Annotated in this window: 104 protein-coding genes, 6 tRNA genes, 1 other RNA gene and 5 pseudogenes (1 of these 116 cut by a window edge); 63 read left to right on the forward strand and 53 right to left on the reverse strand. The window is 72.3% G+C overall.

Annotation, left to right across the window (positions count from 1 at the left end; genetic code table 11):
• Positions 1–151: 151 nt before the first annotated feature.
• Entirely contained in the window at positions 152–613 is a 462-nt protein-coding gene (locus ACWDAS_RS10725; RefSeq protein ID WP_450388527.1) for a GatB/YqeY domain-containing protein, read from the reverse strand.
• A gap of 76 nt (positions 614–689) precedes the next feature.
• On the opposite strand from ACWDAS_RS10725, the gene ACWDAS_RS10730 reads away from it, so the two are divergent.
• The 3 genes from ACWDAS_RS10730 to ACWDAS_RS10740 all read left to right on the forward strand — a co-directional run bounded on the left by ACWDAS_RS10730 (position 690) and on the right by ACWDAS_RS10740 (position 4,240).
• The gene (locus tag ACWDAS_RS10730) at positions 690–1,622 is read left to right on the forward strand and encodes a metallophosphoesterase (protein WP_450388528.1); all 933 of its coding nucleotides are present in this window, start codon (positions 690–692) and stop codon (positions 1,620–1,622) included.
• 88 nt (positions 1,623–1,710) lie between these two features.
• Positions 1,711–1,784, forward strand: a tRNA-Pro gene (locus ACWDAS_RS10735).
• Positions 1,785–2,158: 374 nt separating this feature from the next.
• The gene (locus tag ACWDAS_RS10740; protein ID WP_450388529.1) at positions 2,159–4,240 is read left to right on the forward strand and encodes a fibronectin type III domain-containing protein; all 2,082 of its coding nucleotides are present in this window, start codon (positions 2,159–2,161) and stop codon (positions 4,238–4,240) included.
• A gap of 87 nt (positions 4,241–4,327) precedes the next feature.
• On the opposite strand, the gene ACWDAS_RS10745 is transcribed toward ACWDAS_RS10740, so the two are convergent.
• On the reverse strand, positions 4,328–5,941 hold the full coding sequence (locus tag ACWDAS_RS10745) for an alpha/beta hydrolase (protein WP_450388530.1): 1,614 nt from the start codon (positions 5,939–5,941) through the stop codon (positions 4,328–4,330).
• A gap of 236 nt (positions 5,942–6,177) precedes the next feature.
• Positions 6,178–6,642 carry a GNAT family N-acetyltransferase gene (locus tag ACWDAS_RS10750; RefSeq protein ID WP_450388531.1) on the reverse strand — a complete coding sequence of 155 codons (465 nt, stop codon included), beginning with the start codon at positions 6,640–6,642 and terminating at the stop codon, positions 6,178–6,180.
• Between the two features lie 75 nt (positions 6,643–6,717).
• Here ACWDAS_RS10750 and ACWDAS_RS10755 point away from each other — a divergent pair, with 75 nt between their 5' ends.
• Positions 6,718–7,017, forward strand: coding sequence for a DUF6191 domain-containing protein (locus ACWDAS_RS10755; protein WP_450388844.1), 300 nt, complete (start codon positions 6,718–6,720; stop codon positions 7,015–7,017).
• A 46-nt stretch (positions 7,018–7,063) separates the two neighbouring features.
• Positions 7,064–8,854 carry a prolyl oligopeptidase family serine peptidase gene (locus ACWDAS_RS10760; protein ID WP_450388532.1) on the forward strand — a complete coding sequence of 597 codons (1,791 nt, stop codon included), beginning with the start codon at positions 7,064–7,066 and terminating at the stop codon, positions 8,852–8,854.
• Here the strand turns inward: ACWDAS_RS10760 and ACWDAS_RS10765 are convergent.
• The 9 genes from ACWDAS_RS10765 to ffs all read right to left on the reverse strand — a co-directional run bounded on the left by ACWDAS_RS10765 (position 8,810) and on the right by ffs (position 17,409).
• The gene (locus ACWDAS_RS10765; protein ID WP_450388533.1) at positions 8,810–9,664 is read right to left on the reverse strand and encodes an SURF1 family protein; all 855 of its coding nucleotides are present in this window, start codon (positions 9,662–9,664) and stop codon (positions 8,810–8,812) included. The genes ACWDAS_RS10760 and ACWDAS_RS10765 overlap by 45 nt on opposite strands.
• A 93-nt stretch (positions 9,665–9,757) precedes the next feature.
• Complete coding sequence (locus ACWDAS_RS10770) at positions 9,758–10,786, reverse strand: hypothetical protein (RefSeq protein ID WP_450388534.1); 1,029 nt, start codon at positions 10,784–10,786, stop codon at positions 9,758–9,760.
• Positions 10,783–11,451: a SigE family RNA polymerase sigma factor gene (locus ACWDAS_RS10775; RefSeq protein ID WP_450388535.1), complete on the reverse strand. Its 669-nt coding sequence runs from the start codon at positions 11,449–11,451 to the stop codon at positions 10,783–10,785. Before ACWDAS_RS10775 ends, ACWDAS_RS10770 begins: the two co-directional genes overlap by 4 nt.
• A gap of 289 nt (positions 11,452–11,740) precedes the next feature.
• Positions 11,741–13,015 carry an aspartate kinase gene (locus ACWDAS_RS10780; protein ID WP_450388536.1) on the reverse strand — a complete coding sequence of 425 codons (1,275 nt, stop codon included), beginning with the start codon at positions 13,013–13,015 and terminating at the stop codon, positions 11,741–11,743.
• 227 nt (positions 13,016–13,242) lie between these two features.
• Positions 13,243–13,890: a DUF5063 domain-containing protein gene (locus ACWDAS_RS10785; RefSeq protein ID WP_361791350.1), complete on the reverse strand. Its 648-nt coding sequence runs from the start codon at positions 13,888–13,890 to the stop codon at positions 13,243–13,245.
• On the reverse strand, positions 13,883–14,482 hold the full coding sequence (gene recR / locus ACWDAS_RS10790; protein ID WP_450388537.1) for a recombination mediator RecR: 600 nt from the start codon (positions 14,480–14,482) through the stop codon (positions 13,883–13,885). Before recR ends, ACWDAS_RS10785 begins: the two co-directional genes overlap by 8 nt.
• Positions 14,483–14,507: 25 nt before the next feature.
• Positions 14,508–14,843: a YbaB/EbfC family nucleoid-associated protein gene (locus ACWDAS_RS10795; protein WP_450388538.1), complete on the reverse strand. Its 336-nt coding sequence runs from the start codon at positions 14,841–14,843 to the stop codon at positions 14,508–14,510.
• Between the two features lie 156 nt (positions 14,844–14,999).
• A complete protein-coding gene (locus ACWDAS_RS10800) occupies positions 15,000–17,180 on the reverse strand; it encodes a DNA polymerase III subunit gamma and tau (RefSeq protein ID WP_450388539.1) in 2,181 nt (726 codons plus the stop codon).
• Between the two features lie 132 nt (positions 17,181–17,312).
• An RNA gene (gene ffs, locus ACWDAS_RS10805) (signal recognition particle sRNA small type) lies at positions 17,313–17,409 on the reverse strand.
• Positions 17,410–17,481: 72 nt separating this feature from the next.
• Here ffs and ACWDAS_RS10810 point away from each other — a divergent pair.
• Positions 17,482–17,569 (forward strand) — tRNA-Ser (locus ACWDAS_RS10810).
• A gap of 67 nt (positions 17,570–17,636) precedes the next feature.
• Here ACWDAS_RS10810 and ACWDAS_RS10815 read toward each other — a convergent pair.
• Positions 17,637–18,302: pseudogene (locus tag ACWDAS_RS10815) on the reverse strand (tyrosine-type recombinase/integrase); the annotation flags it as partial.
• A 442-nt stretch (positions 18,303–18,744) separates the two neighbouring features.
• Between ACWDAS_RS10815 and ACWDAS_RS10820 the strand changes: the two are divergent.
• Positions 18,745–19,317, forward strand: a complete 573-nt coding sequence (locus ACWDAS_RS10820; RefSeq protein WP_450388540.1) for a methyltransferase domain-containing protein — start codon at positions 18,745–18,747, stop codon at positions 19,315–19,317.
• A gap of 165 nt (positions 19,318–19,482) precedes the next feature.
• Here the strand turns inward: ACWDAS_RS10820 and ACWDAS_RS10825 are convergent, their stop codons facing one another.
• Positions 19,483–19,995 (reverse strand): hypothetical protein, encoded by a 513-nt coding sequence (locus ACWDAS_RS10825; RefSeq protein WP_450388541.1) that lies wholly within the window; start codon positions 19,993–19,995, stop codon positions 19,483–19,485.
• 702 nt (positions 19,996–20,697) lie between these two features.
• On the opposite strand from ACWDAS_RS10825, the gene ACWDAS_RS10830 reads away from it, so the two are divergent.
• From ACWDAS_RS10830 to ACWDAS_RS10850, 5 genes are all read left to right on the forward strand, one after another.
• Positions 20,698–24,039, forward strand: a complete 3,342-nt coding sequence (locus ACWDAS_RS10830; protein ID WP_450388542.1) for a S8 family peptidase — start codon at positions 20,698–20,700, stop codon at positions 24,037–24,039.
• Positions 24,040–24,280: 241 nt separating this feature from the next.
• Positions 24,281–24,979, forward strand: a complete 699-nt coding sequence (locus tag ACWDAS_RS10835) for an RNA polymerase sigma factor (protein WP_450388543.1) — start codon at positions 24,281–24,283, stop codon at positions 24,977–24,979.
• The gene (locus ACWDAS_RS10840) at positions 24,976–26,082 is read left to right on the forward strand and encodes a CU044_5270 family protein (protein WP_450388544.1); all 1,107 of its coding nucleotides are present in this window, start codon (positions 24,976–24,978) and stop codon (positions 26,080–26,082) included. The genes ACWDAS_RS10835 and ACWDAS_RS10840 overlap by 4 nt, the downstream gene beginning before the upstream one ends.
• Positions 26,083–26,433: 351 nt before the next feature.
• Positions 26,434–26,967, forward strand: a complete 534-nt coding sequence (locus tag ACWDAS_RS10845) for a SigE family RNA polymerase sigma factor (RefSeq protein ID WP_450388545.1) — start codon at positions 26,434–26,436, stop codon at positions 26,965–26,967.
• Between the two features lie 21 nt (positions 26,968–26,988).
• Positions 26,989–27,852 carry a hypothetical protein gene (locus tag ACWDAS_RS10850; protein ID WP_450388546.1) on the forward strand — a complete coding sequence of 288 codons (864 nt, stop codon included), beginning with the start codon at positions 26,989–26,991 and terminating at the stop codon, positions 27,850–27,852.
• A gap of 76 nt (positions 27,853–27,928) precedes the next feature.
• Here ACWDAS_RS10850 and ACWDAS_RS10855 read toward each other — a convergent pair whose 3' ends face one another.
• On the reverse strand, positions 27,929–28,777 hold the full coding sequence (locus ACWDAS_RS10855; RefSeq protein ID WP_450388547.1) for an alpha/beta fold hydrolase: 849 nt from the start codon (positions 28,775–28,777) through the stop codon (positions 27,929–27,931).
• Between the two features lie 199 nt (positions 28,778–28,976).
• On the opposite strand from ACWDAS_RS10855, the gene ACWDAS_RS10860 reads away from it, so the two are divergent.
• The 3 genes and pseudogenes from ACWDAS_RS10860 (at position 28,977) to ACWDAS_RS10870 (ending at position 30,426) form a co-directional block, all read left to right on the forward strand.
• Positions 28,977–29,498, forward strand: a complete 522-nt coding sequence (locus ACWDAS_RS10860) for a MarR family winged helix-turn-helix transcriptional regulator (RefSeq protein WP_450388548.1) — start codon at positions 28,977–28,979, stop codon at positions 29,496–29,498.
• 92 nt (positions 29,499–29,590) lie between these two features.
• Positions 29,591–29,719: pseudogene (locus ACWDAS_RS10865) on the forward strand (SigE family RNA polymerase sigma factor); the annotation flags it as partial.
• A 119-nt stretch (positions 29,720–29,838) separates the two neighbouring features.
• A complete protein-coding gene (locus ACWDAS_RS10870) occupies positions 29,839–30,426 on the forward strand; it encodes a hypothetical protein (protein WP_450388549.1) in 588 nt (195 codons plus the stop codon).
• Positions 30,427–30,492: 66 nt separating this feature from the next.
• Here ACWDAS_RS10870 and fmdA read toward each other — a convergent pair whose 3' ends face one another.
• The 3 genes from fmdA to ACWDAS_RS10885 all read right to left on the reverse strand — a co-directional run bounded on the left by fmdA (position 30,493) and on the right by ACWDAS_RS10885 (position 32,869).
• Positions 30,493–31,743 (reverse strand): formamidase, encoded by a 1,251-nt coding sequence (fmdA, locus tag ACWDAS_RS10875; protein WP_450388550.1) that lies wholly within the window; start codon positions 31,741–31,743, stop codon positions 30,493–30,495.
• A gap of 85 nt (positions 31,744–31,828) precedes the next feature.
• Positions 31,829–32,458, reverse strand: coding sequence for an AmiS/UreI family transporter (locus ACWDAS_RS10880; RefSeq protein WP_450388551.1), 630 nt, complete (start codon positions 32,456–32,458; stop codon positions 31,829–31,831).
• 132 nt (positions 32,459–32,590) lie between these two features.
• Positions 32,591–32,869 carry an FmdB family zinc ribbon protein gene (locus ACWDAS_RS10885; RefSeq protein ID WP_450388552.1) on the reverse strand — a complete coding sequence of 93 codons (279 nt, stop codon included), beginning with the start codon at positions 32,867–32,869 and terminating at the stop codon, positions 32,591–32,593.
• 237 nt (positions 32,870–33,106) lie between these two features.
• Between ACWDAS_RS10885 and ACWDAS_RS10890 the strand changes: the two genes are divergently transcribed.
• Together ACWDAS_RS10890 and ACWDAS_RS10895 are read left to right on the forward strand one after the other, a co-directional pair.
• On the forward strand, positions 33,107–34,270 hold the full coding sequence (locus ACWDAS_RS10890; protein WP_450388553.1) for an NAD-dependent formate dehydrogenase: 1,164 nt from the start codon (positions 33,107–33,109) through the stop codon (positions 34,268–34,270).
• A gap of 214 nt (positions 34,271–34,484) precedes the next feature.
• Entirely contained in the window at positions 34,485–34,916 is a 432-nt protein-coding gene (locus tag ACWDAS_RS10895; protein WP_450388846.1) for a hypothetical protein, read from the forward strand.
• Positions 34,917–35,102: 186 nt separating this feature from the next.
• Here ACWDAS_RS10895 and ACWDAS_RS10900 read toward each other — a convergent pair whose 3' ends face one another.
• Both ACWDAS_RS10900 and ACWDAS_RS10905 read right to left on the reverse strand, forming a co-directional pair.
• Positions 35,103–36,215 carry a hypothetical protein gene (locus tag ACWDAS_RS10900; RefSeq protein WP_450388554.1) on the reverse strand — a complete coding sequence of 371 codons (1,113 nt, stop codon included), beginning with the start codon at positions 36,213–36,215 and terminating at the stop codon, positions 35,103–35,105.
• Between the two features lie 116 nt (positions 36,216–36,331).
• Positions 36,332–36,733 carry a VOC family protein gene (locus ACWDAS_RS10905; protein ID WP_450388555.1) on the reverse strand — a complete coding sequence of 134 codons (402 nt, stop codon included), beginning with the start codon at positions 36,731–36,733 and terminating at the stop codon, positions 36,332–36,334.
• A 166-nt stretch (positions 36,734–36,899) separates the two neighbouring features.
• Between ACWDAS_RS10905 and ACWDAS_RS10910 the strand changes: the two genes are divergently transcribed.
• Positions 36,900–37,250 (forward strand): hypothetical protein, encoded by a 351-nt coding sequence (locus ACWDAS_RS10910; RefSeq protein ID WP_450388556.1) that lies wholly within the window; start codon positions 36,900–36,902, stop codon positions 37,248–37,250.
• 33 nt (positions 37,251–37,283) lie between these two features.
• Here the strand turns inward: ACWDAS_RS10910 and ACWDAS_RS10915 are convergent, their stop codons facing one another.
• Together ACWDAS_RS10915 and ACWDAS_RS10920 are read right to left on the reverse strand one after the other, a co-directional pair.
• A complete protein-coding gene (locus ACWDAS_RS10915) occupies positions 37,284–38,573 on the reverse strand; it encodes a ferritin-like domain-containing protein (RefSeq protein ID WP_450388557.1) in 1,290 nt (429 codons plus the stop codon).
• 92 nt (positions 38,574–38,665) lie between these two features.
• Positions 38,666–39,655, reverse strand: coding sequence for an SMP-30/gluconolactonase/LRE family protein (locus ACWDAS_RS10920; RefSeq protein ID WP_450388558.1), 990 nt, complete (start codon positions 39,653–39,655; stop codon positions 38,666–38,668).
• Positions 39,656–39,763: 108 nt separating this feature from the next.
• Here ACWDAS_RS10920 and ACWDAS_RS10925 point away from each other — a divergent pair, with 108 nt between their 5' ends.
• Positions 39,764–40,204 carry an Lrp/AsnC family transcriptional regulator gene (locus ACWDAS_RS10925; RefSeq protein WP_450388559.1) on the forward strand — a complete coding sequence of 147 codons (441 nt, stop codon included), beginning with the start codon at positions 39,764–39,766 and terminating at the stop codon, positions 40,202–40,204.
• Positions 40,205–40,285: 81 nt separating this feature from the next.
• The gene (locus ACWDAS_RS10930; protein ID WP_450388560.1) at positions 40,286–40,627 is read left to right on the forward strand and encodes an ANTAR domain-containing protein; all 342 of its coding nucleotides are present in this window, start codon (positions 40,286–40,288) and stop codon (positions 40,625–40,627) included.
• 44 nt (positions 40,628–40,671) lie between these two features.
• Here the strand turns inward: ACWDAS_RS10930 and ACWDAS_RS10935 are convergent, their stop codons facing one another.
• A complete protein-coding gene (locus tag ACWDAS_RS10935) occupies positions 40,672–41,541 on the reverse strand; it encodes a SigB/SigF/SigG family RNA polymerase sigma factor (protein WP_450388561.1) in 870 nt (289 codons plus the stop codon).
• Positions 41,542–41,731: 190 nt separating this feature from the next.
• Positions 41,732–42,406, reverse strand: coding sequence for a YoaK family protein (locus ACWDAS_RS10940; RefSeq protein WP_450388562.1), 675 nt, complete (start codon positions 42,404–42,406; stop codon positions 41,732–41,734).
• A gap of 297 nt (positions 42,407–42,703) precedes the next feature.
• Between ACWDAS_RS10940 and ACWDAS_RS10945 the strand changes: the two genes are divergently transcribed.
• Both ACWDAS_RS10945 and ACWDAS_RS10950 read left to right on the forward strand, forming a co-directional pair.
• On the forward strand, positions 42,704–43,678 hold the full coding sequence (locus ACWDAS_RS10945; protein ID WP_450388563.1) for a lysylphosphatidylglycerol synthase transmembrane domain-containing protein: 975 nt from the start codon (positions 42,704–42,706) through the stop codon (positions 43,676–43,678).
• A 224-nt stretch (positions 43,679–43,902) separates the two neighbouring features.
• The gene (locus ACWDAS_RS10950; RefSeq protein ID WP_450388564.1) at positions 43,903–45,249 is read left to right on the forward strand and encodes an amidase; all 1,347 of its coding nucleotides are present in this window, start codon (positions 43,903–43,905) and stop codon (positions 45,247–45,249) included.
• 29 nt (positions 45,250–45,278) lie between these two features.
• On the opposite strand, the gene ACWDAS_RS10955 is transcribed toward ACWDAS_RS10950, so the two are convergent.
• Positions 45,279–46,634 (reverse strand): serine hydrolase domain-containing protein, encoded by a 1,356-nt coding sequence (locus ACWDAS_RS10955; protein WP_450388565.1) that lies wholly within the window; start codon positions 46,632–46,634, stop codon positions 45,279–45,281.
• Positions 46,635–46,828: 194 nt separating this feature from the next.
• Between ACWDAS_RS10955 and ACWDAS_RS10960 the strand changes: the two genes are divergently transcribed.
• Genes ACWDAS_RS10960 through ACWDAS_RS10970 form a run of 3 tightly spaced genes read left to right on the forward strand, consistent with a single transcriptional unit; the run spans position 46,829 to position 50,789 of the window.
• A complete protein-coding gene (locus ACWDAS_RS10960) occupies positions 46,829–47,521 on the forward strand; it encodes a FadR/GntR family transcriptional regulator (RefSeq protein WP_450388566.1) in 693 nt (230 codons plus the stop codon).
• Positions 47,518–48,933, forward strand: a complete 1,416-nt coding sequence (locus ACWDAS_RS10965) for a hypothetical protein (protein WP_450388567.1) — start codon at positions 47,518–47,520, stop codon at positions 48,931–48,933. Before ACWDAS_RS10960 ends, ACWDAS_RS10965 begins: the two co-directional genes overlap by 4 nt.
• Positions 48,930–50,789 (forward strand): GMC family oxidoreductase N-terminal domain-containing protein, encoded by a 1,860-nt coding sequence (locus tag ACWDAS_RS10970; RefSeq protein ID WP_450388568.1) that lies wholly within the window; start codon positions 48,930–48,932, stop codon positions 50,787–50,789. The genes ACWDAS_RS10965 and ACWDAS_RS10970 overlap by 4 nt, the downstream gene beginning before the upstream one ends.
• Here the strand turns inward: ACWDAS_RS10970 and ACWDAS_RS10975 are convergent.
• Positions 50,758–51,297, reverse strand: a complete 540-nt coding sequence (locus tag ACWDAS_RS10975) for a PaaI family thioesterase (protein WP_450388569.1) — start codon at positions 51,295–51,297, stop codon at positions 50,758–50,760. The genes ACWDAS_RS10970 and ACWDAS_RS10975 overlap by 32 nt on opposite strands.
• Positions 51,298–51,307: 10 nt before the next feature.
• Complete coding sequence (ctaD, locus tag ACWDAS_RS10980; RefSeq protein ID WP_450388570.1) at positions 51,308–52,972, reverse strand: aa3-type cytochrome oxidase subunit I; 1,665 nt, start codon at positions 52,970–52,972, stop codon at positions 51,308–51,310.
• 95 nt (positions 52,973–53,067) lie between these two features.
• Between ctaD and ACWDAS_RS10985 the strand changes: the two genes are divergently transcribed.
• From ACWDAS_RS10985 to ACWDAS_RS11000, 4 genes are all read left to right on the forward strand, one after another.
• Complete coding sequence (locus tag ACWDAS_RS10985; protein ID WP_450388571.1) at positions 53,068–53,610, forward strand: RNA polymerase sigma factor; 543 nt, start codon at positions 53,068–53,070, stop codon at positions 53,608–53,610.
• Positions 53,607–54,623: a CU044_5270 family protein gene (locus tag ACWDAS_RS10990; RefSeq protein ID WP_450388572.1), complete on the forward strand. Its 1,017-nt coding sequence runs from the start codon at positions 53,607–53,609 to the stop codon at positions 54,621–54,623. The genes ACWDAS_RS10985 and ACWDAS_RS10990 overlap by 4 nt, the downstream gene beginning before the upstream one ends.
• Positions 54,624–54,884: 261 nt before the next feature.
• Complete coding sequence (locus tag ACWDAS_RS10995; RefSeq protein ID WP_450388573.1) at positions 54,885–55,931, forward strand: tetratricopeptide repeat protein; 1,047 nt, start codon at positions 54,885–54,887, stop codon at positions 55,929–55,931.
• Entirely contained in the window at positions 55,928–56,998 is a 1,071-nt protein-coding gene (locus ACWDAS_RS11000; RefSeq protein WP_450388574.1) for a polyprenyl synthetase family protein, read from the forward strand. The genes ACWDAS_RS10995 and ACWDAS_RS11000 overlap by 4 nt, the downstream gene beginning before the upstream one ends.
• Before the next feature lie 41 nt (positions 56,999–57,039).
• Here ACWDAS_RS11000 and ACWDAS_RS11005 read toward each other — a convergent pair whose 3' ends face one another.
• Both ACWDAS_RS11005 and ACWDAS_RS11010 read right to left on the reverse strand, forming a co-directional pair.
• On the reverse strand, positions 57,040–59,259 hold the full coding sequence (locus tag ACWDAS_RS11005) for a family 2 encapsulin nanocompartment cargo protein terpene cyclase (protein ID WP_450388575.1): 2,220 nt from the start codon (positions 59,257–59,259) through the stop codon (positions 57,040–57,042).
• A 141-nt stretch (positions 59,260–59,400) separates the two neighbouring features.
• A complete protein-coding gene (locus ACWDAS_RS11010; RefSeq protein ID WP_450388576.1) occupies positions 59,401–59,820 on the reverse strand; it encodes a DUF7144 family membrane protein in 420 nt (139 codons plus the stop codon).
• Between the two features lie 142 nt (positions 59,821–59,962).
• On the opposite strand from ACWDAS_RS11010, the gene ACWDAS_RS11015 reads away from it, so the two are divergent.
• Both ACWDAS_RS11015 and ACWDAS_RS11020 read left to right on the forward strand, forming a co-directional pair.
• Positions 59,963–60,559, forward strand: a complete 597-nt coding sequence (locus ACWDAS_RS11015) for an HhH-GPD-type base excision DNA repair protein (protein WP_450388577.1) — start codon at positions 59,963–59,965, stop codon at positions 60,557–60,559.
• A gap of 108 nt (positions 60,560–60,667) precedes the next feature.
• Positions 60,668–61,237 (forward strand): annotated as a pseudogene (locus ACWDAS_RS11020) (M28 family peptidase); the annotation flags it as partial.
• Between the two features lie 31 nt (positions 61,238–61,268).
• On the opposite strand, the gene ACWDAS_RS11025 reads toward ACWDAS_RS11020, so the two are convergent.
• The gene (locus tag ACWDAS_RS11025) at positions 61,269–62,819 is read right to left on the reverse strand and encodes a helicase HerA-like domain-containing protein (protein WP_450388578.1); all 1,551 of its coding nucleotides are present in this window, start codon (positions 62,817–62,819) and stop codon (positions 61,269–61,271) included.
• Between the two features lie 97 nt (positions 62,820–62,916).
• On the opposite strand from ACWDAS_RS11025, the gene ACWDAS_RS11030 reads away from it, so the two are divergent.
• Together ACWDAS_RS11030 and ACWDAS_RS11035 are read left to right on the forward strand one after the other, a co-directional pair.
• Positions 62,917–63,213, forward strand: a complete 297-nt coding sequence (locus tag ACWDAS_RS11030) for a type II toxin-antitoxin system VapB family antitoxin (RefSeq protein WP_319134963.1) — start codon at positions 62,917–62,919, stop codon at positions 63,211–63,213.
• 107 nt (positions 63,214–63,320) lie between these two features.
• Positions 63,321–63,998: a LytR C-terminal domain-containing protein gene (locus ACWDAS_RS11035; protein WP_450388579.1), complete on the forward strand. Its 678-nt coding sequence runs from the start codon at positions 63,321–63,323 to the stop codon at positions 63,996–63,998.
• Between the two features lie 107 nt (positions 63,999–64,105).
• On the opposite strand, the gene upp is transcribed toward ACWDAS_RS11035, so the two are convergent.
• The gene (upp, locus tag ACWDAS_RS11040; protein ID WP_450388580.1) at positions 64,106–64,741 is read right to left on the reverse strand and encodes a uracil phosphoribosyltransferase; all 636 of its coding nucleotides are present in this window, start codon (positions 64,739–64,741) and stop codon (positions 64,106–64,108) included.
• A gap of 145 nt (positions 64,742–64,886) precedes the next feature.
• Between upp and ACWDAS_RS11045 the strand changes: the two genes are divergently transcribed.
• From ACWDAS_RS11045 to ACWDAS_RS11090, 10 genes are all read left to right on the forward strand, one after another.
• On the forward strand, positions 64,887–65,096 hold the full coding sequence (locus tag ACWDAS_RS11045) for a hypothetical protein (protein ID WP_450388581.1): 210 nt from the start codon (positions 64,887–64,889) through the stop codon (positions 65,094–65,096).
• A gap of 219 nt (positions 65,097–65,315) precedes the next feature.
• Entirely contained in the window at positions 65,316–65,858 is a 543-nt protein-coding gene (locus ACWDAS_RS11050) for a tRNA adenosine deaminase-associated protein (RefSeq protein ID WP_450388582.1), read from the forward strand.
• 41 nt (positions 65,859–65,899) lie between these two features.
• Complete coding sequence (gene tadA / locus ACWDAS_RS11055; protein WP_450388583.1) at positions 65,900–66,355, forward strand: tRNA adenosine(34) deaminase TadA; 456 nt, start codon at positions 65,900–65,902, stop codon at positions 66,353–66,355.
• 10 nt (positions 66,356–66,365) lie between these two features.
• A tRNA-Ser gene (locus ACWDAS_RS11060) sits at positions 66,366–66,452 on the forward strand.
• Positions 66,453–66,628: 176 nt separating this feature from the next.
• Complete coding sequence (locus ACWDAS_RS11065) at positions 66,629–66,793, forward strand: hypothetical protein (protein WP_450388584.1); 165 nt, start codon at positions 66,629–66,631, stop codon at positions 66,791–66,793.
• Positions 66,794–66,824: 31 nt separating this feature from the next.
• The gene (locus tag ACWDAS_RS11070; protein WP_450388585.1) at positions 66,825–67,121 is read left to right on the forward strand and encodes a Dabb family protein; all 297 of its coding nucleotides are present in this window, start codon (positions 66,825–66,827) and stop codon (positions 67,119–67,121) included.
• 161 nt (positions 67,122–67,282) lie between these two features.
• Positions 67,283–68,266, forward strand: a complete 984-nt coding sequence (locus ACWDAS_RS11075; protein WP_450388586.1) for an RNA polymerase sigma factor SigF — start codon at positions 67,283–67,285, stop codon at positions 68,264–68,266.
• A 169-nt stretch (positions 68,267–68,435) separates the two neighbouring features.
• Positions 68,436–69,341: an RNA polymerase sigma factor SigF gene (locus tag ACWDAS_RS11080; protein ID WP_450388587.1), complete on the forward strand. Its 906-nt coding sequence runs from the start codon at positions 68,436–68,438 to the stop codon at positions 69,339–69,341.
• Positions 69,342–69,408: 67 nt separating this feature from the next.
• On the forward strand, positions 69,409–70,149 hold the full coding sequence (locus ACWDAS_RS11085) for a hypothetical protein (protein WP_450388588.1): 741 nt from the start codon (positions 69,409–69,411) through the stop codon (positions 70,147–70,149).
• 78 nt (positions 70,150–70,227) lie between these two features.
• Positions 70,228–70,365 carry a response regulator transcription factor gene (locus ACWDAS_RS11090; RefSeq protein WP_450388589.1) on the forward strand — a complete coding sequence of 46 codons (138 nt, stop codon included), beginning with the start codon at positions 70,228–70,230 and terminating at the stop codon, positions 70,363–70,365.
• A 93-nt stretch (positions 70,366–70,458) separates the two neighbouring features.
• Here ACWDAS_RS11090 and ACWDAS_RS11095 read toward each other — a convergent pair whose 3' ends face one another.
• Positions 70,459–70,635 carry a hypothetical protein gene (locus tag ACWDAS_RS11095; RefSeq protein ID WP_450388590.1) on the reverse strand — a complete coding sequence of 59 codons (177 nt, stop codon included), beginning with the start codon at positions 70,633–70,635 and terminating at the stop codon, positions 70,459–70,461.
• A 106-nt stretch (positions 70,636–70,741) separates the two neighbouring features.
• Here ACWDAS_RS11095 and ACWDAS_RS11100 point away from each other — a divergent pair, with 106 nt between their 5' ends.
• From ACWDAS_RS11100 to ACWDAS_RS11120, 5 genes are all read left to right on the forward strand, one after another.
• Positions 70,742–71,686, forward strand: a complete 945-nt coding sequence (locus ACWDAS_RS11100; RefSeq protein ID WP_450388591.1) for an aldo/keto reductase — start codon at positions 70,742–70,744, stop codon at positions 71,684–71,686.
• 144 nt (positions 71,687–71,830) lie between these two features.
• A complete protein-coding gene (locus tag ACWDAS_RS11105) occupies positions 71,831–72,286 on the forward strand; it encodes a MarR family winged helix-turn-helix transcriptional regulator (protein ID WP_450388592.1) in 456 nt (151 codons plus the stop codon).
• An 11-nt stretch (positions 72,287–72,297) separates the two neighbouring features.
• Positions 72,298–74,781 (forward strand): MFS transporter, encoded by a 2,484-nt coding sequence (locus tag ACWDAS_RS11110; protein ID WP_450388593.1) that lies wholly within the window; start codon positions 72,298–72,300, stop codon positions 74,779–74,781.
• Positions 74,782–74,923: 142 nt separating this feature from the next.
• On the forward strand, positions 74,924–75,757 hold the full coding sequence (locus ACWDAS_RS11115) for a YceI family protein (protein ID WP_450388594.1): 834 nt from the start codon (positions 74,924–74,926) through the stop codon (positions 75,755–75,757).
• A gap of 24 nt (positions 75,758–75,781) precedes the next feature.
• Positions 75,782–76,246 carry a PPOX class F420-dependent oxidoreductase gene (locus ACWDAS_RS11120; RefSeq protein WP_450388595.1) on the forward strand — a complete coding sequence of 155 codons (465 nt, stop codon included), beginning with the start codon at positions 75,782–75,784 and terminating at the stop codon, positions 76,244–76,246.
• A gap of 41 nt (positions 76,247–76,287) precedes the next feature.
• Here ACWDAS_RS11120 and ACWDAS_RS11125 read toward each other — a convergent pair whose 3' ends face one another.
• Positions 76,288–76,782: a hypothetical protein gene (locus ACWDAS_RS11125; protein WP_450388596.1), complete on the reverse strand. Its 495-nt coding sequence runs from the start codon at positions 76,780–76,782 to the stop codon at positions 76,288–76,290.
• Entirely contained in the window at positions 76,779–77,522 is a 744-nt protein-coding gene (locus ACWDAS_RS11130) for a response regulator transcription factor (protein ID WP_450388597.1), read from the reverse strand. Before ACWDAS_RS11130 ends, ACWDAS_RS11125 begins: the two co-directional genes overlap by 4 nt.
• A 220-nt stretch (positions 77,523–77,742) precedes the next feature.
• Between ACWDAS_RS11130 and ACWDAS_RS11135 the strand changes: the two genes are divergently transcribed.
• Entirely contained in the window at positions 77,743–78,624 is an 882-nt protein-coding gene (locus ACWDAS_RS11135; protein ID WP_450388598.1) for an LLM class F420-dependent oxidoreductase, read from the forward strand.
• Positions 78,625–78,733: 109 nt separating this feature from the next.
• Entirely contained in the window at positions 78,734–79,573 is an 840-nt protein-coding gene (locus ACWDAS_RS11140; RefSeq protein WP_450388599.1) for an MEDS domain-containing protein, read from the forward strand.
• A gap of 15 nt (positions 79,574–79,588) precedes the next feature.
• Here the strand turns inward: ACWDAS_RS11140 and ACWDAS_RS11145 are convergent, their stop codons facing one another.
• From ACWDAS_RS11145 to ACWDAS_RS11155, 3 genes are all read right to left on the reverse strand, one after another.
• Complete coding sequence (locus ACWDAS_RS11145; RefSeq protein WP_450388600.1) at positions 79,589–79,801, reverse strand: EF-hand domain-containing protein; 213 nt, start codon at positions 79,799–79,801, stop codon at positions 79,589–79,591.
• A gap of 879 nt (positions 79,802–80,680) precedes the next feature.
• Complete coding sequence (locus ACWDAS_RS11150) at positions 80,681–82,081, reverse strand: ATP-binding protein (protein WP_450388601.1); 1,401 nt, start codon at positions 82,079–82,081, stop codon at positions 80,681–80,683.
• Complete coding sequence (locus ACWDAS_RS11155; protein ID WP_450388602.1) at positions 82,078–82,749, reverse strand: response regulator transcription factor; 672 nt, start codon at positions 82,747–82,749, stop codon at positions 82,078–82,080. The genes ACWDAS_RS11150 and ACWDAS_RS11155 overlap by 4 nt, the downstream gene beginning before the upstream one ends.
• A 183-nt stretch (positions 82,750–82,932) precedes the next feature.
• On the opposite strand from ACWDAS_RS11155, the gene ACWDAS_RS11160 reads away from it, so the two are divergent.
• From ACWDAS_RS11160 to ACWDAS_RS11180, 5 genes are all read left to right on the forward strand, one after another.
• Complete coding sequence (locus ACWDAS_RS11160; protein ID WP_450388603.1) at positions 82,933–83,601, forward strand: DUF4956 domain-containing protein; 669 nt, start codon at positions 82,933–82,935, stop codon at positions 83,599–83,601.
• Positions 83,602–83,603: 2 nt separating this feature from the next.
• Complete coding sequence (locus tag ACWDAS_RS11165) at positions 83,604–84,416, forward strand: polyphosphate polymerase domain-containing protein (RefSeq protein ID WP_450388604.1); 813 nt, start codon at positions 83,604–83,606, stop codon at positions 84,414–84,416.
• A complete protein-coding gene (locus ACWDAS_RS11170) occupies positions 84,413–85,261 on the forward strand; it encodes a phosphatase PAP2 family protein (protein ID WP_450388605.1) in 849 nt (282 codons plus the stop codon). The genes ACWDAS_RS11165 and ACWDAS_RS11170 overlap by 4 nt, the downstream gene beginning before the upstream one ends.
• A 348-nt stretch (positions 85,262–85,609) precedes the next feature.
• Positions 85,610–86,395 carry a calcium-binding protein gene (locus ACWDAS_RS11175; RefSeq protein ID WP_450388606.1) on the forward strand — a complete coding sequence of 262 codons (786 nt, stop codon included), beginning with the start codon at positions 85,610–85,612 and terminating at the stop codon, positions 86,393–86,395.
• Positions 86,396–86,441: 46 nt separating this feature from the next.
• A complete protein-coding gene (locus tag ACWDAS_RS11180) occupies positions 86,442–86,660 on the forward strand; it encodes a hypothetical protein (protein ID WP_450388607.1) in 219 nt (72 codons plus the stop codon).
• Positions 86,661–86,870: 210 nt separating this feature from the next.
• On the opposite strand, the gene ACWDAS_RS11185 is transcribed toward ACWDAS_RS11180, so the two are convergent.
• Both ACWDAS_RS11185 and ACWDAS_RS11190 read right to left on the reverse strand, forming a co-directional pair.
• A complete protein-coding gene (locus ACWDAS_RS11185) occupies positions 86,871–88,106 on the reverse strand; it encodes a helix-turn-helix domain-containing protein (protein ID WP_450388608.1) in 1,236 nt (411 codons plus the stop codon).
• Positions 88,099–88,422, reverse strand: a complete 324-nt coding sequence (locus ACWDAS_RS11190; protein ID WP_450388609.1) for a putative quinol monooxygenase — start codon at positions 88,420–88,422, stop codon at positions 88,099–88,101. Before ACWDAS_RS11190 ends, ACWDAS_RS11185 begins: the two co-directional genes overlap by 8 nt.
• A gap of 109 nt (positions 88,423–88,531) precedes the next feature.
• On the opposite strand from ACWDAS_RS11190, the pseudogene ACWDAS_RS11195 reads away from it, so the two are divergent.
• Positions 88,532–89,256 (forward strand): annotated as a pseudogene (locus ACWDAS_RS11195) (site-specific integrase); the annotation flags it as partial.
• Between the two features lie 78 nt (positions 89,257–89,334).
• Here ACWDAS_RS11195 and ACWDAS_RS11200 read toward each other — a convergent pair.
• Together ACWDAS_RS11200 and ACWDAS_RS11205 are read right to left on the reverse strand one after the other, a co-directional pair.
• Positions 89,335–89,407: transfer RNA gene (locus ACWDAS_RS11200), tRNA-Arg, on the reverse strand.
• Between the two features lie 180 nt (positions 89,408–89,587).
• A tRNA-Ser gene (locus ACWDAS_RS11205) sits at positions 89,588–89,678 on the reverse strand.
• Between the two features lie 207 nt (positions 89,679–89,885).
• Between ACWDAS_RS11205 and ACWDAS_RS11210 the strand changes: the two genes are divergently transcribed.
• Both ACWDAS_RS11210 and ACWDAS_RS11215 read left to right on the forward strand, forming a co-directional pair.
• On the forward strand, positions 89,886–90,317 hold the full coding sequence (locus tag ACWDAS_RS11210; RefSeq protein ID WP_450388610.1) for an SSI family serine proteinase inhibitor: 432 nt from the start codon (positions 89,886–89,888) through the stop codon (positions 90,315–90,317).
• Between the two features lie 218 nt (positions 90,318–90,535).
• A complete protein-coding gene (locus ACWDAS_RS11215) occupies positions 90,536–93,826 on the forward strand; it encodes a PAS domain-containing protein (RefSeq protein ID WP_450388611.1) in 3,291 nt (1,096 codons plus the stop codon).
• A gap of 99 nt (positions 93,827–93,925) precedes the next feature.
• On the opposite strand, the gene ACWDAS_RS11220 is transcribed toward ACWDAS_RS11215, so the two are convergent.
• From ACWDAS_RS11220 to ACWDAS_RS11250, 7 genes are all read right to left on the reverse strand, one after another.
• The gene (locus ACWDAS_RS11220; RefSeq protein WP_450388612.1) at positions 93,926–95,575 is read right to left on the reverse strand and encodes a long-chain fatty acid--CoA ligase; all 1,650 of its coding nucleotides are present in this window, start codon (positions 95,573–95,575) and stop codon (positions 93,926–93,928) included.
• A gap of 79 nt (positions 95,576–95,654) precedes the next feature.
• The gene (locus tag ACWDAS_RS11225; RefSeq protein ID WP_450388613.1) at positions 95,655–96,179 is read right to left on the reverse strand and encodes a SigE family RNA polymerase sigma factor; all 525 of its coding nucleotides are present in this window, start codon (positions 96,177–96,179) and stop codon (positions 95,655–95,657) included.
• 162 nt (positions 96,180–96,341) lie between these two features.
• Entirely contained in the window at positions 96,342–97,361 is a 1,020-nt protein-coding gene (locus ACWDAS_RS11230; protein WP_450388614.1) for a DUF1906 domain-containing protein, read from the reverse strand.
• Positions 97,362–97,481: 120 nt separating this feature from the next.
• Positions 97,482–98,672 (reverse strand): lipid-transfer protein, encoded by a 1,191-nt coding sequence (locus ACWDAS_RS11235; RefSeq protein ID WP_450388615.1) that lies wholly within the window; start codon positions 98,670–98,672, stop codon positions 97,482–97,484.
• Positions 98,669–99,055 (reverse strand): MaoC/PaaZ C-terminal domain-containing protein, encoded by a 387-nt coding sequence (locus tag ACWDAS_RS11240; RefSeq protein WP_450388848.1) that lies wholly within the window; start codon positions 99,053–99,055, stop codon positions 98,669–98,671. The genes ACWDAS_RS11235 and ACWDAS_RS11240 overlap by 4 nt, the downstream gene beginning before the upstream one ends.
• A 16-nt stretch (positions 99,056–99,071) precedes the next feature.
• Complete coding sequence (locus tag ACWDAS_RS11245) at positions 99,072–99,995, reverse strand: Zn-ribbon domain-containing OB-fold protein (RefSeq protein ID WP_450388616.1); 924 nt, start codon at positions 99,993–99,995, stop codon at positions 99,072–99,074.
• Between the two features lie 174 nt (positions 99,996–100,169).
• On the reverse strand, positions 100,170–100,475 hold the full coding sequence (locus tag ACWDAS_RS11250) for a hypothetical protein (RefSeq protein ID WP_450388617.1): 306 nt from the start codon (positions 100,473–100,475) through the stop codon (positions 100,170–100,172).
• A 532-nt stretch (positions 100,476–101,007) separates the two neighbouring features.
• Between ACWDAS_RS11250 and ACWDAS_RS11255 the strand changes: the two genes are divergently transcribed.
• Positions 101,008–102,474 carry a multicopper oxidase family protein gene (locus ACWDAS_RS11255; RefSeq protein ID WP_450388618.1) on the forward strand — a complete coding sequence of 489 codons (1,467 nt, stop codon included), beginning with the start codon at positions 101,008–101,010 and terminating at the stop codon, positions 102,472–102,474.
• A 21-nt stretch (positions 102,475–102,495) separates the two neighbouring features.
• On the opposite strand, the gene pip is transcribed toward ACWDAS_RS11255, so the two are convergent.
• Both pip and ACWDAS_RS11265 read right to left on the reverse strand, forming a co-directional pair.
• A complete protein-coding gene (gene pip, locus ACWDAS_RS11260) occupies positions 102,496–103,458 on the reverse strand; it encodes a prolyl aminopeptidase (RefSeq protein ID WP_450388619.1) in 963 nt (320 codons plus the stop codon).
• A 74-nt stretch (positions 103,459–103,532) separates the two neighbouring features.
• A complete protein-coding gene (locus ACWDAS_RS11265) occupies positions 103,533–104,900 on the reverse strand; it encodes an FtsK/SpoIIIE domain-containing protein (protein WP_450388620.1) in 1,368 nt (455 codons plus the stop codon).
• A gap of 382 nt (positions 104,901–105,282) precedes the next feature.
• On the opposite strand from ACWDAS_RS11265, the gene ACWDAS_RS11270 reads away from it, so the two are divergent.
• Both ACWDAS_RS11270 and ACWDAS_RS11275 read left to right on the forward strand, forming a co-directional pair.
• Positions 105,283–106,020, forward strand: a complete 738-nt coding sequence (locus tag ACWDAS_RS11270) for a hypothetical protein (RefSeq protein ID WP_450388621.1) — start codon at positions 105,283–105,285, stop codon at positions 106,018–106,020.
• On the forward strand, positions 106,017–106,535 hold the full coding sequence (locus tag ACWDAS_RS11275) for a hypothetical protein (RefSeq protein ID WP_450388622.1): 519 nt from the start codon (positions 106,017–106,019) through the stop codon (positions 106,533–106,535). The genes ACWDAS_RS11270 and ACWDAS_RS11275 overlap by 4 nt, the downstream gene beginning before the upstream one ends.
• Positions 106,536–106,684: 149 nt before the next feature.
• Here ACWDAS_RS11275 and ACWDAS_RS11280 read toward each other — a convergent pair.
• Positions 106,685–106,763 (reverse strand) — tRNA-Ser (locus ACWDAS_RS11280).
• A gap of 494 nt (positions 106,764–107,257) precedes the next feature.
• Here ACWDAS_RS11280 and ACWDAS_RS11285 point away from each other — a divergent pair.
• A complete protein-coding gene (locus tag ACWDAS_RS11285) occupies positions 107,258–110,236 on the forward strand; it encodes a hypothetical protein (protein WP_450388623.1) in 2,979 nt (992 codons plus the stop codon).
• Between the two features lie 371 nt (positions 110,237–110,607).
• Here ACWDAS_RS11285 and ACWDAS_RS11290 read toward each other — a convergent pair.
• A pseudogene (locus ACWDAS_RS11290) lies at positions 110,608–110,730 on the reverse strand (IS982 family transposase); the annotation flags it as partial.
• 261 nt (positions 110,731–110,991) lie between these two features.
• On the opposite strand from ACWDAS_RS11290, the gene ACWDAS_RS11295 reads away from it, so the two are divergent.
• Complete coding sequence (locus tag ACWDAS_RS11295) at positions 110,992–111,474, forward strand: cupin domain-containing protein (protein ID WP_450388624.1); 483 nt, start codon at positions 110,992–110,994, stop codon at positions 111,472–111,474.
• 637 nt (positions 111,475–112,111) lie between these two features.
• Here the strand turns inward: ACWDAS_RS11295 and ACWDAS_RS11300 are convergent.
• Positions 112,112–112,366: the 3' portion of a hypothetical protein gene (locus ACWDAS_RS11300; RefSeq protein ID WP_450388625.1), read on the reverse strand. It continues 15 nt past the right edge of the window; the window shows 255 of its 270 coding nt (coding positions 16–270); its start codon lies beyond the right edge, outside the window; it ends in the stop codon at positions 112,112–112,114.

A 112,366-nucleotide genomic window follows, 5' to 3' on the forward strand; every position in this document is an offset into this window, starting at 1 on the left:
CGGGCCGCCGAGCGACACGGCCAGATGCTCGAGGGCGCTGTCCGGCGGGGTCTCCCGGATCCGGGACAGCTCCTCCTCGAAGCCGGCCGCGGGACCGCGGGGACCGGCCGGTGTCCCGGGGTTCCGGCGGCCTCGCCAGGGCCCGGCGGCCTCAGCCGCCCGCGAGCTGCCTGCGCACCTCGGCGGCGACCCGGCCGCCCTCGGCCAGGCCGGCGACCTTCGGGTTCACGACCTTCATGACCGCGCCCATCGCCTTCGGCCCCTCGGCCCCCGACTCCTTGATCGCCTCGGCGACGATGCCGGCCAGCTCCGCGTCGTCCAGCTGCTTCGGCAGGTACGCGTTCAGCACCTCGCCCTCGGCCAGCTCCCGCTCCGCGGCGTCCTTGCGGCCGCCCTGCTCGAAGGCGTCGGCGGCCTCCCGGCGCTTCTTCGCCTCGCGCGCGATCACCTTCAGCACCTCGTCGTCGGAGAGCTCGCGCGCCTCCTTGCCCGCGACCTCCTCCTTGGTGATCGCGGTGAGGGTGAGACGGAGGGTGGACGAGATCAGCTCGTCCCGCCCCTTGATGGCAGCCGTGAGGTCGTCCTGCAGACGCTGCTTGAGCGTGGTGGTCATGCCGTCGAGTCTGCCAGGTCGCCGCCGGGAGGGCCGGAAATTTATCCCTGACGAGCCGTCTGCCACCATGGACCCCATGCGCGCGCGATACGGAGTACCCCTGGGCATCACAGCTGCCGGCGCGGCCTGCGTGGCCTACGCGGCCGGAATCGAGGCGCGGTCCTTCCGCCTGCGCAGAGTGCGGGTGCCGGTGCTGCCCACCGGGATGCGGCCGATCCGCGTCCTGCAGGTCTCCGACATCCACATGGTCCGCGGCCAGAACAAGAAGCGCCGCTGGCTGCAGTCGCTGGCCGGCCTGCGCCCGGACTTCGTGGTGAACACCGGTGACAACCTCTCCGACCCCCACGGCGTCCCCGAGCTGCTGGACGCCCTCGGCCCCCTGCTCGACCTCCCCGGGGTGTACGTCTTCGGATCCAACGACTACTACGGACCCACCCCGCGCAACCCCGCCCGCTACATCGTCGAGCGCCTCCGGGGCACGCACGGCCTCAACGGCCAGAACAACCCCGCCATCGGCGTCATCCGCAACCCCTGGGAGGAGATCCGCGACGCCTTCGACGTGGCCGGCTGGGTCGGGGTCAACAACACCCGCGGCCGCCTCAAGCTCGACGACGGCATCGAGATCGCCTTCGCCGGCCTCGACGATCCCCACATCCGGCGCGACCGCTACGCCGAGATCGCCGGCGGCCCGGACTCCACCGCCGACCTCTCCCTGGCCGTCGTCCACGCCCCGTATCTGCGCGTGCTCGACGCCTTCACCGCCGACCGCTACCCGCTGGTCCTCGCCGGTCACACCCACGGCGGCCAGCTGTGCATCCCCTTCTACGGCGCCCTTGTCACCAACTGCGACATCGACGCGGACCGGGTCAAGGGCCTGTCCACCCACGAGGCCGCGGGTCACCGCTCCTACCTGCACGTATCCGCCGGCTGCGGCACCAACCGCTACACCCCGGTCCGCTTCGCCTGCCCGCCCGAGGCCACCCTGCTCACCCTGACGCCGCGCGCCTGAGCCGTCCGCGAAAACCGGATTTCGTCTCCAGCGGGAGGTCCGCTAGAGTAATCCTCGTTGCGCCGGGCCCGAGGCCAGGAAGCAACACCGGGGTGTGGCGCAGCTTGGTAGCGCGCTTCGTTCGGGACGAAGAGGCCGTGGGTTCAAATCCCGCCACCCCGACTTCGGAAAATGCAGGAAGGGCCGGTTTCCTCACTGGAGGAAACCGGCCCTTCCTGCTGTTGAGTGTCTCAGTGAGTGTCCACGGCTTCGGATCGCGCCTGAAGATGCCGTCCATCACGACCGCCCCTGTCCGGATCGCGGGGCGGATCCGCTTCCGGTAGACCTCCTCAGCGACCGCGGTCCCCGAGTGGCCGGTGCGACCGACGACGCCCGGCACCGACCCCCTGAGCGACGACCGCGCCGGCGGGGGCGGACACCGGACGTTCCAGCGGGGCACGAACGCAGGCAAGAACCGGTACAACCAAATGGCGTCCCCGTGAGTCCTGATCGTCAACGGTTTTGCCATCCGTTGACCATCAGGACCGAAGGAACGCATGAACCCCAACAGAAGCAGGCCGGTCGCGTTTGCCACCGCCGTCGCGCTCGCCGCCGGTGCGGGCGGCCTGATCATGACGCCCGTCACCGCGACGGCGGCCACGGGATGCGCATCCCCCGTTTTCACGCGGCAGTTCTTCGCTAACACCACCCTCTCCGGCACCCCGAAGAAGACGGACTGCGACTCCGTCATCGACCAGAACTGGGGCACCGGGTCCCCGGCCGCCGGTCTTCCCGTGAACAACTTCTCCGTCCGCTGGTCCGTCACCCGCGACTTCGGCTCCGGCGGCCCGTTCTCCTTCGCCGCCTCCTCCCGCGACGGCATCCGCGTCTACCTGGACGGTGTGCGCAGGATCGACCTGTGGAAGAACGTCTCGACGACCGTCTCCCGGACGGTCAACGTGACCGTCCCCTCGGGCAAGCACACCCTCCGGGTCGACTTCGTGAACTGGACCGGCGCCGCCAACGTCAAGTTCGCCTACACGCCGCGGACCTCGGCCACCGTCGACAAGGTCAAGCCGCTGGCGCCTACCGGTGCCGCGGTGGCCTACGACACCGCGACCGGCAAGGCCAAGGTGACGTGGGGCAAGAACAAGGAGATGGACCTCGCCGGGTACCGCGTCTACCGGCGCCTGCAGGGCACCTCCTTCGGCAGCGGGCCCCTGGCGACCACCACCCTCACGTCGTACACCGACACCCCGCCCCCGACCGGCCAGGCCTACCTCTACGAAGTCCGCGCCTACGACAAGGCCGGCAACGAGTCGGCCGGCACCGCGGACCAGTCCGTGACCACCCCGGACCGCACCGGTCCGGCCGCTCCCGCGGGGCTGACCGTTCAGGGCGACCTGTACGGGATGGTGATCGGCTGGAGCCCGGTGACGGACGCGGCCGGGTACGAGCTGTACGAGAAGAACCCCACCACGGGCGCGCAGACCCTCGTCCAGCGCCTCACGGGCACCTCGTACACCGACCTCGCAGCGGATCTGACGGTGAAGCACACCTACGTGGTGCGCGCCTACGACGCGGCCGGGAACGCCGGTGCGTACTCGGCGCCGGTCACGGCCGACGGCGTCGACCGCAGGCCCCCGGACGCGCCCCGGAACCTGCGGGCGCTGCCCTCCCGGAACAACGTGCTGCTCACCTGGAGCGCGCCGCCGATCCCCACGTCGGACGAGCTGGACAACGGCGCGCACTTCGCCGTGGTCCGCTCACCGGGCGCCACCCTCGGCACGGACGCGGTGCCGGTCGAGTGCCCGGACGCCGACACCGCCACCGCCACGGACTCCGGCGACCTGTCGTTCCACTGCTACGACACCGCCTGGGCGCTCGACACCACGTACACCTACGGCGTCACCCTCACCGACGGCCGGGGCAACAGGTCGGCGGTCTCCGACCCGGTCACCGTCACCACCGCCGACCGCACCCCGCCGCTCCCCGTCACGGGCCTGACCGCCACGCCCCGTGCCGACGGGATGGTCCTGCGCTGGAACAAGCCGGCCGACGACGACATCGCCTCCTACCGGGGCCTGGTCGGCGTACGGCAGAGCGACGGCACGGTGAAGTGGGGCGCCGGCACGCCGTTCGGGACGTGCACGGACGCGAGTGACGATCCGCTGGCCATGCTCTGCATCGGCCGCCCGAACGGCGAGACGTACGTCTACACCGTCTGGGCGACGGACATCTGGGGCAATGGGCTCAGTCCCGCCGACCCGTCCATCGCCACCGTGACCGCCACGGAACTGGACACCACCCCGTCCGAGCCGGTCGGCGGGGACAAGGGCCCCCTGTACAGCGGCGGGGGCTGGATCGACGCCGAGGACGTCGGCGTGGTGAACTGGCGGTGCGAGGGTGCCGTCTGCGCCGACATCACGGAGTACCGGGTGAGCCGGTTCGACCCGCAGACGCGTGCCTACGAGCCGCTGCACACCGAACCCGCGGCGGCGGGTACCCCGCTGTACGCGTATCTCGACGAGACCCAGCCGCTCGGGCGCATCTCGTACTACCGGGTCGTCGGTGTCCTCGCCGACGGCACCGAGACGACGGCCACGCATCCCTGGGTGATCCGGCCCGACCTGCTCTGAGGCACAGGAAAGGGCCCGGAGGCCTGCCCGCCCTCCGGGCCCTTTCCTGTGCCCGACGGACCGTCCGTCCGGCGAACCCGCCGGCGTTCAGTCGCAGATCGTGCCGGCGGCCGGGAGCCGGCCGTGCGTCAGATAGTCGTCCACGGCGGTGTCGATGCAGGTGCTGCCGCGGTGGTAGGCGGTGTGCCCGTCGCCGTCGTAGGTGAGGAGCCGGCCGGAGTCGAGCTGGCGGGCGAGCGACTGCGCCCAGGGGTAGGGGGTGGCGGGGTCGCGGGTGGTGCCGACGACGAGGATCGGGGCGGCACCGGGGGCGGCGATGGGGTGCGGGGCCTGGGTCGGGGGGACCGGCCAGTGGGTGCACAGCACCAGGAACGTCGCCAGCGAGTCGCCGAACTGGGGCGAGGCGCGCAGGAACGCGGGCAGCGCCGCCTGGGCCTGCGCGCTGGAGAAGCGCGCGCCGAGGCTGGAGCTCAGGCAGTCGATCGCGAGGAGCGCGTCCGTGGCGTTGCCGGAGTCGTTCTCGTCCGTGCCGGCGAACTGCTGCAGTTCGGTGGTGTCCCCGGCCAGCACCTGGGCCAGCATGGTGCGCAGTTCCTCCCACGAGGCCTCCCGCAGTGCCGTGATGACCGCGGTGATGAGGTCGTCCCCGGTGACGGTGGTGTCCTTGCCGTGCCGGATCGGGGTCCGGTCCAGCTTCGCCCGCAGGGTGTTCAGGACGCGGCCGGCCTCCTCGACGGAGTGCCCCACCGGGCAGTCGGGACGGGCGGCGCAGTCGGCCGCGAAGGACTCCCAGGCCACCTGGTAGCCGACGGTGCTGTCCAGGTTCTCCCGGTAGCCGTCGACCGCGGGATCGACGGCGCCGTCGAGGACCATGCGGCCGACCCGCGAGGGGAAGAGTTCGGCGTACGTCGCGCCCAGGTAGGTGCCGTACGAGTAGCCGAGGTAGTGCAGCCGCTCGTCGCCGAGGAGCGCTCGCACGACGTCCATGTCACGCGCCGCGTCGGGGGTGCCGAGATGGGGCAGCAGTTCACCGGCGTGCCGCTCGCACGCGTCGGCGAGTTCCTCGAAGGCCTTGTACGACGTGTCGATCTCCGCCGCGTCGCCGGAGATCCGCAGGCCGAAGCCCATGGGGGTCGCCGCGGTGTCGGTCCCGCAGTCCAGGGGGGTGCTGTACTGCACGCCGCGCGGGTCGAGGGCGACCAGGTCGTACGCGGCGCGCGTGGCCGGGGAGAAGGTGCCGGCGGCGGCCACCAGGTAGTCGACGGCGGACTCGCCGGGGCCGCCGGGGTTGACCAGGAGCGAGCCGACACGGGCCCGGCCGTCGCCCTCGGCCTTCAGGCGGGCGGCGGTCAGGTGGATGTCGCCGTTCTCCGGGTGGGCGTAGTCCAGGGGGACGGTCACGGTGGCGCACCGGAACCCGGGCACGTCCTGGCAGGGCTGCCAGTCGAGCCGCTGCTCGTAGTAGCGCCGCAGTTCCGGGGGCACGGTGGCCGCGGGATCCGAAGCGCCGGGCCCGCGGGCGGCGCCGGCCGCGGCCAGCCGGGTCACGGCCGACGGCTGCCGCGGACCGGTGGCCGTGCAGGACGCGGTCAGCAGCAGCCCGCAGGTACTCAGTACCGCGACCGCGCCGCGCAGCCCGCGCAGTGGCCCGCGCCGTGGCCTGCGCCGGGATATCCCGCCGGTGTCTCGGACAGCGATCATCGCCACGCCTTCCTCGTGCGCCCGTGTGACGGGGCCTGACGGACGCCGCCTCGCAAGGGGGCCGGGAGCGGCGACGGCGCCGGGATGGCCCTCGGTGCGTCCCGTCCGTCGAGCCGTGGGCCGGGTCTGTCGCGGAGCGGTCCGGCACCCCCCGCGGCTCCGCTGCGTCATCAGCCCATCACACGTCGTGCGCGCAGGGGTGGCCCGACTGGGCCGAACGCGTGAACGGCGCGGGCTCAGCGGGGCGCGTAGGCGATGCGCTCGAAGGGCCAGGCGCGGGCCAGCCAGTCGCCGACGACGCGGTGGAGCTCGGCGTCCAGATCGGCGTGGCCGGCGCTGACCCAGGAGCGGACGTCGGTGAGGCCGGGCTCGCGACGGGAGCCGTAGATGTACACGCAGCCGATGACGTCGCCGCCGGGGACCGACAGGACGGTGTAGGTGAACCCGGTGCGCCGCCCGAAGTCCTCCGCGTGCCTGCGCAGGTCCTCGAGGTTGGCCTCCGGGGTCATTCCGTCCGGCGGCGGCCAGGAGCTCCCCTCGAAGCCGGGGGTGGCGCGGATGTGGTCGATGCTGGACGTCCACGCGGCGTGGTCGGAGACGTTGTGCCGCGGGCCGAGGGGCTCCAGGCGGAAACGGCCGGTCTCGGGCGGTGCCGGTACGGCGAAGCCCGGTGGGACGAGGGGCTGTTCGGGCGAGGTCATGGCGTGAGCGTATCGGCGGGGTGTCCGCGGGCCCTCGTCCGGCCGTCGCCGCCGTGCGAAGGTGGGGCCATGGGTGTGGAGTTCGTGGTGTTCATGACGCTGCCGGGCCTGGTGATCCTGCTGATCGGGGTGGCGTTCGCCGATCAGATGCTGCGGGCCGTCCGGTGGGGCGGACGGAGCGGACAGGTGTCCTCGACGGGCTTCGAGCAGCTGCACGCGAGCTTCTCCCCGGGGAAGCGGAGCGAGTTGGACGAGCGTCGCGCGACGCTGATGCTGCGTGACGAGGAGGGCGACGGGGCGCCGCCGCGGTCGCGCGTGGACCTGGGCCGGGGGACGGCGCTGATCGTGGTTCCGGGCCGTGATCGCCGCGGGTGACGACGGCCACGGTCCGCGGCGGCGCGCGATCGGGTTTGATGGGTCCATGAGCGACGTCATGGCTGGTATGCCGGATTGGGAGAAGCGCTTCCGGGCGCCACGCGTCGGACTGCCGGAGTGGGCGGAGGACGCCCCCCATCGCAGCCTGTTCGTGTCGAATGCGACGGGGACGTACGAGCTGTACGCGTGGGACCGGACGACCGGGGCGCAGCGGCAGGTCACGGACCGGCCGAACGGCACGTCGGACGGAACGCTGACGCCGGACGGCGCGTGGGTGTGGTGGTTCGCCGACACCGACGGCGACGAGTTCGGGGTCTGGATGCGCCAGCCCTTCGAGGGCGGCCCGGACGAGCCGGCGGCGCCCGGCCTGGAGGCCTCGTACCCCGCGGGGCTGGCGCTGGGGCGCGACGGACTGGCGGTGGTCGGCCGCTCCACGGACGAGGAGGGGACGACGATCCACGTCGTGCGCCCCGGAGCCGAGCCGGTGGAGATCTACCGGCACGAGGAGTCGGGCGGGGTCGGCGCGCTGTCGGAGGACGGCACGCTGATCGTCGTCGAGCACACCGAGCACGGGGACGCGATGCACTCCGCGCTGCGCGTCGTCACCGCGGACGGCACGACGACCGCGGAGCTGGACGACAGCGAGGGCGGCACGAAGGAGCTGGGCCTGGAGTGCCTGGGCTTCGCCCCCGTCCTGGGGGACGCCCGGCTGCTGGTGGCGCACCAGCGGCGCGGCCGCTGGGAGCCGATGATCTGGGACGTCGTGGCGGGCACGGAGACCCCGCTCGCCATCGACCTGCCCGGGGACGTCGCCGCGGAGTGGTACCCGGACGGTACGGCGCTGCTGGTGGTGCACTCGTACCGGGCCCGCAGCGAGATCTTCCGCTACGAGCTGGCGAGCGGGGAGCTGACCCGGCTGGACACCCCGGCGGGCTCGGTGAGCGGCGCCACGGCCCGTCCGGACGGCACGGTGGAGTTCCTGTGGTCGTCGGCGGCGGCGCCCTCCGAGGTGCGCTCGACGACCGGCGCGGTGGTGCTGGAGGCGCCGGGCGAGCGGGCCCCGGGCTCGCTGCCGGTGGAGGACGTGTGGGTGGACGGGCCGGGCGGGCCGGTGCACGCGCTCGTCCAGCGGCCCGCGCAGGGCGAGGGCCCTTACCCGACGGTCTTCGAGATCCACGGCGGTCCCACCTGGCACGACTCGGACGCCTTCGCGGCGGGCCCGGCGGCCTGGCTGGACCACGGCTACGCGGTGGTGCGGGTCAACTACCGCGGTTCCACGGGGTACGGACGGGAGTGGACGGACGCGCTCAAGCACCGCGTCGGCCTGATCGAGCTGGAGGACATCGAGGCGGTCCGCGCGTGGGCGGTCGAGTCGGGTTTCGCCGATCCGGCCCGCCTGGTGCTGTCCGGCGGCTCCTGGGGCGGTTTCCTGACGCTGCTGGGGCTGGGCACCCGGCCGGAGCTGTGGACGGTGGGTCTCGCGGCGGTGCCGGTCGCGGACTACGTGACGGCGTACGGCGACGAGATGGAAGCGCTGAAGGCGCTGGACCGCACTCTGTTCGGCGGCTCCCCCGAGGAGGTCCCGGACCGCTACGAGGCGTCCTCGCCGATCACGTACGTGGCGCGGGTGAAGGCCCCGGTCTACATCTCGGCGGGCGTGAACGACCCGCGCTGCCCGATCCGGCAGATCGACAACTACGTCGAGCGGCTGGCGGGCCTGGGCAAGGTGCACGAGGTCTACCGCTACGACGCCGGGCACGGCTCGCTCGTCGTCGACGAGCGGATCAAGCAGCTACGGCTGGAGCTGGACTTCGTCCGGCGCCACCTCGGCGGCTGAGGCCGGAGCGGGGTCTTCCTCCTCCGTGAGGCCGAGCTCGGCGTCCCGCCGGGTCTCGGCCTCCCGCCGGACGAGCCGGAACCACATGAAGACCACGAAGCCCGCGAAGACGAACCACTCACCGGTGTAGCCGAGGTTCTGAAAGGCCTTGAGGTCCAGGCCCGTGCCGCTCGGCGCGACCGGCGGAACGGCCTTCAGGGGCGCCCGCACGGCCTCCGTCTGGGTGATCCAGCCGCCGTACACCTGGTACGGGACGAGGTTGACCAGGGACGCCGCGCTGATGATCCCCAGCTGTCCCGCGGGGAGCCCGCCACGGCCGATCGCGCCGTCGGTGTCGGCGCTCTCGGGGGCCTGCAGGGCCCCGGTGACGGTGACCTCTCCGGCGGGCGGTGCGGGCACGCCGGCGGCGGACGCGCGGTCCGCGTCCCCGGGCAGCCAGCCGCGGACGACGGGCAGGGCGGCGGCGCCGTCGCCGGTCAGCAGCGGGGTGAGCACGTAGTAGCCGGTGCGTCCGTCGAGCTCACGGCCGGGGACGAGGAACTGGTGCGCGGTGTCGTAGCGGCCGGTGGCCCGTACCGCACGGCCGGCCGTCTCGGTGGTGACCGCGGAGGTCGCCCGTGGCAGCAGGCGGTCCAGCGGCACCGCCTCGCGGGCGGTGGCCGCGGGGGTGTTCCCGGTGGCGCGGTGGCTGTCGACGCGGGCTTCGAACCGGCTCAGCTGCCAGCTGCCCAGGAACGTGCAGAAGACCACGGCGCACACCACGAAGAGGTGTCCGCCCAGCCAGCGGGGAGACAGCAGGAACCGGTACACGTCGTCCACGGTACGGGGCGCCGGAGCGCTCCACGGAACCGCCCCCGCCGGTTGCCGTCACGGTGACGGCCTACGGTCGTGCTGCGGGACGGGCTACGGGACGGCGATGGCGCCGGTCCTGTAGATCGTCCCGGCGCAGGCGCCGCCGATCGTCGCGGTGACGACCGGCCCGCCGGCCGCCGGGGTGTGGCTCAGCAGGACGCTCGGCGAACCCTGGCCGGAGCCGGAGCCGGAGCCGACCGCCGGGGGCGCCGACGCGTCGCCGGAGGGGCTGTCGGTGGAGGTCGCGGTCGGCGTCGGCGTGGACGCGGCCTGGCAGCCGCTGGTGTCGCCGCCGGCGGCGGGCACCCAGGTGAAGTCGACCCGGTAGCTCTGGCCGGATTCGAGGACCAGTGGCCCGCCCGGGGAGTCCGGCAGCGTGGTGCCGTCGTTCGCGGTGTGGTCGACGACGCTGATGCGCGCGGCGTCCGCGGAGCCCTGGGCGGTGGGATTCACCGAACCGCCGCCGTCGACGGTACACGAGCCCCCGGAGACGTTCGCCACCTGGAACCAGCCGCTGACGCGGCCGGAGGCGTCGGCCGCGGCCGCGTAGCCGGAGGCGTTGCCGAGGTCCGCGGTGGTGCACAGCGGGGTGTCGGCCGCGAGGGAGGGGTTCGCCGTTCCGGAGGCCCCGGGGTGGGACTGCGGCGGGGAGTCGCCGGTGCCCGTGGGGCCGGCTCCACTGCGGGTCTGACCCGGAGACGGGCTGGACGAGCCGCCGCCCGCGGCGGGATCGTTCGCGTCGCCGCTGGAGCCGCCGGTGTCCTGGGCATCGGACGCGCTGGCGGCACCGGCGTTCGCGGATCCGGAGATGTTCGCCGCGTGGAGGGCCGCGGGGACCGCGACCAGGGCCAGCAGACACGCGGCCGCGGTACCGGCCAGCAGTTGGCGGCGGTGTGCCCGCCGGGCCGGGACGGCGCGTCGCAGATGGTCCAGAGCGTCCTGGCCGGGCTGGATGTCGCTCACGGCGTCGCGCAGGAGCCGGCGCAGCGCCAGTTCGTCGGGGCTCAGCCGCTCCTCGGGGCCGCCGCCGTTGATGTCGTTCTCAGGTTCCATGCCGCCGGGTGGGTTCAGGTTGGTCATGCCGGGGCCTCCATCGCGACGCGGAGCGCCGCGAGGCCGCGCGAGCCGTACGCCTTGACCGAGCCTATGGAGATACCGAGGGTTTCGGCTACTTGGGCTTCGGTCATGTCGGCGAAGTAGCGCAGGACGAGGACCTCGCGCTGCCGGCGCTGCAGTTTGCGCAGCGCGGCCTTCAACTCGTCGCGCTCCAGCGCCTCGTACGCCCCCTCCTCGGCGCTCGCCATGTCGGGCATGGGCTTGGAGAGCAGCCGCATACCCAGGATGCGGCGGCGGAGCGCGGAGCGGGAGAGGTTGACGACGGTCTGCCGGAGGTAGGCGAGGGTCTTCTCGGGTTCGCGGACCCGCTTGCGGGCGGAGTGGACGCGGATGAAGGCCTCCTGGACGACGTCCTCGCAGGAGGCGGTGTCGTCCAGCAGGAGTGCGGCGAGGCCGAGCAGGGAGCGGTAGTGGGCCCGGTAGGTCTCGGTGAGGTGGTCGACGGTGGTCCCGACTGACATCGCGTGGTCAGTGTCCCCGCGTTCGCGGTCCGAGGGCATCTGCGCGATGGGCCAGGGCGCGATCACCGGTATCCCGCCGGCTGCGCGGGACGGCCGTCGGACGTGCGGGCGCGCAGGAGCGCTGCTCCGCCCCACAAGGGCCGCTTCGATGCCGAGTGCCTCTGCCACGCCTGTTGGACACGTGTCCCCCCGTCAGGGTTGTACGCCCAAGGCACCGTTTTTGACGGTGTCGCAAATATGCCCATGCGTACCAACTCTTTCCCAATGCCCCTTTTCCCTGGCGCTGCTGCGCCGCGCCCGGCGTGCAGCACAGTAGGGCGGCGCGCTGACACAAAGACGCTCCCTGTGCGTCGCGCGGTTGCAACACACAGGGAGCAGAAATTGTCTGGCCCCTACAGGCTTCCGTTCAAGCGGTCCAGACCAAAATGTTCTGGTCGCCTGACCGAAAAGCGCGGGCTCAGCGGCCCGTTCCTCCGTAGACGACCGCTTCGTCGGTTTCGCTGTCCAGGCCGAAGGCGCTGTGGACCGCGCGCACGGCCTCGTTGACGTCGTCGGCGCGGGTGACGACCGAGATGCGGATCTCGGAGGTCGAGATCAGCTCGATGTTGACGCCCGCGTTCGACAGCGCCTCGAAGAACTGCGCCGTGACACCGGGGTTGGTCTTCATCCCGGCGCCCACGAGCGAGATCTTGGCGATCTGGTCGTCGTAGCGCAGCGTCTCGAAGCCGATGGCGCCCTTCACCCGCTTCAGGGCCTCGATCGCCTTCGGGCCGTCGGCCTTGGGGAGGGTGAAGGAGATGTCGGTCAGGCCGGTGGCCGCGGCCGACACGTTCTGCACCACCATGTCGATGTTGATCTCGGCGTCGGCGATCGCCCGGAAGATCACGGCGGCCTCGCCCGGCTTGTCGGGCACCCCGACGACCGTCACCTTGGCCTCGGATGTGTCGTGCGCGACACCGGAGATGATCGCGTGCTCCATGCCCTTCTGGTCCTCTCGCGGCTCATTGCTGACCCAAGTGCCCTGGAGGCCGGAGAACGACGACCGGACGTGGATCGGGATGTTGTAACGGCGGGCGTACTCCACGCAGCGGTGGAGCAGCACCTTGGAGCCGGAGCTGGCGAGCTCCAGCATGTCCTCGGAGGAGATCCAGTCGATCTTCCGCGCCTTCTTCACCACGCGCGGGTCGGCGGTGAACACGCCGTCGACGTCGGTGTAGATCTCGCACACCTCGGCGTCCAGGGCCGCCGCCAGCGCCACCGCGGTGGTGTCGGAGCCGCCCCGGCCCAGCGTCGTGATGTCCTTGCTGTCCTGGGACACGCCCTGGAAGCCGGCCACGATCGCGATGTTGCCCTGGTCGAGGGCGGTGCGGATGCGGCCCGGCGTGACATCGATGATGCGCGCTTTGTTGTGGACGGAGTCGGTGATGACACCCGCCTGGCTGCCGGTGAACGACTGCGCCTCGTGTCCGAGGTTTTTGATCGCCATCGCCAGCAGGGCCATGGAGATCCGCTCTCCGGCGGTCAGCAGCATGTCGAACTCGCGGCCGGTAGGCATCGGAGATACCTGCTCGGCGAGCTCGATCAACTCGTCCGTCGTGTCACCCATCGCCGAGACCACGACGACCACCTGGTGGCCGTTCTTCTTGGCATCGACGATCCGCTTGGCAACGCGCTTGATGCCCTCGGCATCCGCAACGGAGGAGCCGCCGTACTTCTGCACGACAAGGCCCACGTGCGCTCCTCAAATCCGGTACTGCGTTCGGCTCAGTCTAACGAGCAGGCCGGAACCGACCCCTCAATACCAGATACTGAGACGTCTGGCCCACTCTGCGGGCCATCTGCCCAGGGACGCGCCGAGGTATTCACACCGTGCACCATGCTCCACGTCACTGCGCCGGGCGCAGTCACTGCGCCGGGCGCACTCCCGCCTCCGCGCCGGCGGAGGCGGCACGGAGCGGCTCACCTGCTGGGGCGCAGCCCCAGGGGCTTGGCGATCTCGGCGGCCATGACCCGGCCCGCCTCGGCGGCGAGCTTCTCCTCGTCGTCCGCGCCGTGGTCGGTGTCCAGGCCGTCCAGCGCGTCCAGCGGGCTGTCCAGCCGCACGTGGGCGACCAGGGACTGCAGTGCGCGCAGGGAGGCCGAGGCGGTCGGGCCCCAGTTGGACAGATAGGAGAACTGCCACCACCACAGCGCCTCGCTGACGCGGCCCTCCCGGAAGTGCGCCAGGCCGTGGGCGAGATCCGTCACCACGTCCGCCAGGTCGTCGGAGATCCGGCAGGCCACCGGCGTGCTGCGCGGCACGTAGGGGTCGAAGACCTCGGAGTAGACGTCGATCGGCTCCAGCAGCACCGCGAGCCGCTGGCGCAGCTCGTCGGCGTCGGGCTCCGGACCGATGTCGGGCTCGTAGCGCTCCTCCGGGACGATGTCCTCGTGCGCCCCGAGGCGCCCGCCGGCCAGCAGCAGCTGGGAGACCTCCAGCAGCAGGTAGGGCACCGCGCTGTCGGGGTCGTCGCCCTTGGCGACCTCCCGTACCGACAGGATGAAGCTCTCGATCTGGTCCGCGATCGAGGAGGCGAAGTCGTCGGGGTCCAGGGCGTTGTCAGACATCAAGCAGCCGCCTTCCTTCAAAGGCCCGGCCGAGCGTGACCTCGTCGGCGTATTCCAAGTCGCCGCCGACCGGCAGGCCGCTGGCGAGACGGGTGACCTTCAGTCCCATCGGTTTGACCATGCGTGCGAGATACGTGGCCGTGGCCTCCCCCTCCAGATTGGGGTCGGTGGCCAGGATCAGCTCGGTGACGGTGCCGTCCGCGAGCCGCGTCAGCAGCTCCCGTATCCGCAGGTCGTCCGGGCCGACCCCCTCGATCGGGCTGATCGCGCCGCCGAGCACGTGGTAGCGGCCGCGGAACTCGCGGGTCCGCTCGATCGCCACCACGTCCTTGGGTTCCTCGACCACGCAGATGACTGCGGGGTCGCGGCGCGGATCACGGCAGACCCGGCACTGGTCGGCCTCGGCGACATTGCCGCAGACCGCGCAGAACCGGACCTTCGCCTTCACCTCGCTGAGGGCGTGCGCGAGCCGGCGGACGTCGGCGGGATCGGCCTGCAGGATGTGGAAGGCGATCCGCTGCGCGCTCTTGGGACCCACGCCGGGCAGTCTGCCCAGCTCGTCGATCAGGTCCTGAACCACGCCCTCGTACACGCTGTGCCCTCTTCGTCGCCTGGAACTAGAAAGGAAGGCCGGGGATGCCCCCCAGGCCCTGGGCGAGCGGGCCGAGCTTGCTCTGCTGCAGCTCCTGCGCGCTCGCGTTCGCGTTGTGCACGGCGGCGACGACCAGATCGGCCAGCGTCTCCGTGTCCTCAGGATCGACCGCCTTGGGGTCGATGACCAGACCCCGCAGCTCGCCGGCTCCGGTGACGACGGCCTTCACCAGGCCACCGCCGGCCGTGCCCTCGATCTCGGTCTCGGCGAGCTCCTGCTGGGCCGCCGCGAGGTCCTGCTGCATCTTCTGTGCCTGCTTGAGCAGCTGCTGCATGTTCGGCTGACCACCACCGGGGATCACGGTCTCGCTCCTGCCTCACGACATCGGTTGTGCGGGTAGGGCGAGCCTACGTGCTCGGGCGCCCGCTCGCGCTACCCGTACGAAGGAACGAGCGGCGCGCGTCGCCCGTTCCGCCCGGGCGGTGTCTTCCCCGCGGGGGGAACGGGGCGGCCGCCGCTACTCGTTGGCGATCTCCTCGATCACGGTGGCGCCCAGCTCGCGCACGATGAGGTCGTGGCCGCTGAGCGCGCTCTCGACCAGATCCGGGTCGTCGTCCTCGGGCATGTCGTACTCGATGGGCGGCGGCTCCTCGGCGACATGCGCGTACGCGGGCGCCGTGGGCGGCGCGTTGACGGCGGCGCGGGCGGCCGCGGCGGCCGGCGGCGACGGCGGTGCCGGGGGCGACGCCGGGTTCTGGGGCTGCTGGTGCGGCTGTTGTTGCTGGTGCGGCTGCTGCGCGGGCGACGCCGGGGGTACGGGGGCGGGGCGGGGGCCGCCGCCACCGGGGCCGGCGCCCGGTCCGGCCGGACCGGATCCGCCGCCGGGGCCGCCCGGGCTGACGATCGCCTCGATGCGCCACTGCACGCCCAGGGCGTCGCTGATCGCCTGCCTGAGCACCTCCTCGTGGCCGCGGTTGGCGAAGCTGTCGCGGGCACCGGGGTTGTCGAAGCCGATCTGCAGCGTGGAGCCGTCGAAGCCGACGAGCCGGGCGTTCTGGTCGAGCAGTATCCAGGTGACCTTGCGCAGCCGCTTCACCGCTTCGAGGACCGCGGGCCACATCTGGTGGACGCGCGAGGCGTCGCCGATGGGCTGCGCGGCGGCGGACGCGGCCGGGGCGGGCGCGGGGGCCTGTGCGGGCGGCGCCGCGGCGGGGGCGGGTGCCTGCGCCGCGGCCGACGCCGCGGTGGGCCAGGCGCCGGGACGCTGCCCGCCGCCTGGGGCGGCGGCGCTCGGCCAGGCGCCGGGACGCTGCGCGGCGGGGGCCGGCGCGGGCGCGGCGGCGGGCGGGGGCGGAGGCGTGGGCTCGGCGGGGGCGGCCGGTACGGGGGTGGGCGCGGGCACGGGGGCCGCCTCGGCGGGCCGGGCCGGGCCGTTCATCGCCGCCCGCGCCGCCGCGGGACCGCCGCCGGGCGGCAGCGGCTCGCCGAACTCCACCACGGGGGCCGCCGGGCCTCCCGCGGGCGCCGCGAAACCGCCCGCGGACGCCCGTCGTTCCAGCCGGTCCAGGCGGGCCTGCAGGGACCGCTCGTCGTCGTACGCCGCCGGCAGCAGCACACGGGCGCAGATCAACTCCAGCTGCAGACGCGGCGAGGTCGCCCCGCGCATCTCCGTCAGGCCCGCGTTGACCAGGTCCGCGGCGCGGCTGAGCTCCGCCGCCCCGAACACCCCGGCCTGGGCCTGCATCCGCTCCACGACATCCGCGGGGGCGTCGATCAGGCCCTTCTCCACCGCGTCCGGCACCGCGGCCAGGATCACCAGGTCGCGCAGACGCTCCAGCAGGTCGGCGACGAAGCGCCGCGGGTCGTGCCCGCCCTCGATCACGCGGTCGACGATCTCGAAGGCCGCCGCGCCGTCCCCGGCGGCGAAGGCGTCCACGACGTCGTCGAGGAGTGTGGCGTCTGTGTACCCCAGCAGCGAGGTCGCCATGGCGTATGTCACACCGGCCTCGCCCGCCCCGGCGAGCAACTGGTCCATCACCGACATCGAATCGCGGACGGAGCCGGCACCGGCCCGCACGACCAGCGGATACACCCCGGCCTCGACCGGGATCGCCTCCCGCTCGCAGACCTCCGCCAGATAGTCCCGCAGCGTGCCGGGCGGGACCAGCCGGAACGGGTAGTGGTGGGTGCGCGACCGGATCGTGCCGATGACCTTCTCGGGCTCGGTGGTCGCGAAGATGAACTTCAGATGCTCCGGCGGCTCCTCGACCACCTTCAGCAGGGCGTTGAAGCCCGCCGAGGTGACCATGTGCGCCTCGTCGATGATGTAGATCTTGTACCGGCTGCTCGCGGGCCCGAAGAACGCCTTCTCCCGCAGGTCACGGGCATCGTCCACACCGCCGTGCGACGCGGCGTCGATCTCGATCACGTCGATCGACCCGGGGCCGTTGCGCGCCAGGTCCCGGCACGACTGGCACTCCCCGCACGGTGTCGGCGTCGGGCCCTTCTCGCAGTTCAGACACCGCGCCAGGATGCGCGCGCTGGTCGTCTTGCCACAGCCGCGCGGCCCGCTGAACAGGTACGCGTGATTGACCCGGTTGTTCCGCAGCGCCTGCTGCAGCGGGTCCGTGACGTGCTCCTGCCCGATGACCTCGGCGAAGGTCTCGGGGCGATAGCGGCGGTACAGAGCGAGGGACACGCCTACGACGATATCGGCCCCCACCGACACCCGGGCCCCGCGCATGTGACGGGCCCCACACCGGCGGCCTCCCCGGCCGCCCCGCGACGGCTTCCCGTGGGCTTCGCGGTGGCTTCGCGCAGCTCCGGGGCAGCAAAAGACCCCTCACGCACCCGCCAGAGCCCACTTACCCTTGCTGCCTTCCGGCCCTGGGGGGGTTCAGCGAGATAGCGCCACGTGAGGGGCTACGCCCACCCTACCTGATCGGATCACCCGGGAACGAGTTCGCGAGCACTCCCTCCGGTCTAGTAATGTTTGCCGCGGAGGATTCGCCTAGAGGCCTAGGGCGCACGCTTGGAAAGCGTGTTGGGGGCAACCCCTCACGAGTTCGAATCTCGTATCCTCCGCCAGTGCCTCACCGGGCACGTTGTCGAAGGGCCCCACCGGTCGCGGTGGGGCCCTTCGACGTGCTCCGTCTCAGTTGACCCCGGGCGAGCCCCACAGCGCGTCGCCGATCTGGCGAGCCACGTTCTTCAGCACAGGTCCGGTCACGTGCATGTACCCGAGCGCATCCGGGCCGAGCCACCGGGCCCCCAGCCCGTGATCGCGTCCACGACGGCATCGGGGACGCCGAGCAGAAGCAGGACCGTCGCCGCGGTGTGGCGAGCGTCGTGCAGCCGGCCGTCCCGTACTCCCGCGAGCTGAAGCAGCTTCTTCCAGTGGTGGTAGTCCGTGTTCGGCACCAGTGGGGAGCCGTCCGGCTGAGCGAAGACGCACCCGGTGCCCTGCCAGGAATCGCCGGCGGCGATCCTTTCGCGCTCCTGTTCCCCCAGGTGCCGACGGAGCAGCTTGATCAGCGGGGCCGGCAGGCCGACGGTGCGGCGGACGGCCCGGGACGTGGTCGACTGGTACTCGCGACGTACCTGCTCGCGCCGGGGGCAGTACCCGGCCTTCCTGCCGCAGTGGCCGCCGCAGCCGTGCGCGTACTTGGGCGAAGGCGGTTCTTGCGGGTGCGGAGGTAGCCGGTCTCCAGGTCGGTGTCCTCCCAGTGCAGACCCAGGGCCTCTCCCTGTCGCAGCCCGAGGGCGACCGCGATCACCCACCGGCGCTGTTGCGCCGCTTCGATGCCCGCAGGAGCAGGCTCAGGCAGCCACGATCGTGCGGGTGGTTCGGCGCGGCCTCGCCACGTAGGCGGGGAGAGCATCAGCGGGGACTTTGCGCAATTGGGATGGGGTCGGTGCAACCACGAAGGTTGGTGTTGCTTGGATCGGCGTCAGCAGCAGCGTTTGTCTGCTGGTTCGGACAGAGTCGGTGATCTCGGGGCTCGTGGATGTTCACGAGAATTGACGTCAGGTGGGGAACCGGGGTGTTTGACTGACCCGCATGTCATCGACTCTGGGGGTGCCCCGGCCTGATCAGGCTTCCTACATGCTCCGCGCTGCTGCCGACGATGCCGGCCGTGCGTACAAGCAGCAGTTGCTCGACCTCTTGGACGTCCAGGCGGGCCAGACGGTGCTGGACGTGAGGTGCGGCCCGGGGCACCGATCTGCCGGCGCTGGCCGAACGTGTCGGGGACAGTGGCACGGTGATCGGTGTCGATCGCGACCCTGCCATGCTTGCCCGGGCTCGCGAACGCACCAACAACCTGCACCGGGTGGAGCTCCGTGAAGGGGACGTGCACGCCCTCCCCATCGAACCGGGAACGGTGGATCGGGCCAAGATCGACCGAGTCCTCATGCATGTCGCCGAACCTGCGAACGTCCTTGTGCAACTCCATCATGCAACCCGGCCAGGCGCGCGGGTCGGCCTTGTCGAACCCGACAGGGACACCCTGAGCATTGACGCTGAAGACCTTGAGACGAGCCGCGCTTTCACCCGCTATACGGCTGCGGAAGTGGTTCGCCATGGAGCCATCGGCCGCAGCCTTGCACGCTTGGCCGAACAGGCGGGTTTCCGTGTCGAAGCCGCGCTCGCCACGACACCGGTCTTCCGGGACTTCCAAGAGGCAGACCACACCCTGGGACTCGGCCGCAACATGCAGCGGGCCATCAGCGAGGGCCGCATCGACCGAGACCGTGGCCATCGCTGGTTCGCAAGCCTCTCCCAAGGGCCTTTCTACGCGTCGTTCACTCTGGTGAGCGTGATCTGCACCCGCTGATTCAGCCAGCCCTGATCGGTGCTTCGCGGTCAGGTTGGGAACTACCTCCCTGGCCCGGGCTCCTTTCGCCGACGACCGACCGAGCCCGGGAGCTCACGGCGCGACTCGGTGAACCGCAACGACTTCGACACCGAGCTCGCCCCGACGAACGACTGTGCTGCCTCCCTACTGTGCCGGCGAGTCGGGGAAGGCCGAAGGCGCGGTGACAGGCCTCCCGGGCAGACAGGGCGACGTACCGATGAGCTGGACACCTCCAGTTCCAGGGATGTAAAGCACAATCACCGTGTACCCCGCCTGGCGTCCCATCGACCTCTTCGTGTCGCGCTTGGACTTGGATTCCCAAGCCGAGAAGGTCCAGCCGCGTTGTTCGAGGAGAGTTCTCGCGCGAGGACCGACGTCCGGCACGGTCCATGGCTCGGCGGTATTCATCAGGAGGCTGGTGACCGCATGGTGCACCGTGCCTGCCTTGCTGCACTGCCCCACACTCGAGCCTTCCGGCACAGCAACCACCGCTGCGGACTGCTGCGTCTGCTGAGACTTCACGTCCAGCGACGCGAGAATCTCATTGAACACCCTGTGTATTTGCTCGTCGGCCTGCGCTGCAGTTGTCGCCGACAGGACGGTCAGCTCAGGCGTACTCGATGCGGCGGCGGTCTGTGACGCGTTCGAGCTGGGCACGGGGACATGCGAGGCGGACGAGTGGCTGCGGACCGTTTCGCTGGAACAGCCGGCCAGCAAGGCAGTGGCCGATACGGCCGCCGCCAGCCATGAAGTGCGCCTCACGGACACCCCCGAAGTCTCGTTTGGGATCAACGCAGGCATGCTAATGGCACGTCGGCCCGGGGGGACTTCCTGCGCCGCGCCGTCCGCCAGGACGGGGGAACCACTTCGCTTGGGAAGGCTCGCCATGCCCGTCGAGGGTGAGCCCGGCCGTGAGGACGCGGATCACGTCGCTCCCGTGCGGTCGAAGAGCACCGACGGCGTCCCGGATCGCCTTCGCCGGGATCCGGTCCGAAGCCGGCCCGGGGAAATCGGGAACTCGGCGGGACGGATCGACAGGTAACAGGGGACCAAGGCGATCCGGCCCGTATCGGAAGGAACCGATGAGAGCGAATCAGTCCGGGCAGAGCCCGGCCGAGTGGGAAGGCTGACACCCCGGTCGTCGCCGGCACGGCGGTGGTGTCCACCGCCGGCGTGCGGCGGTTCGGCTCCGCGATCCTGCCGGGTCTGGCCGCTGCCGTCACTGTGTCCGTCTTCATCCCGGGCCTGAAGTGTGGCTCGCCCTGCGGCCGTTCCCTTCGCTGCCTCCTTTCCCTGTCCCCGTTCCCCCTTTTCCGCCGGCACCGGCCGCTTCGCCGTGCCCGGGAAGAAAGGCATGCCTTGAAGCACACGAGACGAGCGACGGCTGCCGCCGTCGTCCTCGCCACCGCCCTGCTGAGCAGTACGGCCGGCGTCGTCCAGGCCGCGCCTGCAGATTCCGGTGCCGGTGCCGGCACTGGCAGCGGCTCCGACGGCACCAGGAGAACGGTCACCCTCGTCACGGGCGACACGGTGACCCTGGACGCCGCCGGCCGGGTCGTCGGCGTCACGGCCGCCAAGGGCCGGGAAGGCGTGGGATTCCGCATATCCCGGGCAGCCGACGGCCACACCTACGCCGTACCGCGTGATGCCGAGCGGCTGCTCGCGGACGGCACCGCCGACCGGCGGCTGTTCGACGTGACGCGGCTGGTGAGCCGGGGGTACGACGATGCCTCGCGGCCGGATCTGCCGCTCATCGTCACCTACGCCGAGGGCCGCTCCGTCGCGGCGCGGACGCTGTCCGATTCGGGTGCCCGAGTCGGCCGGGCCCTGCCCAGCGTCAACGGCGACGCCTTGCGGGCCCGCAAGTCCGAGGCCGCGGCGCTGTGGCGGACCCTCACCGGCAGTGGCGCGGGCTCGCGTTCGGCGGCCGCCGCCACCTCGGCGAATGTCGAGAGGATCTGGCTCGACGACAAGGTCACGGCGAGCCTGGACCGCAGCACGGCGCAGATCGGCGCTCCCGAGGCATGGGCGGCCGGCTACGACGGCGAGGGCGTCACCGTCGCGGTGCTGGACACGGGGGTGGACGCCACACACCCGGACCTGAAGGAGCGCATCGGCGCCCAGAAGAACTTCTCCGGTTCCCCGGACACCGTGGACCGCGTCGGCCACGGCACGCATGTGGCCTCGATCGTCGCGGGCTCCGGCGCCCGATCGGGCGGGAGGTACAAGGGCGTCGCGCCCGGCGCCCGCATCATCAGCGGCAAGGTGCTCGACGACAGCGGCACCGGCAACGCCTCCGACATCATCGCCGGTATGCAGTGGGCCGTCGCCCAGGGCGCGAAGGTGGTCAACCTCAGCCTCGGTGGCGAGGACACCCCGGAGACCGACCCGGTCGAGCAGGCCGTGAACGAGCTGTCGGCGGCCTCCGGCGCCCTCTTCGTCATCGCCGCCGGCAACAGCGGTCCCGACGCGGCCACCATCGGTTCTCCGGGCAGCGCCGCCGCCGCGCTGACCGTGGGCGCGGTGGACCGGACGGACGCCATCGCCGAGTTCTCCAGCCGGGGCCCCGCCGCCGACAGCTCCCTCAAGCCGGACCTCACCGCCCCCGGCGTGGGCATCGTCGCCGCGAGGGCGGCCGAGGGCGTGGAGGGCGACCCGGCGGCCGACGGCTACGTGTCGATGAGCGGTACGTCGATGGCCACCCCGCACGTCGCGGGCGCCGCCGCGATCCTCGCCCAGCAGCACCCGGACTGGACCGGCGAGCGGATCAAGGCCGCCCTCACCGGGTCCGCCGCCGCGGCCGCGGGTCTCTCCGCGTTCGCGCAGGGCACGGGCCGTACGGACATCGCGCGGGCCATGCGCCAGCGGGTGACCGGCAGCCCCGCCTCGCTTGGCTTCGGCACCGTCCGGTGGCCGCACGCCGACGACCGGCCCGTCACCAAGGAGATCACCTACCGCAACGACGGCGACCGGCCGGTCACCCTCGACCTCGCCACCGAGGCGTTCGGCGAGGACGGTAAGCCGGCCGCCGAGGGCATGTTCGCCGTCTCGCCGAAGCAGCTCACCATCCCGGCGGGCGGCACCGCGACCGCCGCCGTTACCGCCGACACCCGTGCGGGCACGGCCGACGGCCGGTTCGGGGGCTCGGTGACCGCGACGGCCGGGGACACCACCGTGCGCACCGCCGTCGGCGTGAGCCGCGAATCCGAGTCGTACGACCTCACCGTCAAACACCTGGACCTGCGGGGCAAGCCCACCGGCGACTCCGAGACGGGCGTGTACGGCCTGGACACCACCATCTGGAACGACTACTCCGACCCCGCGGACGGAGAGTTCACGGTGCGGCTGCCCAAGGGCCGCTACTCCCTCGAGGGCCGCGTCTCCACCGGAGCCGGCCCCGATGACGGGAAGCTGGCCGTGCTGCTGCACCCGAAGTTCGCGCTGAACCGGGACACCACCTTGGTCATGGACGCCCGCGAGGCCAGGCCCGTCCGGATCACCGTTCCCGACCGTGCGGCGAAGCACACCGACGCCACGCTCAACTTCGGCGTCGACATCGGCGGATCGGGCTACACCTCCACCTACGACATGGGCGGCTTCGGCAACCTGCGCGTCGGGCAGCTCGGGGCCCGGCTGCCGGCCCGCGAGGCGTTCGCGCAGTACAACGGGACGTGGACGCACGGTTCGGTGCACTACCGGCCGGCCTGGAACCGCACCGGCGATCTCTCCGGGTTCACCGCGAACCTGCGGCGCGAGAACTTCGCCGAGCTGGGTCTCACCCTCGGCGCACCCGCGGTGGGCAAGACCGGGAGCCTGAGTGCCGCGCCCCTGCTGCCCAACGGCTCCTGGTTCGACTTCCACCCGGATGGGGGCGTCCTGCCGCGCACCGACACCGACTACGTGCTGCCGGGCGTGAAGTGGCAGTACGCCACCGTCCAGTACGGCGCTCCGGACGCGGAGGGCGAACCGCGGTGGGAGGGCAGTCAGACGGTCACCGGCGCCAGGTCCTACCGCGCGGGCAAGCACTATGCGCGGCGGTTCAACATCGGTGTCTTCGGTCCGCACCTCTACAGCGCGGGCCGGGAGGCGTCGGGTGCGGTCCGTCTCGGCGACGACTTCACCGCCTATGTGCCGCTGTTCTCCGACGGCGCGGGCCATGTGGGCGTCTCCGACTACGCCAAGGCCACGAGTGCGCTGTACGCCGACGGCAAGCCGGTGTTCACCTCGGACACGCCCCTGAACGGCGAATCGCACACGCTCCCCGCCGGGCGGCGGACCTACCGGCTCACCACCGATGTCTCCCGGGCCGCGTCCCTCTCGGCGGTCAGCACCCGGGTGACCGCCGAGTGGACCTTCCGGTCCGCCCACGTGGCGGGGGACACCCGGAAGTGGCTGCCGCTGTCCGCGGTGCGCTTCACGCCCGCGCTCGGGACGGCCAGTACGGCCAAGGCGGGTGCGGTCTTCACCGTGCCCTTCACGGTCGAGGGGGCGGCCACCGCCCGCACCGCCCGCAAGCTGGCGTTCGCGGTGTCCTACGACGAGGGCAGGACCTGGAGGACGGCGAGGGTCGTCGACCGCGAGCGGCTCGAACTGCGTCACCCCGCCCGCCCCGGGACCGTCTCGCTGCGCGTCACGCTCACCGACGCCGCCGGCAACACGGTGAAGCAGACGATCTACCGCGCCTACCGCACCACCGCGTAGGCACCCCGCTCCACCCGTGAGCCCCGGGCCGGCGGCCCGGGGCTCACGTCACATCCGGCTCTTCCGTGGGCCGCTCACAACCTGACGGGTGAGGTCTCCGGGTCGCCCCGATCCCGTTGCGCCTGGCGGGCGTTCGGGCCGGTCCGGCCGGCGGTGCGCGGCCGCCCCGGGCCCGTCGTGTGACGTGGCTCACGGGAACCCGGGGCGGGTGGTGCGACAGTTAAGCAGGGTGAGCACAGACATGCGTACCCGGATACGGGCCGGGGATCCGAGCGCGTTCGCCGAGCTGTACGACAGCTATGCCCGCGCCGTCTACAACCACGCTTTCCGCCTCACCGCCGACTGGTCCGCGGCAGAGGACGTGATGGCCGAGACCTTCATGGAGGTCTGGCGGCTGCGTGACCGGGTCGATCCGGAGGGCGGCTCCCTGCGACCGTGGGTACTGGGCGTCGCGACCAACGTCGCTCGTGCCCACTACCGCAGCAATCGGCGCTACCAGGCGGCCGCGATCGCGGCCGCCGAGGCCGAGACGGCCCTGCCCGACCACGCCGACGAGGTGGCGGGCCGGCTCGACGACCGGCGGCGTATCGCCGCGGCCCTGCGCGCGCTCGCCGCACTGCGCAGACCCGAACGCGAGGTCCTGACGCTGTGCCTGTGGGAGGGGCTGGAGTACACGGCCGCGGCCGAGGCGCTCGGCATCGCCGTCGGCACCGTCCGCTCCCGCCTCTCCAGGGCCCGCGCCAAGCTGCGCAAGCTCACCGAGGCCGAACTCGCCGATCGGTCCGCGCGGGAGGGTGCACGGGATTCGTCCGCCGCGCGGCGGGCCGGGGGGAACCCGGAAAAGATCGTCCCGGGAAATCGGGAACTCGCCCAGCCGGATCGCCAGGTAAGAGGAGACCGTATCAACGCGATCCGGCCCGTATCGGGAGGGAACCGATGAAAGCATCTCAGTCCCGGCAGAGTCCGGCCGAGTGGGAAGAGAGTGCCTCTCTCCTCCCGCAGACTGGACGCGATCTTCCGGCGGGCCGTCACCAGTTCCACAAGGAGCGTCTGATGGCCCACATCCAGCAGGACATTCAGCGGGAAGAGCACCCGGCGAGCACCGGCTCCGGCCGGTCGCGGACGCGGCGCTTCCGGCTGCCGCGTCCGGCGATCGCGCTGCCCGCGGCCGCCCTCGCCGTGGCCGGCGCGGTCGTCGTCGGCTCGGTGCTGAACAGCGGGGCGGGCGCGAAGTCCGGTGATGCCGCCGGCGGGCCGGCGCTGACCACACAGCTCGGCACTCCGACCACCAAGGGCGTACCGCAACTGCTCGACCAGATCTCGCTGGTGGCGGCGGAGGGGTCCCACCCGACCGTGAAGCCGGGCCAGTACGTCTACATCGAGTCCAAGGCGGCCGAGACCTTCGTCAAGACGGTCGACGACAAGAGCAGCCTCGCCAGCCACCCCCTGCACAAGCGCCAGATCTGGAAGTCCGCCGACGGCACCAAGGGCTGGCTGATCGACCCCTCCGTCAACGACAGCCCCGAGGGTGAGACGCTGAGCCTGCCCGACGAGCAGGGCAGGCCCTTCAAGGCGCACATGGGTGCCCCGTCGTACGACTATCTGGCCGCGCTGCCCACCGACCCCGATCAGTTGCTGGAGCTGATCTACAAGGAGACCAAGGGGCAGGGCAACACTCCGGACCAGCAGGCGTTCACCACGATCGGCGATCTGCTCGGCGAGAGCTACCCGCCGGCGGAGCTGTACGCGGCGCTGTTCAAGGCGGCGGCGAAGATCCCCGGCGTCGTCGTGGTGAACGACGCCCAGGACGCGATCGGCCGTTCGGGAGTCGCGGTGGCCCGGCTGGACGAGACCAGCGGCGCACGAGAGGAGTGGATCTTCGACAAGAAGACCCACGTCTTCCTCGGTGAGCGCTCCGTGCAGGTCAGGGAGGTCTCCGAGTACGGCGTCGTGATGAAGCCCGGCACCGTCCGGTACACCGACGCCATCACCGACCGGGCGATCGTCGACGCCGTCAAGCAGACGCCCGGGCAGAACGCCTGACGTTCCGCCGGCACGGGCCGGCGCCCGTCGCCGGCACCCGTCGCCGACCCGTCACTCGTGGCCGCCGTTCCAGGACGGAGGCCACGAGTGTCGGGAGCGGACACGCGGTACCGCCCCGGCACGCGGCCGGGGCTTCTCCGGCCGCGTGCCGGGCCCGCTGAACCCGCTGAACCCGCGCCGCAGCGGCCCGGGGCGCCGTGCCCCGTATCCTCCGTCCCTGCCGCCAGGCGCCGTCCTCCTTCCCGCGCCCCCGCGTCCCGCGCCGAACTCGGTTTCAACCTTTGGCGCTCGACAGCGCTCTGAAGACGGGTGACGGGAATGGGCCCTCGCAGGGCCCGGAGAGGAGAGCAGATGCCGGACAACGGCCGGGGCTCGCAGGCGCCGGAGGGCCCACGGGCGCCGGAGAGCTTCGAGGCCTTCGCCCGGGCGAGTCAGAAACGGCTGTACCGGACCGCGTACCTGCTGTGCGGGGACGCGGACACGGCCCGGGACCTGACGCAGACCACGCTCGCCAAGCTGTTCCAGCACTGGCGGCGGGCGAGCGCCGCCGACCACATCGAGGCGTACGCCAGGACCGTGCTGACCCGTACGTACCTGGCCGAGCGGAGGCGGCGGCTGCGGGACCTGCTGGCGCACTCGCGTCCCGGGCCGGGGCCCTCGCCCGACCATGCCGACCTGCGGGTGACGCTGCTGTCGGCCCTCGCCGGACTGCCGCCCAGGGCCCGGGCCATGGTCGTGCTGCGTTACTGGGAGGACCAGAGCGTCGAGTCCGTCGCCACGCTGCTGAAGTGCAGCGAGTCCACCGTCAAGAGCCAGTGCTCACGCTCCCTGGCCAAATTGCGCGCCCAGCTGGGCGAGGCCCACGTCTACGCCACGGGAAGCTGAGGGACCGCCATGGGAGACAACATGCCACAGGACGAGCACGGAAGCGCCCTGCTGGTGAGGGACGCCATGGAGCACGCGGTGGCGGAGCTGCCGCCGGCCCTCGACCTGGTGCCCGCGGCGGTCGTCCAGGGACGGCGCCGCAGGGCACGGGTGCGGGTCGCCGTCGCCGCCGGGGTCGCCTGTGCGATCGGGGCCGTGGTGTTCGGATCCGCGGCGCTGCCGGGCGGGGGCGGCGGGGGTACGACGGTCCGTCCCGCCGCGAGCACCACGCCCGCGCCGCGTACGTCCAAGGAACCGGCGCCGTACCGGACGCCGGTCCACATCGAACCCACCAGCGACACCGAGGAGTCCATGGCCGACCTGCCGCCCGCCGAGCGCAAGCGCCAGGAGGGGTTCCAGCAGCAGGCGGCGGTGCTCCTCGACGAGCTGCTTCCCGACGCGGTCGGCCTGATCCGGCCGGTCGACCTCGCGGTGTGGCGCTACCAGGGCGAGACCGCGGGCGGGAAGGTGTTCACCGTCACCCTGTCGGTACGGCCCTCCGGCAGTGTCCCCAGGACGACCCGGCACGGGGACACGTGCCCCGAGGACCCCGACTCCCTCAGGGGCGGCAGCTGCGAGCAAGGCACGCTGCCGGGCGGCATCAAGGCGACGGCGTACCGCCTGGTCGACGGCTCTCCGGACACGATGTACACCCGGGTCCGCTTCGTCTACGGCCACAGCGACGTGGAACTCGCCGTCTACCCCGACCAGGACGCGAAGGCCTCCGCCCCGGTCACCGCGGGGCAACTGCTGGCGGTGGTGCGCGACCGGCGCTTCCTCGACCTGGTGCGGTACGCCGACGCGAGTCCCATGGAGAAGAAGCAGATCTCCGTCCTGGGCGGCTGAGCGGCGCCGCCACCGGGCGGCACGAGGGCCCCGGCCGGGATCCGGCCGGGGCCCTTCGGGTCGTACGCGGCGTGGGTCAGCGGACGGTGGAGCGGGCGGCCTGCTCGATGATGCGGGTCACCGCGCCGGGACGGGAGACCGAGACGGCGTGGGAGGCCTGGATCTCGACGGTGTGGGCGTGGGCCCGCTTGGCCATGAAGCGCTGGGCGGCGAGGGTGATGTTCTTGTCCTGTGTGGTGATCAGGTCCCAGGACGGGATGGTCCGCCAGGCGGCGTTGACGGCCTTCTCGTCGAAGACCGACGCGGCCACGGGGCGCTGGGTGGCGGCCATCTGCTCGGCGACGGACTTCGGCACGTCGGCCGCGAACTGGGCGTGGAACTTGTCGGCCTTGATGTACAGGTCGGTGCCAGTGCCGCCGCCGGGGAGCGGGAAGGGCACGGCGTTGAGGGTCTCGCCGAGGGTGCCGCCGGGGAACGTGTCGGAGATCCGGGTGACGGTCTCGCCCTTGTCCGGGGCGAAGGCGGCTATGTACACCAGCGCCTTGACGTTGGGGGAGTCGGCCGCGGCCTCGGTGATCACCGAGCCGCCGTAGGAGTGGCCGGCGAGCACGATCGGCCCCTTCACGCTCTTGAGGAAGCTGCGGATGTACTCCGAGTCGCTCGCCAGCCCGCGCAGCGGATTGGCCGGGGCCACGACCGGATAACCGTCGCGCTTCAGGCGCTTGACCACGCCGTTCCAGCTGGAGGCGTCCGCGAACGCGCCGTGCACCAGGACGACCGTGGGCTTCTTCTCCGCCGGGTGGTGCGTGGCCTTGGCGGCGTTGGCCGGAGCCGTGGCCGCCAGCGTGAGCGCCGCGACGCCTGCGGCGGCGCCCAGGACGGCGACGCGCTTGCGGGTGGGGCGGAAGACGGTCTTGAGGTTCACGGTGGCTCTCCTTGCGGTACGGCGCCCGGCTCCGGCCGGGCGAGCGGTCCCCGGGGTGTCCGCCCCGGGCGATGCCGAGAAACCTAGCGTCCATTTATCTTGCGTGCAACCCAATGGTGCTCCAGACAATGGCCTCCGTGGAAGATGTCACAATGTCCGCCGAGGCAACCGACCGACGACCGAGGAAGGGGAGGAAACCGTGAGCGACGACAACCGCGCGCCCGGACAGGGCGGCACCGGGGAGCCCTCACTGCTGCTGGACGACCACTTCTGCTTCACCCTGTACGCGGCCTCGCGCGCGGTCACCGGCGCCTACCGGCCCCTGCTCGACGCGGTGGGCCTGACCTATCCCCAGTACCTGGTCATGGTCGTGCTCTGGGAGCACAGGACCGCGCCCGTCAAGGACCTGGTGGCCGCCCTGCACCTGGACTACGGGACCCTCACGCCGCTGATCAAGCGCCTCGAGGCCCGAGGCCTGCTCGAGCGGCGGCGCCGGGCGGACGACGAGCGGGTGGTGGAAGTGGCGCTCACCCCGGAGGGAGCCGCACTGCGGGAGCGCATCCGCACCGTCCCCCTCGCGGTCGGGGAGGCCATGGGCCTGGCCCTGGAGGAGATCGGGACCGCCCAGGAGCTCCTCCGCCGGCTGACGGCCAACGTGGACGGCCACACCACCGGTGCCGAGTCCGCGGGAACGGCCTCCCCGAGCCCGGCCGGCCCCTGAGAGCGGCCGCCCGGGGCAACACAATGGTGCGGCGCCCTTGATCATGTGCGGGCCGGGGCGCAGCGGCATCGGGCGGGGGAAGAGGAATGGGAATGCCCGAGGACCGGCCGGGGCGCGGCGCGGGGGAGCGTGAGTTCGACGCGTTCTACAGCGCGAGCGTCGGCCGCCTCGTCGGCCAGCTGTACGCGATGACCGGCGACCTCGCGGAACCGCGTGGCGTCGCTGCGGGAAACCGGTCACTAGGGGGCGAGTTGTTACGGCCCCATGACATTCGCGGTGTAACCCCCGGGGTGGACCGGCGCGTAGAGCCTGTGCATCGCGACCGTACCCGAACCGACCGATGGGACTGAACGTGCCCTCCTCGCACTCCTCGTTCCCCGCGCGCCGCCGCGGCGCCGCCCGGCTCGCCGCCCTCGCCCTCACCGCCCTTGTCCTCGGCGCCTGTTCCGGGAACGGGGGCGGCGTCCGGGCGGACGCGTCCGCCGCCGCCACCTCCGGCTCCGCCCCCGCGGCCGCTTCGCCCTCGTCCCCGCCCCTGCCCATGGCTTCCGCATCGGCCTCCGCGCCGGGCGGCGCCGCGCGCTGGGCCGGTACCAAGCAGTTCGTGCAGATCCGCGACGTGTGGGCCCGCGACGGGCGCACCTACCTGTCGGTGCGGGCCGCACGGAAGATGTCCGCCACGGGACCGATCGAGGCGTGGGAGGTCGTCCCCGGCCAGGGGCCGTACACCACGGTGTCCATGGCCGCGGACGGCCGGGTCCTGCTGTCGGTCCCGCTGGGGGACGACTCCGTCCCCCATGCCTACTCCCAGGCGCAGTTCGTCAGCCGGTGGACGGCCGCGCCGTCGTACCGGCACGGCCTGGGCTACGACCTCAGCTTCGACGCGAACGGCGAGGTGACCCGGGCGCAGTCGCTCTACACCCCCTGATCCCGGCCGGGGCACGGGTGCGGGCCCTGCCCGGCCGAAGCGCCGGGCAGGGCCCGCGGCGGACGGTCAGGTGCTGGTCAGCGCGGCCTGGCCGCGGTCGGCCCGCATCGGTCCGGTGGCGGACGGCCGCACGTCGAAGTCGAACATGGCGGTCGGCACGTACAGGGAGCAGCATGCGTTGGGGATGTCGACGATGCCGCTGATGCGTCCCTCTATGGGGGAGGAGCCGAGCAGCAGGTAGGCCTGCTCGCCGCTGTAGCCGAACTTCTTGAAGTACTCGACGGCGTTGAGGCACGCGCGGCGGTAGGCGAGCGTCGCGTCGAGGTAGTAGTTGGTGTCGGTGTCGTGGTCGACGGAGATCCCGATGAAGGTGAGGAAGTCCGAGTAGCGCGGTTCGACGTTGCCGGGCATGAACACCGGGTTGGTCGAGATGCCGTACGTCTCCATGCCGCCCTTGATCAGGTCGACGTGGAAGTCGATGAACCCGCCCATCTCGATGGCGCCGCAGAAGGTGATCTCCCCGTCGCCCTGGCTGAAGTGCAGGTCGCCGCCTGAGAGCTTGGCGTCCTTCACGTGCACCGGGTAGAAGACCCGGGAACCCCGCGTGAAGTTCTTGATGTCGTGGTTGCCTCCGTTCTCACGGGCCGGCACCGTACGGGCGCCCTCCGCGCAGATGCGCGTGGCGAGGTCCCCGGTGGCCGTGCCGGCGAGCGCGTGGGAGGAGTCCGGGGGGACGGCCAGCGGCGGGACGCGGTCGGGGTCCGTGTCGATGAGCGCCTTCTCGCGCGCGTTCCACCGGCCCAGCAGCTCGGCGGAGGGGGCGGTCCCGAACAGTCCGGGGTGGGTGATGCCGGTGAAGCGGATCCCGGGCAGGTGCCGGGAGACCGCCTGCTGACCGTGGAAGTCCCACACCGCCTTGTAGGCGTCGGGGAAGTAGTCGGTCAGGAAGCCTCCGCCGTTGGCCTTGGCGAAGATGCCGGTGTAGCCCCAACCCTGGCCCGCGGCGTCTCCGCTCTGCTGGGGCACGGGGCCGAGGTCGAGGATGTCGACGACGAGCAGGTCGCCGGGCTCGGCGCCCTCCACGCCGATCGGGCCGCTGAGCATATGGGGGATGGTGAGGTCGATGTCGCGGACGTCGTTGGCGGAGTCGTTGTTGCCGACCTGGCAGTCGGTCCAGTCCCGACACTCCATCCGGAACTCGGCTCCGGGCTTCACCATCGCGACGGTGGGTATGTCAGGGTGCCACCTGTTGTGTCCGGGGGTGTCCTGATCGCGCATCGACTTGGTCTGGTCCACGCTGAAAACTACTTCGGGCATGACAGCCTCTCTTTTCTGATCCGGTCAGGACGTTGCGCCCGTGCCTCGGGCCGATCCGGCAGATCCGGCCGATCCGGGCCCGGGCCTAACCCGGGGACCCGGCCCTCGCGGCGGCCCGGGCCTCCTCCCGCGATTTCCTGGTGAGCGGCCACAGCGCCCCGAACACCACCACTGCGAAGGCGCCCAGAGCGATCGCGATCTCCGTGGTGTGCTTCCAGTAACCGGACAGCAGCAGCGCCGCGGGAATCACGCCGGTGACCCAGCCCTCGATCGCCGTCACCCAGCCCACATAAGTGTTGAGCGCCGTTTTCCTGAGACCGAGCACCACGAAGAACAGCGCCCACAGGAACGACCAGTACAGCCAGATGACCCCGAACGGGTAGTCCTTGAAGAGATGGAAATTGACGAACGAGTACCCCAGGGCCACTATCGCCACGAACAGGGAGTAGTACCCGACGCAGATATTGTCGATGCCGGCGAGCAGGACAATACCCACGTAGAGGTAGGTGAATCCGAAGAGGTAAATCCCGGATGCCGCCAGAATCTTGTCCTGGTCACCGTTGGCCGTGAAGATGAGGTAGGTCGGCGTCAGCACCTGCAGCGCACCCACGAAGAGGTTGAACACCGCCGCTGACTTGGGGTCGGCCTTCCCCAGCAACAGCAGGCCGTTCATGAACAGCACCGCACCGACGAAGAGCAGTCCCCCGTTTGCCACGGGGACGCACCTCCTAAGTCCGCGTGGGGACGGATGGCCGCCGGCGCGCCACCGCATTCCGCCTCGGCGGGAACAGCGTCCGCGCCCCGGCGTCGGCCCCCCTGAGCACCTCTGCCTCGGCGATCACCGCCCTCAGGGCCTGGGCAGCCGCGAGAGCGCGGGGTGCGGCCGCGGCGCCACCCGCTCGCGCGGCGGCGGTCCGGCCACGACGGCCGGCATCTCGCGGGACTTCTCCTCCCGTTCGCGGAAGGAGGCCATCTCGCGCGGCGTCACGGCGAGGGATGGCGACGAGAACACGCGCCGGGCCGTGCCCGCGCAGACAGGACAGTCGTAGGCGGTGGGCGCGGTACCGATCGCGAGCTTGACGTCGAAAGGCCCGCAGCCGCCGCAAAGATATTCATAGGTTGCCATGAAGTTGCCTCCGGTTATCGGCACACAATGGTCAACCTCGACGTCTGCCGCACACCCCGTTGAGCGCACGCCGGGGAACGATCCCCTATCTCAAGGAGACGCCACCGCAACACAGTTGTCAAGGTCGCCGGGAAGCGCCCGGGCGCACCGGGCGGGCCTTCCGGAGCGGCTGCGCGGCGTATGCTCGGAAACAACGGGTTTCACTCGTGGCTGCGTCCCGACCCTTGGAGGACGGCCATGGCGAAGATTGTTTCCGTACTTTATCCCGACCCGGTAGGCGGATATCCCCCCGACTACGCGCGCGACCGGATTCCCGCCATCACCCGCTATCCGGGTGGGCAAACGGCGCCGACCCCTGAGGCGATCGATTTCACCCCGGGACAGCTGCTCGGCTGCGTCTCGGGGGAACTCGGGCTGCGACCCTTCCTGGAAGAGGGGGGCCACACCTACGTCGTCACGTCGGACAAGGAAGGACCGGACTCGGTCCTGGACCGCGAGCTGCCCGACGCGGACATCGTGATCTCGCAGCCCTTCTGGCCCGCCTACCTGACCTCCGAGCGGATCACCGGCGCCCCCCGGCTCAAACTGGCCGTCACGGCGGGGATCGGCTCGGACCACGTCGACCTGCCGAGCGCCATCGCGCACGGCATGACCGTGGCGGAGGTGACCTTCAGCAACAGCATCAGCGTGTCCGAGCACGCGGTCATGCAGATCCTCACCCTGGTGCACGACTATCTGCCCGCCCACGAGTGGGTGACCGCGAAGAAGGGCTGGAACATCGCCGACGCGGTGTCCCGCGCCTACGACATCGAGGGCATGGACGTCGGCGTCCTCGGCTCCGGCCGCATCGGCCAGGCCGTGCTGCGCCGCCTCAAGCCGTTCGACGTGCGGCTGCACTACTGCGACGTGCACCGCCTGCCGCACGAGCTCGAGGCGGAACTGGGGCTGACCTATCACCCCGACGTGCGCTCCCTGGCGTCCTCGGTCGACGTGCTGTCCATCCACACCCCGCTGCACCCGCAGACGCAGAACCTCTTCGACGACGACCTGATCGGCACGATGCGGCGCGGCGCCTACATCGTCAACACCGCCCGCGCGCTCATCGTGGACAGGGACGCCGTGGTGCGCGCCCTCACCAGTGGCCGGCTGGCCGGCTACGCGGGCGACGTCTGGTACCCGCAGCCGCCACCGGCCGACCATCCCTGGCGCACCATGCCGTACGAGGCGATGACGCCGCACGTGTCGGGGTCGACGCTCTCCGCGCAGGCCCGCTACGCGGCCGGGGTCCGGGAGATCCTCGAGTGCTGGTTCGGGGGGCGCCCGATCCGCCAGGAGTACCTGATCGTCGACGGCGGAGGGCTCGCCGGGGCGGGAGCGCATTCGTACACGGTCGCCGGCTGACCGGGGGCCGCACCAAGGGGGGCGGGGGGTTGGGGCGAGTATGCCCGCTGTGAGGCGGTTCACTGCACTTTTCCTGGACGGATACCACTCACGGCTTTAGCGTTCATATTCACCGGCCTTTTCCGTGGATGCTTTGTCAATGGCGCCGCGCACATCGGACGGCACAACACTTCGCGCGGAACAAGGCGAACGCCGGAAAGGTGGACAAGTGAGCATGGACGCCGTGTGGGTCCGTGGCGTGAACGGCCTTCAGCTGCATCACGTCACCGACCTCCAGGACGCGGGCAGGTTCCTGGGCAACGCAGCCATGGCCCTGCGGGCCGCCCACGTACGAACCGGAGCCGACCACTACGCCGGCATCGCCGCCGAGCTGAAGGCCCTGGTCACCAGGGTGCGGGAACTGGAGGACCAGGCCCGCTCCGCCATGCACGACCTGCACGCGACCGACCCGGAGCGGTTCGCCCGCTGCCGCGACGGTCACGAGCCGTGGCCCGGCGAGATCCAGGCCGGGTTCATCCCGCGCCACACCTGCCGGGACGAGTGCCTGTACCACGACCGCGGTGTGCTGGAAGCGATCACCCAGTGCACCTGCGGCCGGCCGCCCTGCCAGGCGTGCGAGATCGGCGGGAAGCCGGAGATGAACTGATCCACCACGCTCCGCGGCCGCCCTCGGGCGGCACGAAGGCCCCGACCGGACGGTCGGGGCCTTCGCCGTGGTCGCGGCCGGGAGACGGCGCGCGACGGGCCCCGCGACACCGGACCCCGGAAGGCGTGCCTCACCCCGGTCGCGGTGATCGCGCAGGGTCTCCCCGGCCTCGGGGGCGGCCCCTGGCTAGAGGACGAGCCGCACCAGCAGTGCCGCCGCCGCCAGGGCGGCCGCCGTGATCGCGAGGAAGCGGGCGACCCGGTGGCGCGAGGGCAGGGGGAGGACCTCGATGCCCGTGGGACCGGGGAAGGCGTAGAAGACACGGTCGGGGTCGGTGGGGACGGTGATGCGGGCGAGGGGCAGGTGACGCAGGATCACCTTGCGGTGAACCTCGCCGGTACGGGGGGCCAGGCGCGGGGTGAGCGCCTGGGCGTGTGTGGCGTCGAGGCCGTTCGGGAGGGGGTCGTCGCCGGTCAGGACGGCCTCGCGCCACTGGCCCGTCCGGGCGGTGCGCCGGCGGACGGGGAACGGGGGCCGCTTCCGGGGACGGCGTACCGCCTCCCAGTGGCTGCGCTGCTCGACGACGCCGCCGACCCAGGTGGTGATGAACCCGCTTCCCGCGCAGGCGTCGTGCCGGACCGTGCCGCCGCCCTTGCACTTCGGGCAGTCGACGAGCCCCGTCCCCTTGCACTGGGGGCACTCCGTGCGGCCCCGCCCGGCGCAGGTGGGGCACGCGGCCTCCGGGCGGCGGCACTTGGCGCAGCGGACGCGTTTGGGAGCGGTGCGGGAGGCGGTTTCCGCCGCTCGGTCGCGATCACGGTCGCGGTTCCTGTGGCGCGGGCGCGGTTTGCCGGTGCCGTCGCATTCGGCGCAGGAGCCGAGTCCGCGGCAGTCCGCGCAGGCCGTCGTCGGGTCGCAGGGGAGCCGCCCGCGGCCCTCGCAACGCCTGCAGGCCCACTCGCCGTTGCCGCACTCGCAAGCGTTGTGGCGTACGGATCCCTCGCGGACGAGCTCGATCCGGCGGACGGTGCCGTGGTCGCCCGGCGGGCCGGGCCGGTAGCCGGCGATGTGCGTGTAGGTGGGAAGCGCGGAGAGGTCCTTCCTGCCCTTCTCGGTCCGGGCGGTCTCCCTGCGGGTCTCCGTCGTGCGGCGGATGCGGCAGTCGAGGATGGAGTGCCAGGCGAGGTCCGCGCTGCCCGGGGCGTCGAGGCGGAGGGCGCCCCCGTCCAGGGAGAGGTGCCGCGCGAGGGCCTGCAGCATGTCGTCGTCGGACGGCGGACCGGACGGGTTCTGGGCCAAGGCGACCACTCCCCTCGACAGGTGCGAGGCGCACTGTCGGCAGGGTACGGGCGGCCTCATCCGCCATCAAGATCCAAGGCAGGGAGGGAGTTTGGACTCCCTCCCCCGCCGCGGACTCAGCTCTCGCCGGTGGTGCCGCCGCTCCCGTAGGGACGGGTGATGACCTCCATGCCGTGGCCGGCCGGGTCCATGAAGTAGACGCCGCGGCCGCCGTCGTTGTGGTTGATCTCGCCGGGCCGCTTGCCGTGCGGATCGGCCCAGTAGGTGAGTCCGGCCTCCTGGATCCGCCGGAGGATCCCGTCGAACGCGGCCTCGGGGACGAGGAAGGCGTAGTGCTGCATGGCGATCGAGTCCGCCGGGACGGTGGCGAAGTCGAGGGTGACGCCGTTGCTCAGCTGGAGGGGGACGAACGGGCCCCAGGCCTCGCCGGCCCGCAGGCCGAGGATGTGCGCGAGGAAGTCGGCGGATTCCCGGTTGTCGCGGGCGTGGACGATGGTGTGGTTCAACTCGACTGACACGGTGGGATGCCTCCGCAAGGCATTCTCACGGGCACCTCCATGCCTCACCCGGCCGGTGACCGGCACGCGATGCCGTGTCCACGATCCTATGCCGGTCCGTAATCCGGTGGGCCCGGGGCGGTCGCGGCCCGTACGGTGGACGGCCGGACCGAGCGGGAGGGTGACGATGACGGAGACGATGACGCTGTGGCGCCCCACCGGGCCGGAGGAGCTGGCCCTGGTCGAGGCGTCGGGCTGGACGCGGTGGCCGCCGCGGCTGCCCGAGCAGCCGATCTTCTACCCCGTGCTCGACGAGCAGTACGCGATCCGGATCGCCCGTGACTGGAACGTCCCCGCCTCCGGGGCCGGCTACGTGACGCGCTTCGAGGTCGACGCCGGGTTCGCGGCCCGCTATCCGGTGCGCCAGGTCGGCGGGCGGACGATTCTGGAGCTGTGGGTCCCCGCGGAGGAGCTGGCGGAGTTCAACCGGCACATCGTGGGACGGATCGAGGTCGTCCACGAGTTCCGCGCCGCGTAGCGGCCCGGGCCCACAGGGGCGCGGGCCGCGCGCTCACGCTCGGCGTTTCCGGGACCCGGTACCCGCGGGCACGTGCCGTCCGGCTGCCGGACCGACGGGACGGAACTGGGGTCCGTAGGTGCGGCGCCCGTCGGGGAGCGGCATCTCCATGAGGGCGAGGGCGGGCTCCTCCAGTTGCTCCATCGTCTGGATCGCACGGTTGAGCGCGCCGTGGTCCCCTGACTTCCACGCGGTCTCGAGGTCGCGCAGCAACCCGCCGTAGGCGATGTCGAAGCGGCGCAGCAGGACGGCCACCTCGCGGGGCGGGTCGGGCCAGCCGCCGCGGGGGACGACGCCCATCGGGCGGACGGCCGGGAAGGGGATGGGCGGGCCGCTGAACTCCCAGAGGCCGTCGACCTCCTGCAGGGCGCGGCCCTGGTGGATCTCCGCGAAGGCGTAGTAGTGGGACATGGCGCGGTGTCCCCCGGTGGCCTCGGATGACGGTGCCTCGGGGGAGGAGGAGCTGCCCTCGCCCTGCTCTTTGATGATCTCCAGGGCGGCGACGGCGTCGTCGATGGTCCGTACCGGCCGCAGTTCGTCCGGGCCGATGCGCTGGCCCATCTGGCCTCGGGTGGAGAGCTCGGGACGGTGGTCGAGGAAGGCGCTTCGCAACCCGTCGTAGAAGTCGCCGATGGTCGGCGGACCTGCGGACGGCACGGGGAGCGGCGACTCCGGGGTCTCGATGACCATGAGGACGTCGCGGACGTACTCCCGGGTGAGCCCGGACAGGTACACCCTCAGTTCGCTGCGCACACCGCCGGGCAGGGGGCCCGGGTAGTCGGGCGTGAGGCCGGCGATCCGCGGCCGGCCGCCCACGGCGACCAGCATGTTGCAGGCCAGGCCCATGTGGAACATCTCGTCGACGAGGATGCCGCGGATGAGGCGGGCGACGGTGGAGGACCGGTCCCGCACCGACCACCAGGCGCACAGGTACGGGGGGATGGTGGCGAGTTCCAGCTCCACGGCGACCTGCAACGCATGCCGCAGCCAGCCGGTGTCGCGGGAGGCGGCGGGAACGGCCATCAGCCGGGCGACCATGCCGCGGGCGACGGCCGCCGCGATGCCGGGGGCGACGGCCTCCGGCGCCGCGGCCGCGACGGCCGGGACCGGGGCGGCCGCCGCGGCCGGCAGTGCCGGCGGGGCCGCGTGGGCGGCGGTGCCCAGGACGGCGGGGCTCACGGCGGCCAGTGCGGCCGACTTCACGAAGCCCCGGCGGTCGAGGGCCGCCGGCGGGGACACACTGGTCCCGCGTTCGTTGTCCTTGTCGTCCACCGGCCCTGTCACACAGGTCTCCGTCCCCGAGAAGAATGGCACGCGGGGACACCGCACACGGCGGACCCGCGAGGCTGGCGAAGCTACCAGCCGGGCCGCGGCACTCAGGCCCGCGACGCCGCGCGCGCCGCGTCACGCCGCCCGTGCGGCCCAACGGGCGCCGGGCGCGGCCCCGGGATCCGGGGGGCGCCGGTCACCGACATGACGAGGGAGTACAGGGTCGTGGTGGCCGTGATGAAGAGCCGGTTGTTCTTGGCGCCGCCGAAGGCGATGTTGGAGACGGGCTCGGGGACGCGGAGCCGCCCGATGAGGGTCCCGTCCGGGTCGTGGCACAGGACGCCGTCCTCCATCGCGGCGACCCAGAGGCGCCCCTCGTCGTCGAAGCGGATGTTGTCGAACCGGCCGCCGCCCGGGCGGCGCTCGGCGAAGACCTCGCCGCCGGAGAGGGTGCCGTCGTCGTGGACGTCGAAGACGCGGATGTGGCCGGCGCGGGTGTCGGAGACGTACAGACGGGTCTCGTCCGGGGAGAAGACCAGCCCGTTGGGGCCGCCGAAGCCGTCGGCCACCAGGCGGACCTCGCCGCTGACGGGGTCGGCGCGGTAGACGTTGCACGCCCCGATCTCGCTCTCGGCGCGGTGTCCCTCGTAGTCGCTGGTGATGCCGAAGTCCGGGTCGGAGAACCAGATCGTGCCGTCGGAGCGGACGGTCGCGTCGTTGGGGCTGTTGAGCCGCCGGCCCCGGTGGCGGTCGGCGATGACGGTGAGCGAGCCGTCGGGCTCGGTACGGGTGACCCGGCGGTTGCCCTGCTCGCAGGTGATCAGCCGGCCCTCGCGGTCGAGGGTGTTGCCGTTGCTGTGCCCGGCGGGCGAGCGGAAGACGCCGACGGCGCCGGTCGCCTCGTCCCAGCGCAGCATGCGGTCGTTGGGGATGTCGCTCCACACGACCTGCCGCCAGGCGGGGAGGTAGACCGGCCCTTCCGCCCAGCGGCAGTCCCCGTACAGCCGCTCCAGGCGCATGTCGCCGTTGGCACAGCGTCCGGTGCGGAAGCGCTCATCCAGGATCTCGTACGGATCGGTATCGACATCGGATGACATGGTTTCTCCATTTCCCGAAGTAACAGTATGAGGTTCAGCCGCTTTTGAGTATGACAGGACCGGCTATGGTCGTCTCCGGAATACGGCGAAGTCGAGGGAAGGGCCGACGTGGACCGGATCGACCGAGAGCTCGTGGCACTGCTCCAGCAGGACGCCACGCAGGCCTACGCCGCGCTGGGCAAGGCGGTCGGCCTGTCGGCCGGCGCCGCGCACGAAAGGGTGCGCAAGCTGCGCGAACGGGGAGTGATCCGCCGCACCACGGTCGACGTGGACCCGGCCGCCCTCGGGCAGGGCGTGCTGGCCTTCGTCATGGTCGACTCGTCGGCCTGGATGGGGGATTCGGCCGGGGCCTTCGCGGCGGTCCCCGAGATCCAGGAGGCGCACGTCATCGCGGGCAGCGCTTCGGTACTGGTCAAGGTCCGCACCGCCACCACCGAGCAACTCCAGGACGTGTTGCGCCGGCTGTACGCGATCGAGGGCGTCAGCGGCACCCAGGCCACGGTGGTGCTGGAGACCTTCTTCGAGCGCCCGCCGACACCGCTCACGTGAGTCCGGCCTGCCGGGCCGTCACCTCCCGTACCCGCGTGGGATCGGACATTCGGGGCATCCGAACATCAGGAGGTGCTGACCATGGTCCCCCTGCAGGCCGTCCCCGAGTACGGGGAGCACGACGCCGGGCGGCTGCGCGCAGAGAACGAGCAGCTGCGCCGGGCGCTGGCCAGCCGGTCGGTCATCGACCAGGCCACCGGCATGGTGATGGCCCTGACGCCCTGTCCCCGCGAAGCTGCCTGGGCGATCCTCGTCCGGGCCTCCCAGTACGGCAATGTGAAGCTCCGTGACGTCGCGGCCGCGCTCGTGGCGAGCGCGGAGGGACGGCCCCTGCCGCTCGCGGTCCGTCATGCCCTCCTACGGGCGTCGCGCCCGCGCGGTGCCCGGCCAGGAAGGGGCGGCGCGCCGGGAATGAGCGGCTGAGCGGCCGCGGAGCCCCCACCCGGCCCGGAGCCCGGGTCGGCGCGTCAGGGATCCACGGGCTCGCCGGCCCGCTCGCTCTCCTCGACCTGCTCGACCTCGTCGCGGAGGCGGCGGCAGGTGCGGGTGATGAGCCGGGAGACATGCATCTGGGACAGGCCCAGCTGGTCGGCGATCTGACTCTGGGTCATGTCGCGGAAGAACCGCAGGTAGAGGATCTGCCGCTCGCGAGGCGGGAGTTCTCGCAGCCGCGGGGCGACGGCCACGCGGTCCACCACGGAGTCCAGGCCCGGGTCCTCGGCCCCGAGGGTGTCGAGGAAGGTGCGGCCCTCGGCTCCGGGGGTGGCGGAGTCCAGCGACGCGAGGGCGAAGCTGTCGAGGGCCTCCATGGCGTTCAGCACGTCCTCCTCGCTCAAGCAGGCGTGCGCGGCGATCTCCGCGACGGTGGGGGTGCGGCCCTGGACCCCGGTGAGTTCGAGACGGACGGTACGGACCCGGCTCCTGAGCTCCTGGACCCGGCGGGGGACGTGGACGCCCCACAGATGGTCGCGGAAGTGCCGTTTCACCTCGCCGACGATGGTGGGGACGGCGAAGCTCTCGAAGGCGCTGCCGCGTGCGGGGTCGTAGCGGAGCACGGCCTTCACCAGGCCGAGCGCGGCGACCTGCCGGAGGTCCTCAGTGGTCTCGCCGCGGTGCCGGAAGCGGCCGGCGAGCCGTTCCGACATCGGCATCCAGGCGACGACGACCTGCTCGCGCAGGGCCTGCTTCTCCGGGCCGTCGGGGAGGGCCGCGATCCGGCGCAACGCCTCGGCGGTGTCGGGGGTGTCGTCGTCGTGCGGACGCGGACGGGGACGGGCGTGCGGCAGCGGGTGCGGGTGGGGGTGCGGGTGCCTGGTACGGGGCTTTCGGGCGGCCATGACAGGTCCTGCGCCTTCCTGCGGGGTCCGGGTCGCGGGGACCGCGCCGCGCAGGGCGTGCCGTGCGGGCGGCACGCCCCGCGCTCCGGGCGGCCCGGCCGGGCGCCCTGCGCGTGCGTGCCTCCCTTCCGAAGCACGGGAATCGCCTGCCCCGGGCCGCCGTGCGCAAACCCCGGCGCACCGCGCGGCGTCAAGCCCGCGCCGACGGGGCGGCCGCCAGGGAGACCGCCGCAAGCAGCACGGCCGCCGGCGCGAGGGCGGCGGCGGAACCGTGGCCGATCTGCAGCGATCCGCCGGTCAGGGCGCCGAGGAACATGGCGAGGACCGACAGCACCCGGCGCGCGGTGGCGGGCCCGGGACGGTCGGCCGCGAGCCCGGTCACGGTGAGCGTGAGGACGGTCGTGGTCAGGTCGGGCACGGCCAGTTTCCGCACCACGGCGTTCTGCAGCCCCATGCCGACGGCCAGCAGGACGATCAGCGCGTACCGCGAGGCTCCCGCGAGAGCGGCGCCCGCGGCCCCCGCGACCAGGACCGCGTGCGCCGCGACGAGCAGCGCGAACAGCCGTACGGGCGCGGCGACACGGGCAGTCGCCCGGCCCCCGGCGAGCGCCCCGGCGACGAAGGCGGCCCCGGCCGTTACCGAGGCGGGGGCCGACAGGGAACGGTCTCCGGCCAGGGCGAAGCCGAGGAAGACGACGTTGCCCGTCATGTTGGCCACGAAGACCCGGCCGAGGCCCAGGTAGCTGACGGCGTCCACCAGTCCGGTGACGAAGGTCAGCACGACGAGCAGCGGGGGCAGCACCCCGTGGTGCCCCGGAGTGCCGGGGAACAGGCGGGCGGCGGCCCGGCCGAGCAAAGAGTCCATGCCCCAGCTTGGGCCACCGCCCCGGTGGTGAGCGCCCGTCAGGGCACGGTGAGACGGCCGGTGGTGCGCAGTGCGGCCGCGCCGCGTACGCGCGGCATACGGCGCCCGGCCCTGGCTCCGGCACGCGCCCCGTCCCCGGCCCCGGACACGCCCGCCCGGACCGAGCGCGCGTCGCCGTTCCGCCATGCGGGTAACCCATGGGCGTCAGCCGCGGGACACCGGGAAGTCGCGCGGACAGGGAATGAAGGGGCGACAGTACCTGCGGACAGGCGCGTGAGGCGCGGGGGCGACCGGACCATGGGCATCACTTCCACGACGACTGCATCCCCGCTGCGCCGGCTGCCGCTGCGCCCGATCGCCTGTCTGGCCCCGATCGTCCTCGTCGGCTGGTGGGTGGTCCGGCACTGGCCGCTGATCGCCAGCGGGGGCCGCGAGCTGCTCGGCGCCAACCGGGGCTGGCTGCTGGCCGCGGTGGCGACCACCGGGCTGGCCTGGGTGGCGGTGTCGTTCATGCGGCAGGGCGTGGTCCTCGAACGGCTTCCGGCGGGGCGGCTGCTGGCCGCGCAGTTCGCCGCGGGCGCCGCGAACCACCTGCTGCCCGCGGGCATCGGGGCGAGCGCGGTGAACCTGCGCTTCATGCGGGCCTGCGGGCTGCCGCCGGCCCGGTCGGCGGCAGCCATCGCGCTGTACTTCCTGGCCGAGTGCGTGGGCCGCGGGACGCTGCTGGTCGTGCTGCTCGCCGTGTTCCCGCACGCGCTGCGGCTGGACGGCCTGCTGCCGGACGGCGCCTCGGTGCCCGTGGGGCCGGCGGCGGCGGTGACCGGCGCGGTCTGCGCGGTCGTGGCGCTGGCGTTGGTGTGCGTACCGCGACTGCGGCGGGTGGTGCGCTCGTTCCTGGCCACCGCGCTGACCGACGCGCGGACGCTGCACGCCCGGCCGTCGCGGGCGCTGGCGCTGTGGGGCGGCTCGCTGGCCTTCCCCGCGCTGCAGGCGGCCGGGCTGATCGCGGTCACGCTCGCCCTGGACATCCCGGTGCCCTTCGCCCATGTCGCGGTGGCCTATCTCGCGGCGAGCGTCGCGGCGGCGGCGGTGCCCACCCCGGGCGGCGTCGGTTCGGTCGACGCGGCCCTCGTGGTGGCTCTGGTGGCCTCCGGAGCGTCGCTCGCCGCCGCGACGTCGGCGGTACTGGGCTACCGCATCGTGACCGTGTGGCTGCCCCTGCTCCCGGGCGCGCTGACGCTGGGCGCGCTGGTCCGCTGGAAGGTCGTCTGACCGCCTGGCCGCCTGACCGCCTGACCGGGCTCAACGCCTGACCGGCGAGGGGCCCCGGCCGAGCCCGGCACCGTCACCGCCGCGGCGAAAACCCCGTGGTGAACCGCGTGTGCCGCGTGCCAGGCTGACGGCGGGACCGCACGCCGGAGGAGAGACCGCTGGAGCTGCACGAGTACGCGGAGCAGGACGCGACCGGACTGCGGGAGCTGATCCGCACCGGCGAGGTGACCGCGGCCGAGGTGGAGGCCGCCGCACGCCGGGCGCTGGAGACCGCGGGCGCCGGGCTCAACGCCCTGACGCGGCCGCTCTTCGACCCCGCGCCCGCGCACCGGGCGGACGGGCCGTTCGGGGGCGTGCCCTTCGTGATCAAGGACGGCGGGCCCTTCGCGCGGGGCGTTCCCTTCACCCTGGGCAGCCGTGCCGTGCGGGGCGCCGTCGCGGACGCCGACCACGACCTGATGACCCGTTTCCGCGACGCGGGCCTGGTCGCGCTCGGCCAGAGCACCGCCCCGGAGTTCGGCCTCAGCTTCGCCACCGAGCCGGTGCGGTACGGGCCGACGCGCAACCCCTGGGACCCGGAGCGAGGGGTCGGCGGGTCGAGCGGCGGCTCGGCGGCGCTGGTGGCCGCGGGCGCGGTGCCGCTGGCGCACGCCAACGACGCGGGCGGCTCGATCCGCATCCCGGCCTCCTGCTGCGGGCTGGTCGGGCTCAAGCCGAGCCGGGGGCGCACCCCCTGCGGGCCGCTCGCGGGCGAGGCGGCGTTCGGGCTCCAGGTGGAGTTCGCCCTGACCAGGACGGTTCGGGACGCGGCGGCGCTGCTCGACGCCGTCGGAGGGCCCGCGTACGGCGACAAGTACCCCCTCCCGGCACCGCCGCGGCCGTACGCGGAGGCGGTGCGCGCCGATCCGGGGCGGCTGCGGATCGCGCTGACCACCGCCGCCTGGACGGGCACGCCCGTCGACCCGCAGGTCGCCGCGGTCACGGTCGACGCCGGCAAGGTGCTGGAGTGGATCGGGCACACCGTCACCGAGGACGCGCCGCGCCTCGACGCGGACGACCTCGTCGAGGCCACCGTGCTGGGCGCCCTCGCCAGTGGCGGCGCGCTGCTGCGGGCGGCGCCGCGCATGGACCGCTCGCAGCTGGAGGCGGTGTCGCGGGCGGTGCTCGCCGAGACCGAGGCGTGCACGGCGCTCGGGCTGATGGCGGCGGTCGACGCGCAGCACCGCGTGACCCGCGCGGCGGGCCGCTTCCTCACCGGGTACGACCTGCTCGTCACGCCGACGCTCGGCGCGCTCCCCGCGCCGCACGGCACCCTCGGCTACGACGACCCCCGGCACACGGTGCGCTCCTGGCTGCGCGAGCTGTTCGCGTACGGGCCGTTCACCGCGGCCTTCAACGTCTCGGGGCATCCGGCGATCAGTCTGCCGCTGGGGCAGAGCCGCGAGGGGCTGCCGGTCGGGGTGCAGCTCGTCGCCGCCCAGGGCCGGGAGGACGTGCTGCTGGGCGTGGCCGCGCAACTGGAGCAGGCCGTCCCGTGGCGGGACCGCAGGCCGCCGTTCCCGGTGGGCTGAGCGCTTCCGCGCGGCCCGCGCCCCGGGGTTCAGCTGCTGCTGGGGCTGGTGCCGGTGCCGCTGGTGGGCGGGAACGCGTAGACGTGGTCGGGGGTGACGATCTTGGTGATCGCCTCGGCGAAGAGGCTGCTGGGCTCGTTGCCGCCCACGGCGGTGTCGGTGTTGAGCAGCACGACCATGGTCGCCTTGGCCTCGGGGAGGTAGACGGTCACGCTCTGGTAGCCGGGCAGCGAGCCGTTGTGCCCGATCCAGCCGTGGTTGTCGAAGATGCCGAGGCCGTATCCGATGCCCGGGTAGGTGGTGGGGAGGTAGGCCGTGCGCTGCGCCTGCGTCGCCTTGCTGAGCAGGGTGCCGTCGGCCATGATGCGGGCCCAGGCCCGCAGGTCCTGCTGGTCGGAGATCATCGCGCCGGCGGCCCAGGCCCAGGAGGGGTTCCAGTCGGTGGCGTCGGCTTCCTTCCCGTCCTTCGTCTGCGTGGTGTAGCCGCGCGCGTGCGGGTTGGGGAAGGCACGCCCTTCGGGGAAGACGGTGTGCTTCAGCCTGGCCGGACCGAGCACCTTGCTCCGCATGTACTCGCGCAGCGGCATGCCGGCGGCCTTCTCCACCACCAGGCCCAGCAGGATCGTGTTGGTGTTGGAGTACTGGAACCGGGACCCCGGGCCGAACTGCGAGGGGTGCTGGAAGGCGTAGGCGAGCAGCTCGGCGGGGGCGAACTCCCGCTTGGGGTCGCCCTCCAGGGTCTTCTGGAAGTTCGGGTCGTCGGTGTAGTTGTACAGGCCGCTGCGCATCTCGGCGAGCTGCCGCAGGGTGATGCCGTCGCCGCCGGGCACCCCGTCCACGTACCGGGAGACCGGGTCGTCGAGCCCGACCTTCTTCTGGTCGACGAGGGTCAGCAGCGCCGTCACGGTGAAGGTCTTGGTCTCGCTGCCGATCCGCATGTACAGGTCGGGCGACATGCGTGCCTTCGACTTCCTGTCGGCCACACCGAAGGCGCGCACGTACGAGCCCTTGCCCGGGGCCCACAGCCCCACGATCACACCGGGTGCGCCGGTCTTCTTCAGGGTGTCCTTCACCGCGCCGTCGAGCTTCTTGACGGCGCTGCCCGAGAGCGCGGGGAAGCCCCCGTCGTCGCTCGGTGAGCCGCTGGGCGACGCCTGCACCGGGGAGGCGGACTCCGGCTCCGCCACCCGGCCCGGCTGCTCGGCCCGGGCGAGGGGCGAGGCCGGCGCGGACCTCGCCGTCCGGGTGCCCTCGGGGGAACGTGCGGTGTCCGCGGGACCGCCGCACGCCAGGGCCGTGGGGAGCGCGGCGGCGGCGAGCGCCGTCGCGAGGGCCCTTCGCACGGTGCTGCGGATCCGGGGCGGACGTGCGCACGTCTGCGTCATGTCAGTGCCTTTCGGCCGTGGAGTGGGGACGGGGCGAGGGCACGCCACCGCGAACGTAAGCCGCCCGCCGCGGCGGGGCGACCGGGCGGGCGGCGAGGCGCGCCCAGGCGGGTGACGGCCCTTGGGGGAGGGGGTCTTGACGGGGCGTCGGGTCGTTGGTTGAGTGGCTCATCCACTGGACCACTGGAGGTGTGATGGAAGCGCTGCCGCGTACGTCGATCGTGGACGCCCTGGAGGACCGGCTCCGCGAGGAGATCCTCACCGGCCGCCGTCCCGCCGGGACCCTGCTGCCGCCCGAGCGCACGCTGGCCGAGGGGTACGGCGTCACGCGCACCACCCTCAAGCACGCCTTCGGACGGCTGGTGCAGGCCGGGCTGCTGGAGACGCGGCACGGCGTCGGCACCCGGGTACGGGACTACGAACGCCTCGGCGGCGCCGACCTGCTGCCGATGCTCGTACGGCACGACGCGCGCTGGCTCGCCGAGATCTTCGAGGTCCGGCGCGGTGTGGGCACCCTGATCGCCGGCGCGGCGGCGGCGCGCGCGACCGGCCCCGCACGGGACCGGCTGCGGGAGCTGGTGGAGGCCGTGCGCGAGGCCGCGGACCCGGACGCGGTGCAGCTGGCGGACGCCGAGGTGCACCGGGCGCTGGCCCGCGCCACCGGCAACCGCGTCTACGTGCTGCTCACCAACACCCTCTTCAACGCCTATCTGCCGATGCGCCGCCACCTCGCGGGCCCCTTCCACGACGCGGAGGAGGCCTACGGGCGGCTGGCGCCGGTGGTCGCCGCGGTCGAGGCGGGCGACGGCGCGGCCGCGCGCGCGGCGGCCGAGACGTATCTGACGGCGACCGAGAAGGTCATGCGCGAGGGGCTGAAGTCCCGGTGAGCGCGGCCCGCGGGACGGTCTTCGCCGAGACCATGACCGGGACGGTCCGGTTGCGCGGCGAGGAGCGGGAGCGGGCGGTGCGGATGGAGCTGACGGCGCGCAGCGACGCGCTGCTGCTCCCGCACCGCACGACCCCGGCCCGGATCACCGGCCGGCTGCGCATAGAGGGCCGGGCCGACGACCCCGCCGCCACCGGCACGCTGGAGATCTCACCGCTGGCCCGGCGGCGCATCCACTACCGGCTGGAGTTCGAACTCGACGGCGCCCGCTGCCTCCTGGAGGGCTGGAAGTCCGTCACCCCGCGGCGGCCGCTGGCCTCCATGACCACGCTGCCCTTCACCCTCACCACCGAGGGCGACCCGGAGCCGGCCGGTACCGGCACCCTGCGGTTCCGCACGGCCGCCTCACTCGCGCCCTTCCTGGCGAGCTTCCGCTTCCCGCGCCGCGACGACCCCCGCGCGCAGTGGGCACCGCGCTGGGACGGCGCCGCGGGGCGCACCGAGGTCTGGTACACCACGGCCACCGACCCGGCGACCGGGACCGGCCTGTGGCTCCACCACGAACTCGTCGCCCCCGCCGACGGCTCCCCCGCCTTCGCCCACGGCTGGGCCGCGGTCTTCCCCCCGGACGGCAAGGGCCCCGTGGAGCACGCCCGCTTCGGCCCGCTGCCCTGGCACCCCGGGACCGGGGCCGAGGGTTTCGCGGCGGACGGGATCGAGGCCGTCCCCGGCCGGCTGCGCGGCACCGCCGGGCCCCTGTCCTGGGACCTCGCCGAGGACGCCGGCACCGAACAGCCGCTGTACACCTTCCCCCGCTGGTCGTGGCGGCACCCCCTGCTGCCCGCCGCGCAGATCGTGCCGTCGCCGCGCGCCCACTACACCGGCACGGTCCGCCACGGCACGGCCGAACTCCCCCTCCGCGCGGCCCCCGGAGCGTCGGCCCGCATCTACGGCCACGGCAACGCCCGGCGCTGGGCGTGGCTCCACGCCGACCTCGGCGGCGGCGACGTCCTGGAGATCGTCGCCGCCGTCTCGACCCGCCCGGGCCTGGACCGGCTGCCGCCGCTGGTCTTCCTCCGGCTGCGCACCAAGGGCCGCGACTGGCCGCGCGGCGGACTCCGCCCGACCCTGGGTCGCGCCGGGCTCGGCCGCTTCACCGCCGACATCGGCCTGCCCCGCTGGACGGTGACCGGCCGTGCCGGCCGGCGGCGGATCACCGTCCGGGTCGACCAGCCCGAGGAGCGCACCCTCGCCCTCGACTACGCGGACCCCGACGGCTCCCCCGCCGTCTGCCGCAACAGCGAGACCGCGGACGCCCACATCGTGCTGGAGCGCCGGGGCCGCGGCGGCTGGCGCACCGAGGCCGAGTGGACGCTGCTGGGCACCGCCCACGCCGAAGTGGGCGACCGGTGAGCGCCGCCGTCCGCGGTCTGGCCGCCGCGCTGCTGGCCGACGAGGGCGACGGCGACTGGCCCGCGGGCGTACCGCGGCGGCTGGACGGCCTGCTGGCGGCGATGCCCGCGCGGGCCCGGCACGGCTTCCGCGCGGCGGCGGCCGCGGTGGACGCCTACGCGGCGGCCCGGACCGGGCGGCGGCTGGGCCGCCTGACGCCGGGGGAGCGGGAGCGGCTGCTGGCGGGGCTCGCCGCGCGGCGCGCGCTGCTGCCGCTGCTGGACGTGGTGAAGGTCCCGGTGCTGCTGGCCGCGGGCACCGAGCGGCTGCTCGCCGAGCCGGCCCGCGCGGTTCCCGCGGCCCCCGAGGACCCGCCGCTGGACTGCGTGCCCGCCACGCAGTGGCCGGACCGCTCCCGCGCCGACGCCGTCGTCGTCGGCTCGGGGGCCGGCGGGGCGATGGCGGCGCGCACCCTGGCGCGCGCGGGACTGCGGGTGGTCGTCCTGGAGGAGGGGCGCCGGCACACCACCGCGGAGTTCGGACGGCGGGCCCCGCTCGACCGGTTCGCCGAGCTGTACCGGGACGGCGGCGCGACCGTCGCCCTCGGGAACCCTCCGCTGGTCGTGCCGACCGGACGCGCCGTCGGCGGCACGACGGTGGTCAACTCCGGTACCTGCTACCGCACTCCCGGCCATGTGCTGACCCGCTGGCGGGAGGAGTACGGGCTCGGCGCGCTCGCGGACGCGGAGACCTTCGGGGCGTACCTGGACGAGGTCGAGCGCACCCTGCGGGTGGCCCGGCAGCCGCCGGAGGTGCTGGGCCGCAACGGCTCCCTCGCCCTGCTCGGCGCCAGCGAGCTCGGCTGGCGGGCCGCGCCCCTGCGGCGCAACGCGCCCGGCTGCCGGGGCTCGTGCCAGTGCGTGGTGGGCTGCCCCGCCGGAGCGAAGCAGAGCGTGCAGCTGTCGGTACTGCCCGAGGCCTGCGCGGCCGGGGCACGGATCGTCACGGAGGCCTCCGTACGGCGGGTGCTGACCGAGCCCGACCGGCCCGGTGGCCCGCGCGCCTGCGGGGTCGCCGTACGGCGGCGCGACGGCAGCGAGCTGGAGATCCTCAGCCCGCTCGTGGTGGTCGCCGCGGGCGCGCTGCGGACTCCCCCGCTGTTGCGCCGCTCCGGGCTCGGCGGGCATCCGCGGACCGGCCGCAACCTGGCCGTCCACCCCGCCACCAGCGTCGCCGGGCGGTTCGCCGAACCGGTCGCGGACGGTGGTCCGGCCGTGCTGCAGAGCGTCGGGGTGGAGGAGCTGCACGAGGACGGCATCCTCGTCGAGGCGACCGCGCCGCCGCCCGGCATGGGCTCGTTCGTGCTGCCGGGCGTCGGCCGGGAGCTGCGGACCGAACTGGAGGACTCCGGACGGCTGGCCACCTTCGGCGCGATGATCGCCGACCGGCCCGGCGGGCGCGTCCTCGGCCGGGAGGGCGCCCTGCTCCGCTACACCCTCGACCCCCGCGACGGCCGCCGCCTGCTGCGCGCCGTACACGCGATGGGCGACCTGCTCTTCGCCGCCGGGGCCGAGGAGGTCCTCACCGGCATCCCCGCGGCCCCGCGGGCACGTGATCCGAAGGAATTCCGGGCGGCCCTGGAGGGGGTGACGGCCCGGCAGCTGCACCTGTCGGCCTTCCACCCCACCGGCACCGTGGCCCTGGGCGCGGACCCTGAGGTGGCGCCCGCCGACCCCGCGGGCCGGCTGCGCGGCGTGCACGGGGTACTCATCGCCGACGCCTCCGGGCTGCCCAGCTGCCCCGAGGTCAATCCGCAGCTCAGCATCATGGCGCTGGCCCTGGCCGTCACCGAGGGCGCGGTGCGGGCGGTCGGCTGAAGCGGAGCACCGCGCAGGTCGTCGTGCCGTGGGCGTAGAGCTTCCCGTCGTCGGCGCCGGTCACCCGCGCCTCGGCGGTGGCCGTCGTCCGGCCGACGTGCAGCGCGACGCCCTCGCAGCGCAGCGTGGGCGTGCCGGGGAGCACCGGCCGGATCATGTGCACCCCCAGCTGGACGGTGGTGTACGCGGCTCCGGCCGGGAGCCGGCTCATCACGGCCGAGCCGAGTGCCGAGTCCAGCAGGGTGGCCAGGAAGCCGCCGTGCACCGTGCCCATCGGGTTGAGCAGGTGGTCGCCGGGATCGCCCTCGAAGACCGCGCGGCCGTCGCCGACCTCGGTGAAGCGGAAGCCCAGTGTGCTCATGATCGAGGAGTCGGGGAAGCGGCCGTCGATGGCGCCCTGCAGGATCTCGCGCCCGGTCATCGCCAGGATCTCGGGACTGGGCTCGGGGCGCGGTTCCCAGGTGTGGGTGCGCGAGCGGGTGGCCGTGGCGGTCTCGTACGTCGTCATGGCACCGACGCTAGGCGTCGGCCCGGGTCGCCGGGAGTGGCGGATCCGGCAGCTTGGATACCGTTTCCGTCAGTCCGCCCGGGGCATGGTGCAGGTCGAAGGCGGGCGACTCGGACCGGATGCGCGGCAGCGTGCGGAAGTTGTGCCGCGGCGGCGGGCAGCTCGTCGCCCACTCCAGGGAGCGACCCCAGCCCCACGGGTCGTCGGCCTCGACCCGCTTGCCGTACTTGGCGGTCTTCCACACGTTGTAGAGGAACGGCAGGATCGACAGGCCCAGCAGGAAGGAGCTGATGGTCGAGACGGTGTTCAGCGCGGTGAAGCCGTCCGCGGCCAGGTAGTCGGGGATGCGCCGCAGCATGCCCTGCGCGCCCAGCCAGTGCTGGACGAGGAAAGTGCCGTGGAAACCGGTGAAGAGCGTCCAGAAGGTGATCTTGCCCAGGCGCTCGTCGAGCATCTTGCCGGTGAACTTCGGCCACCAGAAGTGGAGTCCGGAGAACATGGCGAAGACGACGGTGCCGAAGACCACGTAGTGGAAGTGCGCCACGACGAAGTAGGAGTCGGAGACCTGGAAGTCCAGCGGCGCGGACGCCAGGATGACGCCGGTGAGCCCGCCGAAGACGAAGGTCACGAGGAAGCCGGTCGCCCAGAGCATCGGGGTCTCGAAGCTCAGCGAGCCCTTCCACATCGTGCCGATCCAGTTGAAGACCTTCACCCCGGTCGGCACCGCGATGAGCAGCGTCATGAAGGAGAAGAAGGGCAGCAGCACCCCGCCCGTCACGTACATGTGGTGCGCCCATACGGTGGCCGACAGCCCGGCGATGGAGATCGTCGCCGCGATCAGCCCGGTGTAGCCGAACATGGGCTTGCGGGAGAAGACCGGTATGACCTCGCTGATGATCCCGAAGAAGGGCAGCGCGATGATGTAGACCTCCGGGTGCCCGAAGAACCAGAACAGGTGCTGCCACAGCAGCGCCCCGCCGTTCGCCGGGTCGAAGATGTGCACCCCGAAGGCGCGGTCCGCCTCCAGCGCGAGGAGCGCCGCGGCCAGCACCGGGAAGGCCATCACCACCAGCACGCCGGTGAGCAGCACGTTCCAGGTGAAGATCGGCATCCGGAACATCGTCATGCCGGGGGCGCGCATGCAGACGATCGTGGTGATGAGGTTGACCGCGCCCAGGATCGTGCCGAAGCCGGACAGCACCAGCCCCATGATCCACAGGTCGCCGCCGGCGCCCGGTGAGTGCGCCGCGCCGGAGAGCGGGGAGTAGGCGAACCAGCCGAAGTCCGCCGCCCCCTGCGGAGTGAGGAAGCCGCCCACCGCGATGAGCGAGCCGAACAGGTAGAGCCAGTACGCGAGCATGTTGAGCCGGGGGAAGGCGACGTCGGGGGCGCCGATCTGCAGCGGCATGATCCAGTTCGCGAACCCGGAGAACAACGGCGTCGCGAACATCAGCAGCATCACCGTGCCGTGCATCGTGAAGAGCTGGTTGAACTGCTCGTTCGACATGACCTGCAACCCCGGGCGGGCGAGTTCGGCGCGCATCAGCAGGGCCATCACCCCGCCCCCGCAGAAGAAGGCGAACGCCGTGCCGAGGTAGAGCGTGCCGATGGCCTTGTGGTCGGTGGTGGTCAGCCATGCCACCACGGACGCCGTACGCGGAAACCTGTGCCTCATGCCCGGTAGGTGTCCGGGCCCGCCCGCGGCGTCACGCGGAGAACATCACAGCGGCGGGGTGTGATGATCGGTCCCATGGCGGACACCAAGCGGTCATGAGCACGGACGAGGCGCAGTCACAGGCGTTCGCCGCTGCCTACCGCGAGCACTACTGGGCCGTCAGCCGCTACGTCGCCCGGCGGCTGGCCGGGTGGGCGGCGCACGACGAGGTGGAGGAAGTGGTGGCGGAGGTCTTCGCCGTCGCCTGGCGGCGCCGCGAGGAGCACGCACCGGACTCGCTGCCCTGGCTCTACGGGGTCGCCCGCAACTGCCTGGCGAACAACGTACGCGGACAGGGGCGGCGCCGGCGGCTGCTGGACCGGATCGGCCACCACGAGACGGCGCACGCCACGCACATCGTGCAGAGCCCCGGCTCCGACCGGCCCGGCGCCTGGGTGCACGAGGCACTGGGGCGGCTCGCGGCGGCCGACCAGGAGGTGCTGCGGCTGACCGCCTGGGAGGAGCTGGACGTCGGGGAACTGGCGGTGGCCCTCGGCTGCGGGCGCTCCGCGGCCGCCATGCGCCTGCACCGGGCGCGCCGCAGACTGCGCGAGCAGATCGACCGCATGGGGATGACCGTGACCCAGGAGGGACCATGACCGAGCTGGAGCCGGAGCTGGAGCTGCTGCGCCGGGCCGATCCCGTGCCGGCCGGCGACCCGCGCTGGCGCGACCGCCCCCTGGACGCATGGGCCGAACTGCGCCTCCAGCGGCTGCTGGACCCGGCGCCCGCGCCGCGCCCGACCGGCCGGCGCGGGCGGCGCGCCGGCCGGCTCGTCACGGGGCTGGCCGCCGCGGCGGCGGCGGTCGTAACCGTCCTGGCCCTCGTGCTCTCCGGGGCAGGCACCACCCCGGCGGTCGCCGCCCCGGTGGCGCTGCGACCGCAGGCCGGGTCCCGGGCCGTCCCGCTCGCCGACGTTGTCCGCGCGGCCCGGGAGTCGGCGGCGCGGGGCGGCGGCCCGGGCACCCGCAGGGGAAGCCACGTGATGATGTGGAGCATGAGCCTGGAGTCGGGACCGGGCGCCCGGCCGCCCGTCACCCTGCCCGAGGAGCACCTCACACGCTGGAACGCCGACGGCGGCGGCAGCGAACTGGTCGTCGCCACCGACCCCAGGCACCCAGGTGCCCCGGTGATCAGCGACTCCGGCGGCTCCCCCCGCACCGTCGCCGACGGCGAGGTGCTGCACCGCGCCTCGTACCCGCCGGGCACCCTCCCCCCGTACGGACTCTCCGGCACCGAGCCCCCCGACTCCGCGAAGGCGCTGCGGGCGTATCTGTCCCAGGTGTACGGCTGCGCCTGCGCCGGGGCGCCGGAGCTGCTGGACACGCTGACCTCGCTGCTGCACGACTGGACGCCGGGCGCCTCCGGCACCGTCGCGATCGACGAGCTCCTGGCCGCCGCCCCCGGCCTGCGGCCGGCCGGGGCGATCACCGACCGGCTGGGCAGGCGCGGCCAGGCCTACGTCCGCGACGCGGACGGGCTGCGCCGCATGCTCGTCCTCGACCCGGCCGACGGGCGCGTCCTGGGCATCGAGGTCACCTTCACGCAGGACCGGCCCGAGTACCGGGTGAAGGCCGGCGACGTCATGTCGTACGAGGCGTGGATGGACTGACGGCCCCGCCGACGCCCGGGCGGCGTCCCTGCCGGACGGCGGCCGCGTCGGTCCTGGGCAGTACCGCCCCGGGCGCCCGGCGCGGCACGTGATGTGCGTCGCACGAAGCAACCCCCCTTGCACGACAGCCGTCTTGACCGGCAACAGACGGCCCGGCGGGGCTGTGGACCGCGTCACTATACATGCAATGTATACGCGCTTTGTATACATGCACCGTATAGCTCGTCCCGCCGGCCCTCAGCCCGCAGACGGAAGGAATCCATGTACGGCAAGGCATTCGCGCCCGAGTACCAGGGCGCCCTCACCGCACTGTCCGTGAACTCCTCGCTGGTCGACGTGCTCGCCGCCGGCACCGAACGGTTACGCGCCGCCGAACGCGCGGGCGAGCGCGGGGAGGCGGCCCGCTCCGGGCTCGCGGTGGCGGAGGCACACCGGCGCCTGGGGCAGGTGGCGGACGCCGACCGGGCCTGGAAGGCGAGCTACCGCGCGGCCCGGGACGCGGGCGACACCGGCGCGATGGCCTGGGCGCTGTGGAGCGGCGGCACCCTCGCCCGGCAGCGCGGTTCGCTGGCCCTGGCGTGGCGGCTGCTGGGCCTCGCCGCCGAGATCGGTGAACACGCCGGCGACGTCGTCGTACGCGGCTACTCCCTCGCGGGCCTGGCGGAGACCGGCCGCATCCAGGGCGACTACGCCGCCGTCGGGGCGCTGCACGAACGGCTGCTGGCCGAGGCCCGCGAGCGCGGGGAGGCCCGGCACACCGTGTGGGCCCTGGAGGGCATCGCCCAGATGCACCGCAACACCGGCTCCTACGACACGGCGTACGCCATGTTCGAGGAGGCCGCGGAGATCGCCGGCCGCGCCGACGACCGCCGCGGCCGGGCCTGGGCGCTGCGCGGGATGGCCGACATCGTCTCCGTGCGGGACGGGGACGCCGAGCGCGCACTGGAACTGCTCGCCGAGGCCGAGGCGACCTGCCGGGCGATGAACCTGTCGAGCGCGCTGGCCTACAACCACAAGATGCGCGGCAACGTCCTGTACCGCGCCGGGCGTTACGAGGAGGCGCGCGAGGTCTACGCCCGGGCGCTGGCGGAGTTCCGCGCGATGAGCGAGCCGCGCGGCACGGCACTGGCCCGGCTCGGCCTGGTCAAGTCGCGCGCCAGGCTGGGCCGCGACCGCGCCGCCACGGCGGCGGAACTGGCCGGGCTCGCCGGCGAGCTGGAGCGGATGGGCCTGCGGCACGCCCGCGAGATGGTGGCCCGCGCACAGGCCGAGTTCGGGTCGGCGTCCGGGACGGAGGCGGCGCGATGACCGGGACGGCGCAGGCCACCGCGACACCGACGGCGAACGAAATCCTCGACCGCTGCCGGGAATCGGTGCGCCCGGCGCTGGCCGAGGCGGTGGGGCGGCTGCACCCGTGGCCCGGGGAGATGGCGGCCTACTCCTTCGGCTGGTGCGAGGTCGGCGGCGCGCCCGCCGAGGGCGCCGGCGGCAAGGGGCTTCGGCAGGCTCTGGCCGTACTGGGCGCGCAGGCCGCCCGAGTGCCCGGCGGGGCGGGGGTCGCCGGCGCGGTCGCGGTGGAACTGGTGCACGCCTTCTCGCTCCTGCACGACGACATCATGGACGGCGACGCGACCCGGCGCGGCCGCACCGCCGTGTGGAAGGCGTACGGCACGGGCCCGGCCGTGCTCGCGGGCGACGCCTTGTTCGCGCTCGCCGTGGGGACGCTGGCGGCCGCCCCGGGCCCCCACGGCCCGGCGGCTGTAAGGCACTTGTCGGCTGCGCTGAACGACCTCGTGCACGGGCAGGCCGACGACCTGCTCTTCGCGTCGCGCCCGTGGACCGGCCCGGAGGCCGTAGGGGCGGAGGAGTACCGGGCGATGGCCGAGCGCAAGACGGGGTCGCTGCTCGGCTGCGCGACCGCGCTGGGCGCCGTGCTCGGCGGGGCGCCGCCGGAGACGGCCGCCGCGCTGGAGCGGGCCGGGCGGCACCTGGGTGTGGCCTTCCAGGTGGTGGACGACGTTCTGGGGATCTGGGGCGATCCCGCCGTGACCGGCAAGCCCGTCCACGGCGACCTGCGGGAGGGGAAGAAGACCCTCCCTGTGATAGCCGCGCTCAACGCCCGCGTCTGGAGCCCCGGCGGTCCTGCCGCCCGGCGGCTCGCCGGGCTGCTGTCCGCTCCCGGCGCCCTGGACGCGGCCGGTGCCCGCGACGCCGCCGCGCTGATCGAGGAGGCCGGCGGCCGCGCCGCCGCCCTCGACGAGGCCCGCCGGCACCTCGCCGCCGTGGACGCCTGCCTCGACAGTGCGCCCCTGGCACCCGGGCCGACGGGCGAACTGCGGACGCTGCTCTCCTTCCTGTTGCGGCGCGAGGTGTGAGGCCATGGGGGCGCGGACCCCGCTGTCCGCGCCCCGTCCGGCTAGCGCGCGGCCAGGACCGCCAGCCGCGCCGCGGCCGTGCCGAGCCCGGTCGGACCGGCGGGCAGCCGGGTTCCCCCCACCGGGCGGCGCAGTTCGTCCTCGTCGTAGCGGCGGCAGCCGCGGTGCCAGGTCAGAATGCCCGCCAGCCAGTTCTCCAGCTCGCGCACATAGCCGTCCAGCACCGCCCGCGCCTCCGCGCCGAGCCCGAAGTCGTCGTACAGCAAAGGCAGTTCGTTCGCGGCGACGTGCTGGAACTGCCTCATCCGCCCGGTCATCAGGTCGTGGACGATGGCGAGCGAGGCCGCCTCGTCGCAGTCGAAGAAGTTCTGCACCACCACAAGGGCGTTGTGGATCTCCCCCTCGTACTCGATCTCCTTCTGGTACGAGAAGACGTCGTTCATCAGGCAGGCGTAGTCGGCGGCGGAGTTCTCCAGCGACCGCAGCGGCCCGCAGCGGTAGACCTCCTGCGGCACCTGCTTGCCGTGGCCCAGCCGGCACAGGCTCATCGTCAGGTCGGAGCCGAAGGTGCGGCGGCGCATCTCCAGGTAGTCGACCGGGTCGGGGACGCGGTTCTGCGCCTGGTTGGCCAGCTCCCACAGCCAGCTGCCGGTCATGTTCTCGATGGCGGCGCGGAACCGGCGGCGCGCCTGCGGCTCCATCGGCCCGGCCGTGCGCGCCCACAGGTCCGCCAGGCCGCGCTCCAGGGCGGTGGCCGGGGCCGGGGCGGCGGAACCGTCGACCGGCATGAAGGCCGGCAGGCGCGCGTTGGCCGCGCGGGCGCCGGCCAGGTCGCGGGTGCGCCCGTACACCGCCGGGAAGTAGTCGTCCGCGTAGGTGCCCCAGGTGAGCCACCCCGAGGTGAGGTCCAGCCCCTCGGCGGGCGCGTCGGGGTGGATGGCGGCGGCGCACAGCGGGAAGTCGAAGGCGACCAGCTTGTGCTCGTCCCACACGTGGGAGTGCGGGACCCCGGGCTGCGGCATCAGCAGGCCCATCCGGTGCGCCCAGTCGACGACATGGCGCCGGGCGGCGTCCAGGTGCGGGCTGAGCGTGGCCGGGAAGGGCATGAGGAAGTCGGGCAGCGGGGTCGGCCCGGTGCGCCGCGGCACATGGCGGAAGCCGCGGGCGCGGGCGGCCTCGGCGCGCCCGGTGGTCCGCACGGTGCCCGCCGACAGCCCGAGCCCGCCGGGCAGCGCGAACGGCGACCACCCGGCGTCCCGGGCACCGGCTCCGCCGCCGTTCATGTAGCGGCTGGAGCGCATGTGCCACTCGTGGCCGCCGGACTGCCAGTCCTGCAGGCCCTTGACGTACGCCAGCACGCGCGCGCACTGCTCCGGGTCGAGCCCGTGCTCGGCGAAGAGCAGCGGCAGCTCGGTGAGGACGGTGTTCTCGAACTGCTGCAGCCGGGAGGTCAGCAGGTCGTTGACCGACTCCGCGGCCTCCTGCGTCGTGCAGCCCAGGAAGGACTCCAGGACCAGCACGCCGTTGCTGAGCTCCCCCTCCTCCTCGGTCTCGCGCTGGTACGAGAACAGGTCGTTGCGCAGGTGCACCCCGTCGGAGAAGGCGTCCCGCAGCACGAGCAGCGGCCGCGCCCCGGCGACCACGGCCGGCACCTCGGCCCCGGCCGCGTACTCCACCAGCCCCGCGGACCAGGGCGCGCCGCCGACCTTGCGGCGCATCTCGATGTACTCCACCGGGTTGGGCACCCGGCCCGCGTTGATGTTGGACAGCTCCCACAGCGACTCGTTGAGGAGGTGCTCGGTGTTCTCGGCGAAGCGCCTGCGCCAGTCCAGGGACATCGCGGGCACGGTGCGCGCCCACAGGTCGGCGAGGCCCGCCTCCACCGGGTTGGCCGGCTCGGGCATCCCCTGCGCCAGGTCCATCGGCATGAACTCCGGCAGCCGGTCCAGGTACGCCTTGCCGCCCTCCCGGTCCTGCGTGCGCTTGAACGTCTCCAGGAAGTGGTCGTCGAAGAAGAAGACCCACACGTACCAGTCCGTCACCAGGGACAGCGCCGGCCCGGAGCAGTCCGGGTGCGTGTACGCGCACAGCAGCGCGTAGTCGTGCGAGTCGAGGTCGCCGGTGTCCCAGATGCCCGAACCCTCGAGCATCCCCATGTCGCGTGCCCACGTCCTGGAGTGCTCCCGGGCCTCCTCCACATGGGGGTTCAGTCGCGGCGGGTGCGGCAGGTAGAAGTCGGGCAGTTCGAATGGCTGCGTCACTCGTTCAGCGCTACCCGGGACCATGGGCGCTATCCGGCATGACGGACAACCCATACGAACGGGTGAAAACGGTTCCGGCACACCCGAGGGCCGGCCCGCGCGCCGCGGGCCGGCCCTCGGCCGTCGTCCGTCCGCCGGGGATCAGGCCCGCTGCTCCCCCCAGCTCCGGCACAGCGCCCAGATGATGAAGACGTCGAGGGCGATGACGATGATCGCCCACACCGGGGTGTACGGCATCCAGGCGAAGTTCACGATGATGTTGAACGCCGCCAGGGCGACACCCGCGACCCGGGCCCAGTCGGGGGCGTTCTGGAGCAGGGCGGCGCCGACCACGATGACGAGCACGCCCAGCACGAGATGGATCCAGCCCCAGGCCGTCAGGTTGAACTTGAAGACGTAGTCGCCGAGGCGGACCCAGATGTCGTCCTTGGCGATGGCGGAGATGCCTTCGAAGATCATCACGACACCGGAGACGATCAGCAGGATCCCGGCGAAAGTGGTACCGCCCGTCGCCCACCCGGAGTGCGGGTGCTTGGTGACCGGCTGCGTCTGCTGACTCATGAGATGGCTCCCATCCCTTGCCGCCCGGGCTCGCTGCCCGGACACTCCACACGGTCCGCCCGGATGGCGGGTACGGCCATCCGCGCTGCGCCGTCCGGGTGATACGCGGGCGTCAAACCCCGGCAGGGGAGATCATCGGTGCATGGCAACCACACTCCGCCTCGCCCAGCAGCCCGAGGCCGACGCCCTGCTCTCCCGCAGCCCGCTCGCCGCCCTCGTCGGCATGCTGCTCGACCAGCAGGTCCCCATGGAATGGGCCTTCTCCGGCCCGTACACCATCGCGCAGCGCATGGGCGGCGACGACCTCGACTGCGAGGAGATCGCGGCCTACGACCCCGAGGCCTTCTCGGAGCTGCTCTCGCAGAAACCGGCCGTCCACCGCTACCCGGGCTCGATGGCCAAGCGGATCCAGCAGCTCTGTCAGTACCTGGTGGAGCACTACGACGGCGACGCCGAGGCGATCTGGCGCGAGGTCTCCGACGGCCGGGAGCTGCTGGCCAGGCTCAACGAGCTGCCCGGTTTCGGCAAGCAGAAGGCGCAGATCTTCCTGGCCCTGCTGGGCAAGCAGTTCGGCGTGACGCCGCAGGGCTGGCGGGAGGCGGCGGGCACGTACGGGGAGCGGGGCTCGTACCGGTCGGTTGCCGACATCACCGGCCCCGAGGCACTGGACAAGGTGCGGGCCTACAAGCAGGAGCTGAAGCGGGCGGCCAAGGAGGCGAAGGCCGCGAAGGAGTCCTGAACCGGCCCGTCCCGCCCGCACCCTGCTCCATTCCTTGACCAAGGCATCACCCTTCCGTGGCGCAGCAACGCCCGTCCGTTCCCAGCACGTCACGCACTGTCACGGAACCTCAAGGTCGCCCTGGAGCTCGCCGACTCCCACGCCAAGCCCGCCAACAAGGTCCGCTTCGCCTGGTGGTCCGCCGAGGAGTACGGACTGCTCGGTTCCGAGGCGTACGTCGCCGGGCTCAGCGACGCGCAGCGCGCGCAGATCGCGCTCTACCTCAACTTCGACATGATCGCCTCGCCCAACGCCGCCTACTTCGTCTACGACGGCGACGACTCCGACGGCGTCGGCTCCGGGCCCGGCCCCGAGGGCTCCGCCCAGCTGGAGAAGGGCATCAACGACTTCCTCGACGGCCGCCGCGTCCCGCACGAGGGCACGGACTTCACCGGCCGCTCCGACTACGGCCCCTTCATCGAGGCGGGCATCCCCGCCGGCGGCACCTTCACCGGCGCCGAGGGGATCAAGACCGAGGCCCAGGCCGCCCGCTACGGCGGCACGGCGGGCGTCGCCTACGACTCCTGCTACCACCAGGCCTGCGACGACCTCGGCAACATCGACATGAGGGCCTTCGACGTCAACATCGACGTCATCGCCGACGCCGTGGGCCACTACGCCTACGACACCGGGTCCGTGCGCGACTAGGCGGGTCCGGAGCCCGTCGGCGCTAGCGGCGCCTGCGTTTGGACGTGCCGAAGAGGGACCGGGTGATCTCGTGCCCGATCTGGGTGCCGATGGAGCGGGCCAGCGACTGGAAGACACCGCTGCCCATCACCTGCTCCACGACACCCGGTTCCTCCTCCGCCCGCTCCCCGCGCCCACGGGTGCCGGGGGACGGGGCGGACGCGGGCGTCCGCCCCGGCGCGGGCCGCTCGCTCAGCCGTTCGTACGCCGACTCCCGGTCCACCGCCTGGGCGTAGCGCCCGTACAGCTGCGAGTTCCTGACCGCCGCGTCCATCGCCGCCGGGTCGGCCGGCCCCATCAGCGATCGCGGCGCCCGCAGCCGGGTCGCGGCGACCGGGGTGGGGGCGCCCTCCTCGTCGAGCACGGTGACCACGGCCTCTCCGGTGCCGAGTCCGGTGAGCAGTTCCTCCAGGTCGTACGGGGAGGTGGGGAAGGTGCGCACCGTCGCCTTGAGCGCCTTGGCGTCCTCCGGGGTGAAGGCGCGCAGCGCGTGCTGCACCCGGTTGCCGAGCTGGCCGAGCACCGCGCCGGGCACGTCCTTCGGCGTCTGCGTCACGAAGAAGATCCCGACGCCCTTGGAGCGGATCAGCCGCACGGTCTGCGTGATCGCCTCCAGGAACGCCTTGCTCGCCCCGCTGAAGAGCAGGTGCGCCTCGTCGAAGAAGAAGACCAGCTTGGGCCGGTCCACGTCACCGACCTCCGGCAAATCCTCGAAGAGGTCGGCCAGCAGCCACATCAGGAAGGTGGAGAACAGCTGCGGCCGGTCCTGCACGGCCGGCAGCTCCAGTACGGAGACGATCCCCCGCCCGTCGCCGTCCGTCCGCAGCAGCTCGGCGGTGTCGAACTCCGGCTCGCCGAAGAAGGCACCCGCCCCCTGCGCCTCGAAGGTCGTCAGCGCCCGCAGGATCACCCCGGCCGTCGCCGGCGAGACCCCGCCGATCCCCTTCAGCTCTCCCTTCCCCTCGTCGGAGGTGAGGAAGGTGGCCACGGCCCGCAGGTCCTTCAGGTCCAGCAGTTCCAGGCCCTTGGTGTCCGCGTAGTGGAAGATCAGGCCGAGCGACTGCTCCTGCGTGGTGTTGAGGCCCAGCACCTTGGAGAGCAGCACGGGCCCGAAGCTCGTCACCGTCGCCCGCAGCGGGATGCCCCGGCCCATGCCGCCGAGGGCGTAGAACTCGGCGGGACAGCCGGCCGGACTCCACTCCTGCCCCACCTCGGCGGCCCGCCGCGCGATACGGTCGCCGGACACGCCCGGGGCGGAGATGCCGGAGACGTCGCCCTTGATGTCGGCCAGGAAGACGGGCACGCCGTTGGCCGACAGCTGCTCGGCGATCAGTTGCAGCGTCTTGGTCTTGCCCGTGCCGGTGGCGCCCGCGACGAGCCCGTGCCGGTTGAGCACGGCCAGCGGGACGCGGACGGGGGAGCCGGGCAGGACGCCGCCCTCCCACAGCAGCGCGCCGAGTTCGAGCGCGGGTCCGGTGAAGGCATAGCCCTCGGCGATGGTCCCGGCGGCACCGGGTGGGGTCGGCGTGGTCATGGGCTGCTCCGCTGCTCCCGCTATCACCGTATTTGCCCACCATCGCACTCCTGCGCCATTGCTGCGCCCGTACGCCCTTGCCCGGTAGGCTTTCCGTGTGATCTTCAAGCGCATCGGAAACGGGCGGCCGTACCCCGACCACGGCCGGAAAAGCACCCGTGAATGGGCGGACGTCGCCCCACGTCCGGTACGCCTCGACCAGTTGGTCACCACCAAGGGGCAGCTCGACCTGGAGACCCTCCTCGCCGAGGACTCGACCTTCTACGGGGACCTGTTCGCGCACGTCGTGAAATGGCAGGGCGACCTCTACCTCGAAGACGGCCTCCACCGGGCCGTGCGCGCGGCGCTGCAGCAGCGGCAGGTGCTGCACGCCCGGGTGCTGGAGATGGACTGACCCCCACTCAGGACGCTTTCGCCCTTTCGGGTTCAAGTACCCATCATTGACCCCGATTGGTTGATCGTTTAGTAGGCCCGGGGCGGTTATCGCACTACGCTGCGCACATGAGCATGCTGACGCCCCCCGGCATGGGCGGAAAGTACCGTGTCACCGGGAACCAGTACCCGCGGATGCGCCGTCCCCGCAGCCGGGTGCGCATCGTGGCGGCGGTCGTCGCGGCCGTCGCCGTGGCCGGCCTCGCCGGCTGGGGCACGCTGCAACTGGTCGACGTCTTCGGCGGCAAGTCCACGGCGCCCAGGACCGAGGCCGCCAAGGCCGCCAACGCCGCCAAGGAACACACCTGCAAAGCCGGTGCCGCTCCCGGCCCCGCCTCGACGGTTCCCACCGCCTTCCCGGAGCCCGGGCAGCTCACGATCAACGTCTACAACGCGACCGCCAAGGGCGGCCTCGCCAAGGACACCGCCGACCAGCTCGCCGCGCGCGGCTTCAAGGTCGGCACCTTCGGCAACGCCGACCCCGAGTACGACCGCAAGGTGAAGGTGGCCGCGCTGCTCATCGGCGGCCACGGCCCCAAGGCCGAGGCCGCCATGAAGCTGGTCAGCGCCCAGATCAAGGGCACGACCACGCTGAAGCCGGCCGCCGCCGGCTCCAAGCGCCCCACCGGGACGGTGGACCTCATGCTCGGCAAGGGCTTCACCAAGCTCTCGGGCGAGAAGGCCGTCGAGAAGGCCCTCGCCGTCCTGGCCCGCCCGAGCGCGGCCCCGAGCCCGGGCACCTGTTAGAGCCCGTCGCCGGTGACCGGCCGCGCGACGCTCATGCCGCGGCGGCCGGTGCGGTGCGCCGTTCGGGCGGCCGAAGGTGCGGCCGCCGGACGTGCGGCGGCCGGTCGTCAGCCGGCCGTGCCGTAGAGGCGGTCGCCCGCGTCGCCCAGGCCCGGGACGATGTAGCCGTTCTCGTTGAGGTGGTCGTCGACGGCCGCCGTGACGACGGTGACGGGCTTGCCGGCCAGGGCGCGCTCCATCGCCTCCACGCCCTCCGGGGACGCGAGCAGCACCACGGCCGTCACGTCGTCGGCGCCGCGCTCGATCAGCAGGTCGATCGCCGCGATCAGGGTGCCGCCGGTGGCCAGCATCGGGTCCAGGACGTACACCTGCCGGCCGGACAGGTCGTCCGGCATGCGGGTGGCGTACGTCTTGGCCTCCAGGGTCTGCTCGTCGCGGATCATGCCGAGGAAGCCGACCTCCGCGGTCGGCAGCAGGCGCACGAGGCCCTCCAGCATGCCGAGCCCGGCCCGCAGGATCGGCACCACCAGCGGGCGGGGGTGGGACAGGCGTACGCCCGTGGTGCTCGCGACCGGCGTGGTGATGTCCACCTGCTCGGTGCGCACGTCACGGGTCGCCTCGTAGGCGAGCAGGGTGACCAGCTCGTCGGCCAGCCGCCGGAAGGTCGGCGAGTCGGTGCGCTCGTCGCGCAGGGTGGTGAGTTTGTGCGCCACCAGGGGGTGGTCGACGACGTGGATCCGCATGTCCACGACTCTAACGTTCGCCCTGGGCCCGGGCCCGCCCGGCGTATACGCCCGGCCAGGCTTTGAACCACCCTGAAGAGGGAAAGCGTGCACTTACGCCCGGACTGTCCCGGCCGGGCACGTGGATCTCTAGGGGTGGTGCCCCATGGCGGAGCGCGGCAGCGACGGCGCCGGCGCGGACGACACGGGCGACGCCCGTACGCAGCAAGAGCGTGACGCCGAACGCAGACGGCGCCGCGCCATGTTCCTGCGCGAGCTGAACGAGGCCAAGGAACTCCGCGACCGCGTCCAGCCGCGCCGGGCGCGCGCGGCACGGGCGCGCCAGCAGATGCGGATGCGGACGTTCCGCTGGTAGTCCCCAGGTCGGCACAATGTCCGTACCTGGCGGGCGCCGGCGGGTCCGCGCAGGCCGCCCCGCGGAAAAAAGCCGGAAGGCCTCACACGACGCAGCGCGGAAGACCCTTCGCAAAGCCGAGGTTTCTGCCACGATGCCGAGTGTGGGCGGGGACCTGCGCCAGATCATTCGGCTCCCGCCCGAAAGTCCGGACGGCCTGAGACCTGTGGGAGAGTCACGGTGTACTTCGCCGCACTGCTCGCGCGCACCGAGGACGGTTGGGAAGCGCGCGAGACCGATCTCGACGATGTGGAAACCCTCGGCGACCTGACCGACTTGGCCCGGGCGGCTTCAGCCGAGGAGGATACGGTCCTGGTCTTCATCGAACAGGAGGACGCCTGGTTCGGCGTCGTCCGCGTCGACGGTGAGGAGGACCCGCGGATCTACGTCTCCGACGCCGCCGCGGCGGCCCGGAGCTCGTACGGGGAGATCCTGCTGACCGACGAGCTGCTGGGCCGCGACCCGGAGGACCTGGACGAGATCGTCGACCTCGACGGCACCGAGGAAGGTGACGCCGACGACCTCGACGACGACGTGGTCCCCGGCCCGACGGAGGTGCACGTCCCCGTGGGCCCGCTCGGCGACGCCGAGCTGCTGGCGGACTTCGGCATGAGCGACAAGGAACTGCTGGCCCTCAGCGGCGACGGGGCGCTGACCGGGGAGGCGCTCGGGGAGATCGCCGACTCGCTGGGCTGCGCCGACGTCCTGGAGGCGGTCCGCTGACCGGTCCGCCCGATCCGCTGCGCGACCCCTGGGTCTCCCCGATGCGGCTCGCGCTCGAGGAGGCCGCGCTCGCCCCGCGCACCGGCGACGTGCCGGTGGGCGCGGTGGTGCTGTCCCCGCAGGGCACGGTCATCGGCCGCGGCCGCAACGAACGCGAGGCGGTCGGCGATCCGACCGCCCACGCGGAGGTGCTCGCCATCCGCGAGGCGGCCAAGGCGCTCGGCGAGTGGCGGCTGACCGGCTGCACGCTCGTGGTGACCTTGGAGCCCTGCACGATGTGCGCGGGCGCCATCGTGCTGTCCCGCCTGGACCGCGTCGTCTACGGGGCCCTCGACGAGAAGGCCGGCGCGGCGGGCTCCCTGTGGGACCTCGTCCGCGACCGCCGTCTCAACCACCGCCCCGAAGTGATCCACGGCGTGCTCGCCGGGGAGTGCGGTGAGCTCCTCACCCGCTTCTTCCGATCAAACGATTTCGGAGCACACCCGGACGTCCGCTAAGCTCTCTCTCGGTAGCGTGTCCGAGCGGCCTAAGGAGCACGCCTCGAAAGCGTGTGAGGGGGCAACTCCTCCGTGGGTTCAAATCCCACCGCTACCGCTGCGAGTAATCACCGCGAAGCGCCCGTTCCTTTCGGACCGGGCGCTTCGTCGTTTCCGCGGCCCCGCCCCGCCGCTTCCCGGGGGCGGATGTGGCGAGCGTCACACGCGGGTCACCCACAAGGACGCGTTCCGCCGTCCGGTCTGATTGGGCCATCCGGTGGATACACTCCAGCCATGGCGCAGGCGAAGAAAATCACCATGTACGTCATCGTGGCTTTCGTGCTCTATACGATCATCACGTCGCCGGCACGCGCCGCCGATCTCGTACAGGTAGGCTTCCAGGGCATATCGGACGCCGCAAAGGGCGTCGGTGAGTTCATGACCGCGCTGGTCAACTGACCGGCCGGAAGCCGGTGAGGAGCACAGCGCCGTGATACGCCATCTGGTCCTTTTCAAGCTCAACGAGGGCGTCGAGCGCGACGATCCGAGAGTCGTGGCCGGCGTCGAGGCCTTCGAACGGCTCGGCGGGCTCATCCCGGAACTGGCCTCCTGGGAACTGGGCTGGAACATCTCGGACCGCCCGATCGCCCACGACTTCGCCATCAACTCCTCGGTGGCGGACGCCGACGCGCTCAAGATCTATCTGGAGCACCCCGCACACCAGGCCGGGGTGGCGCTGTGGCGCGAGTTCTCCACGTGGGTGGTCGCTGACTACGTGTTCGAGTGACACCCGGCGGAGCCCGGTCCGGCCCCGCCCCTCCCGCACAGCCCTTCGCCCGCCGGGCGGAGGGCTTTTTCACGGAGGGCCGCGCCTCGCTTGCACACAGTCCACATGAATTGTGATGCTATGACCGCTTTTGCCGGATGAGTGGACCGATGAGGAGTGGCATGTCCGTGTCGGCCCGAACGGCGTCACCAGCGATCACCGGAGGCGACAGCGGGGCCGGCACGAGAGCCGGCGGCGGGACCGGCGCAGAGACCGGCGCAGAGACCGGCGCAGGAGCCGGCACAGGGACCGGCGGCGGGACCGGCACAGGGGCCGGGGCAGGCTCCGGCGGCGGGACCGGCACGGGATCCGGGGGCGGGAACCGCGGGAGCACCAACAGCAACGCGGTGGAGGCGCGCGCCCTGACGCAGGTGCTGTTCGACCAGCTGTCGGGCCTGGAGCCGGGCACCCCGGAGCACTCGCGGGTGAGAGCCTCCCTCATCGAGGTGAACCTGCCACTGGTGCGGTACGCGGCCGCGCGCTTCCGCAGCCGCAACGAGCCGATGGAGGACGTGGTCCAGGTCGGGACGATCGGGCTGATCAACGCCATCGACCGCTTCGACCCGGAACGCGGGGTGCAGTTCCCCACGTTCGCGATGCCGACCGTGGTCGGCGAGATCAAACGTTACTTCAGGGACAACGTCCGCACCGTCCACGTCCCGCGCCGGCTGCACGAGCTGTGGGTCCAGGTCAGCGGCGCCATCGAGGACCTGACGGTGGCCCACGGACGCACCCCCACCACCGCCGAGATCGCCGACCGGCTGAAGCTCTCGGAGGACGAGGTGCTGGCCTGCCTGGAGGCCGGGCGGGCGTACCACGCCACGTCCCTGGAGGCGGCCCAGGAGGGCGGCGACGGGGCGCCCGGGCTGCTGGACCGGCTGGGGTACGAGGACCCGGCCCTGACCGGCGTGGAGCACCGGGACCTGGTGCGGCACCTGCTGGTGCAGCTCCCCGAGCGGGAACGGCGGATCCTGCTGCTCCGCTACTTCGGCAATCTGACGCAGTCGCAGATCAGTGCCGAACTGGGGGTTTCGCAGATGCACGTCTCCCGCCTGCTCTCGCGCAGCTTCGCCAGACTCCGATCCGCAAATCAGCTCGAATCGTAACCCTTGCGGACTACCCACCCCCCAAGAAATAAGTCGACATGGCGCTACAGCGTGTTGCCGACATGTGACATTCTGCGGGAACCGCGTTTGTCGCGGTCCGGCCTCCGGTATTCCAGTGGAGGAACGAACCGTCGCCCGCGACACCCGTCCGCGACCTCAAGGGGGTGGCATGTCCGTAGAAGTGGGCAGTCCGAAGGTGCTGAACACCGACGCGCCGCACGATGCTCCTGACGGCAAGGCCATCGACACCGCCGGCACCGCCGTCGCCGACACCACCGCCGTCGACAGCACGATCGAGGCCATCGACACGAGCGTCGACACCCGCACGCTCTCCCGCTCCCTGTTCCTGCGGCTCGCCGAACTGCCGGACGACAGCCCGGAGCGGGCGTACGTACGGGACACGCTCATCGAGCTGAACCTGCCGCTGGTCCGCTACGCGGCAGCACGCTTCCGCAGCCGCAACGAGCCGATGGAGGACATCGTCCAGGTCGGCACGATCGGCCTGATCAAGGCGATCGACCGCTTCGACTGCAACCGCGGCGTGGAGTTCCCCACCTTCGCGATGCCCACGATCGTGGGCGAGGTCAAGCGCTTCTTCCGCGACACCTCGTGGTCGGTGCGGGTACCGCGCCGGCTGCAGGAGCTGCGGCTGGCGCTGACCAAGACCAGCGACGAGCTCGCACAGAAGCTCGACCGCTCGCCGACGGTCTCCGAGCTCGCCGCCGCGCTGGGCGTCTCCGAGGAGGACGTGGTCGACGGCCTCGCGGTCGGCAACGCCTACACCGCCAGCTCGCTGGACTCCCCGCCCCCGGAGGACGACGGCGGCGAGGGCTCGCTGGCCGACCGGCTGGGCTACGAGGACACCGCGCTGGAAGGCGTGGAGTACCGCGAGTCGCTCAAGCCGCTGCTCGCCCAGCTGCCCGCGCGGGAGCGGCGGATCATCATGCTCCGCTTCTTCGCCAACATGACGCAGTCGCAGATCGGCGAGGAGGTCGGCATCTCGCAGATGCACGTCTCCCGGCTGCTGACCCGGACCCTGGCGCAACTGCGCGAGGGCCTCACCGCCGAGCAGTAGGGCGGTCGTTCCGCTGACGGAGAGACCGGGCGGTTTATTCCTGACGGTTCGTCAGTACACTGGCAGGATGGTGCACATACCACCGGGCCGCCGGGGCGCGCTTGCCGCCGCCTCGGCGGCCGTCGTCTGCCTGGGGACCTTCGCCGCGTTGGGTCCGGACTGCGACGGGGGCGGCGCGGGCTACGTGGCCGTCGGCGCGCCCGGCCCGGCGGGCGGCTCCTCGGTGAACGCCCCGCCCTCCGGGGCGGTGGACCTCGTGCCGCTGGACGGCCGTACGACCGCGCCGGCCGCACCCGGGCGCACTGCGCCCTCCGGGCCGGGGGCGCCGAAAGTCGGCGGCACCGGTTCCACGCAGCCTGCGGATCCGCCGGAGCGGCCCGGCGCCACGACCGGCCCGCCACAACACGACGGCGGCGCGCCGACGACGGCGCCCGGCACCCCCGCCGAACGTCCCGCCCCGGACGGCACCGCGCCCTCCTCGTCCGCACCGGCGCCCGGCGCGCCGGCGCACCTGGTGGTGAGCGCTGTCGAGCGCGCGGCGGCCGCCGACCGCTGGTGCGAGAAGGTCACCGTCACCCTCGCCAACACCGGGGGCCGTGCCGCGACGAAGGGCACGGTCGTGTTCGGCACGCACATCATCGGCCTGCTGGGCATCGACTGGGGAACGGTGGAGAGCACCCGCGCCGCGCCGGTGCCCGTGCCCGGCGGCAGGAAGGCGACGCAGACCTGGGAGGTCTGCGTGGACGCATGGCGGGTGCCGCTGGGCATGCACGTCGAGACCAGGGACGTCTCCGTCGAGGACTCCTGAGGCTCCGCCGCTCCCCGGGCAGCCGGAAGTGTGGGCCGGCGCGAACCGGCCGCGCAACAGACGAGGATCTCCGAGCCGGTGGCGCAAGGTGCCACGAATCGTCAGACAGCCGACCAGCTGCTGCTCAGCACACGGACGGTCGGGTACCACCTGCGGAACATCTTCAGCCGTCTCGGGGTGCGCTCGCGCGTCGAGTTGGCGTCGCTGTTCCGCTGAGCGGGGTCCGGCCGCCGGGCGCGGGCGCACGGCGGCTGCCGGACGGCCGGCGACCGCCGGCGTCCGGTGTCGTTGGATCGGGTACCGCGCCGGTCAGGCGAGCGCGAACCAGGCCACGGCGGCGATCACGACGACGGCCGCGATGACGCCGACGACCAGCCCGGTCTTGTTGCCGCCGGAGGCCTGGGCCTCGGCGGGCTGCTCGTCGACGAAGGCGCGGAACATCTGGGTGTTGCCGGCCGGGTCGTAGTTGTTGTCAGGGGTAGTCATGGGGCAGGACCCTAGCGAAGTAACGTTGACGAGGTCACCCCCGGCCGGTGGTTACGGGGGGAATACCCCGGGGAATACCGCTCGTCCTCGCGGCGTCCAAGACCACATGGCACTCATCGGCAACTCTGATCTCGACGTCTTCCCCCTCTGCCTCGGCGGCAACGTCTTCGGCTGGACCGCGGACGAGGCGACCTCCTTCGAGGTGCTGGACGCCTACGCGGAGGCGGGCGGCAACTTCGTCGACACCGCGGACGTGTACTCGGCGTGGGTGCCCGGTCACTCGGGAGGCGAGTCCGAGACCGTGATCGGCGCCTGGCTCGCCAAGCGCGGCCGCCGCGACGACGTGATCGTCGCGACCAAGGTCGGCTCCCACCCCGACTTCAAGGGCCTGAAGCCCGCCACGATCAAGGCCGCGGCCGAGGAGTCGCTGCGGCGTCTGGGCACCGACCGCATCGACCTCTACTACACACACTTCGACGACCCCGAGACCCCGGTCGAGGAGATCGTCGGCGCCCTGGACGAGCTGGTCCGCGCGGGCAAGGTCCGGCACATCGCGGCCTCCAACATCAGCCCCGAGCGGCTGACGGCCTCGCTGGAGTTCTCCGACCGCGAGGGGCTGGCGAAGTACGTGGCGCTGCAGCAGCACTACAACCTGGTGGAACGCGAGCAGTACGAGGCAGGCGCCACCCCGCTGCGCGAGGTCGTCGAGGCGCACGGCCTCGCCTCGGTGCCGTACTTCGGCCTCGCGCGGGGCTTCCTCACCGGCAAGTACCGGCCCGGCGTCACGGTGGACAGCCCCCGGGCGGGCGCCGCGGGCGCCTATCTGGAGTCGGAGCGCGGGCCGCGGGTGCTGGCCGCGCTGGACGAGGTCGCGGCGGCGCACGGCGTGGAGCCGGCGAGCGTCGCGCTGGCCTGGCTGCGGTCCCGGCCGACCGTCGCGGCTCCGATCGCCAGCGCCCGTACGCCCGGGCAGCTGCCCGCGCTGCTGGCCTCGGCCACGCTGGAGCTGACCGCCGCGGAGCTGGAGCGGCTGACAGAGGCATCCGCCTGACCTGGTGCTTTTGCCCGACGGCCCGCCTTCCTTGACCGGAGGCGGGTCGCTCCTTTTGGAGGTTTTTACCCGAAAGAATTTGCCTGCAACAACCAAATTTTCTACGGTTGCTTGAGGCAACCAACAAGTCGGAAGCGAGGCGCCATGGCGACGCAGGAGCAGTTCGCGGAGCTCGCGAGCCAGCTGCGCGCGATCCCGGTGGTCGCCCGCGAGCTCAGCCGTGCCTGCCCCCCGGAGTGCCCGCCGTCATCGCTCGGCGTGCTCTCGGTGATCAGCCGCCACGGCGAGATGCGGATGAGCCGGCTGGCCGAGCTGCTGGAGGTCGACATGTCCGTCACCAGCAGACATGTGGCCCACCTCGCGGAGCGCGGCTGGATCGACCGGCTGCCCGACCCCCACGACAAGCGGTCGCGGTTGCTGCGCCTGACCCCCGGCGGCGTGGACATGCTGCGCGCCGCCCAGGACCGGGTCGCCGAGGCGCTGGCCCACCACCTGAGGGACTGGCCGGACGAGGACGTCACCGAGTTCTCCCGGCTGCTGGACCGGCTGCGAACGGATTTCGCGGCCGCCTGCCGCCCCCGTACACATTCCACGACGTGAAGAGGATGACGATGGCAACAACCGCACCGCCCACCGGTGTGCGGGGGACCGATGCCCACGCAGGACACGCGGCCCCCATGTCGCACCGGCAGATCATGGAGGCCCTCACCGGGCTGATCCTCGGCTTGTTCGTGGCGATCCTGTCGTCCACGATCGTCTCCAACGCCCTGCCGAAGATCATCTCCGATCTGAACGGCGGCCAGAGCGCCTACACCTGGGTCGTCACCGCCGCCCTGCTCTCCACCACCGCCACCACCCCGCTGTGGGGCAAGCTCTCCGACCTGTTCAGCAAGAAGCTGCTGGTCCAGCTGGCACTGGTGGTCTACGTGGTGGGCTCGCTGATCGCGGGACTGTCGCAGAACGCCGGGATGCTCATCGCCTGCCGTGTCGTCCAGGGCATCGGCGCCGGCGGTCTGACCGCGCTGACCCAGGTCATCATGGCCGCGATGATCTCCCCGCGCGAGCGCGGACGCTACAGCGGCTACCTCGGCGCGGCCTTCGCGCTCGGCACCGTCGGCGGCCCGCTGCTCGGCGGCGTCATCGTCGACACCGACTGGCTCGGCTGGCGCTGGTGCTTCTACGTCGGCGTGCCCTTCGCGATCGTCGCGCTGATCGTGCTGCAGAAGACCCTGCACCTGCCGGTGGTCAAGCGCCGGGTCAAGGTCGACTGGGCGGGTGCCTTCTTCGTCACCGCCGCCGTCAGCCTGCTGCTGGTCTGGGTGACCTTCGCCGGCGACAAGTACAACTGGATCTCCTGGCAGACCTACGCCATGGTCGCGGGCGCGCTGCTGCTCGTGCTGGTCTTCGTCCTGGTCGAGTCCCGCGCGAGCGAGCCGATCATGCCGCTGCGGCTGTTCCGCAACAAGACGATCAGCCTGACCTCGGTCGCCTCGATGTTCGTCGGCACCGGGATGTTCGGCAGCACGGTCTTCCTCAGCCAGTACTTCCAGCTGGCGCGCGGCGAGTCGCCGACGATGTCCGGCGTCATGACCATCCCGCTGATCGCCGGTCTGTTCGTCTCCTCCACCGCCTCCGGTCTGATCATCACCCGCACCGGCCGCTGGAAGGCGTTCCTGGTCTCCGGCGGCGTGCTGCTCACCGGCGGCCTCGCCCTGCTCGGCTCGCTGCGGTCCGACACCACGTACTGGCACCTGGCGCTCTTCATGGCGCTGCTGGGCCTCGGCGTCGGCATGATGCTGCAGAACCTGGTGCTGGCCGTGCAGAACCAGGTGGGGGCCGCCGACCTCGGTGCCGCCAGTTCCGTCGTCACCTTCTTCCGCACGCTCGGTGGCGCGATCGGCGTCTCCGCGCTGGGCGCGGTGCTCGGCAACCGCGTGACGCACTACGTCAAGGACGGCCTGGCCGCCCTGGGCGTGAAGTCCACCGGCACCTCCGACGGCGCCATCCCCGACCTCGCCACGCTGCCCGCGCCGATCCGCCACGTCGTGGAGACCGCGTACGGGCACGGCGCCGGCGACGTCTTCCTGGTGGCGGCCCCGGTGGCGTTCCTCGCGCTGCTGCTCGTGCTCTTCATCAAGGAGGTCCCGCTGAAGACCGCGAGCGGTCTGCAGCAGGCGGCCGGTGTGCCCGGCCACGCCGAGCAGAAGGCGGTCATACCGGCCCAGGCCTCCGCGGTCGAGACCGTCGCGAAGACCGCGGCCGAGGCCGCCGAGGCGGTCACCGTGGCCGCGCCCGTGGCGGCCCTGCCGGACCAGGGCGGCACCGCGATCCACGGCCAGGTGCGCAACTCCGACGGCATGGGCGTCGAGCGGGCCACGCTCACCCTGATCTCGCTCACCGGCCGGCAGCTGGGCCGGGCCGCGACCCGCGCGGACGGCGGCTACACGCTGAGCGCGCCCGGCGCCGGCTCGTACGTGCTCATCGCGGCCGCCGACGGCCACCAGCCGCAGGCGTCCACCGTGGTGGTCGGCGAGGAGCCCGTCCCGTACGACGTGGTCCTGGCCGGCACCAGCGGGCTCACCGGCACGGTGGTCGCCGAGGCGAGCGGGATCCCCGTCGCGGGCGCCATGGTCGTGGTGACCGACGTCCGCGGCGAGGTCCTGGCCACCGGCGGCACCGGCGAGGACGGCGCCTTCGGCTTCGACGAGCTGCCCGCCGGGGACTTCACCCTGGCCGTCAACGCCACCGGCTACCGGCCGGCCGCGCTGCCGGTCGAGGTCGCCGGCAACGGCCCGACCCACGTCGAGGTCCCGCTCCGCACCGGCGCCACCCTGCGCGGCACCGTGCTCGGCGGCACCGGCCGGCTCCCGCTCCCGGAGGCCCGTGTCACGCTCATCGATGCGGCCGGGAACGTCGTGGCCACCGCCACCACCGGCACCGACGGGGCGTACGCCTTCGGCGACCTGGACGCGGGCGAGTACTCGCTGGTCGCCAGCGGCTACCCGCCGGTGGCCACGCAGGTCACCGTCGGCAACGGCGGCGCGGCCGGCCGCGAGGACGGCTTCGACGTGGAACTGAACCACCCCGAGGGGTGAACGATCGGCCGGTGCGCCAGCGGAGACGCACGGACCGGTGAACGGGGGAAACAGGGTCCTGTCCGGGCGACCGGAGCAAGGGACGGCCGAGGCCGTCCGGACGGACCCGACCGGGGGCACCCACCGAAGGCGAGCGAGGTTGATGAACACGACGGCTGGAGCCGGGCTGCGCGGGCGGATCCGGACGAAGGACGGATGGGCGGTGCCGCATGCCGTGGTGACCGTCACCGACATGACCGGGCAGCAGATCGCCCGGGAGGCGGCGGACACCGAGGGCGCCGTGCGCACCGCCGCGCTGGCGCCCGGGGCCTACACCGTGATCGTGACGGCGATCGGCTACCGCCCCGCCGCGTCGACGGCACTGGTGACCGCGTCCGGTTCCGCGGAGCTCGGGACCGTGCTGCTGTCCCGCGCGGGAGGCATCGAACTGCCGCCGCCCGGGCCGTGGACGATCGACCCGGCGCACTCCGAGGTCGGCGCGGTCGCCCAGCACCTGGGCCTGTCCAGCGTGCACGGCCGCTTCAAGAGCTTCGCGGGCCGGGTCGACATCGCGGAGCAGCCGCTCGCGTCGTCCGTCGAGGCCGTGATCGACGCGGCGTCGATCGACACCGGCAACGGCACGCGCGACGAGCACCTGCGCTCCGACGACTTCCTCGACGCCCGGGCGCACCCCACGCTCACCTACCGCAGCACCTCGCTGGAGCCGGCCCCCGGCGACCGGTGGACCGTCCACGGGGAGCTGACGATGCGCGGTGTCACCCGCCCGGTCGATCTGGACCTGGCGTATCTGGGCACCGGCCCGGACCCGTGGGGCGGTGTGCGCGCCGCGTTCCGCGCGACGGCGGAACTGCGCCGGGATGACTTCGCGATGCACTACAACCAGGTCGTACGGGCCGGGATCGCGGCCGTCGGCACCACGCTGAAGATCGGCCTCGACATCCAGACCGTCCAGGGCACGGCCCTGCCCGCCGCGTAACCGCGGGAAGCATAGGCTTCCGTCATGGCTGCCAACATCGCGACCAACACCAGCGTGCAACTCGACCAGTTGCTGGAATTCGTACGACCGCGCCACCGCGCCCTGCTGCTCACGACGCGCGCCGACGGCCGCCCCCAGGGCTCCCCCGTCACCTGCGGGGTCGACGACGCGGGACGGCTGGTCGTCTCGACCTACCCCGAGCGGGCCAAGGCCCGCAACGCGCGCCGCGACCCGCGCGCCACCGTGATCGTGCTGTCGGACGAATGGGACGGCCCCTGGGTGCAGATCGACGGCACCGCCGAGGTCATCGACTCCCCCGACTCCGTCGAACCGCTGGTGGAGTACTACCGCAACATCGCGGGCGAGCACCCGGACTGGGACGAGTACCGCGCCGCCATGGTCAGGCAGGGCAAGTCCCTGGTGCGGGTGACCCCCGAACGCTGGGGCCCCATCGCCACGGGCGGCTTCCCGGCGCGACTGGCCCCGTAGGTCCGGTCCCGCGGGACCCCGGGGCGCGGTGACGGCGACCGTCACCGCACTCCCCGGCCCGGACGGGGCCGGCTCACCCGCCCGGGGCGGTCCCCCCGGCGGGGTCGCGGTCGCGCACGGCCTCGATGCCCGCGAGCAGGAGCGTCGGTGACCGCGCCGGTCCCGTCCAGCCGGGCGCCCACGGTGCCGGGGGCGATGCCGGGCCCGGTGATGAAGCGCAGCCGGACGGCACCGTCGGCCCCGGGGACGATCGGCACGGCGCCCGGCTGTTGCGTGCCGCCGTATCCGGGGTCCATCCGGGCCCGGGTGGCGACCGCCTTGACCTGCTTGTCCAGCTGCGCGAAGAGGAAGGACTGCAGGGCGAGCGTCGTGACGGTACCGATGACCGCGCACACGATCGCGATGAGCGCGACCGAGGAGACCACCAGCCGGGTCCGCAGGGACCGGCGCCTGCGCGGACGGTGGCCCGGCCGGCGCGCGGGCCTCGGCGGCACGGGCGGGCCGTCCCCGCCGCCGGGCAGGACCGCCCGGCTCACGCCGCTTCGCCCGGCTTGATCAGGTAGCCCGCGCCGCGGCGGGTGTGGATCATCGGGGAGCGGCCCGCGTCGATCTTCTTGCGCAGGTAGGAGATGTAGAGCTCGACGACGTTGGCCTGGCCGCCGAAGTCGTAGGACCAGACGCGGTCGAGGATCTGCGCCTTGCTCAGCACCCGGCGCGGATTGCGCATCAGATACCGCAGCAGCTCGAACTCGGTCGCCGTGAGGTGGATGTCGCGGCCGCCGCGGCTGACCTCGTGGCTGTCCTCGTTGAGCACGAGGTCGCCCACGACCAGCAGCGAGTCCTGGCGGGCGGTGGCCGCGCCGGCCCGCCGGAGCAGTCCGCGCAACCGGGCCACGACCTCCTCGAGGCTGAACGGCTTGGTGACGTAGTCGTCACCGCCCGCGGTCAGGCCCGCGATGCGGTCCTCCACGGCGTCCTTGGCGGTGAGGAACAGCACGGGCACGTCCGGCAGTTCCCGGCGCAGCCGGGCCAGGACCCCCAGGCCGTCCATGTCGGGCAGCATGACGTCGAGGACCACTGCGTCCGGCCGCAGCTCACGGGCGGAGCGCAGCGCGTCGGCGCCGGTGCCCTCGGTGTGGACGTCCCAGCCCTCGTACCGCAGGGCCATGGACAGCAGGTCGGCGAGTGCGGTCTCGTCGTCGACGACGAGTACCCGCACGGGCGAGCCGTCGAGGCGAGTGAGGTCGGCGGCGGCGGGGGAAGGAGACGCGGTCATGCCTGAATCCTGTGGGCCGCCCCTGAGAACGCCCTTTCCGCTGTCTGTGATTCACCTGAGAATCTCCTGTCGCGGGCCCGGCGGGCCACGGCCGGGGCAGCGGCCGCGGGCAGGTGAGCCACTCGGACGCGCCGCCGGGGAGGGAATGCGCCGGTCGCGACCCCCGTTTTGGTACGAAGGACGTCGGACTTCAAACGGACTTCGCGGCGGGAGGAGACCCATGAGTGACAGCCAGACGCCCGCAATCGGGCGCTACGGCCTGTGGAACGCCGGGCTGCGGGACCCCGATCCGGCCCGCGCGGCGGAACGCGCCGAGACCGCTGCCGAATTGGAGGAACTGGGGTACGGGGCCCTGTGGCTCGGCGGCAGCAGCGGCGTCGAGCACGCGGCACCCCTGATCGCTGCCACCTCGTCCATCACCGTCGCGACCGGCATTCTCAGCATCTGGCAGTACGAGGCCGAGGACACCGCCGCCCGCTGCGGCGCCCTCGAAGCCGCCCACCCCGGGCGCTTCCTGCTGGGGCTGGGGGTCAGCCACGCCCGGCTCGCCGAGCAGTACAAGCACCCGTACGCCGCGATGACCCGCTACCTCGACGAGCTGGACGCCGCCGGGACGCCCGCCGGGAACCGGGTGCTCGCCGCGCTCGGCCCGAGAATGCTGGAACTTGCCCGCGACCGCTCGGCGGGCGCCCACCCCTACCTGGTCACCGTCGAGCACACCGCCGAGGCACGTGCCACGCTGGGCGAGGGGCCGCTGCTGGCACCGGAGTTCACGGTCGTCCTGGAGACCGACCCGACGCGGGCCCGCGAGACCGCCCGGGAGATGCTGGCGTTCTACCTGACGCTCCCCAACTACACCAACAACTGTCTGCGACTGGGCTTCACCGAGGACGACCTCGCCGGCGGCGGCAGCAACCGTCTGGTCGACGCGCTCTTCGGCTGGGGCGACGAGGAACGGGTGCGGGAGCGGATCGACGCCTTCCTCGACGCGGGCGCCGACCACGTCGCCGTCCAGGTGCTCGCCACGGGCGAGGACCGGACCGGACTGCCGCGCGAGCAGTGGCGCCGGCTGGCGGCCGCACTGAAACCCACCGGTCACTGACAGTCCGGCCGGGGGCAGTTGGGGACAGACCGCCGACAGGAACGGAACGCTCCGCTCAAAGGCGTTCAGCGCCCGGCCACGCGACAGGGCCGGGCGTATGTTCGCCCCCATGGACAGCGGCACCACGACCCGGACTGTCCCGGTCGACCGCATGGCGTCCGGCGATCACGCCTGCCTCGGCTTCCAGGACGAGGACGACCGCTGGGAGATCCGCGCCGCATTCACCGCGATCGGCCTCACCCGCGGGGAGCGCGTCCTGCTCTTCACCGGCCCCGGCACGCCCCCGGCCGAGGCCGTCACCCGGCTCACCGCCCACGGAGTGCGCGCCGCCGAGGCGGTACGCCACTGCGCCCTCGTCATCACCCCGGAGATCCCCGGCTACGACGCCGCGCCCGCCTGGGCCGCGCTCACGAGCACCGCCCACCGGCACGGCTTCTCCGGTCTCCGCGTCGCCGGCGACATGTCCTGGGCCCGGAGCCCCGGGCTCGACCAGGACCGCCTGCTCGGCCACGAAGCGGCCATGACCCCGGTCCTGGCGGGCCTCGGCCTCACCACCATCTGCGAGTACGACCAGCGGCGCTTCGCCGCCTCGCTCCTCGCCCGGGTACGGGCCGCCCACCCGGTCTGCCTGCGCCCGCGCCACGGGGCGCTGCGCGTGGAGCGGACCGGCGGAACCCTCGTCCTGCGCGGCGACGCCGACCTTGCCACCCGCAACGACTTCGAACTGGCCGTCTGTCACGCCTTCGCCGCGCCGGCCGGCCCGCCGTGCCGGGTCGACCTCGCCCGGCTCTCCTTCATCGACGCCCGCTGCGCATCCGTCCTGATCCGCCACGTGGCGTCCCTCGGCCCCGCCGACCGCGTCACCATCCGCTGCCCGCGTCTGCACGCGCGCACCCTGCGGCTCTGCGGCGCGGCCGAGGTCCCCCAGCTCCTCCTCGAGGAGATCTGAGCACCGGCCCCCCGGTCAGGCCTGCTGGGCCGCCCAGAACTCGTCCCACGAGATCTTGCCGTCACCGTTGGTGTCGACGGCCTTGATGACGCTCTGCGCCACGGTCTCGGTCACGTTGAAGTCCCCGAGCTGCGCCATCACGCTCTTGTACTCGCTCGCCGTGATGAGCCCGTCCCCGTCGACATCGAATCGCGTGAACGCCTTCTTGGCCGCCTCGATGTCCGCCATCGTGACCACCCCTCCATGTATGTACTCGGTCCTGACTGCGCACACCCTAGCCGTCGCGCCGCACCGCGCGGCGGCCCGGGCGTATGTCAATCAGAACGGACACCGGCCTGCCCGTTCGGCTCCGGCCGGCTTGCGCGCCCCGGGGCGGGCCGCGGTGTCGTTGACCCATATGCGCAGCTGCGTACAGGAATGAGGGGGATGGATCGGCCGGCCACGGAAGGTCGAATATGTCGGCACCCGGATCCATGGCGAGCCGCCGGCGTTGTGCCGCGGCCCTCGCCGCAGCCGCGGTCTGCCCGACGATGTTCACCGGGCCGGCTCTCGCTCCGGCCGTTGGCCCGCCGTCACCTTCGGTACCCGCCGCACGGCTGGACTGGCGCCCCTGCGTCCAGGGCGGTCGGTTCGACTGCGCGACCGCGAAGGTACCGCTGGACTACCGCGACCCGGATCGACGCACCATCGAGCTGTCGGTCGAGGCCCGCCGGGACCGACCCCGCCCAGTCGAGGGCTCTGTCCGGTCTCCGAAGGATCGCATCCCGGGCCACCGGCCGATCGCACGGCGGAAGTTCGCGCCCTTGACCAGGTCGGGGGGCCTGGACGCAAGACCTCGACGGCACGGTTCTCCGTGCCACGTGGGTGTGGGGGCGGGTACGACCCGGACGTCCCCGGCGAGGCGGCCCGGGCGAATTGTTCCGCTAATACGGCTTGGAATTGGACCACGTTTCCATACCACTGAGCACGTGGCGTTGGCTGCTGGACCCAGAGGACACAGCGGTGACGAGGGAGACAGCAGAAGCCCTACTGACACAGATGTCGCCACGGCGACCACCCTCACCCACGGATACGCAGCGCCGGCGGTGCTGATCGCCGCCGGTCCGGTCATCGGGGCCGTACGCCGTCGTCTCGGCAGCTGATGTCCAGGGTGACGGCGGCGCCCGGCGAGGTGTTTTCGGCATGCACGGTGCCGTCGTGGGAGGCGGCGACCGCGGCGACCAGGGCGAGGCCGAGGCCGGTGCCGGGGGTCGTGCGGCTGGTCTCGGCGCGGGTGAAGCGGTCGAAGGCGTGCGGGAGGAAGTCGGCCGGGAAGCCGGGCCCCTCGTCGGTGACGGACAGCCGCAGCCGCCCGTCCCGGACCGTGGCGCGCAGGCCGATCACGCCGGCGCCGTGTCGTAGGGCGTTGTCCAGCAAGGTTCCGATGGCGGTCCACAGCCAGCGCGGATCGACATGCACAGAGGTTTCGTCGTATGCGGTGGTGAGGGTGCGTCCGTCGCGTCCGGCGGCCGTCCGGTAGGGGGCGGAGGCGTCGTCGAGGAGGCGGCTCAGGGCGACGTCGGTGCGCTGGATGTGTTCGCCGCTGTCGAGCTGCTCCAGGTCGAGGAGAGTGTCGGCCAGCGTTACCAGTCGGCTGACCTCGGTGTCCACTGAGCGCAGGGTGTCCGTCAACTCCTCGGCGGTGCGTGGCCGGTGCAGGGCGACGTCGAGTTCGGCGCGCATCAGGGTGAGCGGGGTGCGCAGTTCGTGGCTGGCGTCCGCGATGAACTGGTGCTCGCGGGCGGCGGAGGCGGCCAGCCGGTCGAGCATGCGGTTGAGGGTGTGGCCGAGACGCGTGATCTCGTCGTCGCGGTCGGCCGGGACGTCCAGGCGCACGTCCTGGCCGCCGTCGGCGAGGGCGGCGGCACCGCTGCGGTAGCGCTCGACTGGGCGCAGGGCGGCACGGGCGGTCCGGTAGCCGACGTACGAGGCGGCCATCAGGGTCAGGCCCGAGGCGAAGGCCAGCTGGGCCAGGAGCTCGCGCAACGCCTCGTCGCGGTGGCCGCGCCTGACCGCGGCGACCACGACGCACAGCTGCCCGGCGGCGGTGACTCGCGTGGCCTGGACGCGCAGGGTGTCGGGCGTGATGGGCAGCAGGGAGCCGACGTCACGCCGGACGAGGTGGCCTTCGGTCACGCCACCCAGTTCGGCGGTAGTGAGCAGCGGATCGTGGCGTACGGCGTCACTGGCGTCCAGCACCCGCCCGTGTGCGTCGAGCACCTGGTACAGGCTGCCGCTTGGGCCAGGCGGGAGCGCGGAGCCACTGTGTACGGCCCGGTCGAGGGAGTGCCGGTAGGTGGTCAGGTCGTCGTCGAGCTGCCGGTCCAGGGCGCTCTGGACGCGCCAGTAGACGAGGGCCGCCGCACCGGTCAGGACGAGGGACATGGTGACGGCCACCGCAACCACGAGACGCGTGACGACCGGTAGCCGCTGCAGCCGCGCCCGCAGCCGACGGCCGGGCGGTCTCACGGGGCGGTCTCCAGGCGGTAGCCGCGTCCGCGCAAGGTCGTGATCGTCGTACGGTCGAAGGCCCGGTCGACCTTGGCACGCACCTTGGAGACGTGGACGTCGATGGCGTTACTGCGCAGGTCGGTCTCACCGTCCCAGACCTCGTCGAGGAGCCGGAGGCGGGTGACGACCCGGCCGGCGTTCTCCATCAGCACCCGCAGCACGTCGAACTCCCTTCGGGACAGGTCGAGTTCGATGTCCCCGCGCCAGGCGCGCTGCTGCTCGGGGTCGAGGACGAGGTCGCCGACCTGGCGGCGGCCCGCGGTGTCGAGGCGGCGCCGGGAGATCGCACGCAGGCGGGCGAGCAGCTCCTCCATGGCGAAGGGCTTGACGAGGTAGTCGTCGGCGCCGGCGTCGAGACCGGCGACCCGCTCGCTGATCGCCCCACGCGCGGTCAGCAGGACGACAGGGACGTCGACGCCCTTCTCACGCAGGGTCCGGCACACCTCGACCCCGTCCAGGCCCGGGAGCATCACGTCCAGGACGACCGCGTCGACACGGGGGTCGTGGGCGGCGGCCAGGCCGGTGGGTCCGTCGTAGCGGCCCTCGGCGGTGTGGCCGGACTCGGTGAGGTAGAGGACGACCAGATCGGTCAGGCGGGTCTCGTCGTCGACGACCAGGTAGTGCATGGCGGCCAGGCTAACCGCCTGGCGTACGGCGCACTCCCTCGCGTCCGCGCCGGGAGCCGATCCCGCACGCCGCAAAGGCTTCACGGTCTGTTAATGCGCCATCCCTAGCCTTCTTCAGGTTGCGGTGATCCGCGGATCGGGAGCCGGTCCGTCGTCCGACGCGCCGCCGGGGAAGGGACCTCCATGTACACAGCGATACCGGTGATGCTCGCCGCCAAGAGCATCACCGACCACATCGCCCCCGTCGACCTGATGACCCGTGGCGGCCTGGACGTCATCGCCCTGATGATCCTGGCCGGCCGGCTCTACCGCCGCCGCCCGAGCGCCCCCGGGATGCCGCTCGTCCTGACCGCGCTCAACCTGGGCCTGTTCGCCGCGATTAGCACCATCAGCGTCGGCAAGTTCCCGGCCGGGGTCGGTTTCGGCCTGTTCGGCATCCTCTCCCTGGTCCGACTGCGCAGCGCGGCCTTCACCCTACGGGACGTCGCCTACACCTTCGTCAGCCTGGTCGTCGCCCTGTGCGCGGGCCTGCCGCAGCGGCAGAACTGGCTGGTCATCGCCCTGGTCGCGGCCGTCCTGATCGCGGTCCTGCTGGTCGACGCCCCTGCCGCCGACATGCCGACCCGCACGGTGAAACTCACCCTCGACCGCATCTACCCGACCCCCGACCTGATCACCCAGGACGTCGCCCTGCGTTTCGGTCAGGCCCCCCTCTCGGTGGTCGTCGACGAGGTCGACTACGTCCGCGAGACCACCCGGGTCTCCGCCCGCTATCCCTTCACCCAGGATTCCGGCTCAGCGCCCCTGGAACCCGAACCCGAACTCGCGCTCGCCGCGGACGCGGGGCGGTAGCCGTGACCCCGGCCGTGGGTACCACCCTCGCCACCGACCTCGGCCTGGCCCTCGTGCCCGGCGCCACCCTCGCCGAGGTCGACGCGGCAGCCGCCCTCCAGCACCGCACCGACCGCAAGTACCTCATCCCGCTCGACCGCGCCCGCGCCTTCGTCGACCGCCTCGCCGACACCCACCGGGTCCTCGACCTGGACGGCCGCCGAACGACGACGTACCTCAGCATGTACTTCGACACCCCGCAGCTCGGCGCCTGGCGCGCGCACGTCCAGCGGCGCCGCCACCGCTGGAAGATCCGCACCCGCCTCTACGTGGAGGACGGGCTGTGCCGGGTGGAGGTGAAGACCAAGGACGGCCGGGGCGCCACCGTCAAGCACGCCCTCCCGGCCGCCGAGCAGTCGTACGGCCGACTCGACGACCGGGCAGCCGAGTTCGTCGACGACGTTCTACGGCGCTCCGCCGTTCCCGTCGCCGCCGCCGACCTGGCCCCGGCCGCCGAGATCCGCTACGTCCGCGCCGCCCTCGCCGACCTCCACCACGGCACACGCATCACCCTCGACGGCGCCCTCACCTGCCACCAGGACCACAGCACAGCGGCGCTCGACCCGGACACCATCCTCGTCGAGACCAAGGGAACCGCCCGGCCCGCCCCCGCCGACCGGCTGCTCCTGGGCCTCGGCGCCCGGCCTGTCTCCCTCAGCAAGTACATCGTCGGTCAGTCCCTGCTCACCCCAGGCCTGCCCGACAACGACGTACGCCGCCTCGCCCGCACCCACTTCCACCCGGGCCCGCTCCCCGAAAGGACCCGCGCCGCATGAGTGTCCTGCGCACCATCAAATGGCCGTACGCCGTCATCGCCCTGCTCGCGGTCTCGGCCGCCGTCTTCGGACTGCTACGACCGCAGCTGGGTCTGGCCACCGATCAGAAGAAGCCCGGGGCGACCGACCGCATCAAGCAGAATCCGCCGCCTCGGCTCTTCACCGACACGGACATCGCCACGATCGGCAAGCAGGCCGACGCCCAGCGCACGAAGGCCGGCACCCTCTTCGCCCAGTGGAAGGCTGCACACGGCACCACCCGCGACGACAAGGCGTTCACCGCCTGGGCCGCGCGGCAGATCCCCGCACCGCCTCCCGCGAAGGAGCGCGCCGGCGAACTGCGCGAGGTCCACGCGCTCGCCCAGACCCGGACGGCAGCCGGAAAGAAGGCCGCCACCTGGCTGGAGCTCTATGGCAAGAAGGACATCTGGAAGCTCTACCTCCACGACCAGCGCGAACTGATCCCCAGCCAGCAGGGCAAGGCCGAGAAGGCCGAACTCAAGGCGGCCCTGACGCTGGCCAAGACGATCAGCGACCAGCTCGCCGCGAAGGACCAGCAGCCCGCCCCCTACGTCCTCGACCCGACCCTGCGCCCGGAGAAGCACATCACGTCGGGCGCCAAGGGCCCGTACTCCTACCCCTCTCGCCATGCCGCGCACGCCGCCGCTGCGGTCACCTTCCTCTCCGCCCTCTCGCCGCACCAGGCCACCCAGTACGAGTGGATGCAGGACGAAGTGCTCTACTCCCGCCTCTACATGGCCGGACACGTCACCAGCGACCTGACGGCCGGAACCCTCCTTGGCGACCTGATCGGCGACTACGAACTCGCGATCGGCGGACACTGACCCACTCCCGCACCTCCCCGTGGTTCCCGACCGAATGACGGTCGGGAACCACGCACGGCGATGCGGCGCCAGTGAAGGCGGAGGCCAGGCCGGTCGGCGTGATCAGCCTCATCCTCGCTGCTGCGTACGTCTACCGTCCCGACGGAACGCGCGTGAGGAAGGCGACGACGGCGACACGGTGAGCCTCGCGGCCGGCCGAGACGGCGGCCCGAACCGCGTTGAACCTGGAGTGAAACCGACGGTGAATCGCTGAGCCTCATGTGGAGGCGCGGAAACAACGCCGTGGTGAACTGTTGGCCAGCGCCATACACTTCCTCCGATCAATCAACTAGGTGGGGGGACACATTGATGCGCGCAACCAGGCGCCTTGCCCTGCTCAGCACCGGCGTCGCGCTGGTCGCCACCGCAATCGGTGCCACTGCGGCCCAGGCAGAGGACGGCGGAGCAGGCGACATCACGATCGACAAGGTCGTCGTCAACGGCGGCAAGCCCGTCGTGGTCGGTACCACCAAGGTGGTGTCCGCCAAGGTCTCCGTGACCGCCTCGGACGATTCAGGCATCGCCGAGACCACGTACATCAGCGCCTTCGGTCCGAAGCCGAACTACGCGCAGATCTGGTACGACGAAGGCGAGATCACCTGCGTCAAGGCGAGCGCCACTACGTCGACCTGCACGGGCACACTGACGTTCGACCCGCAGGCGGCCACCGGCTTCGTCGACAACAACGCGGCAGCCACCTGGAATCTCGCCACGCTGGTCTCCGCCAATGACGATGACTACATCTACCGGGACGCGGCCACCACGTTCAAGGTGCAGCGCTACTCGAAGCTGACGGTCAACGCCTCGCCCGAGCCGGTGAAGAAGGGCAAGACCATCACGGTCACCGGCAAGCTCTCCCGCGCCAACTGGGAGGACAACGCGTACCACGGCTACACGAACCAGTCGGTGAGGCTGCAGTTCCGCAAGAAGGGCAGCAACACCTACACCACGGTGAAGACGATCAAGTCCGACTCGACGGGCAGCCTCAAGACGACCGTCACCGCCTCCACCGACGGCTACTTCCGCTACAGCTTCGCGGGCACGACGACGACTCCGGCGGTCAACGCAACCGGCGACTTCATAGACGTCCAATAGCCATGTACTGAGCCCGGCGCAACCGCAGGAGATCCGCGAGGTCGTCGTGTACGAGAGCACCGACCCCGAGGTGATCACCGTCGAGCAGGTCGTCACCGGGACCGTGACCACCACCGGTCAGTCCTTCAGCTTCCCCGGCCTCCTGGTGATCCGGATCCGCAACGGCCTGATCGTGCATGTCCGCGACTACATGGACGGGCTTGGCGTGGCCCACACCATGGGCCGACCGGCCGCCGTGGTCGCCGGCCTCAGCGACCGCCACTGAGGCTCGGACATCGGACTCATTCGTCCAGCCGAGCGGTTCGGCGAGTAGATCGTCGATCACGTGGCAGCGAATCTCAGGGAAAGACTCTGCGATTGCCGGGATCCGTAGCTGCCGCAGGCGATCTCACCCATCATCGCTCCCCTCCCATCCATGGCTCGTGCGCAGCTCAGGGCGGACGTCAGCCATCAACTGTCCCCGGACAGATGGCTGCTAGGCGATCGCCATGCGGTCGGCGATGCCTGCCAGGGGTTCGGGGGCTCGGTGGCCGGAGAACTGGAGGAGGTCGCGGACGGTTTCGCGGGCCAGGTGGTGGGAGTGGACTTGTTCGGGGTCCAGGGTTTCGGCTTCGAGGAGTGCGGCGGTGGCCTCGCCGACGTGTAGCCGCTGCGCGTGCGCTCGCGCCACGTCAACCAGGAAACGTGCCTGACGCTCCGGGGACAGTCCCGAGGCGTCGACTCGTTCGGCCACGTCCAGGGCCATTCCGGCGTCGCCGAGGTCGACTGCGGTGCTGACGGCGTGGATCTCGACGTTGGTGGGGCCGAACTCGGTGTCGAAGTCGTTGCGGTCGGCTCCGTTGGTGGCGGCGATGCGCCGTGCCTCTGCGATGTGGGCGTGGGTGGCGGAGCGGGCTCCCTTGCGGGCGCTGATGACGGCCATGACCAAGTGCATGGCCCCCAGGAGCGACCTCTCCTCCGGCGGGCTGGCGTCTGCCTGGCAGCGAGGCGTCAACACGTTGATCGCCGACATCGCGGCATGCTCGGCCTGGTCGGTGCGCTGCTGCCTTATGAAGGCGTGGGCCAGCCGAAAGAGGCCCGCGACGACCTCCAGCGGTTGGCCGGCGCGTTCGGCTGCCTGGAGTGCCCGGTCGGCCGCGACCCATGCGGCATCAGGCTCGTCCTGACGCACGAAGCTCGCCGCGGCCACCTGGTAGGTCCGGGCCAGCAGGGCATGAAACTCCGGGCGTTCGGCTTCGGGCCCGTGGCGTACGGCGGCTTCGAGCTGCGGCAGCACCTTGGAGAACCGGTCGCTCAGTGCCGCGTAGCTCGCCGCATGAGCCAGGTCCCACAGCTCGTCGACGTGCCGGTGGAAGTCGTCGAGTGAGGGTTCCGGGCAGGCGGTGATCTGCCCGAAGAGGCTTCCCAGCGTGGGGTGCCCGGTGAGGGCGACGCGCAGCCCGTCGAGGTCGTTGCTCTGCGGCTGCTGCTCGGGCGCCGGTTCGGGCGCGATCTCGGCTTCCGGGCGCAGTTCGCGCACCGGCACTCCCAGGGCATCGGCCAGGGCCTGAAGCACCGACAGGCGCTCGATCGGCTGGACGCCCCGCTCGACTTGGGAGACCCAGCTTTCGGAGCGGCCCATCTCGGCCGCCAAGTCGCGCTGGGACATGCTTCTCTTGCGGCGCAGCTCGGCGACGCGCTGGCCCGCAGTGCGGTTGCCGGTGTCACTCACTGGGGGCCTCGGTCGGGTACTTGCCGGCGTACGGGGCCATGAAGTCGACCTCGGTGTGCGCCACGTACGTGTCGCGCTCGGACAGGAAGTGCTTCGTGTGGGTCTGGCGCTCGTGCTCCTCGAAGGCGGCGCGGTCGGCGTACAGCTCGAAGAAGATGCGCTGGTCCGGGGCGCCGTCGACTTCGTGGCAGGCGTAGACGAGGGTTCCGGGCTCCTTCGCGCGGATGGCGGCGGTGGTCTCGCGCACCAGGGCGTCGAAGCCCTCGGCTTCGCCTTCTTTGAGCGTGAAGCGCACAAACAGCGCGAAGTTGCTCATCTCTCCTCCTCGATGCCCGGGTTCCAGCATCACAGAAGTGCAAATCTACTGCTAGTCGCAACTTTTCTAATGACCCGCAGTTTTTCTGCGAAAAGCTTCCCGCTCGCGCGCTCTCCGGGCCGCTCTGACGCATGCGGTGGCCGCGGAGGGGATCAGCAAGAACGTCGCCCCTGGTGAAGGTGCCCAAGCCTCGGCGCCAGAAGATCAAGCCGTGGTCCGTCGCCGAGGCGAGCCGGTTCCTCACCGACGCCGCGTCTCGCGATGACCACCTCTTCGCGGGCGGCCTGGGCGCTCGTCCCGTCCCTCGGGCTGCGTCGTGGCGAGGTCCTGGGGCTGACGTGGTCGTCTGTGGACTTCGAGACGGGTGAGCTGTACGTGGATCACCAGATCCAGCGGGCCGGTCGCCAGACCCTGCACCGGGAGACCAAGACCGAGGACTCCGACGACTTCCTCCCCCTGCCCGAGCTGTGCCGCAACGCGCTCCGGATGCGCCGCGCGCAGCAACTCGGGGACCGCAAGGCTGCCGGGGAGCTCTGGCAGGACAGCCGTGGGCTGATCTTCACCACGAAGCACGGGACCCCGATCGAGCCGGGCAACCCGACCCGGATGTTCGCCCTGCGCGTCCGCCGCGCCGGCCTCCGTGCGATCCCGCTGCGGAACACCAGGCGTACGTGCAGCTCGCTCCCGGTCGCCCTCGGGGTCCATCCCAAGGTGGCCCAGCGCATCCTGAGGCACTCGCAGATCGCGATGACGATGGAGATCTACGCCGCGGCGAGCGATGAGGAGGTGCGTGCGGCTCTCGGCAAGCTGTCCAACGCCATGGAGGGCGGCTGACGCGGTTGCTGTACTTCGCTGCTGTACGCCCCAATGCCAGAGGCCCCCGGATCATCTCCGGGGGCCTCTCCTTTGCTGTGCACTCGGCAGGATTCGAACCTGCAACCTTCTGATCCGTAGTCAGATGCTCTATCCGTTGAGCTACGAGTGCTTGTGCTTCCCGGCGTTTTCTTGCCGGTCGGCGTTGCGGGAACAACATTACATGACCTGTGCCGTGAGGCGAAATCCATTAGCCGCACCCACCCTGACCTGCGAAAACACCGAGTCGACGGTCCAGCAGGGGGGCCAGGAACGGCAGAAGCCCCGGCCGGGGGGCCGGGGCTTCGTGGAGCGGAGGCGGAGGGATTTGAACCCTCGATGGACGGTAAAGCCCAAACCGCATTAGCAGTGCGGCGCCATAGACCGGACTAGGCGACGCCTCCAGGTGCTCCCGCGCGAGCGGGTGTGTGCAGATGATGGCACAGCCCACTGGGCTGGGACCAATCGCTGACCAGATTACTAGGCCGCGTACGGCCAGGGCAAAGGCGTTGCGGCGGGCGTCGGGGCGACGCGCCCACGATCGGGTGGATTGGGAGGCGCGGGTGGGTCCCGGGAGGTAGGGACGGAACATGCGATTGGATCGTGTGCCCATGACCGCCGCGCTCGCGCTCGGCCTCCCGCTGACCCTGGCCGCACCGGCCCTGGCCTGCCCTCCCGGGACGGGGGAGCCGCCCGACCGGCTGCGGGTGACCGTGGACGACGGGGGCGGGCACGTGTCCTCGTACGAGCTGCGCTGCGATCCCGCCGGCGGGACCCACCCCGACGCTACGGAGGCCTGTGCCCGGCTGGAGCGGCTGGGCGGCCCGGTGGGGCCTGCCCCGAAGGGCACGATGTGCACGATGATCTACAGCGGCCCGCAGCGGGCGACGGTGCGGGGCAGCTGGCGCGGGCGGCCCGTCGATGCCCGTTACGACCGCAGCAACGGCTGCGAGACGGCCCGCTGGGGGCGGATGGCCCCGGTGCTGCCCGCACCCGCGGTCCATGATCCGCCCCAGGGCGGATTCCAGGACCGGGACGTGTGACCTGTGGGGTGACCGACACCACATCCGCACGGCTCAACCACGAACACTACTCACGCGTACGGGACATGGGTATCCGGAGCCTCGTGGCCAACCGCTGCCCGTACACTCGCTCTAGTGACATGCCCCCCGGTCGGCGGCAAGATGGCCACCACCGGTGGAAGCCCCCTTCGCGGGTGGCGGCGCGGCAGCAAGTGCGGTTTTCAGGGAGGACGCGTCTCGTGAGCAGCAGGCCATCCCGAGGCGCTGCTCGCCTCGCGGCAATACTCGACGCGCTCCCCGACGCGCTGCTGCTGGTGAACGCCAACGGGACCGTCGTCAACGCCAATTCCATCGCCCTGGAGACCTTCGAGTCGCCCGGCACCGCCCTCGTGGGCCGCGGGCTGCTGGATCTCCTGCCGGCGTTCGACGCGCGTCGCATCCCCGGTTCGATGCGCCGCCCCGACGACGACGTGGGCCGCACCAAGCCGACCCGGATGGTCGCCCGGCGGACCGACGGCAGTGAAATTCCGGTGGAGGTCACGAGCGCGAACCTCGACGACGCCCGCACACCTTTCGCCGAGACGTACAGCTACACCGGCGACGAGCTGCTGATGCTGGTCGTCCGCGACCTGACCGGGACCCTGGACACCGAGGCCGAACTCGCCCGACAGCAGCGCCAGACCGAGATGATCCTGCGCGCCGCGAGCGAGGGCGTGATCGGCGTCGACACCGACGGCAAGATCGTCCTGGTCAATCCCTCGGCCGCGCAGATCCTGGGCTTCCGGGCCACCGACCTCGGCGGGCAGGAGCTGCACCCGCTGGTGCACCACTCCCGTCCGGACGGCAGCCCGCTGCCGGCCGAGGAGACGCCGCTCTCCGAGACGCTGCGCTCCGGGCTGAAGCACCGGGTCCGCGGCCAGGTGCTGTGGCGCAAGGACGGGCGCTCGGTTCCGGTCGACCTGATCACGGCGCCGGTACGCGAGGGCGACCAGCTGGTCGGCGCCGTGATGACCTTCACCGACCGCACGCGCTTCGACGCGCTCGCCGCACGCAACGCGCAGCTGCAGTCGCTGCTCGGCGAGGCCCTGCGCGGCCCGCTGGACGAACTGCGCGGCGAGCTCGCCGGACTGGCCAACGACCCGGCCGGGCAACTGTGGCCGGAGGCCAACCAGATCCTGCACCACCTCACCGCGGGCTACGCGCGGATCACCACGCTGATCGACAGCGTGCTCGCCTTCCAGCGGCTCGACCGCGGCGAGGACAAGCTCCAGCGCGAGACGACCTCGATGGACAAGGTCGTGGCGTCCGGTGTCGAGGCGGCGATCGAGCTGATCGGTCCCGGGCGCGCCCAGTACGCGGTGCACGCGCCGCCGATCGAGGCGACCGTGGACGCCGAGCGGATGTCGCAGGCGCTGTCCCACCTGATCGCGGACGTCGCGGGTGTGGACGCGGCCGGCAATGTGCCGGTCGTGGTCGGCGGTGTCGACTCCACGATCGTGGTGGCGGCGGCGCAGCGCGGCGACTCCGTCCGCATCGAGGTCCGCGGCCCGCACGCCGGCGGCAATCCGGTGCACGTGCCGATCGCTCGGGGCATCGTCGAGAAGCACGGCGGCGTGCTCCAGACGCACGAGGTGCCCGGGCAGGGCAGCGCGTACGTGATGGAGGTACCGGTCGGCAAGGGCGGGGCGAAGACCGCGGTCAAGGAGCCCCGGCGCGAGTCGGAGACGACCGTCATGCCGGTGCCGGCCGAGCCGGTGCGCGGTACGGCCCGCGCCGCCCGGGGCCGGGTCCAGGCGGCCCCGGTGCCCGCGCTCCCCGCCGCGCCCGTGCCCGTCCCGGCACCGCAGCAGCCCCAACCGGCCCTGCCGGCGGCGGCCCCCGCGCCGGGCGCCGGTGCCGCGCTCGCGCTGCCCGCCGCACCGACCACGGACACACCCACCCCGACCGGACGGCGCCGCGCCCTGCGGCGCCCCGAAGAGCCCCAGCCGCAACCCCAGCCCCAGCCGCAGGCACCGGCCGCCCCCGCCGAGGCGGCGGAGCAGCCCACCGGACGCCGGGCCCGCCGCGGCGCCCCTGAGCAGCCGCAGCAGCCGCAGCTGCTGCCCGCGCTGCCCGAGGCGCCGGCGCAGAACACCGCGGGCAACGGCCGCCGTGCGCGCCGGGCCGCCGCCGAGGCCCCCGTCGCCCCGGAACTTCCCGCGCTGCCGGCCGCGCCCTCGGTCCCCGCCACCCCGGCGACCCAGTGGCCGGAGGCCCAGGGCTCGGCCCGCCGCCCGCGCGGCATCGTGGAGAGCACCCCCCGGCCGTCGGCGATCGTCGACCCGCGGCGGCTTCCCCCGCCCGCCCCTGCGCCCCTGCCGGAACCGCCGGCCGTCGAGCCGCCGATGATCCCCGAGCAGACGCAGCGCAGCCCCGAGCCGCAGCCCGTGGCGCCGCCCCAGCCGCAGCCCATGGTCCCGCCGCAGGCACCGGCGCCCGCGCCGGCGCAGCCCCAGCCGCAGTCCACGCCGAGCGACGGCGGTACGCAGGGCCGGGCCATCAGCGTGCGCACCCTCGGCCAGGGCGTCGCCTTCGCCCAGCAGATCAACGAGCAGGTCGCCCAGCCGTCGTCCGGCTCCGGGCGGCGCCGCAAGCTGGCCACCCCCGCGGAGCCCGAGGCGCCGAAGGCCGTGGCACCCGCGCCCGTGAACGGGACGGAGACCCCGGGCCGGGCGTACGCCATAGGCGCTCCCACGGAGTCGACCGAGGGCCCGGAGCCGCTCGACGGCCCCAACGGCGCCGTCGACGTCACGGAGGAGACCGGCCCCGAGCCCGGGGCCGTGCTGGACGAGCCGCGCCGGCTGCTGGTCTGGCCGGAGCCCGACGTCGCCACCCGCCAGGCGCTGACGGACCGCGGCTACCGCCCGGTCATCGTCCGCTCGCGCGAGGAGGTCGACGCCCAGGTCGCCGAGCCCCCCGCCGCGCTCTTCGTGGACCCGCTGACCGGGCCCATCACGCGTACCGCGCTGCAGTCGCTGCGCCAGGCGGCGGCACAGGCCGAGGTGCCGGTCCTCGTCACGGCGGGTCTCGGCCAGGCGACCCGCGAGGCCGCGTACGGAGCCGATCCCGCCGTGCTCCTCAAGGCACTGGCCCCGCGCGACAGCGAGCAGCACCCGCCGCGGGTGCTGCTGATCGAGGGCCACACGCCGATCGCCCAGGCCTTCACCGCGACGCTGGAGCGGCGGGGGATGCAGGTCGCGCACGCCCAGTCCGAGGCGGACGCGATGACGCTCGCGGCGCAGATGCACCCGAACCTCGTCGTGATGGACCTGATGCTGATCCGCCGCAGACGCCAGGGCATCGTGGACTGGCTGCGGACGAACGGCCGGCTGAAGCGCACGCCGATGGTCGTCTACACCGCGGTCGACATCGACCCGGCGGAGCTGCCGCGGCTGGCGTCCGGGGAGACCGTCCTCTTCCTCGCGGAGCGGTCGACCAGCACGGACGTCCAGGGGCGCATCGTCGACATGCTCGGCAAGATCGGATCCTGACCGCCCCGCGGACGGCCGCCCCCGGCCGTCGCCGCTCCCCCTGTCCCGATCGACGCGACGGGCCCCGGGGAGCCCCCCGGGGCCCGTCGGCCGGTGTCGTCAGACGAGCTTGGTGACGTCCAGCTCGCCCTGCGCGTACTGGCGGCGGATCACCTTCTTGTCGAACTTGCCGACCGAGGTCTTCGGCACGGCCGGTATGACGGCCCAGCGCTCGGGCAGCTGCCAGCGGGCGATGCTCTCGCCGAGGAAGGTCCGGAGCTCCTCGTAGCCGACCGTGCTGCCGTCCTTGAGGACGACCGTGGCGAGCGGCCGCTCGCCCCAGCGCTCGTCGGGGACGGCCACGACCGCGGCCTCGGCGACGGCCGGGTGGGCCATGATGGCGTTCTCCAGCTCGACGGAGGAGATCCACTCGCCGCCCGACTTGATGACGTCCTTGGCGCGGTCGGTCAGCGTCAGGTAGCCGTCGTGGGTGATCGTGCCGACGTCGCCGGTGCGCAGCCAGCCGTCGGGGCTGAACTTGTCCTCGGGGCGCAGGACTTCGGCGTCGGCACCGCCGTAGTAGGCCGCGGCGATCCACGGGCCGCGGACCTCCAGTTCGCCGGCGGACTCCCCGTCCCACGGCAGGATCTCACCGGCCGGGCCGACCAGCCGGGCCTCCACGGAGGCGGGGAAGCGGCCCTGGGTGATCCGGTACGGCCACTGCTCCTCCTCGGTGAGGCCGGCCGGCGGGTGGGCCATGGTGCCCAGCGGGGAGGTCTCGGTCATGCCCCATGCGTGCAGGAGGCGGACGCCGAGCTTGTCGTACGCCTCCATCAGGGAGGGCGGGCAGGCGGATCCGCCGATGGTGACGTGGCTCATGCTGCCGATGTCGCGCGGTGTGACGGCGAGTTCGGCGAGCAGGCCCTGCCAGATCGTGGGGACGGCGGCGGCGTGCGTGGGACGCTCGCTCTCGATCATCTCGGCGAGCGGGCCGGGCTGCAGGAAGCGGTCCGGCATGAGCATGTTGATGCCGGTCATGAAGGTGGCGTGCGGCAGGCCCCAGGCGTTGACGTGGAACTGCGGCACGACGACCAGGGTCGTGTCGCGGTCGGTCAGGCCCATCGACTCGGCCATGTTGACCTGCAGGGAGTGCAGGTAGATCGAACGGTGCGAGAACAGCACGCCCTTGGGGTCGCCGGTGGTGCCCGAGGTGTAGCACATGGCGGCCGCGGAACGCTCGTCCAGCTGCGGCCAGTCGTAGGTGTCCGGGCGGCCGTCGATGAGGGTCTCGTACGCGTGCAGGGTGGGGCGGCGGCCCTCCAGCGGCGAGGTGTCGCCGGGGCCGACGACCACGATGTGCTCGACGGACTCCATGGCCGGCAGCAGCGGCGCCAGCAGGGGGATGAGGGTGCCGTTGACCAGGATCACGCGGTCGGCGGCGTGATTGGCGATGAAGACCAACTGCTCCGCGGGCAGCCGCAGGTTGAGCGTGTGGAGGACCGCCCCCATGGAGGGGATCGCGAAGTACGCCTCGACGTGCTCGGCGTTGTTCCACATCAGGGTCGCGACGCGGTCGTCCTGCCGGACGCCGAGTTCGTCGCGGAGCGCGTGCGCCAGGCGGGCGGCACGGGCACCGATCTCGGCGAACGAGCGGCGCTGCGGCTCGCCCTCGCCCGTCCAGGTCGTCACCTGCGACCTGCCGTGCACCGTCGAGCCGTGGCTCAAAATCCGGGACACCAGCAGGGGAACGTCCTGCATTGTGCTCAGCACCGGGCGCCTCCTCGTTGAAGCGGGCTACGCGTGGGTAGGTGGGTGCTGAGATTCTGCTGGCATACCGCACGGTATGTCACTACCCCAGGCGCAATTCGGGGTCCTCGCGCAATTTGCCCAGGGCGCGCGAGACCGCGCTCTTGACCGTGCCGACCGAGACCCCGAGCACCTCGGCGGTCTGAGCCTCGCTCATGTCCTCGTAGTACCGCAGGACGACCATCGCCCGCTGGCGGGCGGGCAGCCGGGCGATCGCGCGCAGCATCGCGTCGCGCTGCGCCTGCTGCTCCGCCCCGTCGGGGCCCGCGACGGCATGGCCGTGCGGCTCGGGGAGTTCGTCGGTCGCGTACTCCTCGACGCGGCGCCTGCGCCACTGCGAGGTGCGGGTGTTGACCAGCGTGCGGCGGACGTAGCCGTCCAGCGCCCGGTGGTCGTCTATCCGGTCCCACGCCAGGTAGGTCTTGGTCAGGGCGGTCTGCAGCAGGTCCTCGGCGTCGCACGGGTTGGCGGTGAGCGAGCGCGCGGTCCGCAGCAGCGCCGGGCCCTTGGCCCGGACGTAGCGGGTGAACTGGGCCTGCGAGGCGCTTGTGCACACGGGCGTGGTCATGGCTCAAAGCTAGGAGCCGGGCCGGGTGCCGGGGATCCGCCGCAGGTGCCGAAGCGGGGTCACCCTGAAGTCGTAGGACGGGGGTCCGCCCCACCTCCGGAGGGCTGAGGACGGCCCCGCCGCCCCTACGGGTCACCCCCCGGGGGGCGGCCGTCCGGCGGCTCATCCGACGACGGCCACCGGCCCGTCCAGCCGGTTGCGGTCGATCGCCAGCCGCCGTCCGCCGTGCTTCTCGCGCACGCTGCCCGAGAACTGGTGGATGCGGCCGTGCGGATGCCAGGCGTCCCGGCTGAGGACCGGTTCGTCGCGCACCGAGGGTCTCCCCTGCCAGCGGGCGAACCAGACGGCGCGCGGCAGGTCGTCGTAGCCCTGCCGGCGGGCCCGCTCGATGTGCCGGATGCCGGAATCCGAGCTGCTGTAGAGCCCCGGCAGATAGCCGGCGTCGCCGACCTCGCGGTCCCAGGCCCTGATGAAGTCGAGGGTCTGGTCCGCGCAGCGGGACTTCTTGACGTTGTACGCCTCCATGTCGAGGTAGAGCGCGCTGCCCTCTTCGAAGCCCAGGTCGGCCGCGGTGCGCACGGCGTCCCAGCCCTCGCTCGCACCCTGGTCCCAGGGGTCGTCGGTGTCGATCCTGTGGTGGCGCAGGTGTCTGCCGCGTACGCAGGGCGACTGCGAGCCGACGTAGATCGGCAGGATGCGCCAGCCCATCCGGTGCACCGAGCGCACCCAGTTGCGGTTGAGGTGGCGCTGGGTGCTGCAGGCGCGGGCGCGTCCGCCGTAGTAGACGCCGATGGCGCGGTATCTGGAACGCAGCCAGGCCCGCATCGTGGACAGCGGCGGGGTGCGGCAGGTGTCGAAGCCGTAGCCGCGGTAGACGCGGGTCGGACCGGCCGGGCCCTCGCGGGCACCGCCCCCGTCCAGACCGTACGGGAGGTCCAGGCCGTCGAGCAGCCCGCTGTCCGCGAAGCCGTACGGGCCGTCGTCACCGCCGTCGCCGGGCGCTCGGGCCGACTGGTGCACCCGGCCCGCCGTCGGCGCGGAAGCCGTCACCGAGGCCGGTCCGGCGACCGACGCGGCGGGACCCGGCACGACGGCCTCGGCAGCGGCGGGGCCGGCCAGGAGACAGGCCAGCACCATCGCCACGATCGCGCCGTGTCGGATGATCGGCTTGTGTTCGGGCATGCGTCGAGTGAACGCAGGCGGCCGCCCGCGAACCGGGGAGCCACGCCCCGGTTTCAGCCGTACGCAGCAACACGGAGCCCCGGATGGGCCGGGTGGCGCGCCGGTGCCGGGGCGGGCGGCTCAGGCCGCCGCCCCCAGCAGCAGCCCCGAGGTCGGCACCCCCGTGCCCGCCGTGACGAGCACATGGGCCGCGCCCGGCACCTGGTTGACGCTGGTGCCGCGCACCTGCCGCACCGCCTCCGCGATGCCGTTCATGCCGTGCAGATACGCCTCGCCGAGCTGACCGCCGTGGGTGTTGACGGGCAGCCGGCCGCCCAGTTCGAGACCGCCGTCGGCGGCGAACGCGGCCGCCTCGCCGCGCCCGCAGAAGCCGAACTCCTCCAGCTGCATCAGGACGAAGGGGGTGAAGTGGTCGTAGAGGACGGCGGTGTCGACGTCCGCCGGGCGCAGTCCCGAGGTGCGCCACAGCTGCCGCGCCACGACGCCCGTCTCGGGCAGCCCGCACAGGTCCTGGTCCGGCCGGTAGTAACTGGTCATCTGCTCCTGGCCGCGCCCCGCACCCTGGGCCGCCGCCGTGACGACGGCCGGGGGGTGCCGCAGGTCGCGGGCGCGCTCGGCGCTGGTGACGACCAGGGCCTGGCCGCCGTCTGTCTCCTGGCAGCAGTCGAGCAGGCGCAGCGGTTCGACGATCCAGCGCGAGGCCGCGTGGTCGGCGAGGGTGATCGGCCGGCCGTGGAAGTACGCGGCCGGGTTGGTCGCGGCGTGCCGGCGGCCGGCGACTGCGACATGGCCGAAAACATCTGGTTCGAGGCTGTACGTGTGGAGATAGCGCTGTGCCGACATGGCGACCCATGAAGCGGGGGTGAGCAGTCCCGGCGGCAGGTTGACGCCGAGCGCCGCGCCCTCCGCCGAGGGTTCGCGCTGCTGGACGCCGGAGCCGAAACGGCGGCCCGAGCGCTCGTTGAAGGCCCGGTAGCAGACGACGACGTCCGCGATCCCGGTCGCGACCGCCATCGCCGCCTGCAGCACGGTCGCGCAGGCGGCCCCGCCTCCGTAGTGGACCCGGGAGAAGAAGCCGAGCTCGCCGATGCCGGCCGCCTGGGCGACGGTGATCTCCGGGCTGGTGTCCATGGTGAAGGTCACCATGCCGTCCACGTCGCCCGGCGTCAGCCCGGCGTCCTCGATCGCCGCCCGGACGGCCTCCACGGCCAGCTTCAGCTCGCTGCGGCCGGAGTCCTTGGAGAACTCCGTCGCCCCGATCCCCGCGATCGCGGCCCGTCCGCCCAGTCCGTCACGGCTGCGCACGCTCATCCGCCCGCCACCTCCACGACCACGGTGCCCGTGACGTGCCGCCCCAGCCGTCCCGCGCCGAGGACCTCCACCGTGGCCTCCGTGCCGCGCACGGCCGTGACCTCCCCGGTGAACACCAATTCGTCGCCGGGGTGCACCGGGGCGCCGAGGCGGATGCGGACCGAGCGGAGCACCGCCGAGGGGCCGAAGTGCCCGGCGATGTAGCGGCCGACGAGCCCGCCCGTGGTGAGGATGTTCATGAAGACGTCCGGCGAGCCCTTGGCCCGTGCCGCGTCGTGGTCGTGGTGGACGTCCTGGTAGTCGCGGGTGGCGATCGCCCCGGCGACGATCAGCGTCCGCGTGACGGGTATCCGCAGCTCCGGCAGGACGTCGCCCGCCCGCACCCCCGGTCCGGTCATCTCACACCTCCGCACGGAAGACGGGCACGGCCGGCTCGTCGCCGGCGTGCCGGAACTCCAGCCTCACCGGCATGCCGATGCGCACCTTGTCGTACGGCACGCCCACCACGCCGCCGAGGACGCGGACGCCTTCGGCCAGTTCGACCAGGGCGACCGCGTAGGGCGGGTCGAAGGCGGGGAAGGGCGGGTGGTGCATGACGACATGGCTGAAGACGGTGCCGTGCCCGGCGGCCGGTACGGTGTCCCACGCGTCGGAGCCGCAGCGGTTGCAGCCGGGGAGCCACGGCAGCCGCAGGGTGCCGCAGGAGGAGCAGCGTTGGATGAGCAACTCGTGCCGCTCGACGCCCTCCCAGTAGCCCGCGTTGTCACGGTTGACGACGGGGCGGGGGCGCTGCGGCCGGCCGGCCCCCGGCGTCCGGGCGGGGGCGTACTTGAGGATGCGGAAGCGGTGGCGCCCGGCGGGTTCACCGTCGGCGCGGACGTCCATGCGGGTGGTGACGAAGTACCCGGTGCCGAGGCGGGTGGTCTTGCGCGGCGACACGGACTCGATCACGGCGTCGAAGGTGATCCGCTCGCCCGGGCGCAGCGGCCGCAGGTACTCCTGCTCGCAGTCGGTGGCGACGACCGCGGTGCAGCCCGCGCCGTCGAGCAGCGCGAGCAGTTCGTCGTAGGCACCGGCGCGGGCGCCCCCCGCGGCGGTGCCGGTGTGGCCGGAGAGCCCGCCCATGGTCCACACCTGGAGCATGGGCGCGGGCGCCGTGCCGTCCGGGGGGACCGGGTGGCCCATCGCCTCGCACCAGTGGCGGATCATGGGTGTGTTGACGGGGTCCTTGCCCTCGCCCGCGAGGGCGGCGGGGCGCCCCTCGTACGCCACGAGCCGCTCGTGCAGGCCGTCGGTCGCCATCGTCGCGCTCACCGCTCCCATTTTCTGACTGATCGTCAGATTGACCAGGGAGCCCCACCGCTGTCAAGACGCCCGATCGAAAGGAGTTGTCCACAGGCTGTGGACAACTCCGGACATGACTGCGCGACGGCAGTGAGGTTGCCGTCGCGCAGCCGACCCTTCAGCCCCTGGGCCCGCCCCGGCGGGCCGGGTCGCTCACCACATGGGCCCGAAGTGGATGTTCAGGGACGGCTGGTTGATGGTGGTGAAGGCCGAACCCACCACACTCGCCGTACTGTTCTGGTTGGACGCGCCCGCCCCGGTCGCCGCCTGCTGCGTCGTCGTCACCGTTCCGAAGTTGTCGCGGCCGACATCGCCTCCGCTGTTGCTCACCGCGGTCGCGTTGGAGTCGCCACCCGCCACGGCGCCGTTGTCGGCCGCCGCCGTGCCGGCGAACAGCGCCGCGGCCAGCGGCAGCGCGGCCACGGCGGCCATGACTCGGGCGGTACGGATGCTTGCCATGTGTTTCCCTCCGGAGGAGTGGATGCGAGGTGCGCGGTGCGGTCGGCCGACCGCACCGCCGGCTCTGCGGCGTCGCCGCAAGCAGAGTTGCCCAGCGGCATGACGGACAAGCAGGGCCTTGCACCCTTTCGCTCGCAAGCGTGACGATCTGTCGACAAACCCCCACAACGACCACATGCGACCTGCTCAGCCGCATCGCGGAGGACACGAGCCGCTCCCCGCGCATGCGGAACCGTCACTGCACGATTTTCGGCCAATCCCGGCATCCATCCCCGGGCCCCACCGGCCGGCCCGTTGCCGCCCGGCCGCTCGCCGTACTGCCGTACTGCCGTACTGCCGTACTGCCGTTTGAGCGGATGCCGCCCCTCTCCAGTGCGTGGCGCACCGGAAGGCGGGCGTCCGCTTCCTACGCTCCGGCTGACGGACCGCCCGCGGCCCGTCACGTCCTCGCGCCCGGACGTCCCTCCGCCCGGCCGCACGGCTTCCCCAGGGGAGAGATGTGACCCGGTCCCGGTCCCGTTCCCGATCCACGTTGACCTGGCTCGTCGCCGGACCGGTCCTCGCCGCGGCCTGGCTCGCCGGCTGCGCGGGCCACACCCCGTCCGGGCACCCCCGCTCCACCGGCCGGCCCGTGCCCGAGGGCCGGCAGACTCCCCCGGGGGGCCCGGCCCGGCGGCTGCAGGACCCTCCGGAACTGGTCAGCCACGACGGCGTCCTCAAGGCGACCGTCGTCGTCGAACGGCGCAAGGTCCGGGTCGGGAACCACCGGTTGTACGCCCTCACCTACAACGGGAGGTACATGCCGCCGACCTTCCGCGTCCGGCCCGGCGACCGCATCGACCTCACGATGGCCAACCGGGTGAACGAGGACACCAACGTCCACGTCCACGGGCTCCACGTCTCCCCGCGCAGTCCCGCCGACGACATCTTCATCGCCATCAAGTACGGGAGGAGCCACCACTACACGTACCGGCTGCCGCGCACGATCACCCCCGGCACCTACTGGTACCACTCGCACGCGGACATGATGTCCGCCGCCCAGGTCGCGGGCGGCGAGTCGGGCGTCATCATCGTCGACGGCCTGCAGCGGTACCTGCCCCCGTCACTGCGCGGGATCACCGGACACGTCGTCGCGCTCAAGGACTTCCAGATCCACGGGGACGCGATCAAGACCCACGGCCTCACCATCGGCGCGGCCACCAACCGCACCGTCAACGGCCGGCAGAACCCCGTGATCGGCATCCGTCCCGGCGAGACCCAGCTGTGGCGGCTGGCCAACATCGGCGCCAACATCTACTACCGGCTGCACCTGAAGGGCACCCGCTTCCATGTGATCGCCCAGGACGGCTATCCGGTCCGGCGGGTCTACGCGCAGGACACGCTGGTCATCGCCGCCGGCGCCCGCTTCGACGTCCTGGTGCAGGGCGGCCCGCCCGGCACCGCCACACTGGAGACCCTCGCCTACGACACCGGGAAGGCCGGCAACCGCTTCCCGCGCACCGACCTGGCCACCGTCGTCACCTCCGGTGCCCCCATGCCCCCGGCCCGGATCCCGACCGGCTTCGCGCCCAACGAGGACCTGGCGCACGCCACGATCGCGGACCGCAAGACGGTGGTGTTCACCGAGAACGCGGCGGGCGACAAGTTCTACATCAACGGCCGCATGTACGCGCCGAACCGGGTCGACTTCACCTCGGTGCTGAACACCGTCGAGGAGTGGACCGTCCGCAACGACACGGACGAGGAGCACTCCTTCCACGTCCACACCAACCAGTTCCAGCTGATGAGCATCGACGGGAAGGCCACCGACCCGGACCACCGCTGGTTCGACACGGTCAACGTGCCCGCCCGCGGCAACGTCGTCATCCGCATCCCCTTCACGGACTTCACCGGCCGGACGGTGCTGCACTGCCACATCCTCAACCACGAGGACATGGGCATGATGGCCGTCCTCGACATCGTCCCGCCAAGCCGCCGGGACGAGCCCGGCGGCAAGTGACCGCGCGCGTCCGGGGCGGCGTCAGCGCGTGCCGAAGCGCCGCACCGCCGCCACGACCGCCTCCCCCATGGCGGGGCTGCCCGTGTGGCCGGAGTCGTCGATCACCTGGAGCTCCGCGTCGGGCCACGCCTTCGCCAGCTCCCACGCGGTCGTCAGCGGACTGCCCAGGTCCAGCCGCCCGTGGATCAGCACCCCCGGGATCCCGGCCAGGCGGTGCGCGTCCCGCAGCAGCTGCCCCTCCTCCAGCCACGCGCCGTTGGCGAAGTAGTGCGCGCAGATCCGCACGAGGGCGACCAGGTCGTCGTCCGGCCGGTCGCTGTAGGCCCCCGGGTGGCCGTTCGTCTCGTGGGCGATGACCGCGTCCTCCCAGGTGACCCAGTCGCGTACGGCCTTCTCCCGCACCGCCGCGTCCGGGCCGTTCACCAGCCGGTCGTACGCGGCCACCAGGTCCCCGTCCCGGTCCTCGGGCGGCAGCGCGTCCCGGAACGCCTCCCACGGCCCCGGAATCAGCCGGGCCACGCCGCGGTAGAGCCAGTCGATCTCCTCCCGCCGGGTCGTGGTGACCCCGACGATCACGATCTCCGACACCCGCTCGGGGTACCGCTGCGCGTACGCCAGGATCAGCGTCGACCCCCACGAGCCGCCGTACAGCATCCACCGCTCGACGCCCAGGTGTTCGCGCAGCCGCTCCATGTCGGCGATCAGGTGCTCGGTCGTGTTGTGCTCGAGCGACACCGCCGGGTCCGAGACGTGCGGCAGGCTCTGCCCGCACCCCCGCTGATCGAACAGCACGATCCGGTACACCTCCGGATCGAAGGTCTTCTTGCTGCCCCGCTTCCCCCCGGAGCCCGGGCCCCCGTGCACGCACAGGACCGGCTTGCCCTCCGGGTTGCCGCTGGTCTCCCAGTAGACGCGCTGCCCGTCCCCGACGTCGAGCAGCCCCGACGCATACGGCTCGATCAGCGGAAACCCCGCTGCTGCCATCACGATCCCCTCCTCCGCACCGGCGAACGACCCCGCGAGGCTAGCCGTTCACGCGCCGGGCCGCGGCCCCGGCGTCACTCGGGGCCGGAGCGGGGCCGGGGGAAGGGCCCCGGCCCGGCCGGTCCGTCCGGTTCGTCCTGGGCGGAGGGACGGTACGGATCCAGGGCCGGCAGGTCGGGCACCAGGTGGACGTAGGCCCGGCAGACGGCCGCGGTCTCGGCGATCGACACCAGCGGGGTACGGATGTGGGACCAGCCTCCTGAGGCGTCGCCGGCCACCGCGACGCCCACCCGGTCCCGGGCGATGGCGGCCGCGGCGGCCATCGCCTCGGGTGAGATGTCGCCCAGGCCGATCTCGGCGGTCTGCCTGTTGACGCGGTGCACGACGCGACCGGCCAGCTGCGACCGGAGCGTGGCGGCGCCCTTGCCGAGCTCGACCCCGAAACGCTGCCCGCAGATCTCCAGATAGATGCCGACCGCGCGGGCCCGCTGCGCCAGCCGGATCAGGTTCGCGACCATGCGGTCCCGTCGTTCCTCGTCCTTCTTCGTGGCGTTCAGGAACAGTTCGGCGACCTCGTCGACCAGGACCACGATGGGCACCGGCCGCACGTACGCGGGCAGCCCCCAGATGTCGGAGGCGACCTCCTCCTCCGGGGTGGTGAGCGCCGTGCGCTGGCACTCCTTGAGCAGGGCGAACCGGTCCTCCATCTCCCCCACCAGCGCCTCCAGCAGATCCGACGCCTGCTCCCGGTCGGTGGCCAGGGCCGACAGGCGGGACGCGTACGGGACCTGCTCCACCCCGCCCTTGCAGTCGATGCCCACCAGGGCCACGGGCAGCCTGGCCAGGTTCATGATCAAATTCCGCTGGTACATCGACTTGCCCGACTGGTTCGCCCCGAGGGTGAGCGCGTGCGGGATCTCCCGGTAGTTCCGCACGAAGGCGGTCCCGTCGTCCCGCAGCGCGACCGGTACCACCATCGGCCCGGACGGCAGGCGGCGCGGCATCCGCACCTCGCGGAGCACGTCGTAACCGGTCATCCGCAACTCCACCAGCCCGGGCCCGACCTCGGCCACATGCACCGCGTGCACGCCCCAGGCGTGGCGCAACCGGTTGGACGCGGCGGCCACGTCGGCCGGCTCCAGCCCGCCCGGCAGCCGCAGCCGCACCCGCATGCCGATGAGCGAGCCGCCGACCCTGCGGATCCGCGGCGGAACCGGCTGGACGTCCCGGCGCCCGACCGCGCGGACCACCAGGGCCCGCGTCCGTGACGGCGGCACCGCCAGCCCGCACGCCACCATCGTGGAGCCGTACGTCGTCAGGAACCGGCCCCAGGCCAGCGGCAGCCCGATCAGCAGCCAGAACACCGCGGGGAACCGTTCACGGGCGTAGGCCAGGCCACCGGCCGAGGCCAGCAGCAGACCCAGGAGCGCGATGCCCGTCATGGTGACCAGCCCTTGCCGTTCGAGGCGGCGGCCGGAACCGGCGCGGCAACCGCCCTTGGCGGTAGGGAGATCCCATGCCCGGTTTGACCGTTAAGCGTATTCTCGCAGCCGCAGGCCTCCCGCCCCGTCATCGACACCGGCGTTCCGCCCCGCGACGCCGGACGGGCGACGCTCGGCCGATCCGCCGGGCCGGGGCTGCCGGTTGCCCGGTACCGCCGGCCGCGATCGCGGCAAAGCCCCTGGTCACGCCGAGCCGCGTTCGGTGTGCTCTTCGTCACCCCGGGAAGCCTCAAAAGCCCCTCAAGCCGCCTTTCCGGACATGACAGGTCCATGCTTTGATCACCGGCATGCGGCCCGTCAAGGGCCATCGACAGGGGGAAACATGCTGAAGCACTGCGCTGTCGCCGTCAGTTCCGGCTTACTGCTCCTGGGCAACGCGACACAGTCCCTGGCCGCGGATCCCGCGGATTCGCCGGACTCCGGCCCCAGGGTCGCCGCGGGGGTCCCCGCGACGGAGGGCCCCGGCACCGAGCCGGGAAGCGGGGCGATCGAGCCCGGCGGGGAGGCGGTTCCCGCTCCCGGCGCCGGCACAGTCCTGGACGACGGCAGCGTCGTGGGCGCCGCCGACGAGCGGACCTTCGCCATCGAGAGCGACAAGCCCGCCAAGGAAGGGGGCGGTTCGACGCCGAGCGCCTGTCCGGAGGTGAACGACCGCCCCACGTACAAGGTCACCGGCAGGCCGTACTTCATGCCGGACCGGGGTCACCCCCAGTCGACCTGGCTGCCGGCGCGGCAGACGGTCGGCTGGACGATCACCGGAAGTCACACCTCCACCTGGGACATCGGTGTCGGATACGAGGCCGAGGCGTCGATCATCGTCGACAAGGCGAAGGTGGAGGTCGACACCAAGATCAGCAACTCGTGGACCTGGACCGGGACGCAGACGGTCACCGACACGAACACGACCGGCAAGGGCTACCGCGCCGTCCTGGGCCAGGCCGGCTGGAACCTCACCGCGGTGAAGCCCTGGGTGGCGCCGCCCTGCAACCTGAGGACGAAGACGATCGTCATCAGCACACCGCGCAAGGGAGACATCTCCATCGGACGCGTGGCGTCGTGAACTCCGCCGTCCGCACGGGGCGCGCCTCGCTGCTGCTCTGCGCACTGGCCGCGACGATGCTCGCGACCGCGTGCGACCCCGGCGGCCCGTCCGCCTCCCCGCATGCGGTCCCCGGCGCGAGTCGCTCCGCCGCGCACGAAGTCCCGCGCGAGGACGGATCCGGTGCCGAAGCCGTCCTCGACCGGGCGTTCACCGGCCGGGAGGTCATCTCCCGCGGACGCGGCCGGCCGGCACCCCAGCTCGGCAACACACTGGCCGGCGCGCCCGAGGGTGTGCTGAGCGTGACGTTCGCGTTCACCTGCACCGGCAAGTCCCGGGCCCTGGTGGACATCACGGTCGACGGGAAACCCCTCCCGCGCCTGCGCGGGACGTACACCTGCGGAAACGCCGTCCGCCAGCGGAGCGTGGACATCCCCGCGACCGGGTCCGTCGGCTTCACGGCGGACGTCTCCGGTTCCCTCCACGGGGAGTTCGCGTACGCGTACTACACCGAGAGAAAGCAGGCGCCGCAGTAGGAACGCCACCGCGGCGTGACCGTGGTGGGGCCGTACGCCCCGGCGGCACCTTGGTGCCGCCGGGACGCGGTGCGCGGGACGGAACGCCGGAGCGGGTGCCCCCGTGTCCAGGGCGCCCCTCCGGCCTCTGCCTTTGCGGGCCATTGCGGAGAGTGTGGGATTTGAACCCACGGTGACATCGCTGCCACGACGGTTTTCAAGACCGCACGCTTCCACGACCGAATAGCCCTCTGACCTGTGGCGGCGACGACCAAGAGGTCTCCAGGCGTGACTGCCCGGCCGCGGGTTGGCCGCAGTACTCCTGGAGACCCTCGCTTCAGACAGCTGCCGGCTGTCCTCTCCCACACACGATTTCGAACTGTCCGCCACCCCGGTCGGCGGCGTTCGCAGATGGTTCGCGTCACGGCTCAAACGGGGCGCGCACTACGGAGGCGAATGGTGGCGACCGTTGGCGCACTGGACAAAGACCAGGACAACGAGCGGTGCAGGACGGAGCGGGGGAGACAGGCACAGGCTCGGCAGCCGAGAGAGCCCCGCCCTGTTGTGCTGGGTTCTGCGCTAGTGCGGCCAGGCACAGGGCTCTGGCGTGGCACTGCAGTACTTGAGGCACCACCGACGTGCGCGGCTGTTGGCGTACTGGACCAACGGATCCCTGCTGGTGGACGCGATTGGGACGCGTGCGATGATGCGCGCCTCTCACGTTCGAAAGGAACCCCGGCGCTATGCCATCGCGCAAGTGTCATCAGCTCGCCATCGCGGCCGTCACCGGAGCACTGCTGCTGCCGCAGGCCGTCGCCCTGGCGCCCGCCACAGCCGCAGCGGCGACTGTGACGAACGTGGCGACATCTCTGCCCGCCCGGCCGAGCTCCGTGCCGTCGGCGGACCAGATATCCGGTTCCGGGCAGGTGGTGGTCTGGAGCCAGCAGACCTCTGCCGACGCCCGGCCCCACGGTTGGCTCGCGACGCGGGGAGGCACCCCCCAGGATCTCGGGCCGCTCGCCGACACCGCCGACACCGTGCAGGTCGCCCCGGTGTCCGTGCAGAACGGCGTGGTGGCTGTCGCCACCTCGACAAACCCCAATGGCGCCCTGGCCGACCACGTCACGCTCCGCCATCTGGACTCCGGAGCCGAAAGCACGCTCTCCGTCGACTACGACCGGTTCGGGGAAGGCACCGAGCACTACCGCGGGCAGGCCGGTGACGGCATTCTCGTCGAGCAGAACTACCTGCAGGACTCGGCCTATCGCGCACGCCTGCTGCTGCGTACCCCTGGCAACGAGGACCGGACGCTGCTCTCCGACGACTCGCAGTACGAGGTCCTCGCCTCGGATGCGAACGGCGCCCTGGTGCTGAGGAAGAACGCCAGCTGGCAGTACGTCGTGGTGTATGTCGACTTCGCATCCTCCGCCGTGGTCACCGTCGACCAGCCCGCGTCCCAGGTGCTGCCGCAGGGCCTGGAGTTCACCCCCAGCCGGGTGGGGTTCGTCGACGGCGCTGTCCTGACGGAGTGGCAGCGGTCAGCGCCGGACGACGGCCCGTCCACCGTCACCCTGCCGGTCGACGGAGTCCGCTGGATCAGCGACGACACCCTCGCCTGGTACAGCTGGAGCCCGACGGACGGCGGCAACGAACTGTTCGCCATGTCCCGGGACGGCTCCACGCCGGCCGCAGATCTCGGCGGGACCTTCACCTCCATCTCGGTGGGCGACGACGGCCGGATGCGGGTGTCGCTCTATCGGCCGGACACCGACGCCCGGATCCAGACTCTCGTCGCCGGACGGGTGTCCACGGCCGCGGGCGATGCCACCACGATCCCTGCCGGTCCGGCCCGGCTGGATGCCATGGCGCTCTCCGGCGGCACCCTCTACACCAGCGACGACTCCTCCCGACGGGACGGCGTGCTGCTCGCCAGCGACCTCTCGGTGGGTGCGGCCGGCGCCTCGGCGGGCAGCCCGTCGCGGGTGCTGGCCTACTCCTCCGGGCTCGTGCACTCCACGCTGGCCGCCGCAGGCGGCCGGGTCCTGACCGATCAGGACAGTGGCTACGAGGTCTACCAGGACGGCAAGCGGGTCGGTGTCGCCCTCCCGCACACCGCAGACGCCCGGGTGGTGGCCTTCGACGGCCAGTACGTTCTGTCCAGCGACCCGGCCTCCAGCGCCGGACCTCTGCTGCAGACCGTCAGCAGCGGTGCGAGCAGGCATGTGCCGGGCGGCTCCGCCCTTGACGGAGGCGCCCTCTACACCTCCGCCTCCACCGCCAATGGCTCCGGGTGGTCCATCCGGCGCACCGACCTGGCCACCGGCACGGTGAGCACTGTCGCCACGGTTAACTGTCAACCCGGTGACCTGCAGGTACGGGGCTCCTGGATCCTGGCGACGCCCTGCGGGGCTCCCTTCACCAGCAGTCTCCTGCTCAAGGCCGGAAGTACGTTCCGCATGAGCGTGGACGCATCGGTGCAGGACCCGATCCTGGGCACGAACGTCTTGTACACCTTCGGCAGGACCGACAGTGTCATCCAGCCCACGCTGAGCGCGCAGGTCCTGGGAGTGGCGGGAGCCACGGCCCGTCCCCTGTTCGTCCTGCCGGACCGACCCACCAGTGTCTCCGCCGACCGGTGGGCGGTGGACCGCGATGCGCCGTGGGCTGCCTGGATGAGCACCGACGGGGTCACCCACGTGGTGTGGGCAGGCGCGCCGACCCGCAGCAGTACTTCCGCCCCGACCGGCTTCAGCCCCAATGGCGACGGCTCGGCCGACACCTGGAACCCGGCATGGTGGTACAACCGGCCGGTCACGTGGACGCTCACCCTGAAAGCCGGCACCACGCTGGTGCGTTCCCTGAGCGGGACGGCGTCGGACGGTCTGGTGAAGCCGGTCTGGACCGGCACCACCGACTCGGGCGCCAAGGCGGCCGAGGGCTCTTACACCTGGACGCTGACGGCCAAGGACACGGTGACCAGCGTTCCGGCTACCGCGGTCACCGGCAGCGTGGTGCTGCGCCGGAAGGTTCCCACCGCGTCGGTCAAGGCGCCGACCGTGGCCGCTACCGCTTCGACGACCGCGCAGGTTCCGGTCACCTGGTCGGCGACGACTCCTGGTGTGAAGTCCTACGACGTCGCCTGGAAGGTCGCCACCCGCAGCACCACGGGGGTGTGGAAGCTGGGGCCGCTGCAGACCTGGCGCACCGGCACGACCACGACGTCGGCGGTCTTCGGCAAGTCCGGCAGCCCGGTCAAGCCGGTAGCCGGTCTGACCTACCGCTTCTACGTCCGCGCCCACGACGACGCCGGTCAGACCGGCCCGTGGAGCCCGGCGGCACTTAGTGGCATCCCGGTCGACGACCGCTCGTCGGCACTGCTCTACAAGGGCACATGGAAGTCGGTCACGGCAGCCTCTGCCTGGGCTGGAACCGAGCGCACCTCCGCGACCACGGGCGCCTACGTCTCCTTCTCGGCCGACGGCACCCAGCTGCGTATCGTGGCGACCCGGAAGGCCGACGGCGGCCGCTTCGCGGTCGTCGTGGACGGCACGACCGTGGGCACGGTGAACACCTACGCAGCCAAGACCGCCTACCGACAGGTCGTCTTCACCTGCACGCTCGGTTCCACGATCAAGACGCACAAGGTCCAGCTGCGCGTCCTTCCCGGCAGCGCCTCCGGCCGGTCCACCGTACATCTCGACGCCGTCATGATCACCCGCTGAACCACCCGGCGCCCGGCTGCGGGAGACCCTGACAGTCCGCCTTCCCACAGCTGGGCCCGCCAGGATCCGGCGGGACAGGCCCAGGGTTCTGTGACCTGCTCTGCGGGTCGGCCGCCGTCAGACTGCGGTCAACCGGGCACGGAAAAGCCCCGTGCGAGCTCACTCGCCCGGGGCTTTGTGCTGGTCAGCACTGGTGGCCAGGGCCGGGGCCGAACCGGCGACCTCGTTGGCGTACCCCGCGGGCCAGCTCCCAGCACGCTTTCCAACTGTCCGCGTGCGTCGCGTTCCGGGACGTGCGGCTCCAGTCTGGCCCTCAGCAGCAATCCGACGGCTCAACGGACCCTAGCTGATCAATTCCAAGGGGTCTGCGGTTAGTGGTCGTAGGCGGTCAGTGAGCGAAGGACGCGCTGGCCGGTGTGGTCGTTGTGCCAGATCGCGGCGGTCAGGGCGAGGATGCGCTCCGTGACACGGGCGATCACGCCACCCGGTGCGGCCAACTGGTGCTCGAAGTCGCGGCCGAAGTATTGGCTTGGATGACTACTGCATAGGTAGGGCCGGGGACACAGCATATTTGTGACAGGTGCCGGCGACGACCGCCTCACAGCGGCACCAGCGGCTCGCGCGTGAGATCCTGGAACTGCGGTGATGCGATGTGTCACACACGGTGGTCATACCCGGTCTACTTCGTGAGGGGTGACCTGCATACGCCCCCCTCAATGCATCGTTGCATCAAGCATACGTAGGGAATGGTGTATATGTCGTACCCGAAGCAGGTGTATTTCGGAGATGGCGGCGAGATCAGCGCGAATTTCCGGCCGGAGAGCACCGGACCCAATCTCGGCGAGGCCGGCAAGGACGCCATTCATTATCTGGCGACCACGGCCACCACACGAGGCGAGTTCGGACTCTACCGAGTCGAGATGAGTCCGAAGGCAGGCGGCCCCAAGACGCATTTCCATCGGTCCATCTCGGAGTCGTTCTTCATCCTCGACGGAACCGTTCGCCTTTTCAACGGCGAGGAGTGGGTCGACGCGCAGAAGGGCGACTTCTTGCACGTGCCGCAGGGTGGACTTCACGCCTACCGCAACGACTCCGACGCGCCGGCTCAAATGCTGCTGCTCTTCGCACCGGGCGCACCGCGCGAGAAGTACTTCGAGGGACTGTCGCAGTTGGCCCATGCCACGGATGAGGAGCGAGCCAGGTTCCTCGACGAGCACGACTCGTACTTCGTGGAGTAGCCCGCCCCTCCGGGCGCCACACCGGCCCGGTCCCACCTGGCGGCTCCTCGTGAGACCGCCAGGTGCCATCGCACACTAGGAATGTGCTGGGGAGCTTCCGGGGGAAGCTTGCTTGAAGTTTCCGCTTGCGGCTTTACACAAGATGGTCAGAGCATGTGATTGCGCGCCCCGCACCCTCGGGAGCTCGTGTCGCCACATAAGCGTGTCTCCAATAACGCAGAAATATCCCTTGTCTGCCATATGGGAACGTTCTCGGTTGCGCAAGGTAGTAACACCCTCGAGCTCGCTGCAGGCATTACGCATGCGCCTTCGAGGGCTCTTCCCGGCGTAATCCTCCCCAGCTTTTGATTTTTTTCTTGTCGGATGGCTTCTGGGTCCCACCAGTACGTGCGCCAGTACGACACCGGCCAGCCGTCGCCCTCCGGGAACGTCACCTTCACCTGTACCGCCTGACGACCGTCCCGGTACCGGATCTTGTGCCAGACGTGGCCCTGGTGCCACTGGCCACCGACGCGGACCTCGACGCGCGGCTGCTGCCCCGGCTCGAAGCCCTCGCACTTCGGGATCTGGTCCGGAGGGACTTCGCGACGCCGGATGCGGACCGCGTCGCCGTCCAAGAGTTGCTGCGCTACCGGGCTCACCGCGGTGAAGGATGCGCGGCCTCGAAGACCTCCGGGTCCCACCAGAACCAGGCCCGCCGACGGCCATCCCGCAGCGCGGGCCACAGCGTCAGGTGAACCGCGACGCGGCCGTCGGCGTACTCACGGCGCTCGGCCACCGAGGCGCGGTGGCGGCGGCCGTCGATCTGGAGCGCCACACGCTGGCGGCGGTGGTCTGGCAAGGACTCGGTGAACGCCGGCGGCGGCTCCCGGGGCGTCATCTCCACCGCATC

It is taken from the genome of Streptomyces sp. NPDC001070 (assembly GCF_053598835.1).

Bases quoted from the DNA above. Each gene is read 5' to 3' on its own strand.
- ACWDAS_RS11110 (WP_450388593.1), top strand. From the start codon at position 72,298: ATGGCAACAACCGCACCGCCCACCGGTGTGCGGGGGACCGATGCCCAC.
- ACWDAS_RS11295 (WP_450388624.1), top strand. From the start codon at position 110,992: ATGTCGTACCCGAAGCAGGTGTATTTCGGAGATGGCGGCGAGATCAGC.
- pip (WP_450388619.1), bottom strand. From the start codon at position 103,458: ATGGCAGCAGCGGGGTTTCCGCTGATCGAGCCGTATGCGTCGGGGCTG.
- tadA (WP_450388583.1), top strand. From the start codon at position 65,900: ATGCGGCTCGCGCTCGAGGAGGCCGCGCTCGCCCCGCGCACCGGCGAC.
- ACWDAS_RS10750 (WP_450388531.1), bottom strand. From the start codon at position 6,642: ATGACCTCGCCCGAACAGCCCCTCGTCCCACCGGGCTTCGCCGTACCG.
- ACWDAS_RS10770 (WP_450388534.1), bottom strand. From the start codon at position 10,786: ATGACCAACCTGAACCCACCCGGCGGCATGGAACCTGAGAACGACATC.
- ACWDAS_RS10960 (WP_450388566.1), top strand. From the start codon at position 46,829: ATGGAAGCGCTGCCGCGTACGTCGATCGTGGACGCCCTGGAGGACCGG.
- ACWDAS_RS11250 (WP_450388617.1), bottom strand. From the start codon at position 100,475: ATGGCAAGCATCCGTACCGCCCGAGTCATGGCCGCCGTGGCCGCGCTG.
- ACWDAS_RS10930 (WP_450388560.1), top strand. From the start codon at position 40,286: ATGGTCCCCCTGCAGGCCGTCCCCGAGTACGGGGAGCACGACGCCGGG.
- ACWDAS_RS11170 (WP_450388605.1), top strand. From the start codon at position 84,413: ATGAGTGTCCTGCGCACCATCAAATGGCCGTACGCCGTCATCGCCCTG.
- ACWDAS_RS11000 (WP_450388574.1), top strand. From the start codon at position 55,928: ATGACCGGGACGGCGCAGGCCACCGCGACACCGACGGCGAACGAAATC.
- ACWDAS_RS11025 (WP_450388578.1), bottom strand. From the start codon at position 62,819: ATGACCACGCCGACCCCACCCGGTGCCGCCGGGACCATCGCCGAGGGC.
- ACWDAS_RS10835 (WP_450388543.1), top strand. From the start codon at position 24,281: ATGCGTACCCGGATACGGGCCGGGGATCCGAGCGCGTTCGCCGAGCTG.
- ACWDAS_RS11015 (WP_450388577.1), top strand. From the start codon at position 59,963: ATGGCAACCACACTCCGCCTCGCCCAGCAGCCCGAGGCCGACGCCCTG.
- ACWDAS_RS10870 (WP_450388549.1), top strand. From the start codon at position 29,839: ATGGGACTGAACGTGCCCTCCTCGCACTCCTCGTTCCCCGCGCGCCGC.
- ACWDAS_RS11010 (WP_450388576.1), bottom strand. From the start codon at position 59,820: ATGAGTCAGCAGACGCAGCCGGTCACCAAGCACCCGCACTCCGGGTGG.
- ACWDAS_RS10890 (WP_450388553.1), top strand. From the start codon at position 33,107: ATGGCGAAGATTGTTTCCGTACTTTATCCCGACCCGGTAGGCGGATAT.
- ACWDAS_RS10990 (WP_450388572.1), top strand. From the start codon at position 53,607: ATGACCGAGCTGGAGCCGGAGCTGGAGCTGCTGCGCCGGGCCGATCCC.
- ACWDAS_RS11100 (WP_450388591.1), top strand. From the start codon at position 70,742: ATGGCACTCATCGGCAACTCTGATCTCGACGTCTTCCCCCTCTGCCTC.
- ACWDAS_RS10975 (WP_450388569.1), bottom strand. From the start codon at position 51,297: ATGACGACGTACGAGACCGCCACGGCCACCCGCTCGCGCACCCACACC.
- ACWDAS_RS10745 (WP_450388530.1), bottom strand. From the start codon at position 5,941: ATGATCGCTGTCCGAGACACCGGCGGGATATCCCGGCGCAGGCCACGG.
- ACWDAS_RS11135 (WP_450388598.1), top strand. From the start codon at position 77,743: ATGAGTGACAGCCAGACGCCCGCAATCGGGCGCTACGGCCTGTGGAAC.
- ACWDAS_RS11130 (WP_450388597.1), bottom strand. From the start codon at position 77,522: ATGACCGCGTCTCCTTCCCCCGCCGCCGCCGACCTCACTCGCCTCGAC.
- ACWDAS_RS11085 (WP_450388588.1), top strand. From the start codon at position 69,409: ATGGTGCACATACCACCGGGCCGCCGGGGCGCGCTTGCCGCCGCCTCG.
- ACWDAS_RS11065 (WP_450388584.1), top strand. From the start codon at position 66,629: ATGGCGCAGGCGAAGAAAATCACCATGTACGTCATCGTGGCTTTCGTG.
- ACWDAS_RS11105 (WP_450388592.1), top strand. From the start codon at position 71,831: ATGGCGACGCAGGAGCAGTTCGCGGAGCTCGCGAGCCAGCTGCGCGCG.
- ACWDAS_RS11210 (WP_450388610.1), top strand. From the start codon at position 89,886: ATGACCGCCGCGCTCGCGCTCGGCCTCCCGCTGACCCTGGCCGCACCG.
- ACWDAS_RS10895 (WP_450388846.1), top strand. From the start codon at position 34,485: ATGGACGCCGTGTGGGTCCGTGGCGTGAACGGCCTTCAGCTGCATCAC.
- ACWDAS_RS11115 (WP_450388594.1), top strand. From the start codon at position 74,924: ATGAACACGACGGCTGGAGCCGGGCTGCGCGGGCGGATCCGGACGAAG.
- ctaD (WP_450388570.1), bottom strand. From the start codon at position 52,972: ATGAGGCACAGGTTTCCGCGTACGGCGTCCGTGGTGGCATGGCTGACC.
- ACWDAS_RS10910 (WP_450388556.1), top strand. From the start codon at position 36,900: ATGACGGAGACGATGACGCTGTGGCGCCCCACCGGGCCGGAGGAGCTG.
- upp (WP_450388580.1), bottom strand. From the start codon at position 64,741: ATGCGGATCCACGTCGTCGACCACCCCCTGGTGGCGCACAAACTCACC.
- ACWDAS_RS11285 (WP_450388623.1), top strand. From the start codon at position 107,258: ATGCCATCGCGCAAGTGTCATCAGCTCGCCATCGCGGCCGTCACCGGA.
- ACWDAS_RS11270 (WP_450388621.1), top strand. From the start codon at position 105,283: ATGCTGAAGCACTGCGCTGTCGCCGTCAGTTCCGGCTTACTGCTCCTG.
- ACWDAS_RS10845 (WP_450388545.1), top strand. From the start codon at position 26,434: ATGCCGGACAACGGCCGGGGCTCGCAGGCGCCGGAGGGCCCACGGGCG.
- ACWDAS_RS11045 (WP_450388581.1), top strand. From the start codon at position 64,887: ATGGCGGAGCGCGGCAGCGACGGCGCCGGCGCGGACGACACGGGCGAC.
- ACWDAS_RS11035 (WP_450388579.1), top strand. From the start codon at position 63,321: ATGAGCATGCTGACGCCCCCCGGCATGGGCGGAAAGTACCGTGTCACC.
- ACWDAS_RS11235 (WP_450388615.1), bottom strand. From the start codon at position 98,672: ATGAGCGTGCGCAGCCGTGACGGACTGGGCGGACGGGCCGCGATCGCG.
- ACWDAS_RS10730 (WP_450388528.1), top strand. From the start codon at position 690: ATGCGCGCGCGATACGGAGTACCCCTGGGCATCACAGCTGCCGGCGCG.
- ACWDAS_RS11120 (WP_450388595.1), top strand. From the start codon at position 75,782: ATGGCTGCCAACATCGCGACCAACACCAGCGTGCAACTCGACCAGTTG.
- fmdA (WP_450388550.1), bottom strand. From the start codon at position 31,743: ATGCCCGAAGTAGTTTTCAGCGTGGACCAGACCAAGTCGATGCGCGAT.
- ACWDAS_RS10940 (WP_450388562.1), bottom strand. From the start codon at position 42,406: ATGGACTCTTTGCTCGGCCGGGCCGCCGCCCGCCTGTTCCCCGGCACT.
- ACWDAS_RS10850 (WP_450388546.1), top strand. From the start codon at position 26,989: ATGCCACAGGACGAGCACGGAAGCGCCCTGCTGGTGAGGGACGCCATG.
- ACWDAS_RS11190 (WP_450388609.1), bottom strand. From the start codon at position 88,422: ATGAGCAACTTCGCGCTGTTTGTGCGCTTCACGCTCAAAGAAGGCGAA.
- ACWDAS_RS10935 (WP_450388561.1), bottom strand. From the start codon at position 41,541: ATGGCCGCCCGAAAGCCCCGTACCAGGCACCCGCACCCCCACCCGCAC.
- ACWDAS_RS11155 (WP_450388602.1), bottom strand. From the start codon at position 82,749: ATGCACTACCTGGTCGTCGACGACGAGACCCGCCTGACCGATCTGGTC.
- ACWDAS_RS11095 (WP_450388590.1), bottom strand. From the start codon at position 70,635: ATGACTACCCCTGACAACAACTACGACCCGGCCGGCAACACCCAGATG.
- ACWDAS_RS11175 (WP_450388606.1), top strand. From the start codon at position 85,610: ATGCGCGCAACCAGGCGCCTTGCCCTGCTCAGCACCGGCGTCGCGCTG.
- ACWDAS_RS11080 (WP_450388587.1), top strand. From the start codon at position 68,436: ATGTCCGTAGAAGTGGGCAGTCCGAAGGTGCTGAACACCGACGCGCCG.
- ACWDAS_RS10840 (WP_450388544.1), top strand. From the start codon at position 24,976: ATGAAAGCATCTCAGTCCCGGCAGAGTCCGGCCGAGTGGGAAGAGAGT.
- ACWDAS_RS10725 (WP_450388527.1), bottom strand. From the start codon at position 613: ATGACCACCACGCTCAAGCAGCGTCTGCAGGACGACCTCACGGCTGCC.
- ACWDAS_RS11230 (WP_450388614.1), bottom strand. From the start codon at position 97,361: ATGCCCGAACACAAGCCGATCATCCGACACGGCGCGATCGTGGCGATG.
- ACWDAS_RS11225 (WP_450388613.1), bottom strand. From the start codon at position 96,179: ATGACCACGCCCGTGTGCACAAGCGCCTCGCAGGCCCAGTTCACCCGC.
- ACWDAS_RS11075 (WP_450388586.1), top strand. From the start codon at position 67,283: ATGTCCGTGTCGGCCCGAACGGCGTCACCAGCGATCACCGGAGGCGAC.
- ACWDAS_RS10740 (WP_450388529.1), top strand. From the start codon at position 2,159: ATGAACCCCAACAGAAGCAGGCCGGTCGCGTTTGCCACCGCCGTCGCG.
- ACWDAS_RS10760 (WP_450388532.1), top strand. From the start codon at position 7,064: ATGAGCGACGTCATGGCTGGTATGCCGGATTGGGAGAAGCGCTTCCGG.
- ACWDAS_RS11140 (WP_450388599.1), top strand. From the start codon at position 78,734: ATGGACAGCGGCACCACGACCCGGACTGTCCCGGTCGACCGCATGGCG.
- ACWDAS_RS10995 (WP_450388573.1), top strand. From the start codon at position 54,885: ATGTACGGCAAGGCATTCGCGCCCGAGTACCAGGGCGCCCTCACCGCA.
- ACWDAS_RS11245 (WP_450388616.1), bottom strand. From the start codon at position 99,995: ATGGGAGCGGTGAGCGCGACGATGGCGACCGACGGCCTGCACGAGCGG.
- ACWDAS_RS10945 (WP_450388563.1), top strand. From the start codon at position 42,704: ATGGGCATCACTTCCACGACGACTGCATCCCCGCTGCGCCGGCTGCCG.
- ACWDAS_RS10885 (WP_450388552.1), bottom strand. From the start codon at position 32,869: ATGGCAACCTATGAATATCTTTGCGGCGGCTGCGGGCCTTTCGACGTC.
- ACWDAS_RS10920 (WP_450388558.1), bottom strand. From the start codon at position 39,655: ATGTCATCCGATGTCGATACCGATCCGTACGAGATCCTGGATGAGCGC.
- ACWDAS_RS10785 (WP_361791350.1), bottom strand. From the start codon at position 13,890: ATGTCTGACAACGCCCTGGACCCCGACGACTTCGCCTCCTCGATCGCG.
- ACWDAS_RS11265 (WP_450388620.1), bottom strand. From the start codon at position 104,900: ATGACGGGCATCGCGCTCCTGGGTCTGCTGCTGGCCTCGGCCGGTGGC.
- ACWDAS_RS10985 (WP_450388571.1), top strand. From the start codon at position 53,068: ATGAGCACGGACGAGGCGCAGTCACAGGCGTTCGCCGCTGCCTACCGC.
- ACWDAS_RS11160 (WP_450388603.1), top strand. From the start codon at position 82,933: ATGTACACAGCGATACCGGTGATGCTCGCCGCCAAGAGCATCACCGAC.
- ACWDAS_RS11145 (WP_450388600.1), bottom strand. From the start codon at position 79,801: ATGGCGGACATCGAGGCGGCCAAGAAGGCGTTCACGCGATTCGATGTC.
- ACWDAS_RS10955 (WP_450388565.1), bottom strand. From the start codon at position 46,634: ATGACGCAGACGTGCGCACGTCCGCCCCGGATCCGCAGCACCGTGCGA.